This is a genomic window from Elusimicrobiota bacterium, assembly GCA_026388095.1.
Classification (GTDB): Bacteria; Elusimicrobiota; Elusimicrobia; order UBA1565; family UBA9628; genus UBA9628.
The window spans coordinates 1-115,343 of sequence record JAPLKL010000040.1; the positions used below are offsets into that span (position 1 = coordinate 1).

The following is a 115,343-nucleotide window of genomic DNA, read 5'->3' on the forward strand; positions in this document are numbered from 1 at the left end:
GGGTCGGGCATGGGCAACAGCGCGACCCAAGAAGGGATTTTAGGACGAGCCGAAGCAAACTGGTGCATCAAGTCGGCCCCTCATTGCGTCGCCAAAGGTCTTCGCACCGAGTTCTTACGAGAGGCTCAATACTTATCTCTGATAGTCCCCCGTTAGCCGGCCCAGGAGAATGAGCGAGAACACCCGCAGCCCAGAGCAACAGGCTTTCATTAAGGCCTATAATGGACGCCGCCGCTGGGCGCGAATTTCGACGTTCACGTTGGCTGCTGCGTTCGTCGTCGCGATGATCAGCCGGACGCTGAAGCGCTACGACTACCCGCTGTGGATAGCGATCGCCGTCCTCTTCCTGCTGTACATCTACTTCAACTGGATCCGGGCGAAATGCCCGAAATGCGGCCGCTTTATCGGCTTCTCAAGCTGGGCGCAGAAAGGCCTCTCCCGCGGTTTTCGCTGCGACCTGGAGACTGACTGCGCGGAGGCTCTGGATGAGCCATGAGTCGATGAAAACAAGCATCTTCCTCCTTGCGGCGATATCCCTGCCCAGAAGCCTGCAAGCAGCCATGGCTCCCTGCTCGTTCCCGTCGGAGCCCACCATCATCGAACGGACCGACTCCGGCCCGAACCCCATCTTGCTCCAATACTGGGATTTCGACTCGGATCGCATCCTCTTCTTGAAATCCCCGCCCGATTCCAAAAGACTTGCTGAGTACCGGGAAACGGTCGCGAAACGAATAACGACTGACCCGACGGCTCTTTTGAAGCGCTACATGGCGCTCCAGCCCGCACCTGAGGATCTTCACAATATCGAGGTGGTCATGAGCCGGCCCGGAAGCATCAAAGAGATAGGCTGCTTGGCGGGACTCCTTCTGGAAATCCAGATCTCCCGGAACGAACGCTTCGCGACCGACGCGCCTGAGTTCATCGCCTATTTTCTTCAAAAGAAAGGGAAACTGAGGGCCTATTTCTTGACCAACGATTCCAGAGGCATCCGGGGCGCCGGGTTCTCTGATCTGTTGAGCCGGATCGACGCGGATAGAGACGGCGGCTGGAAGGTGCTCGCCAATCTGCACAACCACAGCTTCTTCCTGAATGACCTGGATTCGAGAAAACCGCAAGGCGTCTTGGCCCCGAGCGCCAATGACATCCAAGTCTTCAGCGCCCAAATAGAGCGCTTCGGCCTGAAGGGAGCCTACATCACGAACGGCTTCAACACCCTTTATGTCCCCGGCCAGGACATCAAGCGTTACGCCTCCGCAAAGTGATGAGTCATGATGATGCGGAGGCCTTAGAAGAAGTGTAGAGACTCCACGTAAGCCCGCCCCTCTTCCCCTCGGAAAGAAAAGGTCCCGCAGCAGTGGCGCTTGGGCCGCAGTAAACGAGAGATGAGCTTCGCCAACCGGCCGCCGTGGTGCACCGCGTGCCGCACAGGAAGGTCCAGGCGGAGCCGCTCGCCTTGGAAAGAAAGGTCGCGGCCGTCGAATCCCACTTCCGAGCTTGAGACCGCGCCTTGCGGCCCGTTGATGCAGATGAAGCGGAAAGGGTTCGGCCGGTAGTCCACCCGGACGAAGAGCACCGAGTAGCTCTTCGAGTACAGGATGCCCCACTCCCAGCTCCTGAAGTTCAGCAGGAGCTGCGCCGACGGCGTCAGATCGTGCCAGACCTCGTCGTGGAACATGAGGCCAGCGATGTCCCGGGCCTGGCCCCCCAAGGACAGCCGGCCCGAGAAGGACATGCGCAAGCCTGGGACCTCCCAGGAGACGCTCCGCGCTCCGACCGCTCGGCGGATGCGGTTGTCCTTCCAGTCCACCAAGCGCCGGGCCGTGACGTCGAGCGCGACGCCCTCCTCGCGGACGCTCAAGGAGAGGACGTCTCCCGACCAGAGCAGGCTGCTGGCGCCCGCCCGCATGCCCTCGGCGCAGAGGGAGAGCCGGTCCAGGGGATAGGTCTTGTCCAGGGCCAGGCTGTCATCCCCGTAAACGGAGAGCCAAAGCCCGCAGTCACTGCCGTTGGCGCAGAGCGCCCCGGCCGCTATCGTCCCGTCGTCGCAGAACAGAGTGAAATACTTCCAGCCGATCATAGCGTCCCGTTGCGGCGCCGCTTGGCGACCGCGTCGAAGAAGGCTTCTTCGGTCGAATATCGGAACTTGTAGCCGTAGCGGTCCATGAGCTTGCGCGGAGAGACCACGATGCCGTGCGCCACCAGGTCGACCGAGGTCGGCGAGACGGCGCTCAGGCGCAGCTCCCAGAGCACGGAGATGACGGCCTTGAAGAGGGCTTTTGGGATCCTGAGGAATATCTTCCTCGGGTTCGGGTTGAGCTCGCGGGTCGGCGCATAGGAATCCGGGGCCAGGTTGAAGGTCCCCTCCGCGGCCTCATCCTGGAGCACCAGCTCGACGAGGGCCTTGACGTCGTCCTCGTGGATGAACTGGAGGACCGTGTCCCGCCCGTCGAGGATCAGCCCGAAAGGAGACTTGGCCAAAGTGGAGACCACCCCGCCGGGCTTGAAGTAGGTGGGGCCGACCGCGGTGCACATGCGGAAGTTGACCAGCTTGAAGTCGGGACGCTTGGGGAAGCGCGCGTAGGACTCCTCGACGGTCTTCTTGTTCTGGGCATAGACCCAATCGCGCGGCCGCAGCTCGGCCTCCTCCGTCAGCCAGAGCGGGTTGTCGGGGAACCCTCCATAGGCGCTGGCCGAGCTGAAATGGACGAACTGCCTCACGCTGGGAGCCGCGTGGGCCGCCAGGAACACGCTCCGGGAGCCGTTGACGTCCATGTCGCGCTCGAAGGCCTTGTCATGCTGGGGGTCCATGAGGTAGGCCAGATGGATGACATGGGACGCTTCCTCCTCGGCCAGGACCTTGGCGAGCAAAGCCTGGTCGCGGACGTCGCAGGCGACGAAACGGAAGTCCCGGTAGCTCCCCTGGCAGGGTAGGGACTGCAGGTCGAGCCCGAGGACGCGGTGGCCCCGCGCGCAGAAGTGCTCCGCCAGGAAGTTCCCCACGTAGCCCGCCGAGCCGGTTATCGCGATGCGCATGCCTATGGGAGATTGTACTGATTGCGTCTTTGCTAGAATAGGCGGGCATGGACGAACTGGAGGACATCAAGGACCGCCTGGCCTCCATCGCGGTGCTCATCGCCGCGGTGCTCCTTGTGGGGACCTGGGGCTACCGCATCGTCGAGGGCTGGCCCTTCTTCGACTCCCTCTACATGACGGTCATCACCTTGGCCACCGTCGGCTACGGTGAGGTCCACACCCTCGACCACGCCGGCCGCGCCTTCACCATCTTCCTCATCATGGGCGGCATCGGCGTCATGACCTACGCTTTCTCGGCCATCACCTCCGTCATCGTGGACGGAAAACTCTCGGCCGCGCTCAGGAGGAGAAGCATGGAGAAAGACATCGCCAAGCTCTCGGGACACTACGTGGTCTGCGGGGGGGGGCACGCCGGAGGCGTCATCATCGCCGAGCTGCGCCGCATCCAAAGAGCCTTCGTCCTCGTGGAGCGCGAGCCCGACATCATCCAGAAGATGCGTGAGCGCCAGGGCGCCGAGATCCCCCATGTCGTGGGCGACGCCACCGACGACGAGACCCTGCGGGCCGCGGGCGTGGAGCGCGCGGCCGGCGTGTTCGCGGTCCTGGCCACGGACCAGGACAACGCCTTCGTGGCCTTGAGCGCCAAAGGCCTCAACCCCGGCCTGCGCGTGGTCAGCTGCCAGAAGGAGTTGGGCGTGCGCGCCAAGCTCATGCGCAGCGGCGCGGACAACGTGGTCAACCCCGAGTACATCGGCGGCTTGCGCATGGCCTCGGAGATGATCCGGCCCGCCACCGTGGGCTTCCTGGACTCCATGATGCGCGAGAGCGGGACCGTGGAGCGCTTCGACGAGATCGCGGTGCCGGAAGGCTCCCCCTACGTGGGCAAGCCGGTGGGCGAGGTCAAGGGCAGCGAGGGCAACGGCCCCCTGCTCATCGCGGTGCTCGACGGGCAGAGCAAGAAGTACGACATCAACCCGGACTCCGCCCGGCCCATCCGGGCCGGCGACAGCCTGGTCATGGTGGGCGAGGTCGGGCGGCTGGCCGAGCTGCGCAAGCGTTTCGGGGCGGCCGGCTAGGCCGTGGGCCGGCCCCGGCGCATCCAGTTCGCGGGCGCCTGCTACCTCATCACCCTCCAGGGCAACAACCGGGCCGACCTGTTCGTCTCCCACCAGGACCGCCGCCAGTTCCTGGCCGCGCTGGCCGCGGCCAAGGACCGCTTCGGTCTGGAGTTCTACGCCTACTGCCTGTTGCCCCCGCGCGCCCTGCTGCTGCTGCAGACCGCGCGGCCCAACCTCTCCGCCGTCATGCAGTCCTTGGGCACCTCCTACACCAAGTACTTCAACTCGGCCCACGGCTCTTCCGGCCATGTCTTCCAGGGCCGCTACCAGGCCCTCCTCGTGGACAAGGAGCGCTACCTCGTCGAGATGACGCGCTACGTGCACCTCGAGCCCGTGCGCGCCAAGCTCACGGACCGTCCTTGGCGCTACCAATGGTCGAGCTGCCCGCATTACGTCCAGCTCCTGGAGAAGAAGACGCTGGTGGCGGCCGAAGAGGTCCTCTTCACCTTGGGCCGCAACCGCTTGACCGCGTCCGTGCGCTACCTCAAGACGCTCAAGGAGCGCATGAAGGCGGGCTCGGACGTCCTCCTGCCCGTGGCGCGAGGCCGGGCCGTGGGCCATGAATCCTTCTTGGAGCGCGCCCAGAGCCGCGCCGAGGAGCCGGGGCTGCCTCCGGAGGCCCGCTCGGCCGGCTTGGCTTTGGCCCGCCGGATCATCGTCGAGGTGGCGCAGCGCCGCGGCCTGGAGGAGGAGCGGCTGCTCAGCCGGCTGCAGTGGCGGGCCCTGTGCGCGGCCCGGCGCGAGGCCATCCACCGCATCTGGAAGGAGGCCCGTCTCGGCGTGACCGAGATCAGCCGCCTTTTCAACCGCACCCCCAGCGCCATCAGCCAGGTCCTCCGTAAGATGGAGTCCAAAGCTCTGGATTAGGCTGGCCCAATTTGTTAGCCTACGCTTGAGACCGCCGCTCCGGGGGAGGCCCTGATGACGAGACGATCCATTTCCGTGCTGGCGCTGGCCGTAGCCGCACTGCTCATCCTGCCGACCTGGTCCGCCGCAGAGTCGGTATGCCCGGACGAGAAGGGAGATTTCCATGCCGCGCTCGGCCGCTACCTCCAGGCCGAGAAGAAAAAGGGCGTGGAACTGGCGCCGGCCTATGAGACCTGCGAGTTCCAGCCCGCCAAAAAGGTGTGCCTGGAGCATGTCTTCGTCTTGCTGATGAAGAAGCGCCTGGCCGGCAAGCCGGAACTGGCCACGCTCTACGAGAGCGACGACGCCCCGTCCCAGGGCTTCACCTTCCAGCGGCTCACCCCGGCCGGCTGCCGCTTCGCGCGCAAGACGGCGGGCAAGGCGGCCGCCGGGCCCGGCTTCGAGCTGACCGTGCTCTCCGACGCGGAACGGTTCATGGAGGAGCACCATTTCAAGCTGGACCGGGAGAAGGGCGTCCTGACCTTCAACAGGCTGGCCAAGGATGACGACGGGGTGCTGCGCAGCAAGCCTTTCGAGATGAACTTCCTGGACCCGGACGAGAAGGACGACAACAAGAAGACCGCCAAGGTGTTCATCACCACCGCGAGCCAGCCCGCCACCGGCCGGGAATGGCTGGACGTGGAGGCCACCAACCGGGACGGCAGCAAGGAGAGGTACCAGATCGACCCGGCCGGCAAAGTGACCCAGCGCTAGATGCCTGGGCGAGAAGCTACCATGATGATATTCGCGTCCGTCGCAGTCCTGGCCATGGTCGCCTCTGCGGAGCCGGCCCCGGCCCCGCCGGCCGAGCCGGAGTTCCACGCCGCGCTCAAGAATTATCTCGCCGCCGAGAAGAAGAAGGGCGTGGAGCTGGCGCCGGTCTATAACACTTGCGAATTCATGCAGGGCGGCGAGCAGGAGCTGTGCCAGGAGAACGTCTTCGTCCAGCTGCTGAAAAAGCGCCTGGCCGCTCAGGGCGAGGAGCTCCATAAGCTCTACGAGACGGACCCCGACAAGGCCCCTTTCGAGAGGCTCACCAAGGCCGGGCGCTCGTTCGCGAGAAAGATGATGTCCGGAGAGCAGGCCAAGCTGGAGCACAAAGGCGTGGTTCGGCCGCCCTCGATCGACCAGCTGATGAAGGAGTACCCCGCCATCCAGGAATGCCTTGACGCGGTCAAGGCCGCCAAAGGCCCGAGCGGGCCCTTGATGGCCAAGAGGGCGCTGACCATGGTGGTGGCGCGCTGCGGCGCCGACGACAAGGCCTGCCGCGACGCCAACGTGGAGAAGTGGTCCGCCGCCAATTGCCCCAAGGAAAAATAGGCGGTAGGACGGCCGCCCTCGTCTGCCTCCTCCTTCTCCTGCTCGCCGCGCCCGCGCCCGCGGGCGTGAAGATCGTCTACAAGCCCTACTGGGCCACCTTGCCGAAAGACCCCCCGCGCGACCCCAAGGCGATGTCCGACGACGAGATCAATTCCAACTGCGCGATCCTCATGTTCGAGCGCGACATGATCCAGGAGAAGGCCAGGCAGGGCCAGGAGCTCAGCGAGAAGGAGCAGGAAGGCCTGGTGGAGATCCCCAAGCTCCTCGACAAATACAACAGGGAGGGCGACCGCCGCATAGACGAGGCCAACCCGGAGAGCGGGCCCGAGGCCCCGCAGGCGCAGGAGAAGCCGGCCGGGCCGAGCGAGGAGACTTTGCAGGCCATGGAGCAGCAGGATCCGGGCGCGGCCAGCCTGATACGGGCGCGCCAGGACATGCAGTCCGGGGACCTCTCCGGCGCCGTCTCCCATCTGGACTCCGCCGCCGGAAGCAGCTCCAACGACCCAAAGCTGCAGGCCTACGTCCTGAGCCAGCGCGGCAAGGCCGAGGCCATGCTGGGCCGCACGGACGCGGCGCGGCAGGACCTGGCCAAGGCGCTGGCGCTCAACCCCAAGGACGCGAGCGCCGCGGGCCTGGCCAAGCTGCTCGAGCATAGGAACATCCCCAAGGACTCACCCCTGCTCAAGACCGCGGGCTTCGGGCCCGCCAAGGACGCGGGAGCGATGCCGGAGGGGGCCGTGAAGGCACAAGCCATGAGCCGCGGGCCCGCGCCGGCGCCCCCAGCCCCGGGCCTGCCTTCCGGCCCGCCTCAAGCCCATGCCGGAGACCCCGGCGTGCTCGTGCGGGAGGCCGCCTCCAAGCTCAGCCTGGGCGACTATGAAGGCTCGATCCGCTCGGCCAGCCTGGCCATAGACAGCGGCGCCAAGGGGCCCGCGCCCTACGTCATCCGCGGCAAGGCGCAGAGCGCTTTGGGCCGCGAAGCCGAGGCCGTCAAGGACCAGACCTCGGCGCTCGAACAGGAGGCGGACGCCGCGCTCGAGGCGAGCCTGGAGCGGGCCTGGTCCGAAGCCAGCGAAAAGGACTATGAGAAAGCCCGCATGGACGCCGATGCCGCGGCGCGCATCAACCCGGGCGTGGCCGGCAGCAAGAAATACAAGGACATCGACGCCGACATCACGGGAGCCTCCGCGCAGGTCCCCTGGGACGGCGCCGCCCACCCGGGGGCCGGCCGGGTCGCGGCGGCGGAGGGGCTTTCCTGGGGGATCTTCTCCTCGGCTCTGCCCGAGACCGCGGCCGGCATCTCGCCTGAGTCCATGCGGCTGGCCCGGGAGGCCCAGGCCCGGCTCTCCGTGGGAGACTACCTCGAGGCCATCCGCCTGGCCGGCCGCGCCCTCTATGTTGACGGAAAGAACTACTACGCCTACATCATCCGCGCCTGCGCCCAACGCCTCTGCGGCCGCTTTCGCGCGGCCATAGATGACGCCACCTCGGCTTTGGCCCTGCAGCCGCAGGCGGCAGACGCGCTGCTGGCGCGCTCTCTGGCCTACCTGCACCTCAAGGACTGGAAGCAGGCCGCGGCCGACGCCTCGGCCGCCATCCGTCTGGCCCCGCAACGGGAGGATGCCTATCGCCAGCGCGCTCTGGCCAGGAAGATGACGGGCGACACCAAAGGCGAGCAGGAGGACCTGCGCCAGGCCGAGTCTTTGGCCGCTGCCCATCGCGGCCAAAAGCCGCGGGGCCTGCCCAAGGCAGCAGTGCTGGCCTTGAGCGCCTGCGGAGGGCTGATCGTCCTGGGGGCCTGCTTCAGGGCCCTGCGGGGAAATGGGGTCAGGTCTTGACATTTGACATTCGTGGAATAGGTCTAGAAAGAACGTGAAATACTACATGACGATGGGCTTGACGGGGTTTTGCCTCATCGTCATGCTGCTCGGCTTCTGGAGGGTGCACGTGGCTCGCACCGCGACCGAGGTGGGGGGGCTCTCCGGCAAGGTGGACAGGATGGTCGCGCTATGGAGCTCTCATGGCGTGGCGGAGAAGGACCGGGTCGCGGACCTGGTGATTACCGACGCGGAATCAGGCCCGGACCCGTTCGCCTTGGCCTCCGAGGAGCCTTCGGCCTGGGACAATGTCGGGACCTGGCTGCGCCGGACTTTCATGCGCCGCAGTCTGTCGGCCAAGGCGGACTCGCAGTTCGCCAAGGCTTTCGCGGACGACCCGGCGGCCGCGGTCTGGACGCACGAGGGCTTCGCCACGGTAAGCGAGGCTGAGATGACCAATGAGATCGTCAAGGCCGTGGTGAAGGCCAACGAGGCCGGGGCCGAGGTAAACATCGTGGCGCAGGGGGCTTCGGCCGGGCCGGTGCTCAAGGCCATGAAGAGCCTGGTGGGGGCGCGGCGCAAAGGGGCGCAGGTGGGGGTCAAAAAGGTGGTCCTGGTGGGCATGGACATGCCGAGGCTCAAGCGCAGTCCCGGGGTCGCGGCTTATGATCCCACGAGGCTCGGCAACATCATCGAGCTGGCCGACATCTGGACGTCGAGCGATTCCTCCGCCAAGGCCACGAAGATGCAGGTCTACAGCCTGGGCCAGGCCGGGGCTGAGGTCGAGCTCGAGAAGCTGTGGCCGGAGTCGGCCGCGGGGGGCGGGGCGCGGTCGGGCCTGCCGGCCGTGGTCAGGGATTTGGTCACGAAGGCGGCGTCTTTGGAGCAGTGCCTCGCGCGGCAGGAACAGGCGCTCAAGGATGCGGAGACGAAGAAAGCGGCCGAGGAAGCGGCGGTAAGACAAGCCGCGGCCAAGAAGGCGGCTGATGAGGCCGCGGCGCGGTGGGCCGAGGCCCAGCGCGGCGCGCTGGAGGCTATCCGGCAGGCTGCGGCAGCGAAAAAAACGGCCCAAGAGGCTGCCCAGAGAGAGGCGGCTGCGCGGAAGGCGGCTGAAATCGCGGCCCAAAAAAAAGGCGGGTCAGAGCATCCCTGGGTTTCGCAAGGCCAACGGGAGTGCGCCCAGTGCTGCGTAGATGCGGGCGGCAGGTGGGATTGGGGCCCTGAAACCGGGCAATCCTGTATGGGACTGGGCTGTCAAGTCATATTTGGCTGCTGCAGAGACGCTGATTATGATGCTGGCGTGGCCTCGTGCCGCGCCGCGATCCACTGCAGGCACAGCCCCGGCAACCACTACTACTACTTCCGTTGCGGGATTGCGGGAATAGGGGGACTGTAGGAATGTAGGAATAGGGTCAGGTCTTGACATTTGACATTGACGGGGGATGGCCCGTTTTCTAGTACGAAATGGGCTGGTAATATCTAAATGATTAAAGCCTGGCACCAAAATCCGACCCCTTAGGTCGTAAGTCCCAGCCCTGCCGCCCCGTTGGCCCACGGTTCTCTGGGCCGAAATCCGGCCTCCGCTAGGGCCATCAGCCTCTTAAAAATAAAGCGTTTTCCTGGTATTTTATATTCAATGCCAGGCCAAGCGATGCCGAAGCCTTTAGTCAAGGCTTTGACGGTCTTCCTGACCTTCGCGCTGGTCCTATCTTCCCCTGGCGCAGCCTCCTATGCCGTAGCCGCCGAGGTCATCGGCGCCACGGCCCAGAGCTCCCCGGTCAATGCCATCCCGACGGCCCTGCCCGCCCTCGGCACGTCCGTCTCCCCCGCGCTCTCCGGCGCATTGACCTCTCCCGTCAGCCTCAAGGGAGCCCTTTCCAACCTCCCGGCCCCCGCCCCCAGCGTCATCCCGACCGCGGTTCCCGTCGCTGGAGCCATCCTCCAGGCCGGTCAGCCCATCGCTTTGCCGTCCGCCCTCGCTCCCGCAGACCCCGATGCCGCCGCCCCCGCCGTTGAGACCCTGGCACTGTCGGCCGCGGCGCAGCCCGTAGCCGAGGGCAAGCCGACTTTCATCAACCGGCTCCAGCAGGCCGTGGGCCGCGCCGCGCAAGCTCTGCGGCGCGACAAGACCGAGACCCAGGCCAAGGCCGAGGTCGGCGCGGCGTTCGACAACAGCGGCGGCGGCGCAGGCTCGGTTGAGGCGGCCGAAGCCTCGCCTGCGGCCCAGCCGGAGCTGACCCGCTACGTCCACGAAGGTTTCTTCGGCTGGCGCAAGGTCCAGGGCGTCCGGCTCGATCCGGCGCTCAAGCCCCTGCCCGCCAACGCCAGCGTAGACCAGATCATCGAGCAGATATCCAAGCAGTTCGGCTTCTCCCGGGCCGAGGTCGTGGCCCTGGCCGCCGAGTACCGCCTGCGGGTTGAGAGCCCGGCCGCGGACTGGCTCAGCGTCTACGACCGGCTCCAGAAGATCAACCGCGAGCAGTTCAAGATCCTCGACCACAAGAAGTACGAAGGCTTCCGGAATCTGGCCAACCGCACCTACGAGAAAGGCTGGCCAGGCCTCCTGCAGCGGAGCTTGGAGTTCCACAAGCACGCCCTGGGCTTCCTGGTGCGCTTCCCCTACCACCTCTTCGACACCTTCATCTTCGGCTACTTCCGCCAGAACATCGCCTTCGAGTTCCTCCACTCCACGGAGAACTTCCTCGACCTCAAGGCCCCCGAGACCAAGAAGGACGCCAGCCGCATCACCGGGGTCAAGAACCCCGAGGACGACAAGCGGCAGACCCTGAAGTGGCTGGAAGAATCCCTGCGCCAATACGCTTTCCGGGGCCCCGGCGTGCTGGCCGGCCTCAAGGCCAACCCTTACGTGCGCGTCCTGCAGCGCTTCTTCATCACGCCGGTGGCCGAGCCCTTGGTCAACTTCGTAGTCCGGCGCCTGGCTTTGGCAGCGGCCAGCGCCGTGGCCATGGGCGTGCTGGGCGCCTTCGCCCCGGTCCTGCCCCTCTCCTTCGCCTTGACCGCCATCCCCATCATCGGGCCCGCAATCTTGGGAATCGCGGCGGGCGCGCCCGCCTTCCTGGGCATGGTCCCGTTCATCGGCCCCTTCCTGGCGCCCATCGTCGGCACGGCCCTCGCCGCGCTGACCAAGGACCTCGTGCTGGGGCCCCTGCTCAACACCTTGATCCTCTCGACCATGCTGACCCTGCCGCAGTCGATCGGCGAGCAGACCTTCGAGCTGCGCAAGATCAACCCCTCCGCCCCGCTGGGAGTGGGCGGCTACCTGCGCGCCTTCGCCGGAGCCCTGGCCTCCGGCTCCTTCTGGCGGGCCAACCTCAAGTCCTTCCTGGGCATGGTCACGGTGGGCGCGGAGATCGAGGGCGTCATGGGCTACGCGGGAGCCGTGGACGGGCTCTTCGACCCGGCCCTCATGCGCCTGAGCGGCCACCACTTCAAGGTCTTCGAGACCATCGGCGCGGCCGTGGAGCGGCCCAAGGGCGAGAGCCCCATCCCCTTCGGCGGCGCCATCACCTGGGGCAACGTGCTGCTGGTCAAGCTGCAGGACGCCACCGGCATCCAGCTCTCGCAGTGGACCATGCACGCGGTCCTGAGCCTGCGCGGCGTGGTCAAGGACACGGCCCAGAACGCGGCCTTGGCCGGGGTCTCGGCCCAGGCCTCGGTGGGCTCCGCCTCCCACCGGCCCGACGCGGCCGAGTACAAGTTCGACCCCGAGCTCTACAAGCAGGGCCCCGAGGCCGTGGCGGCGCGCATCAAGCAGCTGGCCGGGCAGGCCGGGCACCTCCAGCAGGAGGTCGCCGCGGTGCAGTCGCACATGGCCAAGCTCGACGCCCAGCTCCTGGCCGTGGAAAGCCGCGCCGCGGAGCTCCAGCGGCAGAGCCGGCCCATCAGCCCCGAAGAGCAGGCCGAATACCAGCGCCTGCTGGGCGAGCTCTCCGGCAAGCGCGACGAGAGCTACATCCAGTCCAAGCTCTCCGAGCTCCACGACCTCAAGAACCCCAAACCCGAGGACCTGGCCCGCCTGCGCGAGCTCAAGAAGCTCCAGGAGTACTACGACGCCATCCTGCTGCCCCCGCCGCAGGGGGCCGACGCGCAGATGGCGGACCTGGCGGTCAAGGCGGCTTCCCTCAAGGCCCTCTCCGAGCACCTGTCCTCCATCGCCGAGAACCGGCCGGTGCGCGCGGGCGAGGGCGCGGCGGGGCGCGTCGATGAGGCCACGGAGGCCAGGATCCGCAGCCTGGTGGGCGAGATCAAGGAGCTTCGCGGCGAGGCCAAGGGCGAGATCGCCAACCGCGACGCGGCCCAGACCTTGCTGTCCGTGGCCAACAAGTCCCGCAACCTGGCCCTGCGCGACCGCCGCAGCGGCAAGGAGATGCTGGAGTTCCACAAGAACCTCTCGCGCCTGGCCACGGTCATGGACCTGGCCCTCTCCCTCAACGAGATCAACGCGGCCCAGGCCGCGCCCAAGCAGATGATGGACCTCCTCGACCAGAAGCTGGCCAAGATCCATTCGGCCCAGGCCGGCAACGCGCAGGGCACGACGCCACCAAAGCCCGGATCGTGACCAACGAGGGCAAGTCCACCCTCGCCACGACGCGCCTGCAATCCTTCCAGAACGACATGTCCGGCCTGCTCTCCCGCATCAACGGGGAGGACGGCGGCGCCTCGGGCGACGCCATGAAGGAATACCAGCGGCGCATCGACCTGCTGCCCCAGGTGGCGGCCTGGCGCGCCAACGGCAACCCCGGCAACCCCGACGCCTTCAGCGTCAAGGGCTTCCAGGGCGACCTGGCCGAGGTCAACGACTTCATCCGCAAGGCCGAGGACGGCGTCTCCCAGCTGCAGACCGTGCCCGTGGAGTTCGCCGGGGTCGCCATCGTCGCGGTCCCGGGCCCGGCGGTCAACGTCGCCAACCCCTCCAAGGACCAGATCCTGCGCATCCTGACCGACCGCCAGGCCTATTGGCAGGACAAGCGCGCCCAGTACCAGAAGAACCTCGACACCGTCAACCGCTACCTCGACCCCAACAACTCCCGGACCACGGTCGACGAGTTCGGCGTCGCCGCGCCGGAGTCGCTGCCGCGCTGGCGCTCCCAGCAGGCCGAGGAGCTCTCCAAATCGCAGGGCGAGGCTCAGCAGTACCTGGCCCAGATCGACGCGCTGGCCGCGCAGATCAACTCCGTGACCGGCTCCGCCATCCCCATGCTCTCCGGCCGCTCGGTCGAGGACCTGCGCGCGGCCCTGCCGGGCTACGGCGACAAGCTGCGCGCCGTGCATTTCCCGACGGGGACGGACCCCAACATCTTCGTAGCCGAGATGAACCTGGTCTCCATCGCCAAGCTGCTGCCCTACGCGGCGCGCGACGTCATCCACTGGGCCAAGGCCGACAGCACCATCAAGGCCATCGACAAGGCGATGAGCACCACCTTGCCCACGGCCCAGGCCAAGCTCGCCGAGGTCGTGGACATGCTCGGAGCGGTCCTCGCCGACGTGGACGCGGACCGCGCCTACATGACCAACGGCGGCGACGGCCAGGCCCTCATCAACCGCAAGGTCGCGCTCCTGCAGGTCAAGGTCCTGCCGGCCCTGCGCGACGCCCGGTCCCTCCTGCAGGACACGATGATCCCCTACCAGCAGGAGTCCATCGACTCCGCCAAGCCCAACGGCGACCTCTTCACCCTCTTCGACGCCCAGAAGACGCTGCTGACCAGCGCCAACGACCTCTACAAGAACACCTTGCCCTGGGCTTTCTCCACCTACGGAGCCACGCAGGGCGACAAGGCCGGCGCCCACGCCTCCATCGCCGACTTCCGCAAGACGCTCACGGACAACCTCAACGGCTACGACGACGCCAAGGGCCACAACAAGGGGGTCAAGGAGTACCAGGTCGAGGTGGCCAACCGCAAGGACCCGAGCTACGCGGGCACCGAGGTCATGTACGGCGAGACCATGCCCTTCAGCCTGCCGCGCAAGATCACGCAGTACACGGCGGAGCGGGCCCAGCGCGCCTCCGACATCAACACCCAGGCCGCGCAGATCAACGATATCCTGGGCAAGATACAGACGCTTTCCAAAGGGCAGTACAACCTGCAAGCCTACATGCTGCCCACGGGCGTGAGCGCGGACCAGGGCGGCGTGGCCCGGGTCCAGGCCTTGGTGGACAACGGGAGCCTGCGCGGCCTGGCCAACCAACTGACCGCCATCGGCAACGCCGCCTCCTCGGCCTCGGGCAACATCAACATGGGCATGGGCGGCGGCACCGTTCCCACCGGCACCCAGGCTCCCATCACGGTCTCCGACCAGCAGCAGATCGCCCTGCTGGCTCTGGAGGCCGCCAAGCGCCTGGTGCCCTCCACGGCGGCGGCCCCGGACTCGGCCCCCTGCTACTACGCGGTGGCGCGCTTCCTCTTCTCCGACGGCATCATCGCCGCCTCCCAGGACGCCCTGACCAACCAGATCCCCCAGGCCGAGGCGTTCCTCAACAAGATGGCCCAGGCCCTCTCCAACGCGGTGGACGACACGGCCAAGGACGACGCCTATGCCGAGTCGGGCGGCAGCAACGAGACCCCGGAGCAGACCTACGCGCGCAAGGCCGCGTCCTTGGGCGCCCTGGCCGCGGCCCTCAAGGAGGGGGAGGCCTTCTTCAACATCAAGAAGGGCTGGGACAAGGCCTCCTTCGCCACCTTGGACAAGGTCTCCTCCTATTACAACTCCTTGGGCGACGTGTACAGCGGCGGCGCCACGGTCAACTCCTCGGAGCTGCAGGCCGAGCAGCAGATGCGCGCGTCCCTGCAGAAGACCTACGACGAGCTGGAAGCCAACCGGCGCAAGGTCACCACCTGGCTGGGACAGCTCGACGACCCGCACGAGAGCGCCCTGCGGCGCGTCAACGAGAGCATCTCCGAGCTCCAGGACAAGACCCGGGCGGTCCTGGAGACCAACATCGAGTACCACAAGCTCACGGACCAGATGGGGCGCAGCCAGACCATCCTGAAGTCCCTGCTCGGCCGCATAGACGACAAGCAGGAGCAGCTCAAGGCCGAGCTGGCCAAGCCCGAGGCGCAGGGCAGCCTGTCCCCGGACCTGGTCAACGACATCGAGGACCTGCGCCTGGGACGGGGCGCCTGGGGCTTCGCCGGCCGCGACCCCAAGAGCACCGGGGCCATCGTCGTGCGCAAGGCCGAGTTCGGGGCCTTCCTGGACTCGGTCATGGCCATGTTCCAGGCCCAGAGCCCGGGCATGGACCTCTCGGCGATCAAGGCCGAGATGCTCAAGGACCCCCAGAGCCTGGCCAGCCTCATCCCCAACTCCGCGGTGATGGACTTCGGCGACACGGCCGACGGCTTCTACCTGGTCTACCAGACCCGCTTCGCCGTGCCCCAGGGCCTGGAGACCAGCAACTGGGTGACGCTGGGCAACATCGCCCAGGCCTGGGGCAACAACATCAGCGTCTCCGGCTACCAGTTCTCCAGCCCGCCCAACGAGGTCAACGCCCCTTACGGCGACAAGGGCGTGGAGGTGCAGGTCGAGTCCCTGCAGGGCGAGAACTGGGTCAACTACCTCAACGTGGACCTGCACCGCTTCGGCCTGGACGTGCCCAAGGACATGGACATCCATTCCCAGGGCGAGCAGAGCCGCATCATGATCTTCGACGATTTCGCGCTGATGATGATGGGCGACCGCCTCTACGTGGGCCTGGCCGGCTTCGGGGACTTCGCGGCGCAGGACGCCGCCAACAAGCCCTACTACTACGGCGGCAACCTCAAGAGCTCGCTGAAGATGACCGAGGTGATGAAGCTCAACTTCGAGCAGCAGGAGCTCTTCGCCAAGGACCCCCGTACGTTCATGCAGCAGGTCAACCTGGACTTCACGGGCTACGACCCGGACCTTAACAAGGACTTCCTCATATCGGCGTCGGGCGAGAACAAGCACTACTCCCGCACCCAGCTGGGGACCTCCCTCGACGTCGGGCGCTTGCTGGAGTCCAAGGACGCCTTCACCGTGGACCTCTTCTTCGCGAAGACCAGCGGCACCGACGACATCAACCAGAAGTCGGTGGGCGCCACCATCCTCAAGGGCTTCACCATCCGCGGCGCCGACGACAAGCCCGTGGCCCAGATCACCAACAGCCTGACCGGCGAGCTCGGCGAGCAGTACAACAGCGTCAAGGACCGCCTCTCCGTGACCTTGCCGGACTACGGCGTGGTGGTCAGCGGCCAAGGCCAGCTCCTGGGCACCGCCAAGTCGTACTACGGAGAGGTGGCGAAGAAATTCGGCGACCGCTCCACCATCTCCGTGGGCTACGGCTCCCCTTACGTGGGCATGAACAACCGGCTCTCCGTCCAGGCCAACACCTCGTTCACCTTGGGCGAGCTCTGGCAGTCGGTGGTCAACGACTCCGGGAAGGACCTCAAGGGCGGCGAGACCCTCAAGAAGTTCAACACGGACATGGACGACTTCTTCAAGGGCGAGGCGGACCAGGGCCCCTCGCCGACCGTGGCGGCCCTGCGGCAGGTCTTCGAGGCCGACGTGGCGCGCCAGCTGGTCAGCCAGGACATCGGGACGCTCACCCGCGACATCCAGGACCTGCGCAAGGCCGGGGCGTTCATGGACAACACGCGCGTGCGCGGCATGGTGGGCTTCGTGACCAACCCGGTCTCCAACGACCTCACCGACCGCGCCGCGGGCGGCGGCTTCGTGGCGGGCACCTACACGGAGATGAGCCTGAGCAAGTCGCAGAAGGCCTTGGTGGCGGCCAAGTCCGAATCCCTCTACCGCGAGAGCCTGCGCCTGCAGATGCGCCTGGCGGGCCTGGTCAAGCAGTGGCAGGGCTCGGTGACGGAGCTGGCCCAAGCCCAGTGGGAGCTCAAGATGGCCGAGTTCTCGGTGCAGAACTCGCCCGCCGCGGCGGTGCGGGCCGAGGCCGAGGTTCGCCGGGCCCAGGCCTGGGCGCGCCTGCACGAGGTCCTGGTGCGCTACAACCTGCTCTCCGGCCGGGACCCCGAGGCCGCGGCGCCCTTCCAGAACCTCAACGCCGCGGACCTGGAGTCCTTGCTCGTCGAGATCCGCAAGACCATCGCGGCGCCCGACCGGCTCTCCCAGATCCTGCACTCCCTGGACCGTTCCGAGGTGGCGGCCAAGCTCGGCCCCGACCCCGTCAACGTGATGGACTGGATCCCGTTCTTCGAGAAGATCTCCGTGGGCGTCGGCGTGCAGTTCCAGGACATGATGGCCAACCAGATCCTGACCGTGGGCGCGTCGCTGCGCCTGCCCATCTACGACCCGGCCTCCAAAGAGCGGGACCACGCCTATGTCCTGGAGCAGCAGGCGACCGTCAAGGAGATGGGGCAAGCTTACTCGGACTGGCGGCTGCAGGCCGCGCAGGAGGTCCAGGCCGCCCGGGCCGCCGCGGCCAGCGCCGAAGCCGTGGCTCCCGGCCTGGCCCCGGCCGCCAATGACCTCAGCCTGGCCATCCGCGCCTACCGCAACGGCCTCATCCCGGCCAGCGAGCTGCGCCAAGCCTTCGCCTCCTGGCACTGGTACATGAGCACGGTCCTGGAAGCCCGCAGCTCCGCCGCCTTGTCCGAGGCCTGGGCGTCCTTGGACCAAAGCTTCACCCGCCCCGTCGCGCCGGGGGCCGGCACGCTGAGCATCGCGAAGCTCGACGACGCCTTCGCCGAGATCTCGCGCAACGCGCACAGCCTCGGGGAGGTGGCTCTGCGCGCGCAGGCGGCCGCGGCCATGGCCGAGGCCAACGACCACCGCATCGACAAGTTCGCGGTGGACATCAACATCGGCACGGGCCTGACCGCCACGGGCATCAATTGGCTGCCCACCATCGGGCTCACGGGCTTCCCGGTCATGCCGGTCCTGCATTTCCAGCTCAAGCCCGAGGAGATGCGCGAGCTCCAGGTGGCGCAAGGCCAGGGCCAGACCGAGTACTACCTCCAGCTCAAGACCAGGCTGGAGGCGGACCTGGCCGTGCGCTTCACCCAGAACCTCCTGGCCTATCAGACCGCGCTGCGCTCGGCCGACGTCCTGGAGAGCGCGGTCATCCCGCAGCTGGAGTCGGCTCTGGCCGCGGCGCAGGCGCGGGGAGTCCCGGGCGCCGCGGACGTGGCCTCCACCAGCGCCGGCCGGCGGCTCTCCGAAGCCCGCAACCGCCTGGTGCAGACCCGCCTGGCGGCGCGGCAGGCGCAGGCCACCATGAACTACCTCATGGGCCGGCCCGAGGCCGCGCCTCTGCAGGTGAGCCTGGACGGCGAGCAGGCCCTGGCGGCCTTGGACGCCGTCCTGGCGGCCAAGGACCCGGTGGCCGCGCAGAAGGCCCTGCTCGCCTCGCGCGTCGAGGTGGCCCGGGCGGTCGAGACCATCGTGGACAAGGACCTCAAGGTCGAGCAGCTCTCGCTCGATCCCGTGAGCATGGTGGTGCGCTCCTTGGGCCGCCTGGTCACCGCCATCGGCTCGGACTCGATCGGCAACCCGGACCTGGTGGCCGCGGCCCGGGTCCAGACCTTGACCGAGGAGCGGGCCCAGGCCGCCTTCGACGGGGAGCGCGGCGTGCAGATCGCGCGGGCGCGCGCGGAGCTGGGCGCGGTCCGCTCGCGCCTCAACGCCCTGCATCCGGGCGAGCCGGCCGCCGACCTGGAGCGGGAGAGCCTGCGGGGCCGGGAGCTCGGCCTGCGCGCGAGCCTGGCCGCTTTGGGCGAGCCCGAGGGTTCGGCCAGCGCCCGCGCTTACGCCAGCCTGCCCGGCAGCTTCGCGGAGCTGCGCGACCGCCTGGGCCAGGCCCAGCAAGGAGTGGCGGCGCGGCCTCCCGAGACCCCGGTGGAGCTCCTGCAGCCGGAGCTCCTGGAGCATCGTTCCGCGGGCTTCTTGCGCTACTATCATGCCCGGTCCACCTTGGACCAGGAAGTCAAGATCGACAAGGATTTCGTGGAGGGCTGGATCGAGGTGCGCCTGCGCAGCCCCGACACCCCGCCGGAGACGCTCCTGGCCTTGGCCAAGCTGCGCCAGGAGAAGGCGGACCGCATCTACCGCAACGACCTGGCCGCATCCGAGGCCCAGGCCTCCATGCTGGCCTCGCGCTTCGAGACCGACGTGCGCCTGTGGCGCTGGGTCCAGGGCCAGCTGCAGAGCGGCGCCGGCGGCTCATCCGAGCTGGTCAAGCATGCCGGCGAGCTGCGCGAGCGCCTGCTGGCCGAGCAGGGCGAGATGGCGGCCCTGCTGGGCCTCGACCCGCGCCTGGACCAGGCGGCTTTGCTCGACCGGCTCATGGCCATGGTCCCGGAGGACGCCTCGGGCGCCCGGGACCTGGCGGCCCTGGGCGACGGCTTCATCGCTGAGGTGCGCTCCCGGGAGCTCGGCGAGGTCCAGCGCTCGCTTTTCGAGGAAGGCCTGCCCGCCGGCCTGGCCGACCAGGACAACCTCATCAACCAGCTGCGCGCCGACACCATCGCGCAGCGCATGAGCTACAAGGGCTTCACCCCCGTCCTCGCCTTCGGCGTGTTCCGCGGGCAGGTGGTGGGCGGGGCTTTCCTGGAGGCGCCGGACCCCCAGTCCATCGAGAAGGGCCTGAGCAACGTGCTTTCCGACGTGCTGCGCAAGGAGCTGGTCTCCACCGGCCGGATGAAGGAGCTCTCGCTGCACCTCAGCGAGCTCATGGTCCGGGTCCAGGACGGGACCCGCACCATCGAGGCCCGCCGCAAGCTCATCCAGGCCGCGGAGACCGAGTACCGCGCCAAGCTCGCGCAGGGCCAGCTGGAGGAGGCCCGCCTGGCCCAGGAGCGGCTCTTCGCCGCCTGGGTGGAGTTCAGCCGGTCCTTGACCGAGACCAAGGACTCCTTCATCGCCTTGGTCAGCGAGCTCGACGCCCTGGGCCTCAGCCGCGACGGCGGCCTGCGCGCGGCCTCGGGCCCGGCGGCGTCCGGCGCGCTGGAGCTGCGCAAGGACCCGCGCGCAGAGCTCCTCGCCTACGGCGCCGAGCGCATGCTCGACCCCGATTTCGCCGCCCGGTTCGACGCCATCCTTGCGGGCCTGGGACCGGGCGTCACGGCCGAGATGCGCCAGCGCCTGGCCCGGCGCGCCGAGCTCTATCGCGACGCGGTGTCCGACGGCGAGGCGGTCATGATCCGGGAGTTCTCTCCGGGCGAGCGCCTGCGCCTGCTGACCCTCAACGACCGCGAGGGCAAGCGCCTGGCCGTGCAGGCGGAGTTCTCCGCCGTCATCGACGCGCTGGGCCGGCTCGATCCGCACTCCAACCCCGCCGCCGCGCAGCTGCTGGGCTTCATGCGCGAGGACCTCAAGGCCCAGTCCCAGCGCAGCGGCCGGCAGCTCGACAACGAGGTCGAGATCGCCACCGCGCTGCGCGACGCCTATTGGCACGCGCTGCCCGCGCCCTTCGCGGTGGAGGGGGCTTTCCAGCGCATGGAGAAGCTCAAAGTCGAGCTGGTCGCGGCCAAGCAGGCGCTTCTGGAGAGCTACCTGACCGACCTCTCGGCCGACCCGAGCCACTTCGTGCTCAAGGACGTGTTCCTGGACCGCTACCTCAAGGCGGAACAGGCCTACGACGCCGAGCTCATCAAGACCTTCGCTTCGGCCGAGGTCAAGGGCGACGGCTCCTTGGCCCGGGGCCTCGACGGGATCTACGACGTCCGGCGCAGCCTGGCGCGCACCGCCGACGAGGTCCGCTCCGGCCGGGGCCTGCGCGCGCTGGACGCCTTGGTGATGCTCGAGGAGTCGCGCCTGGCCGCCGGGCGCTGGCGCGGCGCCTCGCCCGAGGAGCTCGACTCCTCGGCCGCGGCCCTGCAGAACCTGCGCGAGCTGCGGGCCCGCTGGCAGCAGAAGGACGTGCAGCTCGCGCCCCTCTACAGCCTCACCCAGAACGGGCCGGACGGCCGCCGCCTCTGGACCTTGGACGGCTGGCTGAGCGCCGAGCAGGTGGCGGACATGCGCGCCAAGGGCCAGATCGAGGAGAAGGGCGGCCGCCTCTTCCTTAAGGACAAGGGCCTGGAGGTCCTGGGCGGCGTGGACGTCAGCGAGTCAGCGCGCGACCAGGCCGCCGCCGCCGCCAAGTCCAACCAGGAAGCTTTGGACCTGCACATCGACATGCAGAAGGGCGACTTCGTGGCGACCTCGCCCTCCGGCCAGGACGCGGTCCTGAGCGTGGCCGAGGTGTTCGGCGCGCAGGGACTCGCCGCCCAGGGCCGCCTCTTCTTCTTCGACGCCAAGCCGGACCCGGCCAGCGCCCTGCACAAGGCCGCGCATCCCCTGACGGCCCTGGCGCGCGCGCCGGAGGCCAACGCCGTCTACGTCTACACGGGCAACCTGGCGCTGGACCGGGGCCGGTTCCCGACTCTGGAGAGCCTGCAGGCCTCGGCCCAGGCCAAGGACTTCAGCCGCCTGCTCGTCACCGAGAAGGGCGCCGAGGCCCTGATGTCCTGGTCGCGCAGCCGCGGCGCCGACGAGGCCCGCCGGGGCTGGCTGGAGGTCAAGCTCAACGGCTACGGCTTCGCCCGCGACGGCAAAGGCCAAGTCTCCGAGCTCTACCTGACCGAGGATGATTTCCGGGCCGGGCTGAAGTCCCTGCAGAACGCGGCTGCGGACCTGCGCTCGGCGCAGGACGAGCTGGCGCAGGCGCAGCGCCGGGCGGCTGAGCTGCAGAAAGACGCGGACGCCCAGAAGGACGCGGCGCAGAGCGCTGGGCTCGATTACCAGCGGGCGCAGTCGGAGGTCCGGGAGAGCCTGCGCGACCAGGCCTACGCCTCGGTCGTGCGCCAGCGCGGCGAGTCGGACCAGGTCTTCGAGGCCCGGCGGCAGAGCGCTCTGGACCAGGCCGTGGCCAAAGACCGCGATTTCAAGGCCGCCCAGAAGAGCTTCGAGCCCGTGGCCAAGGCCTCCGCGCTGTCTTCCGACAAGCTCCGGGAGGCCAAGGCCGAGGTCGACAACAAGGACAAAGCCCTGCGGCAGGCCGAGCTCATCCTGGAGCATTCCCGGACCTGGAGCCTTTACCGCAGCGCGGACCTGGAGCTGGGCCTCGACGAGGCCTACCGCGTGGCCGAGGCCCGCGCGCCGCCGGTCTACGGCACGCTGGCGCTGGCCGAGTCTTTGGGCGGGACGGCCGTGCGCACGGTCTCGGGCGAGCTCCTGGCCGCGATCGTTGACGAGCGGGGCGGCGTGCGCGCCATCACGGACCCAGAAGAGTTCGCCCGCGCGGCCCAGAGTTGGACCATCAAGTCCGTGGCCATGGGCGCCGCCGCCGACGCCGCGAGCCCGGACGGCAGCCTCGTGCGGCCCACCTACCGCCTGAGCCATTACGAGGACGCGCAGGGCCTGCCGGTCATCCTCAGCAGCCGCTTCCTGTCCGAGAGCCTGGACGGCGCCCGGTCCCAGGCCTCGCATGCCAAGCACTGGGCCATCATGCCCTACAACTGGGGCAACATCCTCCTGGAGCTCCCGCGCGGCATCGTGAGCGCCCCGGTGGAGCTGCTCACCGGCCGCGACCCGAACCAGCACCACTACCTGGGCCGGGCCTACATGTACAAGACCGAGGGCGGGGAGACCGAGCGCTACGGCTTCTTCCGCAAGGTCGCCGACATCATCGACATCCTCGACATCCTCCCCGACCCGGTCGGGCGCTACTACGACCCCAGCCAGTTCCCCTCGGTCGTGAAGGTGGATTCGCGCATCCTGCCCGGCCAGAGCATCTTCGACAAGCAGGTGCGCAATCTCGACGAGCAGCACCAGAAGGACATCCACTTCGGCGTCAAGTCCGCGGCGCGCGCCGCCGAGCATTCCCTCCAGGACCTCCTGGCGGCGCGGGAGCGGACGCTGTCCCGCTTCCAGGGCGGCAGCGAGGAGCTTTTGGTCTCGGCGGTGCGCGGCCGCTCCGGGCCCTTCCTGGAGTCGAGCCTGACCGGGCGCCACGGCCGCGAGGCCATCGGCGACGCCTTGAAGAACCCCTTGGTCGCGCAGGAGTCGGCCTCCGACGGCTCCGGCCTGCGCGGAGTGACGCTCTCGGCCGAGCCGGGCAACCTGGCCGTCGACCGCGTTGAGCGGCGCGTCCGCATCATCGCCGGCGTCGGGCAGTACGAGGCCCAGGAGGGCGCCCTCAAGGGCTACTCGGACCGGCTCGGCCAGAGGGCCGCCGAGGCGCAGGCCAAGGCTCCGCAGCTCGCCGCCGAGCTGGAGTCGGCGCGGAAGGCCATGGCTGAAGCGGACAAGCTGCGCGAGCAGGCGCGCGGCGAGGAAGACGCCCTTTGGCAGAGCTACCATGAGCTCGCCTGGCGCATCGCGGCGCAGAGGCTGCTCGAAGCCGAGCTGCGCCAGCTCGCGGTCACGGCGGCCGAACTGCGCATGCAGAAGGCCTGGTGGCAGGGCTATCTCGACCGCCTGAGCGCGGCCCCGCAGCCCCAGCCCGTGCCCAACCCGCCGCAGCCCGGCGACCACGGCTTCCAGCTCTGGGTCTGGCTGGGCGTGTTGTGCGGTCTGGCCGCTTTGGCCAGCGCCGCCTACCACTGGCTCAAGCGGCGCAGGGCGCTCCAGCCTGCCTGAGCGGGCCGAAGGGCCCAGGGCGGTGCCAGACTTAAGGTATCTCCCGCCGCCGCCGAGGACCGGCTCAGTTGAATCAGACGGCAAGCTATGCACAGGATGCACAAGCCTAGGTGCCAGACATTAGAGTTTAAGTCGGCGCGCTGAGGCCTATCGACATAGGACCTTTGTCGGCAAAAAATATGCCCCTAGGACCCATTGCCCGCCGAGGGCCAAGTGATACATTAAGAGCATGAGAGGCCGCTTCTGGGCGGTGGCGTTCCTTTGCGTTGGCGCGTGCGTTTGGCGCCCGGCGAGGGCCTGCGCCGCGAACATGACTTCGGCCCAGGTCCCGACGAAGACCGGCGTGACCGGGCCGACCATTGTGGCGCCGATCAACAGCGGCGGCCCGTCCTTGCAGAACGGCCTGGGCTCCGCGGGCCTGAAGGGCACTCTGCAGAACCTGCCCGGCGTGACCTCCTTGCTGCCCTCCACCAAGAAGTCCGGCCCGGTGCAGTCGGCAGCGGATTTCTTCTCGGCCATGGGCCTGCCCTCGGTCAAGATGAATCTGCGTCAGGACTCGACCCCGCCCGCTTTGCCCGGCTCTTTGATTCCCGGCGCGGACGAGTCGCAATCGGCCTACAACAGCATGAACCCCGCTTCCCCGGCGGCTTTCGCCGTGGAGACCATGTCCGAGTACGGGCTGACGAAATCTCAGACCGCGCGCAAGGACCTGCCGGACGGGACCTTGAAGCCCGGGCCCGGCGGCGGCATGACCGCTCTGGCCCGCCAAGCTTCGAAGATGGCGGCCAAGAGCGAGGCGGTCACGGCTCAGTTGCGCGCCGCGGCCCAGCCCGGGGCGCTGGCGGCGGCGGAAGGCGCTCAAGGCTTGGGCGTGCGGCTGATGAACATCCTCACGGACGAGCACGGCAGCGACGGCTCCGGCGCCAAGCTGGCCGCGGGCGTGCGCGGGGCCCATGCGGACCCCTGGCTGACGGACGCTCCTTCGGCGGCGCGGCCGCTCGCCTCAGCCCAGCGCCCGGGCGGCGGCGCGGCTTCCGGCGCGGGCTGGGTCTATGACGTGCCCGCGATCGGCGGCGGCTATTGGCTGGCCTACCGGCAGGTCTCCGGCCCGGGCGCCGAGGCCTCGGCCGATGGGGGCGTGGGGGGGGTGGCACTCATCGCTTTGCAGGTCTCCCGGCAGAACCTGATCTTGTCGGTAGTGGACGCGCCGGCGCGCAATCTGGCTCTGCGCTTGGCCGAGGGTTCGGCTTTGGCCTTGGCCGACGAGGCGCCGGCCACCTTCGCGGCGGTGGAGACTGCCGCGGCCTTGGAGCTGCGCGACGCCGTGGCTTCACCGTCCTCCGCGCCGCAGCCCGTGCTCGTGCCGCTGGGCGCGCAGGTGCAGTCGGCCCAGACCGAGGTGTTCTCCTTCCTGCAGGCCGCGGCGGATGCTCCGGCGTCTTCGGACGAGGCCGGAGCCCAGGCCCGCCGCGCTCCGAGCGCGAGCCCCGAGGCGCCGCTGCACGCGCCGGCCGCGCCGTCCGTGCCGGACCCGCTGCTGGCCGTCAGCCTGCTGCCCTTCCTGGGCCTGCTCATCCTGCGCTCGCGGCTGTTCTCGTAAGGGCGGGCGACCCTAGCCGGACCTTCGTGTCGGGGGCGTGCTATTGACGCCTTTTTGCGGTCCCGCGCCGCGTTCGGCGCGGGACCCGCCCAGACAGGCGCAGCCTGGCTGGGCCATTCCTCGGCCCGAGACCCGCCCCTCCTGCGCCGGTATTCGTGCACCAGCAACTTGCTGGAATATGCTGGAATTCGTTGTCCGCTATTGACTTGGCTACGGTCCATGAGCACTCCTTTCCACTCGAAGTACTTTGCCTATGAGATCAGTACAGAGCTATCCGGGGAAAGTCAAAGAAGCTTGCCCGGATGTTCTCTGAGTCTCTCGGAGCGGAACCGACCTGCGACGATCCTGGGCCCGACAGGGTTCTCTGTGCGATGCTGTCCGGGGCAGGTCTGGTCGAGGAATCTTGAGATTCCGGAACAGCTGTGTCCGGACACAGTGCACCCCGCCGCAACTCGCAGGACCCATCGGGGTTGTCAACGGCCACAGCCGGTATCGCCGGCGCGGGCCAACGCCGGGATGATGTCTCTGAACAGGCTCTAAAGCCGCGCAAGCCGATTCAACGAGGCCTGCTGCCGATTTTTCGTCGGACAATCCCGACCGGAGGCTGTTTCATCAGGGCTTGTTGCGTCGCGCGACGGATTTTCCCCGGACAGGAGTGAGATCAGTATTGTGTCCCCGATCTCCCCAAACGGGGCTTGTCCCTGGGCAGGACAGCCGCTTTGAAATCCCTCTCCGCGGCCTGCTTGCGGCCCAAGGCCAGCAGGGTCCAGCCGCGCCAGCAACGCGTCTCAGGTCGGTCCAGGCCCCCCGCGATCGCCGCATCGAACAAGGGCAAGGCCTCGCGATAGCGTCCCGAACGCCGCAAGGCCTCCGCGGCATGAAGGAGGACCCTCCCCCAATTCTCGTCGAACCGCGCCAGCGAGTCCATGAGCCAGGGCGTGGTGCGCAACAAGGCCTTCCATTTGTCCCGCTGAGAGACCGCATCCCGCAGCAGAGCGGGATGGCGCTCATTGAGCCGCTGGAAGCACTGCAGGCCCGTCGGGCTGACGATCCGGTCATTCATGACGATCATCGCCATGCCTTGGGTCAGGAGCGCGCGTATGTCATTTTGCGCCTCCCAGCGCGTGAGATGGACGGCGTCCCTGGAGGCTTCGGCATACGAGGTCCGGGTCAGAGCGTTCATCGTCCAGGCTTCGGCGGATGCCAAAGCCGCGGCGCCGTGTCCCCGGTCGTAGGAGAAAAGCGCCTCGACGATCGCGTCGGCATAGATCCCGTAGGCGGCAGGCTGGGGGTGGCAATTGTCCTTGAACACCTCGAACCCGGCGATGCCGTGAGGGGCGAGCGCCTGGAAGCGCCCGGCTACGTCGGCTAGCGGCAGCCCGTGCGCCGCGGCCAGCGCGCGGATGAGCTCATTGCGCTCGGCAGTGCAGGATACGGGGTGCGGGTCTATGGCCAGGGCACGCTCATAATGACGCCGGGCCGCGCCATACTGCGCTCTGAGCTCGGCGACCGCCGCGGCGCAGTACTCCCACAGGGCGTTGGCGGGATACCGGCCGGCCAGGGCCTCCAGATAGGCCTGGGCCCCACGACCCTCGCCGCGGCGCAGGGCGTCGAGCAGTCGGATGTAAGCCCTGTCCCAGAGCATGTCGTATTCGGTCACGGGATCGTCAGGGCCGGCGAAATGATTGTCGCGATAGTTGACGGGGATGGTGCAGAGCAGCAATGGGACGCGCCGTTCTTCGGCCAGCGCGATCAGCTTGGACAAGGCCTGGGCATAGTACCGGTCCGCCTCAGCCTGGCCGCGCACCATGACCGGCGGATCCCAGCGGTCGCCGAGGGCCTCAAGGAGCCGGCTCCACGAGATCCAGCCGCTGTTGCTCCAGCGGCTCAGCCTCCGGAGGCCGAAGAACTCGCTGTTGCCGACGATGACGACGACCAGGTCCGGGCCGTAGCGCAGGATCTCCTGGCCCACCAGCAGGGTCCGGTACGCGTCGAACCCCACCATCCCGCAGTTGATGACCTCGAAGCGCAGGCCGGGGAGGACCTGCCCGAGTTTCCTGGTCAAAGCTCCTTCGGGGAATCCTTGAGCCGTCGAGGAGCCGATGATGAAGATGCGCCGGCTCTCGGGAGCCTTGAGCGCGGGGAAGGCCTTCGCCTGCATCCGAGGGCGCGCGGCCTCGTAGTAAGCCGCTCCGTCGCGCCGGATCCGGCGAAAAACCGGGGAGTACATCTCCAGGTATTGGATCCGGGCGCTGTCGCTGAACTCCGGATGTCGCGTGCCCCGATAGCGCAGGGCCGCTTCGCCGACCCCGAACGCGCAGACGGATCCCAGGGCGAGGACGATCGCCTTTTCGGCGCTGGACCGGCTCACCGTCGCCTGTGACCAGATCGCCTTCAGGCGGCCGCAGGAGCAGCCAGCCCACGTCGGTCTCTTCTCCTTGCCGCTCACTTCGGTCCCGCCGCCTATAATAACATACACGGAGATGCTGAAATCAGCGATGGATCGCCGTGTTGACATCCGGGGCCTCTTCCTCTATCCTATCTCTGCCATGAAGTGGCCTAGGTGGCGGCGTCCCGGATTGTTCCTCAGGTTCGTGCTGGTCCTGGGGGCCTTGGCGCTTTTGCCCGCGGCCTTCCTGGCCGTCGAGCTCACCGGCATCAGCCAGAGGGGCATGCAGGCCGCGGTCTTGGAGCTGCACACCAAGATGGCGGAGAAGCTCGCCGAGCAAGTCGAGGTCTTCTTCAAGGTCACCGACGACAAGCTCGCTTTCGCGCTCGCCTCTTTGCATAAGGGGATGGACTGGGAGGACAAGCGGGAGCTGCTGCGCAGCCTCATCGAGACCCAGACCGATGTCGTGGAGATCGGCATCCTCGACGCCCGGGGCCGGGAGCTCGGCAAGGTCTGCAACCCGGACCTGGGCAGCGATCCCCGCCTGCGCTCTTTCGCCTCGGCGCCGGGCTGGCGCGAGGCGGCCCGGGGCCGGCGCCGGACCCGCAGCGTGGTCCGCTATCGCGCGGAGCCCGCCCTGGAGATGTTCTATCCCGTGGGGCCTCGGGACTGGGCGCGCGTCTTGGTGTCGCTGCGCAGCCTGGAGGACCACATCGTGTCCGAGCGCATCGGAGACACTGGCTTCGCCGTGCTCCTCGACGGAAAAGGGGAGGTCCTCTTCTATCCCCGGGACCGCCTGACGCCGGCCGCCGCGGCGGGGATCTCCGTCCGGCCGGCGGTCCAGGAGGCGCTGCGGTCGCGGAGCGTGGGTTCGCGCAACGTCCCGGAGTTCGCGGGCCTGGCCTGGGTGAGCGCCTACGCGCCGGTGGCCGCCATCGGCGGCGTCGTGTTCATACTGCAGCAGCGCCAGGAGGCCTATGCCTCCGCCATCCAGATGAGGCGGGCCGCCGTGTGGGTGCTGCTTTTGGTCAGCGCGGCCGCGGTGCTGGCCGCCACCTTCCTGGCGCGGCGCCTGAGCTTGCCCGTGCTGTCATTGACCCGCGGGGCCGAGGCGGTCTCCCGGGGGGACTTCCAGGCCCGGGTGGACGTGCGGACCGGCGACGAGCTCCAGGACCTGGCCGAGACCTTCAACACCATGGCCTCCGAGCTGCACCGCTATTCGGCCTTGCAGGTGGACCGCCTGCTGGCGCAGCAGCTCAAGACCGAGGCGGTCCTCTTCTCCACCAGCGACGGCATCATCATGCTGGACGAAGAGGGGCGCGTCCAGCTGGCCAACCGGAGGGTGCGGGAGCTCCTGGGGCTCAACGCGGCCCTGCGCATCGAGGGCCGCAGCCTGCGCGAGGTCATGCCCGACTCGAGCCTGCGCGAGCTGGTCCTGCAGTCTTGCGCGGACCCCAGGCCCGACAAGTTCAAGGACATCGACCTCTCCACCGAGACCAGCCGGCGCTGTCTGCGCATCAGCGCCCTGCCGGTCGTGGCCCCGGCGACCGGCGCGGCGCTGGGCGTGGTCACCACCGTGCGCGACGTGAGCTTCGAGAAGGAGCTCGACAGGATGAAGGAGGAGTTCCTGCATTACATCACGCACGACCTGCGCAACCCGCTGACCTCGGCCATGGGCTTCGTGGACGTCCTGCTCAAGGGCACGGCGGGGGCGCTCAACCCGAGGCAGCATGACATGGTCGCCATGGTCAAGCGCTCCTGCGGCCATCTGATGGGCATGGTCAACAACATCCTCGATATCGCCAAGCTGGAATCGGGCCACATCCAGCCGCAGCTGCGCCCGGCCTCTCTGGCGGACATCTCCGGCCGGGCGCTGGCCCTCCTGGAGCCTCTGGCCGCGCAGAAGAGCATCAAGCTCGCGCTCGCCGCCGCCGGGGAAAGCTCGGTGGAGGCTGACGCGGCCCTCATCGAGCGCGTGGTCATCAACCTGGTGGGCAACGCGATCAAGTTCACGCCCAAGTCGGGCGCCGTCACCGTGAACGTCGTAGACGCCGGCAGCGAGGTCCGGGTCAGCGTCGCGGACACCGGGGAGGGCATCCCGTCGCGGTACCTGGACCGCATCTTCCAGAAGTTCGAGCAGGTGGCCGGCCAGAGGCATGGCGGCACCGGGCTGGGCCTGACCATCTCCAAGTATTTCGTGGAGGCGCATCTGGGACGCATCTGGGTGGAGTCGCAGGTCGGCAAGGGCTCGCGCTTCACCTTCGCCATCCCCAAGGGGCTCTCCGTGGACGGCTCCGGGACCTTGTCCGTCGACTCGGCTCCGCCGCCCCTCACGTGAACGGCCGGGTCAAGGACAGGGGAGCCTGGCAAGCGCTATAATGCCGCAACGGCGCCGGCGTGAAGACCCGGAAAGGAGAGCTCCCATGAAAGACCCCCGCAACGAGACGTTGGCCAGGCTGCTCGTGGACTATTCCACGGAGCTCAAGAAGGGCGACACCCTTTACCTGGAAGTGAAGGGCCGCGACACCCTCGAGCTGGCCAAGGACGTGCTGCGCTGCGCCACCCAAAGGGGCGCCACCACCTTCTGGTTCTACAACGACGAGTCCCTCCAGCGCCACTTCGTGCGCCACGCCGGCGAGCGGCAGTTCCGCGAGCTGGCCGCCCTGCACCTCTCCCTCATGAAGAAGGCCGACGCCTACATCGGCATCCGCGGCTCGGACAACCCCTTCGACCTGGCCGACATGCCGGCAGAGCAGATGGGCCGCATGCAGAAGATCTTCTTCCAGACCGTGCACATGCGCCAGCGCATCCCGCACACGCGCTGGGTGGTCCTGCGCTACCCCAACAACGCCATGGCCCAGCTCGCCAAGACCTCCCAGGAGGCCTTCGCGGACTTCTACTACGACGTCTGCTGCGCGGACTACCCGCGCATGGATAAGGCCATGGACCGGCTGGTGGCCCTGCTGCGCCGGACCGACAAGGTCCGCCTGACCGGCCGCGGGACCGACCTGAGCTTCTCGATCAAGGGCATCCCCGCGATCAAGTGCGCGGGCAAGCTCAACATCCCGGACGGCGAGGTCTACACGGCCCCGGTGCGCGGCTCGGTCAACGGCACGATCCGCTACAACACGCCCACCCTCCACGACGGGATCGTCTTCCACGGGGTGACCTTGACCTTCAAGGACGGCAAGGTGGTCAAGGCCTCGGCGGACGCGCACGGCGACAAGCTCAACGCCGTGCTGGACACCGACGCCGGGGCCCGCTACGTGGGCGAGTTCGCGCTCGGGGTCAACCCCTTCATCCGGGAGCCCATGCTGGACACGCTCTTCGACGAGAAGATCGCGGGCTCCTTCCACTTCACGCCCGGCGCCTGCTACGACGACGCGGACAACGGCAACAAGTCCGCCGTCCACTGGGACCTGGTCTTCATCCAGCGGCCGGAATACGGGGGCGGGGAGATGTGGTTCGACGGCAAGCTCGTGCGCAAGGACGGGGCCTTCACCGACCGGACGCTCGAGCGGCAGTTCTCCAAGGCGAACCTCGCCCCAGCCGGCCGCTAAGGCGAGGGCAGCCGCACCGCGTTCAGGCGAGCTCCCGCGGCCAAAGCCTGCTGCTCCTCCAGCGGCGCCAGCAGGCCCAGCGGCCCGCCGGGCCTGACCGCGGCGGGGCCTTCCTCCCGGAGCGCGGCTGACTTGGCGGCGAAGGCAGCCAGGATGTAGCCCCAGCGCAGGGGATTGCCGCGCAGCAAGGACCGGGGGACCACGGCGCGTATGGTCATGCGGGAAAGGTCTGCGGACACCGGGATTTGGGCCAGCACCGCCGGCGCGCCCTCGGGGATGGCGCGCAGCAGGACGCCGCCTGAGGGGCCCAGGCTCAGAGCGTACTCCCAGCAGTCGCGGTTGGCCGCGAAAGAGCCGCGGCCTTCGAGCAGCGCCGGGCTGCCGGCTCCCGGGACGTGGTTGATGTCCATGTAGGCGTCCAGGACCAGCCGGCCCAGCGCGGCCGACGGGGTCCGGGTCGAGACGTCGATGGCCGCCATGTGGAAGGTGAAGGCCACGGAGGCGGCGTCCCAGTCCAGGCGCAGGCCCAGGATATGCCAGGGCTCGGCCGAGACTCCCTTCTCCGGTCCGCGGCTGAGGCTGCCGAAGGGGTTCTGGAAGGAAAGCCAGCCGGGCCCTTGCTCGGTGCGCAGATCCGTGGAGACCTCCTCGCCCGCGGCCGCGGTCCCGGTGGAGGCTTGGGGGCTCGCGAAGGAGGCGTAGAGGCGTCCCGGTACGGTCACCTTGAGGCGGCGGTACACGTTCATGAGATGCCGGCGCAGATCCCGGTCCGCGGCCGCGGCGTTGCCGGCCATGGTCCCGGACAGGATGCGGTAGTAGCGGTTGGCTTGCGCCGCGTAGAGGGCGTCGGCGGCGTTCTCCAGCGCCTTGATGTCCGCGGTCCCGGAATTCTGATAGCGCCGCAAGGCCGCAGCCGTGTCCTGATAGGCCTTCCAGGCCGCCTCGGCGGCCGGAGTGGCCGGCCTCGGGTCCGGACCCCAGCCGGGCCAGTCCTGGCTGTGGGCAGGTTCGACCGCGGGGTTCTCGGCCAGGTACTCGGAGGCCGTCTGCCAGCGCCAGTTGGGATGCTTGTCCACGAATTCCTTGAGCGAGGACACCATTGCGCCGCGCGGCACCAGGCCGGATGCCTCGTCGAGCACGATGAGGGCCGGCTGAGCGGGCAGCAGGGGGTCGGACTGGCCCGCGGCTTCGAGCTCCGCGGCAGCGGGGGGCTTCTCTTCGGAGCGCGGAGCCGTGAAGGGCAGCCAAGGAGCGCCTGCCTCGGCGCGCGCTTGGGCGTCGCCCACGCCGACCCAGGAGATGCCCATGGCCTGGAAGGCCGACGCCAGGCCCTGCGCTGCGGCTCCGCCCGCGGGCACGAAGCCCGCCGGAGCCGTGCTCAGGACGGCGCGGAATTTCTCGCGCGCCACGGCGAGGGGGTCCAAGACATGGCGCAGGTCGCTTGCCGCCGGTCCTCCGGCCACCAAGGCCAGGAGGGGGTCTCCGGGGATGCGCATGGCCAGCTCCAGGCGGCCGGTGCTCAGCGCCGGAGCCAGGGCCTCGCGGACCTCGGCGGTGAGCATGCCGGGAGTCAATGCCAAGGTGAGCTTGGGCTCCGGGGCGGAGCCCAGCGCCTTGGCCAAAGCCTGCCATTGGGAGAAGTCCTCGGCCGGCACGGCCAAGAGGACCACGGAGGCTTGTTCGTCCCAAGCCGCGAGCCGGCCGGGCCAGAGCAGGCAAGCCGCCAGCAGCAGAGCCCTCACTTCACCGTCCTCACGGAAACGGGCTTGCCGCCGGGGGCGGTCTCGGCGCGCGCCTCGGGGTCGGGCGTGGTCTGGCCGTCCACCAGGAAGAGGTAGTGGTAGGCGCCGGGAGGCAGGGGCAGCATGATCTCCCAGGAGCCGCCCGCGGCGCGGGAGAGCAGGAGGGTCCCGGCCTTCCAGCCGTTGAAGTCTCCGATGAGGTCCACGGCCTTGGCCTTGGGCGCGCGCAGGCGGAACTCGGCGAAGCGCAGGTCCTGCTCGGGAGGGGAGTGGAAGTCGCCGCGGTGGTCTAGGAACCTGACCTGGATGGGGCGGATGGTGGCCGGCGCTGCGCCGGTCAGGAAGTCATAGTAGGACTGCAGAGCGCGCAGGAGCACGGCCGAGGGGACCACTGTGACCGCGCCGATGAGGCCGACCACGAGCCAGAAGGCCCATTTGCGGCTGCCGAAGCGGTCTTGCACCGCACCAATCTTATTACTTTGGGCGGGAACTGTCTAACTAGTCCTCGTTGGGAGAGCAGACGGACGGGGAGTTGCGCTGGGTGCACATGCCGTAGCCCACGCTGCCGGAGGTGGCGCAAACGGACGGGGGTGCGCTAGGTTTTGGCGGCGAAGCGCTGCTGGAGCTCGCGCAGCGCGGCCTCGATCTCCGCGACTCTGGCTTCGAGCCGGGCGACGCGGTCGGGCGCTGGCTCCGCCGGCGCCGGGGGCTGCGCGGCCGGGGCCTGGGGCTCTTGCTGCGGCGCGTTCTCGGTGAAGAGCTGCTGGTAGCGGGATTCCTTCTGTCCGGGCTGGCGGGGCAGGCGGCTGATGATGGCGCCGTCCACGCGGCTGGCGAGCGCCGCCATGAGGGCTTCGACTTCGACCGTGCTTTCGAACTCGCAGAGGCGTTCGGCGCGGGTCTTGATCTCGCCCGGCGTCTGGGGGCCTCTCAGGAGCAGGATGCAGATGGCGCCTATGGTCTTGGGGTCTTCAGTGGCGAGCAGGACGTCGATGTGGTGGCTGTACTTGGCGGCGCGGGCGCCGGCTTCGTGGATCCGGCCGGCGAATTTCCTTTCCACCAGGCCGGTGAGGGCTTTTTCGACTTCGGAATGGCCGAGGGTCATGACCGGGTCGCGGGAGGTCTTTTGGTTGCAGGCGGTGACCACGGAGTTGAGGGTGAGGGGGTAGAGCTCCGGGGTGGTGAGGGATTTCTCCACCAGAGAGCCGAGGATGCGGGCTTCGATGGGGCTGAGTTGGTCGGGCATGAGGGGATTCTAGCGTTAGTCGCGGCGCAGTGCAATGGGCGGGGCGCGGCGGGTGGCGCCGGAGGGGCCAGCTCTCCCTACGTCAGCCGGATGGCCCTGCGCACGCAGTCCAATATCTCCCCGGAAAGCGCGGGCTTGGGGAGATAGGCGTCGTAGCCGGGCACGAACCCCGGCACCGTCTCGGCCGGTTTCCTCTCACCCGCGGCGCATGCCGTCATGATGATGACCGGCACCCTCTTCTGGTTCGGGCTCGCGGGCAGCAGCGCGATGAACTCGGGCAGATCGGCGCCGCAGCCCGGCAGATCCGCCAAGCACACCACGGCCGGCCGATACCTGAGGACGGCGACCAAAGCCGCGCTCATCCGGGAGGATACGATGACCCTGAAGCCTTGCCCCGCCAGGACCTCCCTCAGGAAGACCAGCAAGTCCGGGTCATTGCCCACCAGGAGGACCGGGCCGTTCTTCCGCGGCGCTCCCTGGCTGCGGGGCTCGGTGTCGGGCGATCCCGGCAGATCCTCCGGCAAGTCCCCGATGCCGCGGCCATGGTGCTTTCTGGACATCCGAGGAGTTTAGCAGGAGAACGCCCGGATTACCAGTGCTGGAGCGTCCTGGAGCCGCGGCGGCTTTTGGTATCATAGCCCTCATGACCTGGCTGCCCCTCATAGTCGCCGCCGGCCTCGCCCGCGCCCAGGTCCCCGCCGCGCCGCCCGCGATCTCCACGGCCGCCTTCGCCGAAGCCGACCGACTCTACTTCCACCGCCACCAGGCCCGGAACCTCGAAGACTCCATATCCGCCTTGGAAGCCCGGCTCCAGGCCTCCCCCGACCAGCCCGCCGTACTCTGGCGCCTCGGCCGCAGCCTCGTGCGCCTGGGCGAGCGCCGGGACGCCAAGCCCGACAAGCTCGCCGACTACACCCGGGCCGAGGCCTTGCTGAAGAAGGCCGTTGCGCTTGCGCCCCGTGAGCCCCAGGCCCACTTTTGGCTCGGCATAGCCATGGGCCGGCGCGGGCAGGTCCGCGGCATCCTGCGCTCGCTCTTCCTCGTCGGGCCCATGCGCCGGGAGATGCGCACCGTGCTCCAGCTCGACCCCCAGAGCGGAGGCCCGCACCACGTCCTGGGCGAGATGCTCATGGAGATCCCCGCGATCGCGGGCGGGGACAAGAAGGAAGGGGTGCGGGAATTGGAGCTTGCGGCCCGGCTGGAGCCCGACTACTCGCCGCACTTCACGGCTCTGGCCGAAGCCTATATCGCTGTGGGGGAAAAAGCCAAGGCCAAGGCCGCGCTCGAGCACGTCGCCGCCATCCGCAGTCCCGCCGACCCCGGGGAATACGAGGAGAACGTCCAGGAGGCCCGGGACCTGCTCAAGCAGCTGGAGAAGTGATCAGGCCCTCTTCTCGAACGGCAGGGGCACGGGCGTCTCCACCCCGTCCTTGTAGAAGACCCCGCGCTTGAGCTCCAAGGTCGCGGGCTTGTCCGCGCCGGGCTTGAGCGCCGCCACCTTGAAGCCCGTCCCGGGCGCGCCGTAGAGCGCGGCCAAGGCTTCCCCGAAGTCCATCCGCGCCGTGGCGCGGCCTGCGATGGCGGTCAGCATGTCGCCGACGCGCAATCCCGCTTTCTCCGCGCTGCGCCCCGGGATCACGAGGGTCACCTCGAAGACGCGGCCGGCCTCGGTGTCCTTGGTCTTGATCCAGAGCCCGGCTCCGGCCGGGTAGAACTGCGGCGGCTCCGTCACCGCGATCGGCTCGGTCAATTCCAGGCGCAGGCGCACGTCGGGCTCCAGGATGCGGGCGCTGCGGCGCTTCTTCTTCTGGTCCAGGCTCACCGGCTCGCCCATGACCAAGCTCCCGCCCGGGCTCACCTTGAGCAGAGGCTGTTTGCCGGCGGCGTCCGTCAGGCGGGCGGAGATGGGGATGATATGCCCTCCCGCCAAGGACGCCTTGAAGAAATGGATGCGCACGGACCGTACTCCATCGGACTCGCTCGTGTGCAGGACTTTGCCCCAGACCGTGCTGCGCGGGGGCAGACAGAGGAAGTCCAGGCTCGCGTCGCTGGCCACGGCCATGGTCACCTCGCCGGCGAGGATGTCGCCTGTGCCCACCGTGTAGGGCAGGCCGTCCGGAAAGCGCATCCAAAGGACCTGTTTTGCCGGGACGTTGACCTGCAAAGACGGCGCCCGGGCCAGGACCGCCTGCGCGGACTGGGCGGCGCCTGCCAGCAGGCTGTCCTTGAGCACGGCCTCGCGCGCCGAGATGTCCTGCGGGCCGCGCACGAAGGCCGGTTCTTCTCCCGGGAAACGGGACTGCAGGTCCACCACCTGCAGGCCGCGCCGCGCCACGGCCCGGAGCCGCAGAGCGGGGTCCCAGCCGAGCCAGGCCTGCGCGGCGTCGCCGCGCGAACGGACGGGCGCGCCGTTGAGGAATGCCAGACGGTCCCGGGCTTGAAGGCCCAGCGTCCCGGCTTCGGAGCCGGGCAGGACCGCGAGCGCCTCAGCCGAGTCCTCCCCGTCGCGCAGGAAGGTCCCCAAAGCGGTCAGCGAGCCGACGGAGGCCACGGGGCCGCCGTCCCTCGTCCCGGAAGGCGCGGGCGCCGGCGGAGCGTCGGGCATCGGCACGGCGGCGGGGTGCAGCGGCAGAGCCGGGGCGGACGCCGCCTCCTGTGGAACGGCCTTGGCCGGGGGGCGCTTCGTCTGGGCCGGCAAGGGCTTGCGCGCGGCTGGGGCGGGCCGTTGGCGGATGCTCACCTTGCGTGCCGGGCGTGCCGGCGCGTCGTCGGCCGGGCCGGCCTGGATCGACGGGGCCGTGCCGGAGTCCGTCGGTGCGCCGCCTGCGGCCCAGGCGGGCGCCAGGGCCAGCAGGAGGCTTGCGGCGAACACGATCCGCGGCAACGCTGATGGGGTGTTCATTGCGAGGCCTCCGTCGCGGCCGGGGTCTTGGCTTTGCCCTTGCGCTTCGGCTTCGCCGCCGGGGCGGACGGTGCCTGCGCACCCTCCACGGACGGGCCCAGGCCCGTCGGCGACTGCTCCGCGGCCTGCTTGGTCAGCAGCGCCGTCGCTTGCGCCAAGAGCTTGCGCCGCTGCGCCGCCACCTCTCCCACCGCCTGAGCCAGCCCTTCGTCGGCGGGCAGATTGGCGGCGACGGCGTCGAGCAGGACCAAGCCATCGCCAGCGGCTTTGGCCAGCTTCTCGGCTTGTTGGCGCGTCGCGGAGAAGCAGGAAGCGGAGCTCAAAGAGCCGATGCGCGCGATGAGGGGCTGCAGCATGGCCAAGCGCGCCAGCGGAGCCTTCTCGGCCCGGGCCGCGCTCAGGTCCTCGGCGAAGGCCGCGCCCCAGAGTTCGTCGGCGCGCACCGCGGGCAGGTCCGCCTCCGCGAGGCCGGCGGCCTCGGCGGTCTTGCCGCAGCGAGCCTCCGGGTCGGCTTCCAGGACGGCCAAGCCCCGGGCCAGGTCCTCGGCGGCCGAGGCGAAAGCGCAGGCGCGGCGGTGCGAGGCCGCCGACCGCATGAGCGCGGCGAAGGCCTGCTGGTCCGCGGCGTGGCGCGAGATCAGCGCATGCTGCCGGCGCAGGCCGGCCAGGATGTGGTCGCAGCCGGCCGGAAGCGAGCGCGCCAGGGCCATGGCCGCCTCGGTGCGCTCGAGGGTGTAGGCGCAGGCCTCGGGCGTGGAGTCGGCCGCCGCTTTCATGACCGCGACCATGAGCTGGGCGAACGACGACGCGTCGCGATCGGCCTGCTCGCGATGCTTGCGGACCGTGGCCAAGAGTTCGCGGTATTGGGCTTTGGCGCCGGCCGCCTCGGCCAGCGACTCCTCCAGCTTGGGATAGGCGGCCGCCGCCTCCGGGAAAGCGCAGGACAGAGCCCGGCCGTCCGCGGCGGCGAGCTTGAGCAGGGCCAGCTCGAAGTCCTTGGCCACGGGCACGGCGATGGTGTCGGCGACGGAGGCGCCCGAGGGCGCGGAGATGACCGAGTGGAAGGTGAACGGGTTGGAGTCCTCCAGCTGGAGGCGTCGGGAGAAGGTGTAGGGCCCGCCGTTGCCGCGCTTGACCGTGCGGCTCTCCACGTCGCGCAGGCCGCCCGGGGTCTCCCGGTAGGTCGCCTCCTCGACTGCGACCGTCTGCTTGGCCGGGAGGCCGTCGATCCAGTAGGCCCCGCTCAAGGTCACGGCGTCGCCGAGCTCGTGCTGGTTGAGCGCCGCGGGCTTCTCCAGGTGCAGCTTCGCCGAGGTGAGCTCGGGCGCGGCCGCGGGCGGGGGCGCGGCTTGGACCACGGCTTCGAGCTCGGCGACGAGCCCGGGGCGGCCGCGCAGCAACGCCGCCACCGTCTCCAGGTCGCGCAGGTCGCGCAGGAGCGTCGTCTTCTTTTCCAGTTCGGAGACCTGGCGGCGGATGCGGGCCAGGGCGTGGTAGCGGCGCTGGTCAATGAGATAGCGCGTCAGGTCGGCGCGCAGTTGCTCCGAGGCCACGCCGGAGCGGCAGTCGTCGGCCAGGCGCGAGGAGATGTCGATCCGATAGCGGTCGTTGAAATAGGCCGTGAGATGGGCCGCGGCCCGGGGCTCGGGCCGGATGCCGGCGAGGACTTGGTCGAAATAGGCCTGGGCCAGCGGCGCGGCGTCGACCATGATGTCGGCGCGGGTGCGCGCCGCGAAGGCCTTGCCCCAAGGGGTGTCGAAGAGGTGGGGCCCGGCGAGGACCGGCAGGGTCGACGCGTCCGCGGATTCGTCCTGAAGGCCGGCGAGGGCCGTCCAATCGTGGTGATAGGCCTCCAGCGCTTCGAGCAAGGCGTGCAGCGGGGCGGTCATCAGGCTCTCGGCGGGCAGGTCGCCCAGGGCCAAGAACGGGAGGGGGCCGGCCGGAGCCAGCGCAAGGCCGGCCTTGAGCCGCTGAAAGGCCTCGGAGAACTGCTGGACGTTCTTCGTGCTGCGCAGGAGGGCCTCCAAGGATTTCCAGACGACGACCTGGAGGCGGTAGGTCCCGGGCTCTCCTTGCAGGATGACGGCGCCGTGCGCCCTGAGGGCCGCGAGACCGTCGGCGCCGAAAGCATCGGCGAGCCATTCGCCGGGCCACGGGGAGGCCGCCTTCGGTTTAGGAGCGCTGCTCTCCTGGACCGCGGGCGCCGGCGCTGGCGCGCTGGCGGGGGACGACGGCTCCTGGGCCGTGGCGTAGGTCAGCAGGATGGAGCAAAGGCCGGCGGTCAGTGATATCGTCATAGCTGGTAGTGCGCAGCCGCGGCCTCGATCGACTGGATGATCGCCTGGGCCGAATGCAGGGCTTCAGGCTTCTCGGCGAGCTCGGGCAGGGAGGTCTTCAGGCGCTCCGCGGCGGATTGCAGGCTGCGCAGGTCCCCGCTCAGGCGCTGGCGCAGGCGTTCCTGCGCCTGCGCGAAGTCTGCGACGAGGTCCTGGTGCGTGTCGAGCTTGCGGATGCGCACCGGGACCGAGAGATTGCCGTTGCCGATGCGGGCCATGGCCGCGGAGAGGACGCGCAGGGGGCCGGCGTAGCGGTGGGACCAGATCAAAGCGACGAAGGAACTGGCCAATACGGCGATCAGCGAACTGATGATGATGGGGCCCCGGAGGGTCTGCCAGACCCAGTCCAGGGAATGGAAGATCTGGTGGGAGGCCTGGGATGCCTCGGCTAGCCCATGGAAGACGCTGTAGGTGACCAAGAAGATGCTCGCCACCACCAAGAGCAGGACCGTGGCCACCATCTGGAGCTGGAGAGGGGGGTCGATCCAGAAGCTGCGGCGTTTCTGGCTTGTCATGGCCGGTATCCTAACAAGAGAGAGAGGTATTGTCAATCGTGAACATTTGCGGCAGGGGTGAACCTACAGCGTCTTGCTGAAGAACTCCGTGAGCCGCCGGTCGTACTCCGGCCCCGCCAGCTCGCGGCACTTGCCGTGAGAGGCCCCCGGTATCATCCAGAGCTCCTTGGGCTCCCGGGCCGCGGCGTAGAGCGCGCCCACGTCGTCGGGCGGCATGAGCCGGTCCTCGGCCCCGCTGATGAACAGGACCGGCCGGGGCGCCACGCGGGAGATGAAGCGTATGGGGCTGTAGCTGTCCACGTCTTCCCGGCCCACGCGCAGCCGCAGGAACCAGAGCACGATCATCATCAATGGGAAATAGGGGATGCGCAGGTTGTTCCAGGCCCAGCGCCTGACCACCTGCCGGTAGTCGGTGAACGGGCTCTCCAACACCACGGCCTTGACCTCCGGCTGCTCATGCGCGGCCATGGCGGCCACGGCCGCGCCCATGGAAAGGCCGAAGACGCCCAGGCGCTTGAGGCATTGGGGCCGCTGCCGGCGCAGGTAAGCCATGGCTGCCTGGAAATCCAGCACCTCCAGGCAGCCGATGGTGGTGATATCCCCGCCGCTCTCGCCGTGGGAACGGTTGTCGAAGTAGAGCAGGTTGAAGCCGCCGACGGAGTTGAGGAAACGGGTGCCGGCGAGGAGCTCTCCCTTGTTGTCGCCCCAGCCGTGGCACATGAGCACGGTGCGCTCGTCGCCGGTGGGCGAGGGCAGGAACCAGCCCTTGAGGGTCAGGCCGTCCGAGGTCGAGAAGGAGACTTTCTCGTAAGCGAGCCCGAAATGCTCAGGGAAGACCGCCAGGGGGCTCATCTTCGGGGGATGGAGGATGAGCCCGGCGCCCCACCAGCCGAAACCCAAAGCCACGGCGGCCAGGCACAGCGCGGCGCCGCCGAGCACCCAGAGCATCATGGCAAGACCCGGACCTCAACGGCCGAGGGGCGCAGGCGGCGCAGCAGCCGCGCGGCCGTGGCCCGGCCCGCCGGCCGCCAGTCCGGCGCGATGTCGCAGACCGGGGCCAGCGCGAAGGCGCGCCGGGCCGCGCCGGGATGGGGCACCGACAGCCAGCGGCACTTGAGGCGGCGGCCGGCGTAGTCCAGGATGTCTATGTCGAGCGGCCGCGCCGACCAGCGCGGGCCCGGCCGTCTGCCGGCCAGGGCTTCAAGCCTCTTGAGCTCGACCAGAAGGCCCATGGGAGACAGCGCCGTGCGGTAGCGCACGGCCAGGTTCAGGAAGCGCCGGCGGCTGGGGCCCAGGGGGGCCGTGTCGTAGAGGCGGGAGCGCGCCAAGACCTTGCCGCCGCGCAGTCCGCCCAGGCGCAGCAGGGCGCGGCGCAGATACTCCCGCCGTCGGCCCAGGTTGGCGCCCAGCAGGAGCAGGCAATCAGGCATCGGTCTTGGGCGCGGCCCGGCGGACCCCTTCCTTCGCAGTCCGATACAAGTGGAGCAGGCCCCAGAGCGCGAGGAGGCAGAAGCCCAGCGCGGCCAGGTTTCCGACCCAGCCCTCGAAAACGCCCATGGCGTAAGGCGCGCGTTCGTAGCCGAAGTCCTTTAGGGTCCGGGAGGTGAAGAGCACGGCCAAACCGGCGCGCAGCTTGGGCCACAGCCCCCCTTCGTAGACCAGCAAGGTCCACAGCAGCCAATAGAGGGCTCCGATGACGACCAGGCACACGATGCAGACCCCGCCGAGTTGGACCGGGTCGAAGCCAGGCTCCTCCGGATCGTCCTCGTCGCGCAAGAACGCGAGCAGCCCTTCCCAGAGTCCGAGGGCCAGCCGCTTGAGCTCTGCCATCGGATCACCTGGCCGAGAACAGGTCCGGCATGTCGTAGAGCCCGGGTCTCTTGCCGGACACCCAGAGCGCGGCGCGCAGGGCTCCCTGCGCGAACACGTCCCGCGATTGGGCGCGGTGGGTCAGCTCCAGGCGCTCGCAGGGGCCGGCCAAGGTCACGGTGTGGTCTCCTACCACGTCGCCTACCCTCTGAGACGCGATGGCCGGCGCGGCGCCGCGGCGGACTTCCATCACGATGCGGGCCAGGCGCAAGGCCGTGCCGGAGGGGGCGTCCTTCTTGCGGCTGTGGTGGGTCTCGCTGATGGACACCTCGTAGTCCTTGAGCAAGGACGCGGCGGAGCGCAGCAGGGCTCCCAGGGCATGGATGCCGGGGCTGAAATTCGGGGAAAGGAATACCGGGATGCGGCGGCTGGCGGCCCGGAGTTGGGCGAGCTGGACCTGGTTGAAGCCGGTCGCGCCGATGATCGCGGGCTTGCGCGCGGTCGCGGCCAGGCCGGCGAAGCGCACCGCCGCTTCGGGGGCGGAGAAATCCACGAGCACGTCGGCCTGGGCGAGGGCCTTGGGGAGGCTTTCCGGCTGGCTGAGGCCCGCGCCCTTCCTGCGGTCCACCAAGGCGGTCACCTGGAAGCGTCCGTCCTCGGCGGCCAGGGCGGCCACGCGCCGGCCCATGCGGCCGGCAGCACCGGTCACGACGAGGCGCAGGGGCTTTTTCATCAACGCCGCCCATTATACCATTCAATGAGCGCCCGGCGGCTGTATGCCGGGCGCCACCGCCCAGACACGAAGTGTCTGGGCGGAAGAACCACATCGGCCCGCGTGCTGGGTTCTGCCGTCCCGCTTCGCGGGCCGGGACTCCGGCCCGCGCCTGGCGGCGCGAGCCGGAGTACTTCAACGGCGTGAAGATTTATCCCGGAAAGTTAAGAAAATTAACAAAGTCGACCACCGGCACCACTTTGCGACGATTTGGTAGAATGGGGCTCATGTCCGCCCGTGGAGAGCCCTTCTTCGATGCCTGGGAGTCGGCGTCCGAGGCGACCCGCCGCCGCGTGATCCGGCAGCGGCTCGGCGAGTACATCGGCTACGCGCGTCGGCGGGTCCCCTTCTATCGGGACCGGCTCTCCGGATTCCGGCCCGGGGCGGAGCATCCCTTGGCCGCGGTCCCGGTCCTGAGGTCCGGCGACCTGGCCCCGCTGCTGCCGCCCAAGAGCGAGCGCCTGGTGGCCGACCGCCGCGCCGGCCGGACCGTGTTCCAGAGCGGCGGCACGACGGGAGTCCCCAAGACCACCTTGTTCAGCCATGAGGAGATGGAGGCCCTGTATCTGCCCAACGCTCGGGGCTTCTACGCGGTGGGCCTGCGCAAGAGCGACCGGGTCGCCAATCTTTTCGCGGTGGGCGGCCTCTACATGACCTTTCTCCATATCCACCGCTTCCTCGAAGGCTTCGGCTGCACCAACTTCCCTTTCTCGAACCACACCCCGCCGGAGTACGTCCGGACCTGCGCGCGCTTCTTCGGCATCAACTGCCTGGTCGGCCCGGGGAGCGTCATCCTCAACTGCCTGCGCGGGATGGAGAAGCTGGGCCTCGACGGCGTGCGCATCGAGAAATTCTTCTACGGCGGCGAGCATCTCTACGACGCCGAGAAGGCCGAGCTGCGGCAGCGCTACGGCGTGCGCGCCGTGGCGTCCCCGACCTACGGCACCGTGGACACCTGGTACATCGGCTACCAATGCGCGGCCTGCCCGACCGGCGTCTTCCATGCGCACGACGACCAGTGCTTCATGGAGGTCTGGGACGAGGAGGCGGACCGCCCCTGCGCCGCCGGCCGGACCGGCATGCTCTATGCCACGGCCCTGCCCAGGCGGCTGACGCCGGTGGTGCGCTACCGGGTCGGCGACCGCGCGCGCTGGCTGGAGGGCCGCTGCCCCTGCGGCCGGACCACCCCGCTCTTCGAGCTCCTGGGCCGGGGCGACGACGTCCTGCGCATCGGGCCGTTCTATTCGGTGGACTACGCCTACATCCAGGACTGCGTGAGCCGCGTGAAGGGCCTCTCGGGCACGGTGCAGATGCAGAAGGAGCGCGAGGCGGGCCGCGACCGTCTGGTGGTGCGCGTCGAGACCCGGGCCCCGGCCCGCGCCCGGCCGGCCCTCGCCGCCGCTCTGGTGCGCGAGATCCTGGCCCGCCGGACCGCCTTCGCCAAGGGCATCGGGCTCAAGACCGTCTGGCCCATCCGGGCGGAGCTCCTGGCCGAGGGGAGCCTGCCCCGCAACCCGCGCACGGGCAAGCTTATCCGGGTGATCGACGACCGATGACCGGCTCCCTGGCGAAGCTCGAGATCCCGCCGCAGCAGTCCTTCCTGGAGCCTACCGTGGGCTTCGTGCTGGCCTTCGCCGCGCGCTTCTCCCGCGGCGAATCGGAGCAGGCCGAGCTCAAGATCGCGGTCTCGGCCGTGCTCGACATGGTCATCGCCAACAACTCGCACGGCGGCGAGGCGGTGGCCGTGGAGGTCGGGGAGGCCGCGGGCAAGCTCAAGGTCTCGGTCATCAACCGCGGCGCGCCCATCCTGTTCAAGGGCGGCCGCTCCGGCATCCATGCCGACTACTACGCCAAGTTCCAGGAAGCCTCCAAGCACGCGGACTCGGTCATCTTCGAGAACACCGGACGCCAGGGCCAGGTGGTGACGCTGGAGATCCGCCTCGGCGCCGTGGCCGCGGCCATGTCGCTGCTGGCCAAGCCCGCGCCGCAGGCCCCGGCCATCCCGGAGGACGAGGTCATCGCGGTGCGCGGCCTGGCTCCGGGGGAGGAGGACGCGCTCAGCCGCCTCTTCTACCTGGTCTACGGCTACGACTACATCAACGAGTTCGTCTACTATCCGGAGAAGATCAAGGCCATGATCGAAGCTGGGGACCTCCTCCCCATCGTGGCGGCGCGGCCCAACGGCCGTCTGGTCGGCCATGTCGGCCTGCTCAGACGGCACCGCGAGCCCGCTGTCTACGAAGCGGCCATGGGCGCGGTGGACCCCATGGTCAAATCGCGCGGGCTCTTCGGCCAACTTTTCAGCAAAGCCATGGAGGTGGTGCAGAAGACCCCCATGCAGTACTGTCTCTGCGACTGCGTGACCAACCACGCCTTCAGCCAGAGGCACGTGGCAAAGTTCGGCGGCACCGAGCTGGCCCTTTACGCCGGCTGCCAGTCCCGCGAGACGCAGGCGCGCCTCGAGCGCCTGGGCTTGGGCAAGGACCCGGAGAGCATGCTGCGCTACAGCTTGCTGGTCTCGGTCATCCCGCGCGTGCCGAGCCCCTTCGGAGAGAACGTCGTCCTGCCGGAGAGCATCGGCGAGCGGTTCGGCTTCCTGCTCAAGCCGCTCGGGCTGGCCTGGTCTCCGGCGCCGCGCTTCCAGACCTTGCCCGCCGCCGGGAGCTTCAAGACCAGCACGCAGCGCGCGCAGGCGGCGGCTTTCTTCGACCTCTCCGAGCCGGGCCAGGAGGCCGCCGAGGACATCGTCGAGGAATGGCGAGAGCTGCTGCGCGACGGCTTCGAGTACGCGGCGGTGGAGGTCCCGCTCGACGCGCCGGGACTGGGGCCGCTCTACGACATCCTGTCCAGCAGCGGCTTCTTCGCCTCCGGGTTCGTCCCGTACCAGGGCGCGGCGCGGCTGGGGTTCCGGTTCCAGGCGCTCGGCCCCACCAAGGTCGCCTTCGACGACATCAAGGTCGCCACCGACCACGGCAAGAAGCTCCTGGCGGCCGTGAGGAAGGACTACGAGGCCAACGGACTGCTATGAGATTCCCCAATTGCGAAGCCGTCTGCCGCGCGCCGGACCCGCACGTCTGGACGCCGGCCAAGAGCCGGCGCATGGTCGCGGCCTGCCGGGAGCTGGCGGCCTTCCACGCCCGCAACTCCCGTGAGCTCGCCGCGCTCTACCGGCGCCGGGGCTTCCGGCCCGGCTCCATACGGACGGAAGCCGACCTCAAGCGCATCCCGATGCTGGGCGTGACCGCGATGAAGCATTTCCTGCTCACCTCCCTGCCGCACGAGCGCTGCGTGCTCAAGGGGACTTCCTCGGGCACGCGCGGGCAGAAGACCCAGATGTGGTTCGACGCGGACAGCCTGGACCGCTGCCAGGCCCAGCTCACCGGGCTGTGGGAGGAGGAGGGCCTGCGCTCCTCGGAGCCGACCAACTACCTCATGTTCGTCTACGACCCGAAGGAGGCCAAGGACCTGGGCATAGCCTTCTCGGACACCAACCAGCAGCGCTTCGCCCCGGCCGCCGGCGTCTTCTACGCGGTGCGCAAAAGCCGCGCTGGCGCCTGGGAGTTCCAGAAGGCCGAGACGGCGCGCACCCTGCGGGAGTACGCGGGCGCGGGTCTGCCCGTGCGCATCTTCGGCATCCCCAGCTTCATGTACGAGTTCCTCTCCGAGATGAAGGAGCCCGTGCGCCTGCCCCCGCGCAGCTGGATGGTGACGGGCGGCGGCTGGAAGGCGGCCGAGGACAAGCAGGTCTCCCGGGAGTTCTTCCGGGAGCTGGCCTCCAAGATGCTGGGCTTGGACCCGGACAACATCCGCGACGGCTACGGCATGGCCGAGCACGCCGCCCCCTACCTGGAGTGCCGCAAGCACCGCTTCCACGTCCCGGTCTACAACCGCGTCTACGCGCGCGACCCGGTGACCTTGGAGGTCCTGCCGCCCGGCCGGCCGGGGCTCCTGGAGCTCATCACGCCTTTCAACGCCATGATGCCCAACCTCGCCATCCTGACCACGGACCTGGGCTCCCTGGACCCCGGGCGCTGCCCCTGCGGCTACAACTCCCCGACCTTCACTTTGCTCGGCCGGGGGGGGCTGGTCAAGCACAAGGGCTGCGCCATCCATGCGGGCGAGATCGTGCGGAGGTCCTCTTGAATAAGACCCAGTACTGGTTCGGCGATTGGCACGACGAGGAGCTCACCGCCGCGCAGGCCGCCCGGCTCTGCCGCAAGGCAGCGGGCCTGCGGCAGGCCGCGGCCGACTACCCTCTCGACAAGGTCCTGCGGCTCTTGAGCCGGGCGCAAAAGCGGTGGCAAGACCCGTCCTACCGCCTGCGCCGGGAGGCCGAGCGGGCCCTGCCCGGCGTGACCGGCTTCTCTCCGGCCATGGTGCGCCGCGGGCTTGCGGAGCTCTGCTGGACCTTCGACGCGGAGCTGCTGCGCAAGAAGATGGACCTGGAGCTGCCCGGGCACGAAGGCCTGGGCGCCACCCGCTGGGAGCCTCTGGGCACCGTCCTGCACGTGCTGGCGGGCAACGTGTTCGTAGGCGCCGCCGGGTCCTTGGTCGAGGGCCTGCTGACCCGCAACGTGAACATCCTCAAGATGTCCTCCTCCGAGGGCGTCTTCCTGCCCTTGCTCATCGAGTCCTTGCGGGAGTGCGACGAGGACGGGGTCGTCTCGGGCTCGCTGGCCGTGGTGCAGTTCTCCCAGAAGCAGACGGACGTGATCTCGGAGTTCAAGCGCGAGGCGGACGGGATCGTGGTCTGGGGCGGCGAGTCGGCGGTGCGCGGCTGGCGCGACGGCTTGCCCGCACGCACGCGCCTCATCCTGTTCGGGCCCAAGCTGAGCGTGGCCGTGGTGACCCGGAAAGGCCTGCGCGAGGGCTCGCCCGAGGACCTGGCCGGGCGCCTGGCCAAGGAGACCAGCATCTGGGACCAGAACGCCTGCACGGCTCCCCAGGCCTGCTACGTCCAGGGCGAGGACGGGGCGCGGCTCCTGCTGGAGGCCCTGCCCAAGGCGCTCGACGCGGCGGCCGCGGCGCTGCCGCCCGGCGAGGTGGACACGGACGCGGCGGTGGAGATCCGAAAGCTGCGCGGCGTGGCCGAGGTCGCCGAGGCCCGCGGCGAGGGCGCCCTGCGCGAGTCGGCCCGGCGCCTGGACTGGACCGTGCTCATGGACCGCGACCTGACGCTGACCCCTTCGCCCCTGCACCGGACCCTGCGCCTGGTCCCCTTCGAGAAGGTCTCTGACGTCGTAGAGCAGCTGGCGGACCTGCGCGGCTACATCCAGACCGTGGGCCTGGCCGCGGGGAGCTCGGAGCAGGACGAGCTGGCCGACTCCTTCTCGGACGCCGGCGCCCTGCGCATGGTGGAGCTGGGCCGCATGGCCGAAGGCGAGATCGACGACCCGCACGACGGGGCCCAGGACCTGCCCCAGTTCATGCGCCTGGTCCTGCGCCGGCCGCCGGGGCGGCGCGCCTGGACGGCCGCGGAGCGGCTCTCTCGCGCTCGGCGCCAGGGGCTCATCGACGCGAGGCTGCGGCGCCTCATCGATGTCGCGCGCCGGTCCCGCTTCTACGGCGCCCGGCTCAAGGGGCTGCGCGTCGACACGGTCGCGGACCTGGTCAGGATCCCCGAGCTGACGCGCGCGGAGATGGAGGCTAACATGCCGCCCCAGGGCGAGGGGCTGGGCACGGGGCCTTGGACGGGGGGGTATGTCTCCCGCAGCGGCGGCTCGACGGGAGCCCCGAAGTTCTCGGTCTACGACCGGCGCGATTGGGATGCGATGATCGCCAGCGGAGCGGAGGTGTTCCGCAGCCTGGGCTTGGAGCCTTGCGACCGGCTGGGCAATTTCATGCTGGCCGGCGACCTCTACGGGAGCTTCGTCTCGTTGGACCATGTCAACCACCTCCTGGGCCTGGCGAGCTTCGGCTTCGCGGGCAACTCCCGGCCGGAGACCTTCGTGGAGGTCTGGCGCAAGTTCCATATCAACGCGGTCGAGGGCATCCCGCCGCATATCGTGCCGTTCCTGCGCGAGGCCAAGAGGCTGGAGCCGAAGCTGTCCTTGGAGAAGCTGGTCTACGGGGGCTCGCCCCTGAGCTCGGCCGATCACGATTGGCTGAGGTCCGCGCTCAAGGTCCGGCGCATCGCCTCGGTCATCGGCGCCAACGACGGCGGCCAGCTGGGCTATCAGTGCGAGCGCATGCGCGGGCCCCTGCATCACGCGATAGACGAGTTCAACTGGATCGAGGTGGTCGACGATGCGGGGCGGCCGGTGCGCGAGGGGCAGACGGGGCGCATCCTGATCACGAGCCTGCTCAAGTTCGCCTATCCCTTGCTCCGCTACGCGATCGGAGACGCGGGCCGCATCGTGACGGGGGCCTGCCCTTGCGGCCGGCCGGCGCGGCGTTTCGAGCTGCTGGGGCGCTGCGACGACATGCTGGCGATGGCGAACATGAACGTGCGCCACCGCGACTTCGCGGCCGCGCTCCAGGGCCTGCCGGTCTCGGCCCTGCAGATCGCGGCCCTGAGCGGCAAGGGGGGGGAGTCTCTGGCCGTGCGCGTGGAGACGCCCTCGGCGCAGCCGGCTCTGGCCAAGCGCCTGCGCCGGGTCCTGCTGGCGCGCATGGAGAAGCTCGGGGAGCGTCTGGCCGACGGGACCCTCCATTCTCTGGACCTCTCCCTGCACGAGCCCGGGGCCCTGCCGCGCAACCCGCGCACGGGCAAGCTCAAGAGTCCCATCGACGAGCGGTAGTGGTGCCGTTGATGGCGTTGATGGTGCCGGTGGTCAACTTTCTCAACTTTCTTAACTTATTTGACGGGCTTGACCTAAGAGGCCGATGAGGATACTCGTCCTGGGCGGCACGGTCTTCGTCGGCCGGCACTTCGTGGAGGCCGCCCTGGCGCGCGGCCACGCGGTCACGCTGTTCAACCGCGGGCGGCATGGCCCGGACCTGTTCCCGCAAGCCGAGAAGCTCCGCGGCGACCGGGACCACGACCTGTCCGCCCTGCGCGGCCGGACGTTCGACGCCGTGTTCGATCCCTCGGGCTATAGGCCGGAGCAGGTGGGCTCGGTGGTCGAGGCTCTGGGCGCAGGCATCCCCCATTACACCTTCGTCTCCAGCATCTCCGCCTACCGGCGATTCCCTCCCGGCCGGCCGTTCGACGAGGATGCGCCGCTCGCGGCAGGCAGCGCCGGCTACGGGGCGCTCAAGGCGCGCTGCGAGGAGGCTCTCGAGGCGGCGCTGCCCGGCCGGGTGGCTCAGGTGCGGCCCGGCCTCATCGTCGGCCCTCACGATCCGACCGGCCGCTTCACCTACTGGCCGCGCCGGCTCGCCCAGGGCGGCCGAGTGCTGGCGCCCGGCCGCCCGCAGCGCCCGATCCAGTTCATCGACGCGCGCGACCTCGCCGGCTGGTGCGTGCGCCTGGCCGAGGCGCGGCGGGCGGGGCGCTTCACCGCCGTGGGCCCGGAGTCGCGGCTGACCATGGGGGAACTCCTCGCCGCCTGCGCTCAGGCCGCGGGCGGCGACGCGCGACTCACCTGGGCCGCGGATGAAGAGCTCGCCGCGGCGGGCGTCGAGCCGTGGAGCGAGATGCCGCTCTGGATCCCCGAGGCCGATCCTGTCCACGGCGGGATGCTGCTCGCGGACAATCGGCGCGCCCTGGCGTCCGGCCTGACGCTGCGTCCGGTCGGGGAGACGATACGCGCGACGCTGGAATGGGAAGCCGCGGACGGGGGGCCGCAATCCGATGCCCCGAACCGCGTGACGCCCATATCCCGCGAGCGGGAGGCGGCGGTGCTCGAGAAGATCAAGTCCAAGCGCCCGCGGTCCAGGGCATAGGCCGCCCGTATCTGCAGAATCAAATGCGGCGCCAGTTGTTGTAAGATAGCCCAAAGCCATGATCGTTTATCTTGTATCCAGAGGAGCCTCGGATGAACAACCCTCTCCGCGCCGGGAGACGGATCCCATATGAGATCATCGCCGCCCTCTTCACGATTGCCATGACCGCCGCTCCGCTCCACGCCGGCCTCCCCCCGCTCATCCCGCGCGAGGTCCTCTTCGGCAACCCCGAGAAGACCAGTCCCAAGCTCTCCCCGGACGGCAAGAGGCTCGCCTGGATCGCCCCCGACCAGAAGAACGTCCTCCAGGTCTGGGTCAAGACCATCGGCCGCAACGACGACAGGATCCTGACCGCCGACAAGAAGCGCGGCATCCGCAGCTACTTCTGGGCCCACAACAACAGGGTCCTCATCTACCTCCAGGACGTGGACGGCGACGAGAACTGGCACGCCTACGGCGCGGACCTCGAATCCGGCAACGTGCGCGACTACACCCCGTTCCAGGGCGTGCGCGCCGACGTCACGGCGGCCGACCCCAAGTTCCCGGACGAGCTTCTGGTCCAGCTCAACCTGCGCGACCGCCACTTCTTCGACGTCTATCGCCTGGACCTCAAGTCCGGCGCCTTGGCCCTCGACACGACCAATCCCGGCGACGTCGAGTCCTTCACGGCGGACGCCGACTTCGAAGTCCGCGCCGCGCAGGTCAACACCCCGGACGGCGGCACAGAGATCCGCATCCGCAAGGACTCCAAATCCTCCTGGAAATCCTGGATCAAGGTCGGCCCCGAGGATATCCTGGGTTTCCAGGATTTCACGGCGGACGGCAAGTCCGCCTACTTGGTCTCCTCGGTCGGCAGCGACACGGCCCGCGTGGTGGAAAAGAGCCTCTTGACCGGGGTCGAGAAGATGGTGGCCGCCATGCCGGACGTGGACTCCGCCGGGGTCATGATCCACCCCCGCCGCCATATCGTGCAAGCCGTGGGCTTCGCCCGGGGCCGCACGGAATGGACCGTGGTGGACCCCTCGGTCAAGGCCGACTTCGCGGCCATCAAGAGTATCCGCGACGGCGACTTCACAGTCATCAGCCGCGACGACCAGGATGCGGTCTGGCTCGTGGCCTTCACCGCCGACAGCGGCCCGGTCCGCTTCTACTCATGGGACCGCGCCGCGAAGAAGGAGACTTTCCTGTTCGCGCACCAGCCCAAGCTCGAAGGCCTGCGCTTGGCCAAGATGGAGGCGGTGACCATCAAGTCCCGCGACGGCCTGGACTTGCACTCCTACCTGACCTTGCCCGTGGGCGTGGAGCCCAAGCACCTGCCCTTGGTGCTTTTCGTGCACGGCGGTCCTTGGGGCCGCGACATGTGGGGCTACAACTCCTACGCCCAGTGGTTCGCCAACCGCGGCTACGCCTGCCTGCAGGTCAACTTCCGCGCCTCCACCGGCTACGGCAAGAAGTTCCTCAACGCCGGCAACAAGCAGTGGGGCCTGAAGATGCACGACGACCTCATCGACGCGGTGGATTGGGCCATCCAGCAGGGGACCGCGGACCCAAAGAAAGTCGCCATCATGGGCGGCTCCTACGGTGGTTACGCCGCTTTGGCCGCCGTCACTTTCACCCCCGAGAAGTTCGCCTGTTCCGTGGACATGGTGGGCCCCTCGAACCTCAAGACCTTGGTCCAGTCCATCCCGCCTTACTGGAAGCCCATGCGCGCCATGTTCGACGTGCGCATGGGCAACATCGACGACCCCAAGGAGGCCGAGCTCATCAGGAACGCCTCCCCGCTGTTCAAGGCGGACCAGATCGTGCGGCCGCTGCTCATCGGACAGGGCGCCAACGACCCGCGCGTCAAGCAGGCCGAGTCCGAGCAGATCGTGGCCGCCATCGAGAAGAATCGGGGCCGGGTCACCTACGTGCTCTATCCCGACGAGGGGCACGGCTTCGCCCGGCCCGAGAACCGCATCGACTTCAACGCCCGCGCCGAGGCCTTCTTGGGCGCCAACCTGGGCGGCCGCGTGGAGCCTGTCCAGGGGGACGCGTACCCGGGCTCGACCGCGAAGGTCAAGGTCGTCGGAAAGTGAAGACAGAGGCCGCAGGAGGGCAGCATCCCATGAGGAAGACCGGACTCTTGATCGCCGCCGTCATGGTCGTCGCCGGCTTGGCCCAAGCCCAGACTTGGATGCCCAAGGTCCCGGAGCCCCTGGACATCCCGTTGCCCGCGGACCCCATGGCCGTGACCATCCACCGCCTGCCCAACGGCCTGACCGTGTATCTCTCTCCTTATCACCAGGAGCCCCGCGTCACGGCCTGGATCGCCACGCGCGCCGGCAGCCGCCAAGACCCCGCGGACTCCACGGGCATGGCCCACTACCTCGAGCACATGCTGTTCAAGGGCTCGGGAGCCCTGGGCACCGGCGACTACGCCAAGGAAAAACCCTCCCTCGACCGCATCTCCGCCCTCTACGAGAAGCTCTTCAAGACCACGGACCCGGCCGAGCGCAAGGCCGTCTACAAGGAGATCGACCGATACAATGTCCTGGTCTCGACCTACGCCATCCCCAACGAGCTGGCGCAGGCCTACCGCCGCCTGGGCGCCCGCGGGCTCAACGCCTTCACCTCCAACGAGAGCACCGTCTTCGTCTGCAACTTCCCGTCCAACCGGGCCGAGGCCTGGGCCAGGCTCGAATCGGACCGCTTCGCGCATCCGGTCTTCCGGCTCTTCCAGACCGAGATCGAGACGGTCTACGAGGAGAAGAACCGCTCGCTGGACAACCCGGAGCGCATCCTCAATGAGGCCCTGGACAAGCAGGTCTGGAAGGAGCACCCCTACGGCCGCACCGTGCTGGGTTCCGTGGAGCACCTCAAGAACCCCTCCTTGGCCAAGATGTACGCCTATTACGACAAGAACTACATCCCCAACAACATGGCCATCGTCCTTTCCGGCGACTTCGACCGGGCGAGTATGCTCCAACTCATCGAGAAATACTTCGGCGTCTGGAAGCCCAAGGACCTGCCCAAGGCCGAGCCCAGCCCCATCGTCAAGCCCAAGGGGGTGGAGCGCGTGGAGGTCAGGTACGAGTCGGAGGAGAAGGTCGCGGCCTCCTGGCAGACCGTCCCGGTCGAGCATCCGGACGCGGACGCTTTGACCGTCATGGACATGCTCATGACGAACTCCCGGACCGGCATCATCGACCTGGACCTGGTCCAGGCCCAGAAGGTCAAATCCGCCAACTCCGGCAACGACTTCCTCAACGAGGGCGGAGTCTGGACCATGTGGGCCGTGCCCAAGAAGGACCAGAAGCTGGAGGAGGCGGAAGCCCTCTTGATGGGCACGGTGGCCAAGCTCAAGGCCGGCGCGTTCACGGATGAGGATATCAAGGCGGTCCTCACCAACTTCGAGGTGGGGGAGAAGTACAAGCTGGAGAACAACGACAGCCGGGTCGGCTACATGGTCGGGTCGTTCCTGCGCTACGAGCCTTGGCCCAAGACCGCGGCCTGGCTGGAGCGCCTGCGCCGCGTGACCAAAGCGGATGTCCTGCGCGTGGCGCAGAAGTACCTGGGAGAGGACCGCGTGGTGGCCTACCGGCGCCAGGGCAAGCCGACCTTGGTCTCCATGGCCAAGCCGGAGTTCACCAAGCTCGACATAAAGCCCGGACGGCAGTCGCGATTCTTCGACGAGGTCCTCAGCCTGCCCGCCGCCCCGCTGGAGCCGCGTTGGGTGGTCAGGGACCGGGATTACACGCTCACCGAGATCCCGGAGGGCAGGCTCTACGCCGCGGCCAACCCGGTCAACGACCTCTTCGCTTTGACCTGGCGCTTCGACCTGGGCCGCCGCCACGAGCGGTCTTTGTGCTCGGCCCTGAACCTGCTGGAGCACGCCGGCGCGGGCGCCCTGCCGGCCGAGGAATTCAAGAAGAGGCTCTATGCGCTGGGCGTCAGCCTGCGCACCGGCTGCGGCGAGCAGGAGGCCAGCGTCTCTCTCAGCGGCCTGGAGAAGGACCTCTGGCCCTCGCTGCAGCTCATGCGGGAGCATTTCGACTCCCCGCGCACGGACACCGACACCTTGAAGAAGATGGTCGAGGTGGCCATCGGCGCGCACCAGGACAACAGGAAGAACCCCGCCTATATCCACCATGCCTTGTCCGAACTGGCGGAGCGCGGCAAGGAATCCGGCGTGCTCCTGGAGCTCTCCGACTCGGAGCTGCGCGCGCTCAAGGAGGACAGCTTGAAGGCCTTGGCGCGCAGCCTCCTGGACTACAAGCGTCGGGTCATCTATGTGGGCAGCCGCACGCCGGGAGAGGTCGCGCGCCTCATCGACCAAGGGCGCCGCGGCTACAAGGACCCGCCGGCCTACAAGCCTCAGCGCTACCTCAAGCCGGCGCGGGACAAGGTGCTCTTCACGCACCGCGACATGCTCCAGTCCCAGATCGGGATATTCGCGGCCGACGAGGTGTATGACCCGCGGCATGCCGTGGACTACCAGTTCCTGGCCAACTACCTGGGCGGGGGCATGAGCTCGGTCATCTTCCAGGAGGTCCGCGAAGCCCGGGCCTTGGCCTACCAGGCCAGCGGCGGCTATTGGGGAGCGTCCAAGACGGGGGACGAGAACCAGGTCTGGGGCTATCTGGGGACCCAGGCTGACAAGACCTCGGAGGCCGCGGCGCTCCTGCGCGGCTTGCTCCTGAGTCCGCCCCTTTCCGGCCCGCGTTTCGCTGAGACGGCCAAGGGCATAGAGGAGAGCTACCGCACCAACCCCATCCAGTTCCGCTCCGTGCCGGGCGCCGTGATCGGCTGGGAGGAACTGGGCCTCTCCGGAGACCCCCGCCCGGAGCGCTTCGCGCGCGTCCTCGAATACAAGCTCGACGATCTCGCGCGATTCTCACGGCGCTTCCAGGGCCGGCCTATGACCGTCTATGTCCTGGGCCACCGCGACCGGCTCGGCCTTGACGCGCTCAAGAAGCTGGGGGACTTCGAGGAGAAGTCCTTGGACCAGATCTTCCCTTACTGAAACGGCTGGCGCCGGCTCCCTTCCGTCGCCGAACGCCCGGGTTCCGCCGCCCCGTCACTTGTCGCAGTCGCTCTGCGTGCAAGGCTGGGACGCCGTCAACGGACAACCGTGCAACTGCGCGCAGTCCAAGCGGTCGATCTCCTCGCACTTCGCCTTGAATTGGCAATGCACCCGGGCGCAGTTGCAGTGGCTGCGCCACATCCAGTAGTCGTCTCTGCAGACTGACTCGTAGGCGAAGACGCATTTCACGTTTGAGCGGCACACGTCGCCCATGCGCCTGGCGATGCCATCCAGCTCGCCGTTAGCCTGCTCTATCTTGGGCTGGTAGGCATTGGTCGCGGCCTCGCATTTCCTGGCGTCCTCGGCGTTCTTCCTGTAGGCATCTGAATTATCCGAAGCGGCAGCAGCAGCCGGCGCCGCGCCGCCTGCCGCTCCACCGCCTGCCGCTCCGCCTCCTGAGTAGGATGAGGCCCCACCCAAGACCCCCGCCTCGCCGGAGTCGCCGCCACTCGCCCCGCCGGAGGCGCCGCCGCTCCCGCCGGCCGCGGCGATAGAGCCAGGCTGGCCGACGGCCCCGCTCTGCATCGGCACGACAGCCAGCCCGGATCGGCTCGCCGGAGCCGCGGCGGCCGCGCTGGCGCCCGAACTACCGCCGCCCAGGGACCCTGACCCGGACACCGCGGCGCCCGGACTTTTGAATCCGAAGCTGCCTTTGGCCGCCCCATCGGCCCGAAGGTCGGAGGGAGGTGCCCGCTTCTGGGACTGGTCGAACGGGGTCAGCGGCGCCCCAGACGGCCGGCGCGCCGCCGCGCTGCCCTGCCGGCCCGCGCCTGCGGCCTGCGCCGAGCTGACCTGCCGGCCCGCGCCTGCGCCCAGCGCCACGCCCCCCTGCAGGCGCGCGCTTCCGGCCTGCTCCGCGCCTTGGACCGGAGCTCCTCCCTGTCCCAAAGAGGCTGTCTGCGGGGCGCTCATAGCGCTGGCTGCGGAGAGACCGGCGGAGCCGGCCGCCGAGTCCCGGGCTTGAGCGGAGGCGGCGGCGCCTTTCGCTCCAGCCACGGCGCCGGCCTGGGTCCAGAACCCGCGGATGAGTCCCGGCAGCGAAAACCCGGGGCCGGAATCTGCGGCTCTGCCTGCGGCCCCGCCTGCGGCCCTGCCTGCGGCCACGGCGGCGCCCGCCCCCGGCCGTGAGGCGAACGGTTGCGCGCTGTGGCTCCTGTGCGACGGCTCATGGAAGGCCGTCAGCCATACCGCCAGGATGGCGAGGCTGAACCCTCCGACGGCGACGAAGCCCGCCCTCCAATCCGTGCTGAGGCGCTGCAGAAGCTCCGCCCACAACGCACTTAACCTTGAATCGTCCTTAGCCATCAGGCCCCCCGCGCTTGATTAGTATAGGCCCAAAAAACAATGGTATCAAGACCCAATAATGCCGCATCGAACTTATCCTGTTGCCGGGCCCAGTCCGCCCGGGACCTCCGTCCCTGGGAGGTCCCAACTCGTTGCTGTCTCCCCGGGGCACAAAGACCGGCCGGATCTAGGTCCTAGGTCTCTGCGACTGAGCGCGGCGCCTTTGTTATCTTCATGGCATGGCTGCCGCCGTCCTTTCTTTGCTCTGCTGGGGCTTGGCCGCCGGGGCCCTTGCCGGGCCGCTGACCCCGGAGGGGCTGCTTTCCGAGGTGCGCCTTTTGGCGCCGGGGATGTCCAGCCCTTCTCCCATGTCCTGGCTGGAGGTCCCGGCCGTCCCTGCGCCTCCGGCGGCCTCGGCTCCGACTCCGGCGGATCCCCGGGCCCTCTACGACCAAGTGGTCCGCGGGGGCTCGGCTCATCTGCAGGGCATCACGGCCCCGCAGCGCCGGCAGCTCTGGGACGCCACGTACCGGCATCCGGTGGCCGGCATCGACGACGAGAAGAAGCTCGCCAAGTACGACCCTCAGGGCTTCATCGGCTTCTGTTTCGGCCGCGCCATGGCCGTGCACCTGCTGGCGCGGCAGATGGGCTTGGCCGAAGACGGGGTGCGCAAGCTCTTCGTCATCGGCGACCTGCGCGAGGGCGCGGACCCGGAGTGGCGGTTCCACGTCACGGCCTTGGTCAGGGGCGAGGACGGGGCTTGGTACGCCATAGACCCGATCATGGACGATCCGATGTCCGCCGCGGCTTGGATGGCCGAGGTGCGCAAGACCTGGGACAAGGGCCGCAAGGCCAGGTTCTATATGACCCCGGCCTCCACGGTGTTGCCGGACGTGACGGTGGTGCCTGAGCCGGGGCATGAGACCGGGACGCGGGTCATCGAGCTCTCCTTCGACCCGGCCGGCAAGGCGGGCTTCTCGCCCGTTGCCGGTCTGGGAGACGAGGTGTCCGCCGTGTCCGCGGAGGCGGCGCCGAAGTATTTCAAGGCCGCAGGCGCCGCGGCCGGCTCTTTCGACTTCGAAGGGATCCCGATCAACGGCGAGAGGGTCTCCTACAACGGCTATTTCGTAGACCTCCTGCGCGACATCGCGGCAGGGGTCCAGCGTCTGATGCGGTTCTCGGCGCCGCGGCCGGCCGGTCCCAAGGCTCGGCCGCTGGGACTGGACCTGGGGAAGCTCGGCCGTCGCTAACGGGCCGCGCTGAGCAGAGCCGCGATGTCCGCGCGGCGCCGGGCCCGCGCATGCGCCAGAGCCGTCATGCCGCCGTGGTCGCGCAGTCCCGGATCGGCGCCATGGGCGAGCAGCAGCTGGACCACGGCGGTGCCGCCCTGCTTTGCCGCCGCGATCAGCGGGGTCTCGGCGGATGCGTCCGTGGCGTCGGGCTGGGCCCGCGCGTCGAGGAGCAGTGCGACGATCTCCGGGCGTCCCGTCCTGGCCGCCTGCAGCAGCGCGGTGCGCTCATGGGCGTCGCGCGGCTCGAGCGCGGCGCCGTGCGCGAGCAGGGCCAGCACGGCCTCGACCCGCCCGCTCTGGACGGCGTGCATGAGCGGGGTCAGGCCGTCGGCATCCTTGGCGTCGGCGTCGGCCCCGCGGGCCAGCAGGGCCTTGAGGCAGTCGGGACGGGGCGTCCCCGCCGCCAGCGCCAGCGGAGTGCGGCCCCTGGCGTCGCGCTCATCGAGCCCGGCGCCGTGCGCGAGCAGCGCGGACGCGATGTCCGCACGGCCGCGGGCCGCCGCGAGCAGGAGCGCGGTCTGGCCGCTTGCCGTGCGCCGGCCGGGATCGGCGCCCGAGCCGAGAAGGAGCTGGACCACCGCCAGCGAGCCGCTCTTCGCGGCGAGGCTCAGCGGGGTGTAGCCCGGGTCAGGAACTCCGGCCGGCGGCAGGGCGCTGGTGCCCTGCACGCTGAGGTCGATGCCGGAAGCGTTGACCGCGGCGCTGGAGACCAGCAGGAGCCGGACGGCATCCACGCGTCCCCGCTGGGCGGCCAGCAGGAGTGGCGTGTCGCCCCACTCGTCCTTGGCGTCCACGCGGGCGCCTTTGCCCACCAGGAGCTTCACGATGTCCGCCCGGCCCGCGCTGGCTGCCCAGTGCAGGGCCGTGAGCCCGAGGCCGTTGGCTCTATCGGGATGAGCGCCTTGGTCCAGGAGGGCTTGGACCGTGTCTTTGTGGCCGTTGACCGCGGCCGCGATGAGCGGCGTGAAACCGCCCCAGCGGTCCAGCTGGTCAGGATCGGCGCCTGTCTTGAGCAGGGCCACGACCTGGGGCGTCTGCCCCTTCTCGCTGGCGCGGATGAGGGGCGATGCGCAGGCCGCGGCCAAGCCGCAGACCGCGAGCAGGATCAAAGGCTCCGGCGAGCGGCTCATGTCTATATTACGGCCGAGGGCCAGGAGAGTTCGTCAATGAGTGCTGCGGTACGCCATGACCGCGAGCCAGGTCACCAGGGCCAGGCTCACCAGGACCACTTGCAGGGCCGCGAAATGGACATGATGCCTGTGCCGCTGGTCCAAGGCGCGGTAGCCGTGCGCGGCATGCTCCCACTTTGCGGTCCGCGCCTGCTTGATGTGGGCGCCCAGCCTCGCTAGGTCCCAGACGATGAACACGACCGCGGCGATGCCGACCAGGGCCGGCAGCAGGGGGGAGAACCGCAGGGCCCGGCAGACCGCCAAGCCCGCCGGCGATTCCGTCTCCTGGCAGACCCCGTAGGAGAGGTATATCCAGGCCAACGGCACGGCCAGGGCCAGCGGGATGAGGCCGATATGGATGGCCGTGGCCTTGTTGCGGATGCGGCGGTGCTGCTGCTCGTGGTTCACCATTTTGGCCCCTTGGAGAAAGGCGAGTCCCTGAAGTACGGCACCTGGGTCGGGGCGCGGCTTTTGCGTGGATGCTGCGGGTCCGCGTCGTACGCCTCGAACTCCTTGACCGCGGCGGCGCTGAAGATGCGCCAGGCCCGCTCGCAGTCCGGGGGGACCGGGACGGCGTTCAAGGCGGCCTGCCGGTCGGCCATGGCTTGGCAGCCCCGGTCGCGCAGGGAACGGTCGAAGGCGACGTAGGGCACGGTCAGGCCCGAGGCCCGCAGCAGGCCGGCCAGCACCTCGCGCAGCGCGGGTTGGTTGTAGGCGTTGCCTTGCCCGGCGGAGCGCAAGGGCGCCGCCGTCTCGGTCAGGAAGCGGCTCATATCCTGGAGCGTTGTGTGCGGTGTGAGCGCGGGCGCGGAGCGGACATACCCTGACCAGAGCTCGAACCGGGCCGGGGAGACGAGCGGCAGGTCCGGGAGCACCGAGTCGAAGAGGTGGCCGATGCCGGCATGGTACATCTTGTCCGGGTTCTTGAGCATCTGGTGCGAGAAGGCGTCGCCGTAGAGGTGGAAAGCCAAGCCCAAGGCGCAGGCCGCGTCGGCTCGGGCGCCGGGGTCGCCGGGGGGCACGTCCCGCAGCTCAGCCAGGATGTCCTGGATGACGCGTTGGGACACCTCGCGCACGGCCGGCGGCCAGCCGCCGGTCAGGCCATGCTGCAACTGCTGGATGGTCACCATCCGGCCCACTGTGTCCGCGGGCCCGCGGCTCGCCAGGACCCAGCGCGAGTAGTCTAACGGGTGCTTCATGAGCCGCCGGTAGACGTCTATGGCGCTGAGCTCCGGGGCCTCGTCCGGCAGTTGGGAGCAGACCGCGACCAAAGTCTCGCCGTCGAGCGTCGGCGCGACGGACTTGAGGGCCAGCCGGACGGTGTAGTAGTGGTCTTCTCTCTGATAGGCAGCCGAGACGCAAGGCAGGAGGAGTGTCAGAAGCAACGCCGCCGTCAGAATCGCTCCCACGTGCGATATAATAGCTCATCCCGGACCCCACGGGGCCTCCTGGGAATCCATGAAACTGAAAGTCTTGGACATCCGGCCGACTCAGATGGCCATCGGCATGAAGGAGGTGGACCTGCGCATCGCCAAGCTCAAGTCCATGCAGGGCCAGGAGCTCGCGAAATACCTGTCCGAAAGGAAGATCCCGGTCGTCATGGGCCCGCGAGAGCGCGTCTATTGCGTGGACCATCACCACCTGCTTCGGGCCTGCTGGGAGGCCGGGGTCGCGGAGGTCCCGGTCGAGGTCAAGGCGGACCTTTCCAGGCGTTCCTTCCCGGCTTTCTGGAAGGCCCTGCACCAGGCCCGCTGGATCTTCCTGTACGACCAGTTCGGTCGCGGCCCCCATGACCCGGTCCAACTGCCGGGGAGCATCCGGTGCCTGGCCGACGACCCGTTCCGCAGCCTGGCTTGGTTGGTGCGGGAGAAAGGGGGCTACCGGAAGACCGACCGCCCTTTCGCGGAGTTCCGCTGGGCGGAGTTCCTCAGGAAGCACCTCAAGATGCATCCGGTCTTCGACCACATGGAAGGGGCGCTGAAGGAGGCCATGCTTCGGGCGCGCCGGCCGGCGGCCGCCCATCTGCCGGGCTTCCTCCGGTCCAGCCGGGGCTAGCCTTCGCCCGCCCCGGCGCCAAGGCCGGCCCGACTGTAGTATCATAAGCTTCGTGGACGCCTCGATGATCCCGCGCGCGCCCCTCATCCTGCGCAACCGCAACGTCTTCCTCATCTGGTCCGGCCAGGCCCTGAGCCAGAGCGGCACGCGCATGTACCAGATCGCGCTGGCCTGGTGGATCGTCACCAACGGCGGCGGCGGCAAGGAGGTCGGCCTCTTCATGGTCGCCGGGGCCATCCCGGCCCTGCTCTTCGTCAAGCTCATCGGCAAGGTCGTGGACCGCCACCATAGCCGCTCGGTCCTCATCGCCTGCGACCTCGCTGCCTTCTTGGTCACCGCCGTAGCCGCGCTCCTCTTCCGCGCCGGAGCGCTCGGCTTCATCGGAGCCTGCATCGCGGGCTTCTTCCTGGCCCTGGCCCAGGCTTTTTTCGACCCGGCGCTGAGCAAGGCCGTAGCCGTTGCCGCCCCGCCCGAAGACCTCGAAGCCGCGGTCGCCTTCCAGTCCTCCACCCAGTCCTTGGCCAGCTTCGCCGGCGCCATGGCCGGGGCTTTGCTCATTGACCGCATCGGCATACTGGGAGTCATCATCCTCAATGCCCTGAGCTTCTTGGTCTCGGCCGGCGCCAATGCCCTGCTGGACCTCCGGGCCGCTGAGCGGCCCGGGGCCAAGGCGGAGGAAGACACCCTCTCCGTTTGGGCCGCTCTCCAGGACACCCCTTGGCTCAAGAAGGTCCTCATCGGGTTCGGCTGCGTCAACTTCTTCCTCACGCCCATCCTCGTGGTCCTGCCCCTCTACGTCAAGCTCAGCCTGGGCGGCAGCGCGACCTTGCTCGGAGTCCTGGAAGCCGCGATCTGGCTCGGCATACTCGCCGGGACCTTCGGCTCCAGATGGGTCTCCACCGCAGGGGGGGTGAGCGGCGTCATGCGCCTCGGCTCCGCCTGCATGCTGCTGCTCGGAGCCGCGCTCCTCCTGCCCGGGATCTTCGTGCACCGGGGCCTCTTCTGCGCCGCTCTGCTGGCCGCCGGCGCCGCCGTGGGCGTCAACAACGTCAAGTTCGTCACCCTCTTCCAGGAGCGCGTGCGGCCCGAGCTCAAGGGCCGCTTCTTCGCGCTCATGCAGGCCCTTCTGAGCTTCACCTTCCCCGCCGCGTTCTTCCTCTTCGGACTCCTCGCCGAGCTCATGGCCCCGCCCAAGGTCTGCATCATCCAGGCCCTGGGCGTGCTGGCCCTCTCGGGATTCTTCCTGCGCCTCTCCCAGACCACGGAGGTAGGACCATGACCAACAAGAAAGGATTCGAATGCCGCTTCGTCGAGCCGGACGACGCCTTCGACCTGATGCGCCTCTATCAGGGCTCCGTCCCCAGGATAAAATCCGACGCCATGTTCCTGGACCTGGCGCGCCTGCGCGCGTTGATCGAGACCCAGGGCAAGAATTGGGCCGTGGCCGCGGCCAAGGGCCAGCTCGTCGCCTTGGTGGCTCTCCAGGTCGACGCGGAGAACCGCCTGGGGCGCGTGCGCCGCATGTACGCGGCCGGTCCTGAGACGGAGAGGCGCGAGGCCCTGTCGGCCGCGCTGTCCTTCCTGATGGAGAAGATCGCGGCGGACGGCGCCACCGACATGGTCTATTCCACCACGCGGACCTTGACCCTCGAACAGCAGGACATCGCCCTGGAGCAGGGCTTCAAGGTCCTGGGCGTGTTCCCCAACGCGGTGTATGCCGACCCCCGGAGGCTCAACGGCCTGAGCGCCTGGTTCGCGCCGGATGTGCTGACCCAGCGCCGCCATGCGGACTTCTCCCTGCATCCCCTGGTGGAGCCGTTCTTCGAGATCGTGCGCAAGCAATGCGAGCTGCCCAAGCAGGGCACGGCCAAGGTCCCGGCTCCGCCCCCGGACCTGGAGCCGTGCCCGCCCCTGGAGATGATCGAGGCGCCCCGCTTCGTGGCCGAGCGTTACCGCCAGGTCAAGGCCCGCAAGAACCTCTCGGTCAATTTCTTCCCCTTCGAGACGCCCAACATACTCTTCACCAGTCCCGACGGCAGAGTCGAGGTGTTCGTGCGGCTGGTCAAGGAGACGCGCTTCGCCTGCATCCTGGCCGAGCACCTCACCGCCAGCGTCGATGCCGTGCGCCTCTACCGCGAGGTGGCCCAGATGCTCTACGACCGCCGGGTCATCTACATCGAGGTCATCAACGACGCGGCCGACGTCTCCGGCACCGAGTGCATCCTGCGTGCGGGCTTCGTGCCCTGCGGCTACATGCCCTGCCTCAAGCAGACGGGCGACAAGCGCCGCGACTACGTGGTCTTCGCCCGTTCCTATGAGTACTTCACCTACCCGAAGCTGAAGGTCAACTCGCTCTATCTGGACTACCTGCGGGAATACTGCAAGGCCCGGGCGGCGATGTCCGCCCGCGACGCGTAGCGCGCTGACCGTCAACGCACTGCCTTAGGACGGTCAGCACCTGCGTGCTAACGCACGCAGGCCCTCTCGCCCTGGAGGATGAGCTCGCGGGCCTCGTCGACCCTGTCCCAGACGTTGCACATGAGCGCGCCCCGGACCCGGCCGTCCTTGAGGTAGTAGACCGTGCCCTTGCGGTCCTTCTCCTGCCACTCGCAGCGCGTCTCCAGGCTGGCGTCCACGTCGCCTACGGCCTCATAGCCGAAGTCGAAGAGGTCGGAGAAGAAGTAGGGCAGGTAACCGAAGCTCTCCCGGCCGCCCGCCATGTTGCGCCCGGCGCAGACCCCCTGGCTGCGGGCGTTGTCCCAGTGCTCCATGCGCAGGCGCCGCCCCAGCGCGGGGCAGGGGAACGCCGCCAGGTCGCCGGCCGCGTAGATCCCCGGCCGGGAGGTCTCCAGGAACCTGTCTACGAGCACGCCGTCGCGCGCGACCAGGCCGGCCTCGCGGGCCAGGGCGGTCCGCGGCGCGATGCCCACGCCGACGACGACCAGGTCCGAATCGATCTCGTGCCCGGCCCGGGTGCGCGTGCGCAGGCCCCGGCGCACGCTCTCTATGGAGACGGGCTCGTCGCCGCAGAGCACGTTGACGCCGCGGTCCCGATAGGTCTTCTGCACCGCGCGGCCCAGGCTTTCGGGGAGCACCCGGCTGCACAGGTAAGGCGATGGGAAGACCATGGTGACGTCCACCTTGTTCAAGGTCAGCGCGGCCGCGAGCTCGGAGCCGATGAACCCGCCGCCGATGACCACCGCCGACCGTCCGGGCGCCGCTTTCTCGCGCAGATAAAGATAGTCCTCCAGGGTACGGAAATAGCATACGCCTTCCAGGCCGCTGCCGGGGATGGGCAGGCGCCGGGGCGCGCCGCCCGCGGCCAGGAGCAGCCGTTCGTAGCCGATGCCCTGGCCTTGGGAGTCGATGAGCGTCTTGTGCCGGGCGTCGATGGCGAGGGCCCGGCGGCCCAGAGCCAGAGCGATGTCCCTCTGCGCGTAGAAGCCCTCGTCATGCAGGCTGATCTGCGCGACGGTCTTGGCCCCGGTCCAGAGCTTCTTGGACAGCGGTGGGCGGTCGTAAGGAAGCTGCCTCTCGGCGCCCATGAGCAGGACGGCGCCGCTGTGGTCGCGCTCGCGGATGGCCTGCGCCGCCGAGACCCCCGCCAGCCCCGCGCCCACGATCACGTAACGATAGGATCGAGTCGTCATGGCCGCCTCCCCGATACCATAGGATGGCGCCGGCGCGGCAAAATAATGTCAAATCCCCGAGGTCAGGGGATGACGAAGAGGTAGAGGGCGTCGGTGCCGGTCTCGCTGACGCGCTTGAAGTACTCCTTGTCGAACTTCCCGTCGGCGGTGGTCTCCACCAGGTGGCCCACGTTGTCCGTCGCGGAGATAAGCCAGGGCCCCCACCAGAGCGACGTGGCCACGGCATGGGCTCCCTTGAGGGCGTAGAGACCGGCGGTGGCGCCGGCGGCTCCCTCGGCCACGGCCGCGCCGCCCTGGACCGCGGCCACGGCGTGGCCCAGGCCCACGGTGGCCCAGAGGATCGGGTTGCACACGGACTCGCTGACGCTCTCCACCACGCCCATGGCGACACCGCCGGCGGTCAAGGCCGCGCCCTGCCAGCCCGGGGTCCCGGCGCCCTCATGGATGAGGCGCTTGCCGTAGGTGCTGGCGCCGTATTCGCCGCGCAGCACCGCCGCGGCCTCCTTGGCGTCGATGGGGGCGTCGACGATCCGGCTGGCCTGCTCGGGGGAGATGGGGTAGGGCTGGCTGGCCACCGCGCGGCGGCGCTCCGCGCGGACCTTGGCGTAGAGCTCCTGCTTGGCGCCCGCGGTGAGCCGGTCGATGTGGCCTTGCTCGTCTATCAAGAGGTTCATGAGGGGGTTCTTGGCGTAGCTGCCGCCCGCTTCCAGGCTGTAGGTGTCCGAACCCGAGGCCGCGGCCACGATGACCTGCGGGGCTCCCACCAGGCCGGTGTAGAGGGTCTGGGCGGTCTGGTCGCAGAACTTCAGCGTGTCGCCCAGGACCGGGGTCTCCATGACCGTGTCGCCGGTCCGCCCCAGCCAGGACTTGCCTTCCTTGGTGGTGACGGTCTTGATCGCCCGGGTGCCGCGGCTCTGCCAGCGGCCGTCGAGCCAGGAGCTTTCGGTCAAAGTGACTTCCTGGAGCTGATTCTGCCGCGCCCAGGGGCCCCAGCCCTTCTCCTCGGTGCGCGCCCGGCCGCCCCACTCCAGGCGCCGGTCGTCGCCCGTGTACTGCCGCCAATAGCCCGGGTGGTCCTCCCGGGCCTGACCGTCGGCCGAGAGCTCGATGGGCCCCATCAGGATGAAGGACTCGGGGCCGGGCTTGCCGTCCGCGCTAATGCCGGGGAGGAACTGGCCCGCCAGTATCCTGCGGCTGTGGTCGCCGCGCTCGAAGATGAGCCGGAAATGGTTGCGCCCGTCCATGCTGAGGTGGACGGCCACGGCGCCGGCGGGCCGGTACTCCGCGATGTCGCGCAGGAAATCGGCGAGCGCGGCGGTGCGCCTGCCGTCGGGCATCCCCAAAGCCGCCAGCGCTTCCCGGGCGATCTGCCGGCTCAGGTCCGTGCGGGACCGGGCGTCGCTCTGGCGCAGCAGGTCCGAGACCCCGGCCTCGAAGGAGGCGTCGGCGAGCTTGGCGATGCGGGGGCTGATGAAGACCGCGCTGTTCGCGGCGGCCGGGGCCTTCGCCGCGGAGGCTTTCTCGTCCCGCGCCGGAGACGGGACCGGGATGCGCAGGTCCGTGGCCTTGGCTTGCGGCTTGAAGGGGGCATTAGCGGAGGAGCCGGACCGGGAGCCGGTGTTCGTCGGGGCAGCGAAGGCGTTCTCGCGGCGCGCGGCCTGCTGGTCGAAGACCAGCGCCGCGGAGCCCGGATCCTTCGCGGCCAGAGGCAGCAAAGAGGCGGCTTGGTCCAGCCGGCCGGGCTGGGGGGAGGCGGACAGGAGCGCGGCCAGCCGGGAAGCGTCCGCCTTGCCGGTGCGGGCGCCGGTCAGTATCTCGCGGAGCTTACGGGCTTCCTCGCTCAAGCCGGCCTGCTCGGCCGGGAGCATGGAGCCCGCGGCCAGCCGGGCTTCCACGACGCGGAGCCGCTCGTCGAGCTGCTCCCAGGAGGCGGCGGCCTGGCCTTCCAGGCGGGAGAGCACATCCTGGCGCAGGCCCTTAAGATCCAGCCAGGACTGCATCGCGGTGAACGTGGCGGCGGGCGGCAGCGCCACGGCCGCGGCAGCGGGCGAGACGGCGGCCCAGAATGCCCAGAAGACGAGCAGCGCCCGCGCCGTCCGGCTCCTGGGTCCTCTGGTCCCGCTCATGCCCCTATTGTGAGGCGGAAAGGCCTAGTTCCGCAGTGGCCTAGGACCCAGGCCCTTCTGGGTCTTTAGACCTCCTGATTCCGACTTCCTGGGACCAAGACCCCGATCGGACCCGGCAAAGGCTATAATACGGCGCGGATGCCCAGGACTCTTTCCAAGGCTGTCATGGCTGCGGTCTTTCTGTCAGTCGGCGCCGGCTGGCTCTGGCACCGTCAGCCCCGCTGGGCCGGGACCCCAGGGCCGCGGCAGGCCGAAGTCGTGGTCGGAAAGGCCGGCATCGAGTGGGTGGCCATGCCGGGCGGAAGCTTCATGATGGGCGCCGACGACGCCGGCGCCGACGCCCAGCCGCCGCATCGGGTGGCCATCGCGCCCTTCCGGATCGCGAGGACGCTCGTCACCAACCAGCAGTACCAGGCTTGCGTGGCAGCCGGAGCCTGCAAGGCTCCCGGCGATTGCGGCGAACGGTTCCAGGGGGACGACAGGCCCGTGGTGAACGTGGACTGGGGCCAAGCCGAGGCCTTCTCGCGCTGGGCGGGGGGCAGGCTTCCCAGCGAGGCGGAATGGGAATACGCGTCACGCAGCGCGGGCCAAGACTGGAGGTTCCCGTGGGGCAACGAGGACGCGTCCTGCGAGAGGGCCGCGATCTCCGACTGCAACATAGACGTGACCCAGCCGGTGTGCCGGCGGCCGCGAGGGAACACCGCGCAGGGGTTGTGCGACATGGCCGGCAACGCCTGGGAGTGGGTCCGGGACTGCTATCACGGCTCCTATCAGGGGGCGCCCACGGACGGCAGCGCGTGGGAGACCCCGGCGGTCGCCTTCCGGGTGCTGCGCGGCGGCTCCTGGTTCTCCGACGCCGCCCACGCGCGGTCGGCCCGCCGCAGCAGCCGCGCCTGGGCCTACCGGAACTGCCATCTGGGCTTCCGGCCGGCCCAGGATCGCTAGAGCTTGCCCCAGCGGTGCTCCATGTCCTGCCTGACGTTGTCCTTGGTGATGAGCTTGACCGGCGTCAGCTGCACTCCCACCGCGACGCCGTCGTTGTCGAGGGTCGCGTCGACGGCGACGGGCTGCCGGCGGATCAGGCGCAGGGCCGCCTCGTAGGCGGCGCGGCCGATCTTGGCCGGCATCTTGTCGATATCGGCCGCGAGGCGGCCGGAGGCGACGGCTTCGCACGCGTCCCGGTCCGCATCCGCCCCCACCACGAGGGCCGGCCGGGATAGATGGAGCGCCTCCGCGGCGTCCAAGGCTCCCATCGCCATCCCGCTGTTGTTGGCGAGTATCCCTTGGACGGCGTCCGGGTAGCGCGCATACGCCTCTCGCGCCGTGTCCCGCGCCAGGTCCCGCGACCAGCCCTGATGGGGTCGGCGCAGGAGGATGTTGATGCCCGGGTATCTCGCCAGGGCCTCGAGATTGCCCTGCGTGATGTCTTGGGCCACGGAGTTGCCGGTCGCGCCCTCCAGCAGGACGATGTTGCCTTTCCCTCCGAGCCTCTGCGCCAAGTACTCGGCCTGCAGCTGGCCCGCGCGCCGGCTGTCCGCGGTGACGTAGAGCCGCACGTAGACTCCCTTGGGAAGCCGGTCCATCGCGATGACCGGTATCCCGGCCGTGGTGACTTGCTGCACGAGCTCTCCGACCGTGGCCGTGTCGACCGCGTGCAGGATGAGCACGTCCACTCCTTGCGCGATGAGGCCTTCGACGTTCGCCTGTTCCCGGGCCGGGCTGTTCTCCGCCGAAGTCCAGATCAGCTCGACCCGGTCGGCCGCCTGCCGCTCGACCATCTCCTGCTGCATGAACGAATAGACCGCCTCGTGCATGGTGGCCACGCTGACGCCGATCTTCGGGGTCTTGGCGGGAGCGCAGGCGCAGGCCGCCGACAGCAGGGCGCAGACCGCGGCGAGAGGCAGTGGGTGCCTGGTTCTCACGTCTTCACGATTCATTTCATACCTTGATGAATATCCGCTTGCGGTAGAGGAGCCACATCAAGAACCACCACAGGGCCACATAAGAGGCGCCCCAGGCCGCGGAGGAGACCCGGTCGCCGAGCCAATGCGGGATCCAGCTCTGATAAAGGCTTTGATACAGATAAGTCTTGAGGCGGATGGCGTGCCCCGGGCCGTCTGTCCAGCGGATCCAGACCACGGAATAGGACATGAGCCCCACGCCGACGTAGGCGGCGATGGCGTTGCTGCCGTAGACGATGAAAGGCTGGGCCCAGGCCCTGATGCCCCGGATATCGATGAGCCAGTAGAACAGCGCCAGGCCCAGGAAGGCCCAGCCCGAGGTGGCCAGGACGTAAGAGGGCGTCCAAAGATTCTTATTGAGCGGAAGTCCGCGCGCCCAGAGCAGGCCCGCCGCGAGCAGCAAAGACCCGGCTAGGGCCAGGGACCCCAGCTTGCGCGCAGCGCTGCGGCCCGGCTTGCGCAAGAGCTGCCCGCAGAGCACTCCGGAGAGGGTCGTGGCCAAAGCGCCCAGCGTGGAGAGCAGACCTTCCGGGTCGTGCCCCAGCCCGGTCTTGCGGTCGATCTCGTATAGCCAGGGCAGCATGAGCTTGCTGTCCACGCGGTCGACGACGTTCGCGAACCTTTCCAATGAGCCCAAGCGCAGGATGAGTGCGTAGGCGGCCAGCAGGCCCGCGGCCCACAGCGCCTGGCCCAGGGCCTCGGTCCGCAGGACGATGATGGAGGTGCAGAGGTAGCAGAAAGCGATGCGCTGCAGGACCCCGTAGAAGCGGAAATGCCCGAGGAAGGCGCCCCAGGCGAAGAGGGCCAGGAGCGCGTTGAGGGCCGAGAGCAGGAGGGTGCGCCGGATGATCGGAGCGATGGGCGGACCGTCCTGGGCGCGCTTGCCGAAACTGTAAGTCATGGCCACGCCCATGATGAACAGGAAGAAGGGGAAGATGAGGTCCGCGGCGGTGCAGCCGTTCCAGTCCGCGTGCGCCAGGGGGGGGAAGACATGGTCCCAGTCTCCCGCGTTGTTGACCAGGAACATGGCCGCGATGGTCGCGCCCCGGAAGGCGTCCAGAGACAGGAGGCGTCCGGGCTGGGCTGGCGCGGGGGAGGTCTGCCTGTCCATGCCGAGAGTCTAACAATTTCATATAATCCCATGGCCCGTGTTTGACCGGATCCGGCTCCTCCTTTTCGGCGCGCCCCGAGACCTCAACGACCCGCAGCTGCACCATCGCGTCTCGCTGGTGGCCTTCCTGGCCTGGATAGGCTTGGGCGCGGACGGGCTGTCCTCTTCCTGCTACGGCCCTGACGAGGCTTTCCGGGCCCTAGGCCCCCACTCGCACCTGGCCATCCTGCTCGCCGTCATGACCGCGGTCACCATCTTCGTCATCGCCGTGGCCTATTCCAACGTCATCGAGCATTTCCCAGGCGGCGGCGGCGGCTACCTGGTGGCGACCAAGCTCCTGGGCGAGAAGGCCGGCGTGGTCTCGGGCTGCGCTTTGATCGTGGATTACGTCCTGACCATAACGGTGTCGGTGGCCAGCGGCTGCGACGCCCTCTGGTCGTTTTTGCCTCCGCATTGGGCGGCCTACAAGCTCTGGGCGGAGTTCTTGGTCCTGGTATTCCTCGTGGTCCTCAATCTGCGCGGGGTCAAGGAATCCGTCACCGCGCTGGCCCCCATCTTCCTGCTCTTCGTGGGCACGCACGTCTTCCTCATCCTCTACGCCTTGGGCAGCCATCTGACCGGCCTGCCCGCGATCCTGCACGGGGCGGCCTCCGACCTGCACTCTTCCGTCAGTTCCATCGGAGGCTTGGCCGTGGGACTCATCGTCCTGCGCGCCTACTCCATGGGCGGCGGCACCTACACGGGCATCGAGGCCGTGTCCAACGGAATCACCATGCTGCGCGAGCCGCGGGTGCAAACCGGCAAGAAGACCATGGCGCTCATGGCCAGCTCGCTGGCCTTCACGGCCGGGGGTATCCTGATGGGCTACCTGCTGGTGGATGCCATGCCAATGCCGGGCAAGACCATGAACGCGGTCCTGCTGGAGAATCTCTTCTCCTCCTGGAGGTTGGGCGGGCTCCCCCTGGGGCAGGTCGTCATCATCACGACCTTGCTCACGGAAACGGCCATCCTTTTCGTGGCGGCGCAGACGGGCTTCCTGGGCGGGCCTCCGGTCCTGGCCAACATGGCCGTGGACTCCTGGGCGCCCCGTATGTTCGCGCAGCTTTCGGAGCGTCTGGTGGCCAAGGACGGGGTCCTGCTCATGGGCGCCGCGGCCATCGCCGTGCTCTTCTACACCCGCGGCAACATCACGACCTTGGTGGTCATGTACTCCATCAACGTCTTCCTCACCTTCTCGCTGACCGAACTGGGCATGACGCGGCTTTGGAGCGGCCTGCGGGGCAAGGACCCGCGCTGGAAGGTCCAGTTGCCCATCCATGTCACGGGACTGGTCATGTGCGTGTGCATCCTCGGCGTGACCCTCTACGAGAAATTCTCGGAGGGCGGCTGGGTCACCGCGGCCATCACCGGCTGCGCCATCGGCCTGTGCCTCCTCATCCGGCGCCATTACAATGCGGTCCGCTTCGAGATGCGGCGGCTCGACAGCCTGCTGGATATCCCCGTGCCCACCAACGGGCCGGCCTTGCCGGAACTGGACAAGACGGCGCCGACCGCGGTGGTCATGGTGGGCGGCTTCTCCGGCTTCGGCTTGCACCAGGTCCTCTCCATCCAGAGGCTGTTCCCTAACCACTTCAAGACCTTCGTCTTCCTATCCGTAGGCGTGGTGGATTCGGGCAACTTCAAGGGCTCCTCCGAGATCCAGCGGCTGGAGGAGCGCACCTCCGGGGAGCTGCAGCGCTACGTGGACTGGTGCCGGGCCCACGGCTTCCAGGCCGCCTACCGTTTCGCCCTGGACACGGAGACCGTCCCCGCCCTGGAGAGATTGTGCCTGGAGGTGGGCAAGGAGTTCCCGCGCGCCATCTTCTTCTCGGGCAAGCTCATCTTCAAAGAGGAGAAGTTCACCCAGCGCTTCCTGCACAACGAGACCGCCCTGGCCATCCAGCGGCGCCTGCAGTTCGACGGCCTGCAGACCGTGGTCCTGCCTATCCGGGCCTGACCGCGGATTTGGTATAATCACTTAGCACAGCCTAAAGCCGATGCCTACGGCATCGGCTGCGGGGGACCCAAACTCCCCGGAAGTCACGGGGATGGGGCGCAGGGCGCGAGAAAAGCGCGTCCAGGTCACTTCCATGACCCAGCCCGTCAGCTAACCTCGCCGGCATTTGGAAGGGTGATCCTGCCGACCGCCGTCGCGGCCCTGGGTCCCCAGGGAGAGCGACTCGCATGTTCGACCGGCTCCGGCTCCTGCTGTTCGGCGCGCCCCGCGACCTCAACGACCCGCAACTCTATCATAGGGTCTCTTTGGTCGCCTTCTTGGCCTGGGTCGGCTTGGGCGCGGATGGGCTGTCCTCCTCCTGCTACGGCCCGGACGAGGCATTCCGCGCTTTGGGCCCGCACTCGCATCTTGCCATCCTGCTGGCCCTGATGACGGCCGTCACCATCGGTGTCATAGCCATCGCCTACTCCAACGTCATCGAGCATTTCCCGGGCGGCGGAGGCGGCTACCTGGTGGCGACCAAGCTCCTGGGCGAGAAGGCCGGGGTGGTGTCCGGCTGCGCCTTGCTCGTGGACTATGTCCTGACCATCGCGGTGTCCATCGCCAGCGGCTGCGACGCCCTCTGGTCCTTCCTGCCTCCGCAGTGGGCGGCCTACAAGCTCTGGGCGGAATTCGCGGTCCTGGTATTCCTCGTGGTCCTGAACATGCGCGGCGTGAAGGAATCCGTCACATTCCTGGTCCCCATCTTCCTGCTCTTCGTCGCCAGCCACGTCTTCCTCATCCTCTACGCCTTGGGCAGCCATCTGACCGGCCTGCCCGCCATAGTCCATGGCGCCGCCTCGGACCTGCACACATCGGTCCGTTCGATCGGGCCCTTGGCCGTGGGCCTCATCCTCCTGCGCGCCTACTCCATGGGCGGCGGGACCTACACGGGCATCGAGGCCGTGTCCAACGGCATCAGCATCCTCCGCGAGCCCCGGGTGCAGACCGGCAAGAGGACCATGGCGCTCATGGCCGGGTCCTTGGCCTTCACGGCCGGGGGCATCCTGCTGGCCTATCTGCTGGTCGAAGCGGTGCCGGAGGCGGGCAAGACCATGAACGCGGTCCTGCTGGAGCGGCTCTTCGGCTCCTGGAACCTCGGTCCGCTGCCTCTGGGCAAGGGCATCGTGATAACGACCTTGGTCTCCGAGGCGGTGCTCCTTTTCGTCGCCGCACAGACCGGATTCCTGGATGGGCCGCGCGTGCTGGCGAACATGGCCGTGGACTCCTGGGTGCCCCGCCGCTTCTCCCAGCTCTCCGAGCGCCTAGTCACCAAGGACGGCATCCTGCTCATGGGCGCCGCGGCCATCGCCGTGCTCTTCTACACCCGCGGCGACATCACCATGCTGGTGGTCATGTATTCCATAAACGTCTTCCTCACCTTCTCGCTGACCGAACTGGGCATGGCCCGGCACTGGCTCAAGGAGCGGCAGACACAGCCGCGCTGGAAGAGCCAGTTCGCCATCCAGGCCGCGGGCTTGGTCATGTGCCTGAGCATCCTCGGCGTCACTCTTTACGAGAAGTTCTCGGAGGGCGGCTGGGTCACGGCGGCCATCACCTGCGGGGTTATAGCCATCTGCTTCCTCATCCGCCGACACTATAACAAGGTGCGCTATGAGATGCGGCGGCTCGACAGCCTGCTCGACATCCCGGTGCCGCAGGACCAGCGCGAGCTCCCGCCCTTGGACAAGAAGGCGCCGACCGCGGTGGTCATGGTGGGGGGCTTCTCCGGCTTCGGCCTGCACCAGATACTCTCCATCCAGAAGCTGTTCCCCCAATACTTCAAGAACTTCGTTTTCCTGTCCGTGGGCGTGGTGGATTCCGGGAATTTCAAGGGTTCCTCGGAGATTCAACGGCTCGAGGAGCGGACCGGCCAGGAACTGCAGCGCTATGTGGACTGGTGCCAGGCCCACGGCTTTCCCGCCGCCTACCGCTTCGCCATGGACACGGAGGCCGTCGCCGCGCTCGAGGAACTCTGCCGCGAGGTCTTTCGCGAGTTCCCGCGCGCCATCTTCTTCACCGGCAAGCTGATCTTCAAAGAGGAGAAGTTCACCCACCAACTCCTGCACAACGACACGGCCTTCGCCATCCAGAGGCGCCTGCAGTTCGACGGCCTGCAGACCGTGATCCTGCCCATCCGGGCCGGTTGACGATCAATCGCTCGGCGCTTCGAGCCGGTAGCCGACTCCGGGCTCGGTCTTGATATGGCGCGGCCTCACCGGGTCGCCCTCGATCCTGTGCCTGAGCTGATGCACGCAGATGCGCACGGATTCGGGACTGGCATCGCCTGCTTCATGCCAGACCTCCCTGATGAGCTGCTTCTGAACCACGACGCGGCCGGCGTTGCGGACCAGCACCGCCAGGAGTTCGTATTGGAGGGGGGACAGGCGCACTTCCTTCTTGCGGACCCACACGCGGCGCGCGGCCAGGTCCACTTTAAGGCCTTCGTGCTCATAGACCGGCGGCTGGTCCTCCGGTCTTTGTTCAGCATGGCGGAAGGCCACGCGCATGCGCGCCAAGAGCTCTTCTACTCCGAACGGCTTGGTCAGATAGTCATCCGCGCCCGCGTCGAGCCCTGCGATCTTGTCGTTTTCCTGGCCCCGGGCGGAGAGGATGATGACCGGAGCCGCGGTCCATTGGCGCAGGCGCTTCAAGACATCGATGCCGTCCATGTCCGGAAGCATCAGGTCGAGGAGGACCATGTCGGGCTTGCGCGCGGCGGCCGATTCCAAGGCGCTGCGGCCATCGGTGGCTTCGATGACGCGGAAGCCGTTCTCCTGCAGCGCCGAGCGCAGGAAGCGCAGGATCGGCAGCTCGTCTTCTACCACCAGGACCGTCCGCTCACTCGCGGCCATGAGCCCCTCCCAGCGGCAGTGTGAAGCGGAATACGGCTCCGCCTCCGGCGCGGTTCTCCGCCCAGATCTTGCCGCCATGGGCTTCGACCACGGCACGACAGATGGCGAGGCCCAAGCCGGCCCCGGCCGAGGCTGATTTGGCGTGATAGAACTTCTCGAACACCTGCTCCTGCTCGCCTGCCGCCAAGCCGGGGCCGCGGTCCGCCACTTCGATCCGCACCGAATCATTCTCAAGCCTTGCTGAGAGCGCTATGGCCGTGCCGGCCGGGGTATGGCGGGCGGCGTTCTCCAGCAGATTGACGAAGACCTGTTCCATCAGCACGCTGTCGAGCGGGACCATGGGCAGGTCCTCGGGGATGCCCGTGGCCACCTCTCGTCCGGTCAGGGACTTCTCCACTCGCCCCAAAGAAGTGCCCACCAGATCCTCGATGGAGTGCGGCTCCTTGCGCAACTGGATATTGCCGGAGGTCAGACGCGTGGTCTCGATGAGGTTGTGCACGAGCCGGGAGAGCCGTTCCCCCTCCTCCCGGATATTCTCCAGGAGCTCCCGTTCATTATCGCCCCTCTGCGCGCCGCTCTGGAGCAGGCTGCTTGCCGAGCCGATGATGGCCGCAAGAGGCGTGCGCAAATCGTGGGACACCGAGCTCAACAGCGAACTGCGCAGGCGTTCCTTCTCCGCGTCCAGTTGGGCCTGCTTGGCGTTGTCCTGCAGGCGGTCGACTTCGAGCGCCAGGGCCAACTGGTGCGCGAAGGACTCCAGCAGGAGCATCTGATCCGGGATGAGCAGGCGCTCGCGCACCCGGGGCCGCACGCGCAGGACTCCCACGGAGCCTTCCGCGCCGATGAGCGGGGCGTAGAGCGCGTCTACGACCGGCAAGGTCTGCGTGCCCAGCCCCGCCGACTGGCCGAGGTCGAAGACCCACTGCGCCACGCTGCGCTCTTTCTCATCGAGCTCCCGCTTGGCGCCCGAGGCGGCTTTCACCTCGAGCCGGCCGTCCGGTCCCGACATCAAGGCGATGATCTCGCTGTCGAAGACCTGCGCCACATGGCGCACGGCCACCTCCAGGATGGCGTCCACGCCGCGGGTGCTGGCGAGCTGGCGGCTCAGGGCGTGCATCATGGCCGTGCGCATCTCGCCGAGCCGGGCCGACTCGGCCTGGGCCCGCATGCGCACGGTCAGCTGACTGATGATCAGGGCCAAGACGAACATGACCAGGAAGGTCAGCAGGTATTGGGTATCCGAGACCGAGAGGCTGAACCGAGGCGGCACGAAGCAGAAGTCGAAGGCCAGGACGCCCAGCGCGGCGGAAAGGATGGCGGGCCCGCGGTGTCCCCGCGTCGCGACCAGAAGGGTGCCGAGGAGATAGACCATGACGAGGTTCGCCAAGGAGACGAAGGGGAACATCCCGAAACAGGCCGCGGTGCAGACTGCCACGGCCAAGGCGCAGACGCCATATTCCGTGGTCGGTGCGAACCTGGGAGTCAGGACGCCCGGGGAGGGAGCCGCGGGGCCCGGCTCGCCGCGGATCACGTAGACGTCGATATCTCCGCTGCGGCGTATGAGATCGTCTACGACGCTGCCGGTCATGAGTTCCAGCCAGCGGGGGCGCCCCGTCTTGCCTACGATGATCTTCGTGACGTTGCGTTGCCGCGCCAGGTCCAAAGTCCCTTCCACTACGTCGCGTGAGGACAGGGACAAGGTCTCCGCGCCCAGACGCTCGGCCAGGCGCAAGTTCTCGATGGCGCCGGCGTGCGCGGCCTCCGAGAGCGCCTGCCGCTGGGACTCCACGAAGACCGCGAGCCACTGGGCGCGCAGTCCGGCGGCCAAGCGCTTGGCCGCGCGCACGAGCTTCGCGGAATTGGGCCCGGGGCCCACGCAGACCAGCAGGCGTTCCGCCGTCGGCCAGATCGTGCCCGGCGCCTGCCGGCGGCGCTGCTCCTCGACGCTCACGCCGACGCCCTCGGCGGTGGCGCGCAGGGAGAGTTCGCGCAGGGCGTTCAAGTTCGAGAGCTTGAAGAAGCTCTCGACGGCGCGGGCGGCCTGCTCCGGGATGTAGACCTTGCCCTCGCGCAGGCGTACCAGGAGTTCCTCCGGCGGCAGGTCCACCAGTTCCACGTCGGCGCGCTCCAGCACGGAATCCGGGACCGTCTCCTGGACAATCACGCCCGTGATCTGAGCGACCACGTCGTTGAGGCTCTCCAGGTGCTGGACGTTGAGGGTGCTGTAGACGTCGAAGCCCCGGTCGAGCAGCTCCGCCACGTCCTGCCAGCGTTTGGCGTGGCGGCAGCCCGGGGCGTTGGTGTGGGCCAATTCGTCGATGAGCATGAGGGCGGGCTTGCGCAAAAGAGCGCCATCGATGTCGAATTCCGTGAGCTTGACGCCCCGGTGGTCGATGCTCTTGCGGGGCAATATCTCCAGCCCCTGGAGCAAGGCCTCGGTCTCCTGGCGCCCATGCGTCTCGACCAGGCCGATAAGCACGTCGACACCCTCGGCCTTCCTGCCCTGGGCGGCTTGCAGCATGGAGTAAGTCTTTCCGACTCCGGGCGCGGCGCCCAGGAATACCTTGAGGCGGCCTCTGCCGTGCCGAGCCTGGTCCTGTCTGGCCTCGGCCAGGAATGCTTCAGGTGAGGGGCGCCTTGGTTCCATCAGGCCCCCATTCAACCGCTTTTATGCATATTATTCAATTCGAGATTCAATTCCAGGACGTTGACCGCCGGTTCGCCAAGGATGCCGAGCCACCGGCCTTGGGTGTGCCGCTCGATGAGGAGCCGTATATCCTCCTCGGGGATGCCGCGATGACCGGCCACCCGGCGGGCCTGATAATACGCGGCTGCCGGGCTGATGTGCGGGTCCAGGCCGCTGGCCGAAGCCGTGACCAAGTCCACTGGGATCGGGTCCGTGTTGCCGCGGTCCGCGTCCTTGAGCGCCTGGATGCGCGCCTGCACCGCCTTGAGCAAAGCGGGATTGAGAGGGCCGAGGTTCGAGCCTGAGGAATTGGAGGCGTTGTATGGCACGTCCGTGGCCGAGAGGCGTCCCCAGAAGAATTTCGGGTCATCGAAGGGCTGGCCTATGAGCTGGGAGCCTGCCGGCTTGCCCTCTCGCAGCAAAAAGCTCCCGTTGGCCTGCCGGGCCAGGCACAGCTGCGCCACGGCGGTGACGGCGAGCGGGTAGATGAGCCCGGTCAAAGCCGACAGGACGGCCAGGGCCAGGATCGCGGTCTTCAATTGTCTGATGAACATGATTCCCTCTATATGAGATGCAGCGCCACGAGCAGCATGTCGATGAGCTTGATGCCGACGAAGGGCGCGATGATGCCGCCCACCCCGTAGATGAGGATATGGTCCCGCAGGAGACGGACCGCGGGCACGGCACGGTAGCGGACTCCCTTGAGGGCCAGAGGGATGAGCAGGATGATGACGAGGGCATTGAAGATCACGGCCGAGAGGATGGCGCTCTCGGGCGTGGACAGATGCATGATGTTAAGCACCTTCAAGGCGGGATAAGTGCCGGCGAAGGCGGCCGGGATGATGGCGAAGTACTTTGACACGTCGTTGGCCACGCTGAAGGTGGTCAGGGCTCCTCGCGTGATCAAAAGCTGCTTGCCGATCTCCACGATCTCGATGAGCTTGGTGGGGTTGGAGTCGAGGTCCACCATGTTGCCCGCTTCCTTGGCCGCCTGCGTGCCCGCGTTCATGGCCACGGCCACGTCCGCCTGCGCCAGGGCCGGGGCGTCGTTGGTGCCGTCTCCGGCCATGGCCACCAGGCGTCCGCCGCGCTGGGCCTCGCGGATGAGTTCGAGCTTGGCCTCGGGCGTGGCCTGCGCGAGGAAGTCGTCCACGCCGGCCTCGGCCGCGATGGCTGCCGCGGTCATGGCATTGTCGCCGGTGATCATCACGGTCTTGATGCCCATGGCCCGCAGTTGGGCGAAGCGCTCCCGGATGCCGCCCTTGACGATGTCTTTGAGGTGGATGACTCCCAGGACCTGCTGGCGGTCCGCGACGACCAAGGGCGTGCCGCCGTCCTTGGCGATGCGCTCCACGCTGGCCGTGACCTCGGCGGACATGCTGCCGCCCCGTTCCTTGACGTAAGCGGCGATGGCGTCCGTCGCGCCTTTGCGGATATTACGCCCGTCGTGGAGGTCCACGCCGCTCATGCGGGTCTGGGCCGAGAATGGGATGAAGGCCGCGCCCAGGTCGTGGATGCGGCGCTCGCGGATGCCGTATTTGTCCTTGGCCAGGACCACGATGCTGCGGCCTTCCGGCGTCTCGTCCGACAGCGAGGCTATCTGCGCCGCGTCAGCCAGCGTTTCGGTCGTCACGCCCTGGGCCGGCAGGAAAGCCACGGCCTGCCGGTTGCCCAGCGTGATGGTCCCGGTCTTGTCGAGCAGGAGCACGTCCACGTCGCCCGCCGCCTCCACCGCGCGGCCGGACGTGGCGATGACGTTGGCCTGGATCATCCGGTCCATGCCCGCTATGCCGATGGCGGCCAAGAGCCCGCCGATGGTGGTGGGGATCAGGCAGACCAAAAGCGCCACCAAAGCGGTCACGGTGACCGCGCTGCCCCGGCCGGCCGCGCCCACGCTGAAGAGCGAATAGGGCAGCAAGGTCGCGGTGGCCAGGAGGAAGATGATGGTCATGCCCGCGAGGAGTATGCTCAGGGCGATCTCGTTGGGGGTCTTCTGCCTCTTGGCTCCTTCCACCATGGCGATCATCTGGTCGAGGAAGGTCTCCCCGGGATTGGCCGTGACGCGCACCACCAGCCAGTCCGAGAGCACCGTGGTCCCGCCGGTCACCGCGCTGCGGTCGCCGCCGCTCTCGCGGATGACCGGGGCGCTCTCCCCGGTGATGGCCGCCTCGTTGACCGAGGCCACGCCCTCGATGACCTCGCCGTCCATGGGGATGATGTCTCCGGCCTCGACGAGCACGAAATCGCCCTTGCGCAGCTCGCCGGAATAGACCTTCGCCGCAGCGGCGTCGCGCTTGGGCCCTGCGAGCTTCTTGGCGAAGACGCTCTGTCGCGACTCGCGCAAGGTGGCGGCCTGGGCCTTGCCGCGGCCCTCGGCCATGGCCTCGGCGAAATTCGCGAAGACCACGGTGAACCACAGCCAGACCGAGATGCCCAGGATGAAGCCGGCCGAGGCTTCGCCATGGCCGAGCCAGGCTTGGAAGAAGAGGCCCGTCGTGAGCAGGCTTCCCACTTCCACCACGAACATGACGGGATTCTTGATCTGGTGGCGGGGATCGAGCTTGCGGAAGGAATCCAGGGCCGCCGGCCAGACGATGGCGGGATCGAACAGCTTCTTCGGCTGGTGCGTATGGATCATATCAGCTCCCGAGCATCATGAGATTCTCCGCGATCGGCCCCAAGGCCAGCGCCGGGAAGTAGGTGAGAGCGCCCACGAAGATGACGATTCCCACCAAGAAGAAGACGAACAGCGGGGTGTGCGTGGGCAAGGTCCCGGCGCTCTCCGGCACATGCTTCTTGCGCGCCAAGGACCCGGCGATGGCCAGCACCGGCAGCGCGATCCAGAAGCGGCCTAGGAACATGGCCAGAGCCAGGATGACGTTGTAGAACAGCGTGTTGACCGAGAGCCCGGCGAAGGCGCTGCCGTTGTTGTTGGTCGCGGAGGTGAAGGCGTAAAGGATCTCGCTGAACCCGTGCGGGCCGGGGTTGGCAATGCCGGCTTTGCCCGCGGCCGTCAGCACGCCGATCGCGGTCCCGACCAGCACGACCGAGGGCGTGACCAGGACGCCGATGGAAGCCATCTTCATCTCGTAGGCTTCGATCTTCTTGCCCAGGTACTCCGGCGTGCGGCCGACCATAAGCCCGGCCAGAAACACCGCGATGATGGCATAGAGGAGCATCCCGTAGAGCCCGGAGCCCACCCCGCCGTAGACCACCTCGCCCAACTGCATCATGAACAGGGGGACCATGCCCCCGAGCGGGGTGAACGAGTCGTGCATAGAGTCGACCGCTCCGCAGGACGCCGCGGTGGTCGCGGTGGCGAAGACGGCCGTGTCCGCGATGCCGAACCGGGCTTCCTTGCCCTCCATGTTTCCGCCGGGCTGCAGGGCCGAGGCGGCCTGGTCCACGCCCAGCGGGGAGAAAGCGGGATTGCCCCGCTGTTCCATGACCACGCAGAACCACATCAGGGGCACGAAGATGATCGTCATGGCCGCTAAAAGGGCCCAGCCTTGGCGCTTGTCCCCGACCATTTGGCCGAAGACGTGGCACAGCGCCGCGCCGATGAGGAGGAGCCCCACCGTTTCTAGGAAATTAGTCAGGGGCGTCGGGTTCTCGAAAGGATGCGCGGAGTTCGCGTTGAAATAGCCTCCGCCGTTGGTGCCGAGCATCTTGATGGCTTCCTGGGAGGCCACGGGTCCCAGGGCGATGATCTGCTCGCTCACGGCCTTGCCGTTGGCGTCCTTGGTCGCCTGCAGGAGCGGGATCGTGGCGCTGGGCTTGAGCGTCTGGGGCGAGCCCTGCCAGACCAGGACGATGGCGAAGACCGCGGACATGGGCAGGAGTATGTAGAGCGTGGTGCGCACCATATCCACCCAGAAATTGCCGATGGTCTGCATCTGTTTGCGCGCGAACCCCCGGATGAGGGCGACCGCCACCGCGATTCCGGTGGCCGCGGAGAGGAAATTCTGCACCGTGAGCGCGAGCATCTGGGTGAGATAGCTCATGGTGGTCTCGCCGGTATAGTCCTGCCAGTTCGTGTTCGTGACGAAGCTGACCGCGGTATTGAAGGAAGAGTCCGGGGCTACCGGGCCCAGGTGCATGGGGTTCAAAGGCAGATGCTGCTGGACGCGCTGGATGAGATAGACCGCGAAGATCCCCGCGGCGTTCAAAAGCAGCATGGCCAAGGCATAGGTCTGCCAGGACATCTCCTCGTCTGGATTGGTGCCGCAGAGGCGATAGATGAGCCGCTCGATGGGACCCAACGCACGCCCTAGGCCCGGGGCGCGGCCCTCATAGACGCGAGCCATGTAGGTCCCGAGGGGCTTGGACAGCGCCAGGAGCGCGGCCAAGTACACGGCGCACTGCAGGAGGTTGTTGGCGTTCATTCGAATATCTCCGGCTTGAGCAAGGCGGCAAGGAGGTAAAGGAACAGCAGGACGCTGACGATCCCTCCGATCCAATATGTGGCGGTCATGGGCTGCCTCCTAGAGTATCTCGAAGAGCCGGATCAGCGCCAGAGACCCGCCGACCAAGGCCGCGATGATGGCGATGAAAAGTATGTCCATGGGATATCCTCTGCTATCGCGGGTTGGCGGGGGCAGCGGCGATGGGTTCCTGCTGGATGGCTTGCTCCAAGGCGGCCAACGCATCCTGACAGACCGACGTCACCTTGCGTTTCTGATTCAGGGAGATGGCGAGAGACCGGACATTGGTGTTCGCTCGGGAAAGCTTGAGGATCTGCGTTTTCAAACCGCTGAACTGACCGTAGCATGACGCGGCGGCCTTAAGATTGGGGTTCCTGCCGGCCTTGAGGAGAACGGCCAGACTATCCAGATCTTTGCGTACTTCGCGGTCCTCGATCGCCATCAGGGTTTCCAGGTCGCCCATCTTCCGGGGGCTCTCCTCGGCGATGTGCGGCGGCAGCAAAGTCTGGATGCGCAAAGCTCTGATCCGCGCATCGTTGGCCAGCAGGACGATTCGCCTGGCCTCGGCGGATGCGCCTTCGGCATTGGGGGTCACGACGCGGAGAAGCGCCGCGTCCATTCCCTTGAGGGCCTCGGCGGCCGGACCAAAGGCGAGGCTGTAAGCCTTGAGGTTGGTGTTCTGCACCGCCAAGTCCAACAACTCTTTGTCGACGCGCTGAAGCTCGGTGAACGCGCGGGAGAATCGCTCCAGCAGTTCCTCTTCGTCCTTCGAGCCGCTCGCCTGCAGCAGTCCGAGCAACTCCTGGCGTGTGCGCACCAGCGCCGACGTGGCCGACCGGGATTGCGCCGCGAACGTCTGCGAGTCCTGATCGGTCGTGGCCATGACGGCGCTCTTTTCCGCCTCGGCGGACGAAGCCAGAGCCGAGCGCATCTGCCCCACTAATGCGATCCGCCTGGCTTGGCGGGCGAGTTGCTCCGCGGGATTCTGCTCCTTGTGGAAATGAAAGATCACCAGCATGATCCCCAGTTGGATCACGACTCCAACAGCCATCCAGATGGAGAACTTAAGGCCGGGCTTCATTGTCATCGCAATCTCTATACGGGCAGTTCAGCGAGGATGGCGCGGAACTCGGCGGCAGAAGCGGCTTTATTCAGCCGCCGCAACACCTTCTTATCCAGCGCCATCCGGCTCAAAGCCGCCAACACCGCCAAGTGCGACTTGGGGTCAGCGGCTGGCACGGCCAGCAGAAATATCAATGTGACCGGGTTGCCGTCCGCGGATTTGAAATCAATGGGTTGTGCCGCCCGGGCAACGGCCAAATATGCGGAATTAATCTGAGCCGTGCGAGCATGCGGAATGGCGACACCGTTGCCGATGCCGGTGGAGCCGGCGGCCTCGCGGGAGAGGATGGCGGCCTTCAGATCATCGCCACCTTTGGGAACTCCCGGCAAGTCCAAGGCATCGACAAGTAGCGAGACAGTATGCTCGCGGCTTGTGACGTGCAGCGGGACCACGACGGAATTCGGGCGCAGCAGGTCTGAGAGCATCATCAAGTATAGGGTAACCCTGCCCGGCGTTAAGAATCCATTATCGGGGCGTTATGAGGATGTTATCAGCCGGGACTTGGTATCATAGGCGCTGATGATCCTGGTCCTGAGCCTCAACACCGCGCTCGACAAGACCCTGCTCCTGGGGCGCTTGGCTCGCGGCCGGCGCCATCTCCCCGCGCAGAACCTGGACCTGGCCGGGGGCAAGGGCGTCAACGCGGCGCGCGCCCTGCGGCGGCTGGGCCGCCAGGCCCGCGTGCTGGGACTGCTGGCCGGCCACACCGGGCGGCACATCGCCGGGCTGCTGGCCGACGAAGGCGTGCCCGCGGATTGGGTCTGGCTGCCGCGCGGCGAGTCCCGGACCTGCCTGACCGTGGTCCACGGCGGCATGCTGCCGACCGAGATCAACGAGGCGGGTCCGGCCGTGCCGCGGGCCAGCCTGGCGCGCCTGGAGGCTTTGCTGCGCCGGCGCTTAAAGGGCTGCCGCTTCCTTCTGCTCTGCGGCCGCCTTCCGCCGGGGGTCCCGGCGGACTACTACGGCCGGCTCATCCGTCTGGCGCGCAGCCGGGGAGTCCCGACCGCCCTGGACGCGAGCGCGCCGGCTCTGGCCCCGGGCCTGGCCGCCGGCCCGGACCTGGTCAAGCCCAATGCCGTGGAGCTCGCGGAGCTGGGCCTTTCCGCGCGGCCGAGACACTGGAAAGCCTCCTTGGAGCGCCTCGGCGCTATGGGCGCCAAGGAGGTGTTCGTGACCTTGGGCCCTTTGGGAGCTTTAATGAAGACCGGGTCCCAGGCCCTGCACGCTTCAGGGCCCAGGTTCCGGGGCTGCCCCCTGGGTTCCGGGGACACCTTCCTAGCCGCCGCGGTGCACGGCCTGTTGGCGGGCTGGCCTGCCGAGCGCAGGCTCGCTTTCGCGGTAGCGGCCGCTTCCGCCAACGTGCGCACCCTCGGCGCGGGCGTATTCCTTAAGAAGCACCTCCGCGCGCTCCTGCCCAAGGTCCGGGTCCGGCGGCTCCAGGCCTAGGCTTTTTGGGCCCCTTTCCGGTACCCAAAGTCCTAAATCAGCCTGGGCCCATTTGCAGGCCCTTCGTGGCCCAGCCGGCCCAGGGCGGCTTCCGGGCAAGGGATGTATACTGGGACCATGATGAATAAGACGATCTTGATGGCGCTGATGCTCCTCCCCTCTTTCGCGTCCGCGGCTTCGGCTTGGGACAAGATCTCCGGACAGAACGCCGGCGTCCGGGAGAAGCTCTTCGTGGTCGTGCGCTCCCAGCAGGAATGGGGCGCCCTCTGGATCAAGCACACCGGCGGCAAGCCCCAGGCCCGGCCGGCCGTCGATTTCACCAAAGAGATGGTGGTGGCCGTGTTCCTGGGCGAGCGCCGCACCGGCGGCTACAAGGTCGAGATCACGCTCATGGCCGACCCGCTGGAGCCCAAGAGCCGCGTGGTGGTCTTCTACCGCGAGGTCCCGCCCGCCGGCAACAGCTTCAACGTGCAGATGGTCTCGCAGCCTTACGTGATGGTCAAGATCCCCCGCAAGCCCAAGGTGGATTTCGAGGAAGACGGGACCATGTCCATCCCCGAACTGCAATCCGCGCCGCAGAGCGTCTTCTCCCCCGAGGAGAAGATGCACATCCAGAAGACCATGGACGGCCTGCAGTCCATGGCCGCGGACTCCCAGGCCCTCTTCAAGTAACCAGCAGGCCTCTAGCCGCGCCCCCGCCTCTTCGACCAGCGGAGCTCTTCAGCTATGCGGCTGAGCAGGCACACGGCCCCCTCGAAGCCCAGATAGGGGCGGTCGTGGAAGGCGTGGCTGTGGTAGGATGGGAAACCGAGCTCGACCGCGCGCCGGCCGTCTCTGCCCTCCTGGCGCTGCTGCTGGGCGCCGAGCATGCAATCGAACCCGTCCGCTTCGGACCAGCCGCGCATGAGCTCCGCGTAGCTCGCCTCGGTCGGGGCCTCGTGCACGGGGAACGGCAGGTCGTCCCAGGCGCCGAGTTCCCGCCGGTGCTGAGGCCCCGCCATGGCGACGGCCCCCACCATGCGCCCGCCGACCTCCGAGAGCTGGCGGGCCAGGGGCCGCACCAGGACGGGGTCTCCGGTGAACACGAAAGTCGAGTGCAGGAACAGCTCCTCCACTGCCCATTCGAGCCGGGGCAGCAGGCGCGCGAGTTCCTGGTCGGCGAAGGCCTGCGCTTGCGCCTGGCGGCCCACGGCCGCTCCCACCTTGACCAGCCAGTCCGCCGAGGCGCCCAGGCCGAGCGGCAGCCCGCACTCGACTACAGGCACCCCGAGCCGCCCGGCGAGGCGGGCCGCCGCTTCGCGACCGTAAGGCAGCGACAGGATACTGCCCGCGCTCGCCGCGGCGCTGAGCCCCCCGAGGTCGGTGCCGCCCGGCCACACCGAGACCAGGTTGAGGCCGATGGCCGCCAGCATGCGCCGGAGCTCCAGGAGGTTGGCGGCATGGTCGCGCTCTCCGCGGTCGTGCATATAGCCCACGATGGCGACGTCCTCCGGCCGACGCTCGCGCTCCGGCAGGGGCATCCCCTTGGCCAAGGCCAGCAAGGTGTGGGCATAGCCGTCGAGCCAGTCGTCGGAGACGGCTCCCCCCAGGACCGGGAAGAAGGGGACCTTAGGCTTGGGCTCGAGGCCGCGCCAGACCGTCTCATAGGGCGCGCCCGATATCCGCGCCATGGGGTAACCCGCGGCCAGGACCGCGCCGCAGCCGGGGACCGCCGCCAGCCTGCCCAGCCGGAGCGCGAGATCCTTCAGGTTGCCCGAGACGACCAGTTCAGTCATGGTGCCCGAGACCTGGACCCGGTCGGCGCCCCCGCTGTCCCAGAGCGTCGAGGTCGCGTCGTGGCTGCCTTGGATGAATCCCGGCCGCCAGAGCGCGCAGGTCGGAGCGTCGAGCAGGAGGAAGGCGTCGCTCACCGCGTTGACGGCGAGCTCGACTCCGGTGGAGTAGGGGTGGTTGAGCACCGCCGTGGGGCCCGGTGTCTTCATGGATCTCCTCGCAGGCGCCTTGAGTTCTCGCGGAAGAACGGCAGCTCGCAGCGCTCCACCAGCCGCCTGAGGCTGCGCAGCGCGCCGGCCAATCCCATCTCCAGGTCTCTCAGCGAGAATCCCGCCAGGCCGTTGCGAGTGAGGCGGCGGTCGTTCCTGACGTTCGAGTAGACGATGGCCAGCCCTCCCTTCCGGAAGCTCTGGAGCAGCTCGTCGGGGCCGCTGAACGGGACCACGCGGTGCCGGTCAGCTTCCGGCAGGCCGGCGAGCAAAGACGCCAGGGTCGGGTCATCGGGCCGGCCGCTCTCCCGGAACGCCAGGAAATCGAGGCCGAACCCCATCTCGGCCAGCAGGGCCGGCACCTGGACCCCGCCGGAGAGCCCGGGGTCGGCCAGCCGCGCCGCGTCGCCGGGCCCCACCACGAAGCCGGCCCGATGCGCGGCGGCGCGTTGGCGCAGACGGTCCCACTCCGGCTGGAACGTCTTGTCGAGCCCGGCCAGCGAGGACTCCAGGCGGGCCGCCACGGCGCCTCCCAGACAGGTACCGACCTCGCGCAGCCATCTCAGCGCGCCGTCCCGGCCGTAGGGCGCGCAGCCCTGCATCGTGCGCAGACCTTGGGCCTCGACGAGCACCTCGTAGACCTCGCGGTAGTAGGCGTTGGGCATGAGGACCTGCACCGCGGCCTTCCGGTAATCGGCCAGGCTCTCCGGGGAGACCTCGGGCAGGATGGCGGCGTTGAGCTCGGCGCCGATGTCGGCGAGCAGGCTCACGAGCTCGTCGCGGCCGCGCGTGCGCCGGAAGCCCGCGAGATTGAAGCGGCCGTCCTGAGCCCGGGAAGGGGTCGGGGGCGCGGCGGAGAGCTCCTTGAGGATATGCCGGGAGAGGCTCTCTTGATGGCAGTTCACGGAAGACATGTCGCTGAACACGACCTTCCGCCCGGTCCGCTCCTGGAACCGCGCCAGCGGCCCCCGCACGTCGTCGCCGGTCATCATGGGGATGCAGCAGTTGTAGAACTGGAGGCTGAGCCGCGAGGGGTCGTCCTGGAGGAGTTCCAGGATGCCTTCGACCTTGCGCACCCCCGTGCCGTGGATCACGTCCTGGTCGTCGATCAAGGCCAGGTACTCCGGGGGCCCGCCGGTCGGGCTCGCGCCGCCCGCGTCCTTGGTGAACGCCCAGGGGGTCTGGGCGACGCCGTCGATGTAAAGATGCCCTTTCTGGCACTCCAGGTCGCCGTAGCGGATGGAGCACGTAGCGCCCGAGAGCATATAGGCCCCCAGGAAGGTCTCTCCCGGGCACCACTCGATGGCCGAGAAACAGCAGAACTCCCGCCATTGGTCGGGATGGGCCCAGTCCTCGCAGTGGGGCCCCGGCAGGGGCGGCTCCTTCTCGCCCGGCGCGGACGCATGGGGGGCATGGAGGGGCTGGGCCGGCACGGCCCGCGACTCGACGAGCTTTAAGAAGCGCTCGAAGGGGGTGCCGTCGAGCCGGGCTCCCAGCCGCGCCAAGGCGAACTGGTGCAGCGCCGTGAAGCCTCCTTCCTGCGGTTGGGGGGAGAGCTTCAAGGTCCGGCCGTTGAAGGCCCACGGCTCGCCGCCGGCCGGGGACATGGCGAGCCAGGCCTCCGCGCCGGAGTCGTCTTGGAACACGAACCAGAGCACGGAATCGCTCTCGACTCCGACCCCGACCAGCCTGGCCCCGGCGCTTTCAGGGTCTCCGGCCAGGCCGAGATGCCTATCGATGAGGGCCAGGACCTGTTGCGGGGCGCGCCCTTTGCAATGGGGTAAGCCGGCCTTCGGGGCCTGGGCCGTCGGGCTCACTTCCGGGGGAGTTTCGGGCGTGATGGGATCCTCTTCCGCGCCGGCCGGACGGATTTCCTTGCGGCCGGCGGCTCGGCCTCGCTCAGGAACCGGTCCAGGGCCGCGTCGTCGAGCGGCTTGGGCAGGGGCAAGGCGGCGGGGTCGAGGCCGCGCAGCCTCTCGGCCAAGCGGGCGAACTCCGCGCTGACCTTGGACTTGGGCGCGAACTGGGAGACGGTCTGATTCGCGCGCTCCGCGCTGCGCACCAGAGGCTCGGCTCCGAAATTGGCCAGCAGGCTCGTCCCCAGGCGCTCCGCGAAGCTCTCCAGCACGCCTTGGGCCGCCTCGGCGTCGTAGCGGCAGTTGCCGATGAGCCCGGCCAGAACCGCTCCGCTGCCGGCGTAGGTGCAGACCATGCGCGCGAGGTTGTTGGCCGCGAAGAGCGACATCGGCTCGTCGGAGAGGACCACCGCCACTTTGCGCACGAAGCCGTTCCGCAGGGGCGCGGCGAAGCCGCCGCAGACGAGGTCCCCGAGCACGTCGAAGACCGCGACGTCGTAGCGGTCTTCCTCGAGCAGGCGCAGGCGCTCGAAGTGCTCCATGGCCATGATGATGCCGCGCCCCGCGCAGCCGACGCCGGGCACCGGCCCCCCGGTCTCCACGCAGTCGATGCCGTCGGCGGAGCGCTCGATGGCCTGGCGCGGGTCTCCCGGGAAGGCCACGTCCGCCACGCTGGTGCGGGCGCGCCGGCCCAGCAGCCGGAGCGTCGAGTCGCGCTTCGGGTCGCAGCCCACGTGGAACACGCGCAGGCCGCTCTTGGCGTAGAGGTAGCTGAGGTTGGTGGCTATGGTCGACTTGCCGCCGCCGCCCTTCCCGAACAGCGCTATCCGTTCCATTTTTCGCGCGCGGGGATGCCGCCCCCGCTGACGACAAGGTATGATAGCATCTTGCCTCGTCTGCCGAACTAAGCCCTCCGGCCCACTCCGGCTTGGGCCATCTACCCGAGAGGCGCTGGGTCTTTCGCCACTCGGCCGCCGCAGACCCCCTTGTTACACTCTCGCATATGCTCTCAGCGCGCAGGCCGGAGCTGCGGGTCGCGCTCTGCCTTCTGCTCGCGGGCGCGCAACTGGCGCCCGCCGCTCCCGCCGCGGCCGCCGTCATCCAGGCGCAAGGCGTCCGGACCGTCGCCGCCCCCGGCGTCAACGGCCTGCCCTTCTGGTCCGCCCCGGAGACACAGGCGGCTCTCCGCCTGGGCTCGGCGCTAGCCCCCGGCCTCTCCGGCAGCATCCCGGTCTTGCCCGCTCCCGCGGTCCGTGCCGAGACGAAGCTCGTCATAGCGGCCGTGCCGCAGGCCGCCGCGATCCCCGCATCAGTCGCCGCGCTCGCCGCCCCCGCGTCTGAAAACTCCCCGGTCTCCGTGGTCGCGGGTCTGGCCCGCACGGGGTCTGCGATCAGCGGCGAGCAGGATCGCGGCGGGGAGAAGACCGGCGCGGCCCTAGACTCCCTCTACAGCGGGCAGGCTCGGCCCGTCGCCGCGGAGCCCGCAGCCGTCGCCGCTGAGCCGCAGGCGGCCTCGGTCCCGGCTCTTTTCCCGGCGCGCCGCGCCGCGGTCGGCTTCGCCGATCCGGCCTCGCCGCGCATCGTCCGGATCATCGACGAAGCGGGACAGGACCCCCAGATCGAAGTCGGCGTCTCGGACCTGCTGCTCCCCGCGGACGCGCAGTCCCGTGCGGACTTGAGCCGCCAGGTCGCCCGGGAGGCCCTGGGCGCCCTCGGCTCGGAGGACCCGGCCGGCAGGCAGGCCGCCGCGCTCGCCGATTTCCTGCGCGACACCGCGGATTATCGCCCGGAGGGCGCGGTGTCGGCGCGCTTGGAGATGGACGGGCAGAATCATTTCCGGCTCGTCTTCGAGCGCGGCGACGGCGGCCGCAAGGTCCTGCTGGGGCAGTTCCTGCCCGGCACCGCGCCGGATGGCCGGACCGGACCCGCGGCCTTCATCGTCATGGGACCCGCCGAGGTCTCCGCGCACGACAAGGTCCGGCAGGACCACCCCGGCTACTGGCGGGAGTACGCGGGCGGGGGCCTGCGTCTGGAGTGGCGCTCTGTGGCGCGCGCCGAGAAGAAGGGCTGGGGGCCCTGGGCGTATGAGCTGGGGCTTCGGGACGCATCGCTGACGGAGCAGGCCTGGCGCGACGGCGGCTGGCAGGACGGGGAGACTCGGCCGGTCAAGACCGTGACCGCCGTGCAGACCCGATCCTGGCTGGGCCGCGCCGCGGCCGGGTTCTTGAAGGTCCCGGTCCTGGGCCACATCCTCAGATTCTCCGACGGCGTGGCCGAGACCGTCCTGACCGGGCTCATGATCGCCCAGCACATGCTCGCCGCCGCTTTCGGGGGCCCGCGCTGGCATCACATCGAAGCCGCCGCGGACTTGGCGAAGAACCCTTTGCTCAAGCTCCTGACGCGAGACCAATGGCATCTCGACCGGCTCAGCCCGGCGGCCCGGGAGAAGCTTTTGGCCAAGGTGCGCGAGGAGCGCGCCGCAGCCGTCGCCGGGCAGCTCTTCCCGGTCGCGCCCGAGCTGGTCCGGCAGCTCGTAGACGCCCCCATCGATGCGCGGGAGGCCGTGGCCGCCCTGCGCAGCCAATACGGCATAGGGACCTTCGGCAGGCGCCTCATCCACGCGGGCTCCGCGGCCAAGGGCTGGAAGAGCGCGGGGCTCATCGCCGCCGGGGTCTTGACCGGCGCCCTGGAAGGCGCGGCGGAGAGCGTGTGCAACCCGATCCTGTGGGCCATGCTGGGGCTGGGCTCGGCCGTGGGCGCGGCCGGCAAGGCGGCTCCGGCCCTCACGGCGTTGGGTGCGGCGCCCTGGGTCATGGCCTTCAGCGGCGACGCTCTCATGGGCCTCGCTCTGTTCTGCAGCGAGCTGGTGGCCACGGTGCGGGGAACCTCGGGCGCGCTCGCCGGCCTCTATGCCCTCAGGGCCGCCCATGCCACGGCCACGGCTCTTTGGTGGGGGCCCTGGCTCTTCTCCGCCACGGACCATGTGGGCCGCATGGTGCAGTTGACCGCCCGGGGCGAGTACGATAAGGACTACTTCAAGCAACTGAGCAAAGCCGGCACCGACGCTATCTACTACTTCGTCATCCCTTGAGCTGAGTCCTTCAGCCCAATAACTCTTAGGCCTTCTACCTTGACGGCCTTGGGCCTTTCGCTTCTTCGGGCGCCGCGCGCGTTCGTGATAGACTCTGCCCATATGACCACCTCTCGCCGGCCTTGGCTCAGGGTCCCCCTTTGCTCGCTCCTCGCGGTCTCCGGGCTATCTCCCGCGGCTCCGGCCTTCTCCGCCACTGTCCAGACTCAGAGCGCGGTGCAGAGCGCCGTGCCCCGCATCGGAGGCATCCCCGTCTGGTCGAACCCGGGCGGCCTCGGCTCACCCCAGCTGGGCGGCTCCTTGCTGGCCCCGAGCCTGCTGAGCAGCATCCCGTATCTGCCCGCTCCTGAGGTCAAGGTCGGCTCGCCCTTGAGCGCGCCGGTCGCCGCTGCCGCAGTCTCTTTGGCGGCAATCCCGCTGGCCGCGCCGCAATCCCTGGCTCCGGCGGAGCAGAAGGCTCCGGTCTCTTTGTTCCAAGGCTTGCTCCAGACCGATTCTTCGATTTCCACCGCCCAGGACCAGGGCGGGGAGAAGACGGGCAAGGCCCTGGATGCGCTTTACGGCGAGAGTTCCAAGCGTCAGGCCGAGGTCTCCGACCCTGTGACGGGCACGGAGGGCCCGGCCGCCCACCTCCAGCCGCGCGGCGTCGCGGCGCCATCCGATGCCAAGACCGCGCCTCCCGCTGCCGCCCAGCCCGCGGCGGAGCTGTCGAGCCTCGACAAGTTCGTAGCTTTCGCCAAGGGCCTGTTCTTCCCGGATGGCCGCGCAGCCGGTATCATCTCCCATCGGGGCGTGCATCCGGAGGGCATGCCCACGGACGAGCAGATGTACAAGGACATGGAGCTCTCCCCGCTGACCTACGAAGAGCGTCTCAACGCCGTCATCGAACTCTTCAAGAAAGGCGGCGCCAAGCCCGAGGAGATCATCACCCAGGACGTGGGCGCGGGACAGAAGAACGTGTACGTGGTCAAGAAGGGCCGCACGGACCGCGTCATCGTGGTGGGCTCCCACCACGATAAGGTCGACGTGGGCGCGGGCACCATAGACAACTGGACCGGCACCACAATGGTGACCAACCTCTATCAGGCCATGCACGACATGGACACCGAGGCCACCATCATCTTCGCGAGCTTTGCGCGCGAGGAGGACGGCCTCATCGGCTCGGCCAAGTTCCTCAAGGCCCTGACTCCGGCCCAGCGCAAGAAGATCGACGCCAACGTCAACCTCGACACCTTGGCCGTGGACGGGACCTTCTCCTGGCAGAACAACTCCACGCGCTCGCTGCTGGACCTCGTCCAGAAGGTCGCCACCCAGTCGAAGCTCGACCTCAAGGAGGCGTACCTCGATGGGGGGGACGCGGATTCGAGCTCGTTCAGGCGCTACGGCATAGCGGCCGTCACTCTTTTCGGCGCCTCCATGGACGTCATCTTCGACATCATCCATTCCGAGCGCGATACCATGGCGGCCTTCTCCATGCCGCACTACAAGAACGCCTACCTGCTGACCTTGGCTTTGCTCAAGATGCTCAACCTGACGCCGGTGGGGCCCGACAACCTGGCCCCGGCGGCCGCCGCGGCCTAGGCCTTTTGGCCTAGACAAGCGTGGGCCTTAGGTCCCTGGTTTCCTGGGTCCAAAGCACTAAACTATCCCTGACCTTGTAATCCCTGGGATTGGCCGGGGAGCATCCACCTCCGGACCGGAATCCGGAGTCACCAGGGGGACCGGCAGAAGCTTGCTGCCCCCCTATTTTGTTGCAAGGAGTCGGAAGGGGAGGGCTGCAAGATGAAAAAGAAACTAGGCAAGTTTCTCGCAGCAATCGGATTCTTCGCCGTGCTGGCCGGGGGTCTGTCCGCAGGCGCGGCCCCGCAGGCCAAGTCCGCGGGGCTCGGCAGCTCCGCCGTCCTATCCAAGCTGGACCTTACCGGCGGCGGCGTCTTCGCGGCTGTTCCCTCAGCCTTCGACATCCAGGCTCCCGCCTCGGTCCCGGGCGCTCCGGTGCCCACCGTCGCCGCGCCGGCCGCCGCGGACAACGGCCGCCAGGCTCCGGACTGGTCCTTCACTCCGGGCCGGCTTTGCACCGCGAGCGACTCGGACTTCAAGGAGTATCGCTACGCCGAGCACATCCCCTACTGCAACCGCAACGTGACCCAGCAGATGAAGCAGGAGGTCGCGGCGCACTACGGGGTCCCGCAAAGCGACTGGCCCAAGTACGAGTTCGACCACCTCATCCCCTTGTGCATAGGCGGAAATAGCCACGTTGAGAACCTCTGGCCCCAGCCGCGCGGGCAGAACGGGGGCAGCGACGAGAAAGACAAGCTCGAGCTCGACCTCTACAAGCAGATGGTGGCGGGCACCATCACCCAGGCCGAGGCGGTGCGGCAGACCTACGCCTGGTTCGGCGTCGCTCCTCAGATGCGCAGCATGCCGTCCACCGCGGTCGCGGCGGTTTCGCGCTGAAGCAAGTTTTTACGGGGTTCGGGAACCGGGGCGGGCGCTGAAGCGCCCGCCCCATGCTTTTTGGGCTGGGGGAGGTCCTTGATAAAGAGACACTTGAGGCTGGCAGGGGTCCTGATGGGGATGGGAGCACTCATGGGGAGCGTTCTCCCTCGGAGCTCGGCGCTGGAAGCGCCGAAAGGAAGGGTTCCTGCCTCGGTGGCGGATGTCGGGGAATCCGCCGAGAATGTCTATGATCTCGCCAAGGAGAAGGCCTGGGGCAAGGTCGCGGACCAGGTCAGCATCCTGACGGCCGCAACTGGGCGACTCATGATGGAGTTGAGACCGGCGGAAGCGAACCGGAAAGGTCTTGAAGATGCCCTGGCCGCCCTCGACAAAGCCGTCGCTGCCAAGGACCGTTTGGCGGCCATGCGTCAGGCCAATCGAGCCACGAAGCTGGCCGCGGACCTCAGCGAACCTTTCCACCCGCAAGTGCCGGCCGCGGTCGCCCGGCTCGATTACTATGGCCGGGAACTGGAGATATGGGTCGTGGCGAAGGATAAGACCAAGCTGCAGCTGACCAAGGACGCCATGTTCAAGGAATGGAGCGGCCTGCGTCCGGCCGTGAAGTCCCGCAATGAGAAGGCTTCGGAGCGTTTTGGCGCGCTCATGGCCAGGCTCCAAGCCGCTCAGTCCCGCGAGGAGTACGGCCGGCTCGCAACGCCCATCCTGGACGCGGTCGACGCGTTGGAGGGGGTCTTCAAGAAGTAGTCCGGTTCTGGGGCCCATTTCCTCCTAGGCCCTTTGTCGCTCTGCTCCTGCCCCTGCGGCCCAACCTTTCCTTTAGAGACCCTGCTACTCTAATAGCGTGGAGACCAAAGTCCTTAGCTGCAGCCGCAAGATACTGAGCGCCGCCATCGTCGCGGCGCTCTTCGTGCTCTCGCCCGGCCTGGGCTGCTACGAGGCCGTGGCCGCGGTCATCCACAGTCAGACTGGCTCGGCGCAGGCCCCGGTGACGGTCCCCGGCCAGATCGGCGGCCTGACCAGCCTGCCCAACGTCAGCGTCTCGCTCAAGCTCTCCCCTGCCGGCCTCGCCGCGCCGCTGGCCACACTCCAGCAGGCCCCCTCCGTCGTCGCGACCCAGGCTCCCGCTCTCAGCGCCGCTCTGCCCGTCCTGGCCGCCCCGGCCGCCGTCTCGCAGACTCTCGCGCCCGCGGCGCAGGCCGCGCCGCAGGCCCCGGTCACGGCCCAGCAGGTCCTGCAGGCCGGCGCGGACAAGCTCGCCAAGGCCCCGGCTGAGAGCGAGAAGAAGACCGTCCTCGATGAGGTCTACGCCGGCGCCAAGAAGTCCGCCGACGCCGCCGGCGCGGTCACCGTCCCCGAGCTTTCCGGAACCGCCGCCCTGACCTCGGGCCTGACCGCCGCGGTCCCCGCTTCCCAGAAGTCCGTCGCCGAGCTCCAGGCCGTCGCCAATGATACCGCCCGCCCCTTCGCCGAGCGCGTCGACGCGGTCAAGGCCATCGCCGCGGTCGCAGACGAGCCGGCCAAGGCCAGCCTCAAGTCCATCGGCCAGGCCAACCCCGAGGGCAATGCGGTCGACTACGAGGTCAAGCGCAAGGCCCTGCAGTCCTTGGCGCAGCTGGGCGAGGTCGTCAGCCTGCCCGCCATCTCCCGCGCCCACGCCGACGAGATCCTCAAGACCCTTTCCGCGGACAAGCCCCAGGCCGCCATCTTCGACTACGACGGGACTCTGGAAGCCAACCAGGTCAAGGCCTCGGCCGAGACCGCCGCGGCCTTGAAAGCCTCGGCCGACGCGGGCGTGGACACCATGGTCCTGACCGCGCGCTCGGACCTGCCCGGCGACCTCAAGGGCAGCACGGTCCTCGAATCCCTCAGCACCCTCACCCCGGAGCAGAAGGCCGGCCTGGTAGTGGGCTCCAACCGCGGCTCCCGCATGCTGGTCTTCGACAAGAAGGGGGGGGGCCGGCTCATCTACGCCGCCCCGGTCTGGACCTCTCAAGAGCGCGAAGCCATCGGAGCCGTGGCCGCCGAGGTCAAGGCGCGCTACGGCGAGGCCGCTTTCAAGGGCAAGGTCGGGCAGATGACGGACTACGGCTATTCCCTCTTCCTGCCTGTGGGCACCAGTGCCGCGGACGTGGAGGCGGCCTCCGAGATGCTCCGGGCCGGGCTGGCCGAGCGCGGCGTCAAAGCCGACGTCGAGGGCCGCACCGCGCTCAACCCCCGCAATCCCTCCTATTTAGTGGTCAGCAAGTTCAATAAGTCCCACGGCGTAGAGATGATGCGCAAGAACAGCGACCTCTACGGCCGCATGCGCGACGTGGTCCAGAAGCTGCCCGGCAAGCTCCAGGGCTTGGGGACCAAGATCGTCGCCGTCCTGCCCCGCAGCGCGGTTCCGGAGTCCAAGACCATCGTGGTCGGCGACCATATGTTCGGGATGCGCTCCGAGGACCTGGACATGGCCAAGGCCGCGCCCAAGGGTATGGCCCTGGCCGTAGGCGGGACCGCGGACCCGCGCGCCGAGCGCGTCTTCGTCTGGCCCACCCAGGGCCACGCCGCCACGCAGGAGATCCTGGGCGCCCTGGGACGCCGGGACTCCGGCGGCGTAGACAAGAAATCGCTCTTCGGCATCTTCACCTCGCGCACGGCCAGCATCGCGGCCTTCTTCCTCACCTCCACCGCCTACGCTTTCATCGCCATCCCGGCCGTGGGTCTGGCCTCCTACGGGGCTTTGATGGCTCTGGGCCCGCTGGCCGCCATCGCGATGGGCCCCCTGAGCGGCATGCTGGCCAAGAAGCTCTCCGCGCGCAACGCCATGGCGCTCAACACGGTCTTCAGCGTCGTCCTGCTCCTGGCTCTGCCCGTCATGAGCGCCTTCGGCATAATCAATTTCTGGACCCTCCTGGTCGCCTCCATCGGCAACGGCTATGTGCTCTCCTCGGTCATGACCACCGAGGGCATCTACATCAAGCGCTTCTCCGGCAAGTACCTGGGCACGGTCAACGCGCTGACCATGATCGACTACCTGTCGATCCAGTCCCTGCTGGGCCTGATCCTGCGCGCCGGCCGGCTGACCGACTATCTGCAGGCCACGGTCCCGCACCTGCTGGCTCCTTATCTCATCGCCGCCGGGGTCAACCTCCTGGTGGTGCTGCCCTTGATCTGGAAGTTCGTCTCCAACGCCAAGGCCGCGGACGCCGCGGCCCCGGGCCAGACGGCCAAGCCCGCCAAGACCTGGGCCGAGAGGCAGGACGCGGCTAAGGCCTTCCTCAAGAAGTATTGGAAAGAGGCCCTCATCTTCAGCGCCAGCCTCGCGCTGTTCCCGGTGCTGCACACCACCTTGCCCGCGGTCATCGGCCTGCTCAACTGGGTGGCCCACACCGAGGGCTTCAAGACCCTTTGGGCCAACAAGCCTCTGCGCTACGCGCTGCTGGCCAACAGCGCGCTGGCCGTGCTCTCGTATCCGATCCAGTCCTTCGGCCTGCCCTTGATGGCCGGGGCCTTGGCCGGCGCGGCGGGCAAGTCGCAGCTGCTGGGCCAACTGCTGGGCGCCCTGTTCTTCGGCCAGCTCATCTCCAGCACCTCGCAGGCCCAGCTCTCCGAGATCCGCATCCCCTTCATCGGGAAGGTGAAGGTCCAGCGCTTCATCCAGGCGGGCGTGCTGGGCCTGTTGGGGACCTGGACCTTCCTGACCTTGGCTCCGGGCAGCATCCTGCTGGCCGCGGTGGCCGCGGCGGCGGGCGCGGGCTTGATGGCCTTGACCGGCAAGCTCACGGACCGCGGCTGGATCAAGTACGTGGGCGCGGGCCTGGCCTTCCTGGCCCTGCCGCTCATGCTCTGGGGCAACATCCCGGCGCTCTTCGCCGCCGTCTTGATGATGGGCGTGTTCCTGGGGCCCACCTACAACGCCCTGGGGACCTATTTCTACAAGAACATCCCGGCCGGCAAGTCCGAGGGGACCATCGCGGTGCGCGGCTCGATCTTCAACGGCGCCATCTCCATGGGCTACGCGGTCATGAGCCTGCTGACCTCGGGCCTGCACATGGCCTTCCCGGTCCTGCTCTGGCCCCTGGTGGCCGCGGCATTGGTGCTCGGCCTGGGCTTCCTGTTCCTGCCCAAGCTGCTGCCCGGCCTGCCGGACAAGTCCCTGAAGGACAAGCAGGCGGACCGCTAGGCGTTCCCCTCCGCCGCAGAAATTGGTAATATCATCCGCCATGTCCGTCATCCCCCGCATCCGCAACATCGAGTTCCTGTCGGCCCCGCCGGAGAACCGGGATTCGGGGGGAGCTGAAGTGCGCGTCAATCTGGAGGACGGCAGCGCGTCGGCCTTCGGGGTGCTGACGCCGAGCCACGTGGGCCACCGGATGAACGAGGCGGGCCAGGACTTCTCCTACGGCACCCCGGCGCTGTTCGTCAAGCGGCTGGACCAGGAGGGCTTGGCCAAGGCGGCGCAGGCCATGGCCTCCGACATGAGCGGCTTCTGGCTGCGCTACTACAACTCCAGACGCGACGAGAAGAAGAAGGCCAAGGGCAGGAAGAAGTGAGCCCGAAACCGCGCGTCGACGCCATAGAGCTCACCCAGATCGAGCCCCCCGAGAACCCCGGCCTTTGCAGCGCCGTGGTGCAGGTGAGCCTGGCCGACGGCAGGGAGTTCTCCCTGCTCGCGGCCACGCCTTCGTGGTTCGCGGAGGCCTTCGCCAAGCTGGGCCTGGATTTCTATTTCGGCCCGCTGGTCCTATTCGTGCGCACCATGGACCCGGGCTTGGTGCGCCGAGCCGTCACGGACATGGTCAAGGACGGGGACCAGTGGCTCTGCCGCCACGACACGCCCCGCACCACCCTCGGCAAGGTCCTGGCCGAGTTCAAGGCCAAGCACCCCTAAGGCCCCGCCGCGCTTAGGCCTTTCGCTCCTGGCTGTCGGCACGCCCGCGCGCTACCCTATCCTCAGATGCGGTCCAGCGGATCATTGTTGCTGGGGGCCCTGCTCTGGGTCAGCGCAGGCCCCCCTGCAGTCGCCGGCGTGGCGCCGGTGACCGCGCCCTTGCGCCTCAACGCCTCGCTCGGCGCGGCCGCGGCCGTCCCGCTCGTGGCCCCGGGCTTGTTGCGGCTCGCCTTCTACCAGGGGCTCGCCTTGAGCCTCGCGGCGCCGGGAGCCCTGGCCGTGCCGCTGCCGGTCCCGGTGCCAGTTCCGGCTCTTCCGCCCGCGCCCGTCCTGCAGGATTTGACCGGAGTCACGGGCCGCTTGGCCGAGAAGACAGGTGCGTCGGGCAAGGATGGCAGGCCGGTGCTCGACGGCTTCTTCGACGCGTCCGGGGTCCGGTTCTCCGCGCCCGCGGTCTCCGGCCTGCCCGAGCCGGGCATCCCGTCCGACTATCTGCCCCTGCCGATCACGGTCCAGGAGACCAACTACAGCTGCGGCGCGGCCGCGGCCCTCTCCGTGCTGCGCTATTGGCAGGCCTATGGCGGCGACGAACAATCCCTCTACAAGCTGCTGGAGACCAGTCCCAAGGACGGCACGCCTCCTGAGAACATCGCCCGCGGGCTCTCTCAGCTCGGTCTGCAAGCGGCTCTGCGGGAGAACATGACTCTCGACGATCTGCGCGCCGCCTTGCGCCGCGGCGATTCGGTCATCCTGGACATCCAGGCTTGGCGCAACGACGAGGACACGCCCTGGTCCCAGCGCTGGGAGGACGGCCATTACGTCGTGCTGGCCGGCATGGACGAGCATTACGCCTACCTGATGGACCCTTCCACCGAGGGCCGCTACACCTATCTGCCGCTCTCCGAACTCCTGGAGCGTTGGCACGACTACGAGGACCGTGGCGGCCAGGTGCGTCGCTACTACCAGGCCGGCATCGTGGCCCATGGCTCCCAGCCCCTGCCCAGACCGTCCGAGCCGCCCCTGCCCCCCGAGCCCATCAAGATGACGCTCGGTCCGCGCTCCCTGTCCTCCCGCTGAGCCCGCCCCTGGTGGGCCCATGGGGCCCGATGTCCTGGGCCGAATAACCGGCCGTCCTTAGGACCTAAGACCCGAGGGGGATAGGGTGGCAGAGCGATAGAATAGACACCATGAAGAGATTCCTCGCCACCCTTATCGCCGCCGCCCTTATCCTCACCGCCCCCGGCCTTCCCTGCTACGCCGCTGCGGGCGCCATCGTCAGCCAAGGTTCGGTCGCATCCGTCCCCGCCGGCCTGCAGGGCCCGGTGCGCGGCGTCACCCCCGTCAACCAGCTTTCCAACATATCGGTCGGCCTCACTGCCATAGGGCTCAAGGGCTCTTTGGCCCCGCAGACCGCTGTTCCCACGCCAGTGGTCCAAGGTTTCGCGGCCCCCATGGCCGCCCCGTCCGTCAAGATCGATGAGTCCGAATCCGTGCCCGTGCCCGGCCCGGCGCTGGGCGAGCTCAACGCCACTCCCGTCAAGTCCATCGCAGGCGCCGCGGCTGCCGCGCCGAAGTTGAACGAACTCCTCGGCGAGAAAGAGAAGCTCACTTTGACCGCGGACCAGCTCGGCTCCATGTCCGAGGGCACGGCCAAGACCTCGGCCGCCTCCATCATGGACCGCATACTCGGCATCCGGAACGCCGCGCAGGCTTCCGATGATGCCGTGGCCGCTCCCGCACTCTCCGCTGCGCAGGGCCATCTTGCCCCGGCCTCGGTCCAGGGACAGTCCGACTCCCGCGTCGTGCCGCAGTCCCAGGCCGAGCCGGCCTGGAAGACGCAGAAGAAACGCGAGCTCGTGACCGCCCTCGGCTCGTTCGCGGGCATCGCCGCGGGCTTCGGCGTCAAGGTCCTGATTCCCGCTTTCGCGGTCGCTCCCATCGTCGGCTGGCTCGCCGGCGGCCTGCTCGGCGCGTACCTTTCTTCTCGGATCCTGAGCGCGCTCGGTGCGAAACACGGCCGCGTCTTCGGCGCCTTCACCACGGTCGGCCGCGTGGCGCTCGCCGGCGGCGCGGTCTTCGGCCTGCAGGCGCTGGCCGTGGCCGCCTTGCCCGCCATCTTCGGCCTGGTGCCCGTCGCCGCGGTCTGGGCCGTGAGCTCCGGAATCCTGCTCCTGCCCGCAGCCCTTTACGCCCGCTACCGGCTCTCTTTGCGCGACTCGCCGCGCCTGACCCCGGTCAAATGGGTCATGGACATCGCCATCGGCGCTTTCCTGGGCGCGGCCGCCATCGCGGCGCCGAGCTTGGCCGCGATCGTCACGCTGCAGCAGTTGGCCGCCGCGGGATTGCCGCTGGCGGGCCTCATCGCCGGCCGGTCCTTGGGCTCCGGAGCCAGCGTCCTTGACAGCCTGGGGACCTGGGGCGCGCTGGCCGTCCTGCCGGCCATCATCGGCGTGGCCGCGGCTGGCATCATCGGCATCGGCCCCCTGCTGGGCATGATGACGCTCCCGGTCATGACCACTTTGTCCTTCTTCCTGGGCACCATCATCCACGCCGCCGAGACCGGCCGACCCTTCTCCGTGCCGGGCAGCCTGCAGAAGATGCGCTTCCCGAGCTTCCAGTGGGTGATGACCGGAGTGGTCTTCGCCTTGCTGACGGGCCTTGGCGCGGTCTACACGACTCCCGCCTTCATCGCCTGGCAGTTCTTGGGCAGCAAGACCTATGGCTGGGACAAGAGCGCCCCGCTCTGGAAGAACCTGGTCTACAACGTGCTCAACTTCAACACCCTCTACCTGGGCGTGCTGGCCTTCACGGCCGCCACCGCCTTCACCAGCCCCCTGACCTTCCTGGTGCTGGCCTTCGCCCCGGAGCGCGCCGCGTCCTGGACCGAGGCCCTGCTGGGCAAGCTCCTGCCCAAGGCCGCGCCCGCGCCTTCCACCGCGGTCAAGCCTCTGGCCGACCCGAACGCGGCTGCGGACAAGCCGACGCGCTGGCCGAACTTCCACTACTGGCTCAAGACCGGCTTGCTCATCGGGTCCATGGCCATCATGGGCTTCGGGATGGGCGCCGCAGTCTTCGGCCTCGTCAGCCTGGCCAAGAACCTGGGTATCGCCGCGGTGCTGGCCGGAATCCCCTTCTTCTTCGCGACCAAGATCATCAAGCTGGTGATGAAGACCAAGCCCGCCGACGAAAGCCAGGACCCGGAGTTCTTCGCCATCATGAAGGACCTGCGCGGTCTCATCAACGCCAAGCGCGAGGCCAAGGGCCAGAAGCCCATCCCCGCCCCGGAGATGGTCATCGACCCGCTCACCGCCCCCAACGCCTACGCCACGGGACGCACCCCCTTCCACGCCTTGGTGGGAGTGACCCAGGGCATCAAGGAGATGCTCCTCGACGGCGAGAACCTTCGCGCGGGCCTCATGCGTCTCCTGGCCGCTTCCGACCCCGGCAGTAAGTCCTATAAGGTCTTCCGTATGGCCATCGCGGAGTCCATCCCGGGCGTGGCCGTAGACGCCACCCCGGTGCAGGTCGCCGAAGCGGTCAAGAACGCCAGTGCCGAGGACATCAAGAAGCTGGGCGTGCGCGCCCTGCGCGGCGTGCTCGCCCATGAGTTCAGTCACGTGATGGACCGGCACATGCTGCTCAACGCCATCGCCGGCTCCATCAGCTCCGGGGTCGCCTTCGCGGCCTACGGCGTGATGTGGGCCGTGGGCCATGCCCAGGCCGCGGCCAAGAAGCTCAAGGACAGCATCTTCCCGGCGCCGAAGTCCGTGGGCGACCCGACCCTTGACCAGATGATCCGCAAGAGCGGGACGATCGTCAACGGGATGTACGCGGCGGTGAGCCTGATGCCGTTAGCGGCTTTGGGCGCGGGCATCCTGTTCCTGCTCAACATGCCGCTCTTGGGATTGGCCAGCGCCGCCGTCGCCGCCGTCTCCTTGGGCAGCTTTCTCTACCTGCATCAGGCCTTCGAGCGCAACCAGCAGGCGATGGTGGACCATGTCTCCCTGCCGCGGTCCGTTCGCTACGGCATCGAGCCCATCTCCACGGGCCTGAGCGTGAAGTCCTTGCCCGCTCTGCTGCGGGTGTTCGCGGCCCTTTGGGGTCCGATCGTGCTGCAGATCACGCAGATGGCGTCCTCCCGGCAGGATGAGGGCATGGCCGACGCGGACGGGGCCAAGCTCAGCAACGACCCCGAGGCGCTGGCTTTGGCTCTGGGTCTGCTGACGACCTGGCGGCCCAAGACGCTCGGCCCGGCCATCGCGGCCGAAAGGCTGCCGATCGTGGCGGCTAACTCGCATCTGTTCACCGTGAACCCGGTCGAGCAGATGCAGAAGGCCGGCGCCCTGCCGAAGTCCGACCCGCTCTCCGACATGGTGGTGGGCAAGCAGGACGACTTCCTTTTCAACCTTTTCATCACGCACCCGGACACCACTCAGCGCATCGAGCGGCTGGGTGAGATGGCCCAGGCGAAGGACTCGCCTGCCGCCGCTCAGGCCGTTGATGGGCTCCTGGCCCTGGACCGCGAGGTCTCCGGCAAGGTGAAGGACGCCGCGGTCAAGGGTGTCCTGGCCACGCTGCTCGCCGCGGCTGCCTTCTTCATCCACCCGGTGCTGACCGTGGGCGTGGGGCTGGTGGCCCTGGCCCAGTATTACCGCATGGTCAAGTTCATGCTCCTGCGCAGCAGGCTCCAGAAGACCATCCAGAAATAGGACCAGCTATACGCCCCCGGAAGCAGGAACTCCGGGGGCGTCCTATTTCCCGGGGCGGGTGGCCTCTTCCCAGGCCTCCAGGAGGGCCAAGGCTTGCGCCTGGCTGGAGCCGCAGACTTCGTGACCCGGCCTGAACCGGCGGCAGACTTCAGGGTAGTCGGCGCGTCCCCATATGTCGCAGGCAAGGTCCGGCAGCAGATGAGGGCACCTAAGACCCGCGGGCTTGCCTTTGGGCAGGCCGGGCAGCGGGCTCGAGATGGAAGGCGCTATGCAGCAGGCCGCGCAGCCGGGGCGGCAGTCCATAGCGCTCCTGGAGCCGGCTAGGGCAGCCCCAATTCCCTGGCCCACTTGGCGATATCCACGGGGCCTTCGTAAGCTCTGGCGTTCTCCTCGATGATGCCCCCGTCATCGTATATCGCGTAGAAGTGCGGCAGGCCTTCGGCCGGGACGGTCCCCCCGGGGTCGAGCAAGGTGTCGTCGCCGAATTCCGCCGCGAACCCGCGCACGGCCCCCAGCGAGTCCTTGCCGACCACGATCTTCGTGGCGACGCCGCGCGAATTGAGATAGTCCCGCAAGGTCTTGATGTTCTTGGCCGCGCTGTGGCAGCGGGAGTTCCCGGGGGACAGGACCACCACCAGGCATTTCTTCGTTGGGCAGGCTGCCAGCGGGACCGTCTTCTCGTTCAGAGCGTTCAGCACCAGATTGGGCAAGGAGCCGGTGGTGCGCTGCCGGGGGCCTTTGTGCGGGGAGCTCTTTACGGCGGCCACGAGCGGCTGCGCCGCGGACGCGGCCCGCTTTGCGGCGGCCGCGTAGTCGATGCGCTCATCGAGGCCGAGCCAATGCACGCTGGTCACCCGCCGGCGGTCCCCGCCGAGGTCCACGATGAACTCGGCGCGCCGGGGCTTGCGGCTGCCGGCCTCGCGCAGCCGGACCAAGGCCACGAAGACGCCGGGGGAGAGGGCCTTGACGCTGCTTTGGTCGATCGCCTCGAACTCGAGGCGCGTGGCCTTGCCCCGTCGTCCTGGATTCTCCATCCAGTCTCGGTCGGCGCCGTGTCTGAGGATGTGGGCTGACACCACGTTCTCCACATTGGAGGCGTTTTCGGAGAGGGGCGGCAGGCTTTCCTCCTGGCACCGGGCGGCGATGGCCGCAGTCATCGCCGCGATGAGGATCAAAGCACGGGGGCGCAGTTTCACGGTACAATCATACCGCTGTGCCGGGATTTCGCGATATAGGTCTTTGGGCCCAGCAGGCACTAGGCCCAAAGTCTTATTTACTCTAGGCCCTAGGGCCTATAATAAAAAACTGGCTGCGTGATAGAATACGATAGGCCTAAAGACCTGTAGGGCCTAGGTCTGAAGGCCCAGCCGCAAAGCGGGCCCAAGAGATAAAAGAGTGAAGATGGCAAGGCGCTACCAGAAGGCGATAACGGTCGCTCTGCTCCTCCTCAATATCAGCGGAGCTCGCGTCGTGGCTGTCACCGACAGCTGCGAACATTGCCGGAGCTTCTTCGTCCCCGCTTCGAGCTTCAGGGCCATCGCCAAGGTCGTGACTCATCAGCAGTGGAAGCGGCACGCGCCGCACTCCTTGGGCGCCCGCGCCAACCGCTACTCGAGCCAGGACCTTCAAACCGTCAGGCGCGAGAGGCCGGTGCTTCCCCTCGCCATCCTGCCCCCCGTCAACATCGCGCTCGGTACCGAGCTCTCCCGCAACAGGCTCGTCTATGCCTGGAGGCTCCCCAGGGACCGCAGCCCCGTCTTGTCCCCGCAGTTGAATTGAGCCCCTCCTACCGGACCTCCTAGGTCCGGTCCGACCGTCTTTCCCTGAGCCGTACCTTAAGGAAGCAGGAATACCAAATAGAGCAAGAGGTGTCATGATCAAGAAGTCGAAATTAATAGCCGTCGTTCTGGCAGCGGCCTATGCGCAGAGCTCTTTCGCCTCCGCGGCCGTCGTCCAGAACTTCACGGAGATAGAGAGAGCTTCGGCCATCGATCTCCTTCAAGCCGTCAAGAATGCCCCCAAGAAGGTCAACAAGAGCAAGGCGACGAAAGCCTCGTTCTCGACCTTGGGCTTCCCTGGCGGAAACCATGGCGGCGGACCCGGCCCGCAGCCGCACCCGCAGCCTCAGCCGCCGCATCCGCAGCCTCAGCCGCCGCATCCGCAGCCTCAGCCGCCGCATCCGCAGCCTCAGCCGCCGCATCCGCAGCCTCAGCCGCCGCATCCGCAGCCTCAGCCGCCGCATCCGCAGCCTCAGCCGCGCAGCCGCCGCACCCGCAGCCTCAGCCGCCGCACCCGCAGCCTCAGCCGCCGCACCCGCAGCCTCAGCCGCCGCACCCGCAGCCTCAGCCGCCGCACCCGCAGCCTCAGCCGCCGCATCCGCAGCCTCAGCCGCCGCACCCGCAGCCTCAGCCGCCGCATCCGCACCCGCAGCCGCATCCGCATCCGGTGCCGCCGCCGCACCCGCACCCGGGACCGGACCCGTGGCACCCTGGTCCCTGGCACCCCGGCCCTTGGCATCCTGGGCCGTGGCACCCCGGGCCGTGGTATCCGTATCCTTACCCGTACCCGTATCCTTATCCGACCCCGGTTCCGCCGCCTCCGCCCGCGCCGACGCCTGACCCGAGCGCGAAGGTGTACAAGAGCCCGGACGGGACGAGGAAGGTCGTGGTCTCTGGAGAAAGCCAGATGGCCTATCTCTACGACACCGCGTATGTGCCGGCCTTCGACCCGGTCTATCTGGGTTCCGGCGTCAATGACGTGCAGTTCCAGCTGGATGACCAAGGCCAGCTCGACGGCATCGTGACCGTACTGGACGATGGCGCGCTCAACATGTTCGACCAGAACGGCAAGCCGACGGGGCAGATCGTATACAGCCCCGACCGCACGAGGAGGGTGGACATCTCCGGCGACGACCGGGATGCCTACCTGAACGACACCGCGGATTCACCGGCCTTCGATCCGGTGTTCCTGGGCGCCAAGGTGCTCGCAGTGCAGTTCCAGTCGGACGAACTAGGGCGGCTCGTCGTCCTAGTCCTCAACGAGGACGGCAGCACCAACTCGTACAACAGCTACGGGACCTTGATCGACAGCCAGCCCGCGCCGCAAGCGGCGTCGGCCACGGACGACCAGGCAGGCGCCTCAGCAGCCTCCTCGGTCGGCCAAGGCCTGGAGAAGTCGGCCCTCTTCAACGCACTGAAGACCGGCAATATCAGCTGGTAGCCGTCTAGAGGCTATCGCACGGGGCCCAGACCCTCACGGGTCTGGGCCTCCCTATTGACAGGGCCCTGGAGTCCTGTCTAGACTGTGCGCACAGTCGATAGGAGGCATCTTGAACGGAATGCTCTTGACCGCCGCGGCTTTTTTGATCCTTTGGGAGCCCGGGCGCCTCTGGGCCGGGGCTCCGGCCGACATCGAGCGGCGCGTCAACGGACTGCTGCGCGGCATGACCGTGGCGGAGAAGCTCGGCCAGCTCCAGCAGCTCGACGGCGAGGCTGACGGCAGCAGCCGGCCCGAGCACTTCGACCTGGCACGCCAGGGCCGGCTGGGTTCCACTTTGAACGTGCGCGGCGCCAAACGGGTCAACGAGCTGCAGAAAGCCGCGGTCGAGGGCTCGCGGCTGCGCATCCCCATCCTCTTCGGCTACGACGTCATCCACGGCTACCGCACGATATTCCCCATCCCCCTGGCCGAGGCCGCGAGCTTCGACCCGGCCATGGCGCAGCGCGACGCGGCCGTGGCCGCGGCCGAGGCCGCGGCGGCCGGCGTGCGCTGGACCTTCGCCCCCATGGTGGACATCGCGCGCGACGCGCGCTGGGGCCGCATCGCGGAGGGCTCGGGCGAGGACCCCTTTCTGGGCTCCGCTCTGGCCCGCGCGCGCGTCCTAGGCTTCCAGGGGCAGGACTACTCCGCCCCGGACAAAGTCGTGGCCTGCGCCAAGCACTGGGCCGCCTACGGCGCGGCCGAAGCCGGCCGGGACTACAACACCACCGAAGTCTCCGAGAACACTTTGCGCAACGTGTACTTCCCGCCCTTCCGCGCGGCCGTGGCTGCCGGCGTGGGCACCTTCATGAGCGCTTTCAACGACCTGGGGGGAGTGCCCTCCTCCGCCAATCCCTTCACTTTGACCTCGGTCCTGCGCAAAGAGTGGGGCTTCGACGGCTTCGTGGTCAGCGACTACACTTCGGTGGCGGAGCTCATCAAGCACGGATTCGCCGCGGACGGCTCCGAGGCCGCGCGCAAGGCCCTGAGCGCGGGAGTGGACATGGAGATGGTCAGCCGCCTCTATGACCAGAACGGCGCCGCGCTCATCAAGGGAAAGCAGCTCTCCGAGACGGTCCTCGACGAGGCCGTGCGCCGCGTCCTGCGGGTCAAGTTCCGGGCCGGGCTCTTCGAGAGGCCTTACGCTGATGAGGCCGCGGAGAAGTCCCTGCTTTCTGCCGAGAACCTGCGCGCGGCCCGCGAGGCCGCGGGCCGGAGCATGGTCCTGTTGCGCAACAAGGGCGAGGTCCTGCCATTGGCCAAGGACCTGCGCGCGCTGGCCGTCATCGGCCCGCTGGCCGACGACAAGGCGGCGCTGCTGGGCTCCTGGATCGGCGACGGCAAAGCCGCAGACGCCGTCAGCATACTCGACGGCATCCGCGCCGCGGTCTCCCCCAAGACCAAAGTCGTCTTCGCGCGCGGCTGCGAGGTGGCGGGCGGCGGTGCCGAGGGCATCGCGCAAGCCTTGAAGCTCGCCCGCAAGAGCCAGGCCGTGGTCCTGGTGCTGGGCGAGGCTCCGGACATGAGTGGAGAGGCCTCCTCGCGCTCCGACATAGGCCTGCCCGGCCGGCAGGTGGAACTGGCCCGCAGCGTGGCCGCGCTCGGCGTGCCCACGGCCGTCGTCCTGCTCAACGGACGGCCCCTGGCCTTGACCGGGCTCGCCGATGCGGTCCCGGCCCTGCTCGAGGCTTGGCAGCCCGGGACTCAGGGGGGCCTAGCCGTGGCCGACGTCCTTTTCGGCGCCGTGAACCCGGGCGGCAAGCTTCCGGCCAGCTTCCCGCGCAGCGTGGGGCAGGAGCCGCTCTACTACAACCATAAGAACACGGGCCGGCCCAGCGACGAGAAGAATAAGTATAGCTCGAAATACCTGGATGTGCCGTTCACGCCGCTCTATCCTTTCGGCTACGGATTGAGCTACACCAGCTTCGCCCTCTCCAACCTGAGCCTCAGCTCCGACTCCATCCCGGTCGACGGCCGGCTCAAGGTCTCGGTCCAGGTCGAGAACTCGGGCCGCCGCGCCGGAGACGAGGTGGTCCAGCTCTACATCCGCGATCTGGCCGCCAGCGTGACCCGACCGGTCCGCGAGCTCAAGGGCTTTGAGCGTGTGAGCCTGGCCCCGGGAGAAGAGCGCGTCGTGGAGTTCCAGCTGGGACCGGAGGAACTGGGCTTCTACGGCCTGGACGACCGCTTCCAGGTCGAGCCCGGCCGGTTCCAGCTTTTCGTGGGGGACTCCTCGGTCGGGGGGCTGGAGACTTCCTTCACGGTGCGCCCTAAGGGGTCTTGACGCATGAGCCAGTCCGATCCCGACCAGGAGCAGGCGAGGGGGCCTTCGACTATTCTTCAGCCCCTGGTGGAGTCCGGCCGGCTCCAGGACGCTGCGGCGGCCCTGACGCGGCTGGAAAAGGAAGGCGCCCCGTCCTGGGAGATGCTCCTGTGGCGGGCCCGCATCGCCGAGAAGGAGCAGCGCTGGGACGACGCCCTGCGGGACTTCCGCAGGGCCGTGGCCGCCCGGCCCGAAGCGGTGGACCTGGCTCTAGATCTGGCCAGGTTCCTCGAAGCGCGGGGCCGGCTGGCCGCGGCGCAGAGATGCCTGCGGCGGGCTGTGAAGCTTCCGGGACGGGCCGGAGAGGCCCGCCTGGCCTTGGCCCGTCTGCAGAGCAAGCTGGGCCGCGGCGCGGCGGCCTTGGAGCATCTGCGCCTGGCCGCGCAGGCCGACCCCGCCGCGCCCGCGCCCCTGCTAGACCTGGCCCGGCTGTCGGAGGGGCGGCCCCTTCCGGCCAAGGACCTCAGGCGCATGGAGTCCGCGGCGCGCGCCGCCCTCGCCGCTCAGCCTCGGCAGGCCGGGACCCGGACGATCCTCGCCGGGGTGCTCCTGGCGCAGGGCCGGCCGGCCCAGGCCGAGAGCCAACTGGCGCGGGCCCTGGCGGAGAGTCCCGCCGGCGTCCCGGAGGGCTGGGTCTCGGCGCTGCTGCGCCTCATCGCAGCGGGCCGCTACGGCCGGGGTCTGGAGCGGGCCATGCTGAAGGCGGCTCCCGACGGAGCCCCCCGGAGCTGGACGCAGGTCTTCTCGGCCCTGCTCTGCGCCGGACGCTACCCTCAGGCCTTCCGGCTCGCGGAGGCCATGCTGCTCCGTCTGGGACCGCCGGAGGTCCCCACGGACTTCCTGTGGCCGTGGTCTCCCAAGGCGCGGCGGGCGGTGGGAGAGCAGGGCTTCTGCGCCGCGGAATTGGAGCGCGTCCGACGAGCCGGGCGCGGCGGGCTTTTCCCGCATTGGTTCGCCTACTGCCGCGCCGTCCTCCTCGACCAGCTGGGCCGCAAGCGCGAGGCCTTGGCCGAGCGCCGGGCGGTGAGCCGGCGGCCTGAATCGCGCTACTGCTGGATGCAGCAGGTCTTCGTGCTGCCGCTCTTGAGCCTGGAGGACTTCGCTTCAGTCATAGCCGTCAGCCGGCGCATCCTCAGGCACTCGCCCCGGAATTGGTGGGTGCGCTGCCGAACGGCCGAGGCCCTTCTGGCCGCGGGGCGCGCCGGGGAGGGCCGCCGCGAACTCGAAGAGGCCCAGCGCCTGGCCGCGGAGGCCGAGAGGCCCGAGGTCCTGACCTGGTACGGAGAGGTCCTGCTCTGGCAGGGCCGCTACCGGGAGGCGCTGGCCAAGTTCGACGAGTCCGTGCGCTTGGGGGGCCAGACCTTCGTCTACGGCTGGCGCGGGGCCGCGCGTCTGAAGCTGGGCGACCTGCACGGGGCGCTGGCGGACCTCGACCGGGCTCGGGAGCTCGACCGCAAGGACTTCGAGACCTTGGTCTGGCGTGGAGAGGCCTACCGGCTCCTGGGCCGGCACGCCGAGGCCTTGCGGGAGCTCGACGCCGCCGTGGCTCGCGCTCCCGGCTCCTGCTGGGGCTATTTCAACCGTGGCTTGGTCCGCGCCGCTCTCGGCGACCGGGAGGGCCTGGCCGCGGACCTGGGCATGATCCCCAAGGACATCACGGCCTTCCTGCGCCGCCGGCTGGGCCTGCGGCAGGACCGGCCTTTGAGCCCGAGGGACATGAGCCGTCTACTTGCCGCTGGCCTGGATCTGGCGCGGGGCATACGGCGCACAGAGAGCTATCTCGGACGCCTCTGGATGCGGCGCCGGGCTCCGGATTTGCTAAAATAGCTCAAGCGGTCGAGGGCGTCCCCACCTTCGCAAGGCCGCCGGCAGGTCCCATCGCGAGCCAGCCTTCAGCTCGTTGCCGCGGGAAGACCCAGTTTCGCAAGGAAGGAGGCTCATGCCTGGAGTTTTGCAGCCGCTGCGCATCGGAGACCTGAAGGTCGAACTGCCCATCGTGCAGGGCGGCATGGGTGTAATGGTGTCCACCGCCGCGCTGGCTTCGGCCGTGGCGGAGTGCGGGGCCGCCGGCACCATCGCGGGCGTGGCTTTGGGCTACGGCACGCCGGAGAACGAGAGCGATTACCTGGCCGCCTCGCGCAAGGCCTTGCGCGCAGAGATCCTCAAGGCCAAGGCCGCCACTGACGGCGTCGTCGGCGTCAACCTCCTCGGAGCGCTGACCAACTACGAAGAGCTCGCGCTCACCGCTGCCCAGGCCGGGGCGGACTTCATCGCCTCGGGAGCCGGGCTGCCCCTGTGCCTGCCCGAGCAGGCGGAAGGGACCGACACGCGCCTGATCCCGATCGTCTCCTCCGGCCGGGCCGCCGCCGTCATCGCCCGGAGGTGGAAGAAGCGCTATGACCGCATCCCGGACGCTTTCATAGTGGAAGGCCCGATGGCCGGCGGGCATCTCGGCTTCCGTAAGGAGGACGTCCGAGCCCCGGTCCCGGGAGTCCTGGAGGGGCTGGTCCGCGAGGTCCTGGCCGTGGCGCGGGACTGCGCGGCGACCCCGGTCCCCGTGATCGCGGCGGGCGGCATCTTCGACGGCAAGGACGCGGCCCGTTTCCTGGCTCTGGGCGCCTCCGGGGTGCAGATCGCCACCCGGCTGGTGGCCACTTTCGAGTGTTCGGTCGCGCAAGCCTTCAAGGACCTCTACCTCTCGGCGCGGCCCGAGGACGTGGTCATCATCGACAGCCCGGTGGGCATGCCGGGACGGGCCATCCGCACGCCCTTCATCGACCGCCTGCTGCGCGGGGAAGGAGAGCCCTTCCATTGCGGCTACCAGTGCCTCAAGACCTGCAATCCGCGCACGGCGCCCTACTGCATCGCCAAGGCCCTGTTCAACGCGGTCAAGGGCAACCTCGAGCATGCGGTGGTCTTCGCCGGCTCCAACGTCTCCCGGGTCCGGGAGATCGTCTCCACGCGCGCTCTTCTGGAAGGCTTCGCCGCCGAGGCCAGGGCCGAGCTGGCCTGCCTTGCCTGAGGCCTCAGCCTTCGGGCCAGACCACGTTCTTGAACCGCCGGTGGATCCACAGCCATTGCTCGGGATGCCGGCGCACCCAGGTCTCCACTTTCGCGGCCAGGATCGCGGTGGCCTGCTCCGTGTCGGACAAGGCCGGCCCCAGGTCGAGCTCGGGCTCCACGACCACCACCGCGGTCCCATCCTCGTCCCGGTAGCAGGAGACGGGCACGATCGCGGCGCCCGTCCTCTGGGCGATGGGCGCCACGGCGGCCAAGGTGTTGGGCTTGACCCCGAAGAACGGGACCGGGATGCCCATGGGCGGCCCGGCGTACTGGTCGTTCATGAAAGCGACGGACCCGCCCCGGCGCAGCTCCCGCAGGACCTGGGGCACGGAGCCCGGATGATACGCCGCGCGCACGCCCGTGGAAAGGCGGCAAGCCGTGATCTGGCGGTCGAGCCAGACCGGCTTGAGCACGGTCGTCACCACCAGCGGCGAGAACCCCTCCAAGCCGCCGGCCGCAGCCAGCATCTCCCAGAAGCCCACGTGGCAGGAGACGAAGAGGACGCCCCTGCCCTTGGCGCGGGCCCGCTCCCAGTTCTCTTTGCCCTCGAGCCTGCAGATGCTCCGGGCGTAGCTCCGGTAGTGCCCGGGCAGCGGGCAGAAGAAGTGCAGGAACTCGAAGAAAAGCATCCCGTAATGCTCCTGGTTCCGTCGCAGAAGGGATTCCCGTCTTGCGGGCCCCAGTTCGGGGAAGCAGTGGCGGATGTTCTCGGCGGCGATTCGGCGCTTGAATCCGCCGCAGGCGAGCGCCAGGCGCCCCAGCCGCTTGCCCAGCCAGAGCTCGGCCGGCCGCGGCAGGAGCGCGGCCGCGAGCCCGCAGACGAATAGGATGACCCGCAGCGGCGCCGAGAGGAAGATGGACACAGGAAACGATATATTATCACTTTGCCGGCGGGCCAAAATCGCCGTGCTATAATGACGCCCCCCATGCCCGAATACTATCAGTATCTCATCAGCGAGACCGATCCGCAGCGGCTCGGACCTTGCGCCGCCGAGGTGACCTTCGTCGGGCGCTCCAACGTGGGCAAGAGCTCCTTGCTCAACGCGCTCTGCGGCAAGGATCTGGCGCGCGTCTCCAACACCCCGGGGCGCACGCGCGCCATCAACGTGTTCACGGCCGGCCGCGACCGCTGGCTGGTGGACCTGCCCGGCTACGGCTTTGCCGAGGGCGCGGCGGCCCAGCGCTCCGGCTGGGGCCCGATGATCGAGAGCTACCTGACCGGTCGGCCGTCTTTGCGCATGGTCTTCGCATTGGTCGACGCCAAGGTCGGCCCGACCCGGCTGGACCTGCAGATGCTCGACTGGCTCCAGGACAAGGGCCTGCCCTGGCGCAGCGTGGCGACCAAGACCGACCAGGTCAAATCCTCGCGCGCCGCGGCCCAGCGGCGGGACGTGGCCGAGGTGCTGGGCCTCAAGCCCGAGGCCCTGGCCTGGGTCAGCGCCGCGCAGAACAGCGGCGTGCGCGAGCTGCGCGCCGAGCTGGCCGCTTTGCTCGCAGGGACTCATGCCTGAGGCCCTGCGCGGACTGCTGGCCGCGGCCTTGGAGCGGCGCGCCGAGCTGCTCGGCCGCCTGCACGCCGAAGACACCGATGCCTACCGGCTGTTCCACGGCACGGTGGAGGGGGCGGCTGGACTGACCGTGGACCGCTACGGCGACTTGCTGCTCGTGCAGAGCTTCCACAGCCCGCTGCCCGCGCCGCAACTGGCCGCGCTGGAAGCCTTCTACGCCCAGGCCTGGCCGGGCCTGGGCGTGGTCTACAACGACCGCAGCCGGCCCAATTCGCGCATCGCCAACGCGCTCTCTCCGGGCATGCAGACCGTTGCCGCGGCGCCGCGCCTGGCCCGGGAGCTGGGTTTGGGCTACCGCATCCAGGGCCGGCACGCGGGCCAGGACCCGTGGCTCTTTCTCGACATGCGCGCCGCGCGCCGGCGCGTGATGACGGAGGCGGCGGGCAAATCTTTGCTCAACGTGTTCGCCTACACCTGCGGGGTGGGGGTGGCCGCGGCCAAGGCTGGGGCGAGCTCCGTGGCCAACGTGGACTTCTCGCTTTCCAGCCTCGCGGTCGGCGGGGAGAACGCCCGGCTCAACGACCTGCCCATCAAGATGGAGTTCGTGCACAGCGACGCCTTCGCCGCCCTGCGCCAGCTCTCCGGGCTGGGCCAGAGCCAGGTGGTGCGGGGGCGGCGTCTGCCGCCGTTCCCGAAGCTGGAGCCGCGGCGCTTCGACCTGGTGTTCCTCGACCCGCCCCGCTACGCCCAGAGCCCGTTCGGGGTGGTGGACGTGATCCAGGATTATCCGGCGGTGTTCAAGCCCGCCCTGCTCTGCGTCGCCGAAGGCGGCGCGATGTTCTGCTGCAACAACGCGGCTCGGGCCGAGCGCGAGGCTTGGCTGGCCCAGCTGGAGCGCAGCGCGCGCAAGGCCGGCCGCCCCATCCGCGAGGCGGAATGGATCATGCCGGAGGACGACTTTCCCAGCCTTGACGGGCGGCCGCCGCTGAAGGTCGCGCTGCTGAGGCTGTAGGGCCGATTCAAGGAGACGACATCATGGGCTTCACTTCATTCAACTTCGACGCCAAGATCACCGCCGGAATCCGCGCGCTGGGCTACTCCAAGCCCACGCCGATCCAGCTGCAGTCCATGGCGCCCATACTCCAGGGCCGCGACGTGATGGGGTTGGCGCAGACCGGGACCGGCAAGACCGCGGCCTTCGCCCTGCCCATACTCCAGCGCCTGCTGACCGGCCCCCGCGGAGTCACGCGGGCGCTGATCCTGGCGCCAACGCGCGAGCTGGCCGAGCAGATCCATCAGGCCTTTGTGGAACTGGGCCGGCAGACCGGCCTGCGCAGCATCACGGTCTATGGCGGGGTGGGCGCCGGCCCCCAGGTCAGCGGGCTGCGCGCCGGCGTGGAGATCGTCGTCGCCTGCCCGGGGCGCCTGCTCGACCACATGCAGCACGGCGCCTTCAAGCCGTCGCGCCTGGAAGTCCTG

The 115,343-nt window shown here is 68.6% G+C and carries 84 protein-coding genes and 1 riboswitch (1 of these 85 running past the window's edge); of the genes, 47 read left to right on the forward strand and 37 right to left on the reverse strand.

Features of this window, described 5'->3' with window-relative positions; all coding sequences use genetic code 11:
• Window positions 1-169 precede the first annotated feature (169 nt).
• On the forward strand, window positions 170-496 hold the full coding sequence (locus tag NTY77_08765; protein MCX5795569.1) for a hypothetical protein: 327 nt from the start codon (window positions 170-172) through the stop codon (window positions 494-496).
• On the forward strand, window positions 486-1,262 hold the full coding sequence (locus NTY77_08770; protein ID MCX5795570.1) for a hypothetical protein: 777 nt from the start codon (window positions 486-488) through the stop codon (window positions 1,260-1,262). The genes NTY77_08765 and NTY77_08770 overlap by 11 nt, the downstream gene beginning before the upstream one ends.
• Before the next feature lie 23 nt (window positions 1,263-1,285).
• Here NTY77_08770 and NTY77_08775 read toward each other — a convergent pair whose 3' ends face one another.
• Both NTY77_08775 and NTY77_08780 read right to left on the reverse strand, forming a co-directional pair.
• Entirely contained in the window at window positions 1,286-2,077 is a 792-nt protein-coding gene (locus tag NTY77_08775; GenBank protein ID MCX5795571.1) for a hypothetical protein, read from the reverse strand.
• On the reverse strand, window positions 2,074-3,033 hold the full coding sequence (locus NTY77_08780) for an NAD-dependent epimerase/dehydratase family protein (protein ID MCX5795572.1): 960 nt from the start codon (window positions 3,031-3,033) through the stop codon (window positions 2,074-2,076). The genes NTY77_08775 and NTY77_08780 overlap by 4 nt, the downstream gene beginning before the upstream one ends.
• A gap of 47 nt (window positions 3,034-3,080) precedes the next feature.
• On the opposite strand from NTY77_08780, the gene NTY77_08785 reads away from it, so the two are divergent.
• The 9 genes from NTY77_08785 to NTY77_08825 all read left to right on the forward strand — a co-directional run bounded on the left by NTY77_08785 (window position 3,081) and on the right by NTY77_08825 (window position 25,361).
• Window positions 3,081-4,109, forward strand: coding sequence for an NAD-binding protein (locus NTY77_08785; GenBank protein ID MCX5795573.1), 1,029 nt, complete (start codon window positions 3,081-3,083; stop codon window positions 4,107-4,109).
• 3 nt (window positions 4,110-4,112) lie between these two features.
• Complete coding sequence (locus NTY77_08790; GenBank protein ID MCX5795574.1) at window positions 4,113-5,018, forward strand: hypothetical protein; 906 nt, start codon at window positions 4,113-4,115, stop codon at window positions 5,016-5,018.
• A 54-nt stretch (window positions 5,019-5,072) separates the two neighbouring features.
• Window positions 5,073-5,771, forward strand: a complete 699-nt coding sequence (locus NTY77_08795; GenBank protein MCX5795575.1) for a hypothetical protein — start codon at window positions 5,073-5,075, stop codon at window positions 5,769-5,771.
• A gap of 21 nt (window positions 5,772-5,792) precedes the next feature.
• On the forward strand, window positions 5,793-6,377 hold the full coding sequence (locus NTY77_08800) for a hypothetical protein (protein ID MCX5795576.1): 585 nt from the start codon (window positions 5,793-5,795) through the stop codon (window positions 6,375-6,377).
• Between the two features lie 65 nt (window positions 6,378-6,442).
• On the forward strand, window positions 6,443-8,215 hold the full coding sequence (locus tag NTY77_08805) for a hypothetical protein (protein MCX5795577.1): 1,773 nt from the start codon (window positions 6,443-6,445) through the stop codon (window positions 8,213-8,215).
• Between the two features lie 34 nt (window positions 8,216-8,249).
• The gene (locus tag NTY77_08810; GenBank protein ID MCX5795578.1) at window positions 8,250-9,590 is read left to right on the forward strand and encodes a hypothetical protein; all 1,341 of its coding nucleotides are present in this window, start codon (window positions 8,250-8,252) and stop codon (window positions 9,588-9,590) included.
• 255 nt (window positions 9,591-9,845) lie between these two features.
• Window positions 9,846-12,773: a hypothetical protein gene (locus NTY77_08815; GenBank protein MCX5795579.1), complete on the forward strand. Its 2,928-nt coding sequence runs from the start codon at window positions 9,846-9,848 to the stop codon at window positions 12,771-12,773.
• A complete protein-coding gene (locus tag NTY77_08820) occupies window positions 12,770-23,761 on the forward strand; it encodes a hypothetical protein (protein ID MCX5795580.1) in 10,992 nt (3,663 codons plus the stop codon). Before NTY77_08815 ends, NTY77_08820 begins: the two co-directional genes overlap by 4 nt.
• 310 nt (window positions 23,762-24,071) lie before the next feature.
• Complete coding sequence (locus tag NTY77_08825; GenBank protein ID MCX5795581.1) at window positions 24,072-25,361, forward strand: hypothetical protein; 1,290 nt, start codon at window positions 24,072-24,074, stop codon at window positions 25,359-25,361.
• A gap of 661 nt (window positions 25,362-26,022) precedes the next feature.
• On the opposite strand, the gene NTY77_08830 is transcribed toward NTY77_08825, so the two are convergent.
• A complete protein-coding gene (locus tag NTY77_08830; protein ID MCX5795582.1) occupies window positions 26,023-27,879 on the reverse strand; it encodes a hypothetical protein in 1,857 nt (618 codons plus the stop codon).
• A gap of 31 nt (window positions 27,880-27,910) precedes the next feature.
• Between NTY77_08830 and NTY77_08835 the strand changes: the two genes are divergently transcribed.
• A complete protein-coding gene (locus tag NTY77_08835) occupies window positions 27,911-30,088 on the forward strand; it encodes an ATP-binding protein (protein MCX5795583.1) in 2,178 nt (725 codons plus the stop codon).
• Window positions 30,089-30,173: 85 nt separating this feature from the next.
• Complete coding sequence (locus tag NTY77_08840) at window positions 30,174-31,310, forward strand: aminopeptidase (protein MCX5795584.1); 1,137 nt, start codon at window positions 30,174-30,176, stop codon at window positions 31,308-31,310.
• On the opposite strand, the gene NTY77_08845 is transcribed toward NTY77_08840, so the two are convergent.
• The 4 genes from NTY77_08845 to NTY77_08860 form a co-directional block, all read right to left on the reverse strand.
• Window positions 31,307-33,052, reverse strand: coding sequence for a hypothetical protein (locus NTY77_08845; GenBank protein MCX5795585.1), 1,746 nt, complete (start codon window positions 33,050-33,052; stop codon window positions 31,307-31,309). The genes NTY77_08840 and NTY77_08845 overlap by 4 nt on opposite strands.
• Window positions 33,049-33,513, reverse strand: coding sequence for a hypothetical protein (locus NTY77_08850; protein MCX5795586.1), 465 nt, complete (start codon window positions 33,511-33,513; stop codon window positions 33,049-33,051). The genes NTY77_08845 and NTY77_08850 overlap by 4 nt, the downstream gene beginning before the upstream one ends.
• A gap of 134 nt (window positions 33,514-33,647) precedes the next feature.
• Window positions 33,648-34,298 carry a YceH family protein gene (locus NTY77_08855; protein MCX5795587.1) on the reverse strand — a complete coding sequence of 217 codons (651 nt, stop codon included), beginning with the start codon at window positions 34,296-34,298 and terminating at the stop codon, window positions 33,648-33,650.
• A 77-nt stretch (window positions 34,299-34,375) separates the two neighbouring features.
• Entirely contained in the window at window positions 34,376-34,858 is a 483-nt protein-coding gene (locus NTY77_08860) for a hypothetical protein (GenBank protein MCX5795588.1), read from the reverse strand.
• A gap of 83 nt (window positions 34,859-34,941) precedes the next feature.
• Here NTY77_08860 and NTY77_08865 point away from each other — a divergent pair, with 83 nt between their 5' ends.
• A complete protein-coding gene (locus NTY77_08865) occupies window positions 34,942-35,679 on the forward strand; it encodes a hypothetical protein (protein MCX5795589.1) in 738 nt (245 codons plus the stop codon).
• Here the strand turns inward: NTY77_08865 and NTY77_08870 are convergent, their stop codons facing one another.
• The 7 genes from NTY77_08870 to NTY77_08900 form a co-directional block, all read right to left on the reverse strand.
• Window positions 35,680-37,200 carry a PDZ domain-containing protein gene (locus tag NTY77_08870; protein MCX5795590.1) on the reverse strand — a complete coding sequence of 507 codons (1,521 nt, stop codon included), beginning with the start codon at window positions 37,198-37,200 and terminating at the stop codon, window positions 35,680-35,682.
• Window positions 37,197-39,497 carry a hypothetical protein gene (locus NTY77_08875; protein ID MCX5795591.1) on the reverse strand — a complete coding sequence of 767 codons (2,301 nt, stop codon included), beginning with the start codon at window positions 39,495-39,497 and terminating at the stop codon, window positions 37,197-37,199. Before NTY77_08875 ends, NTY77_08870 begins: the two co-directional genes overlap by 4 nt.
• Window positions 39,494-40,051, reverse strand: a complete 558-nt coding sequence (locus tag NTY77_08880) for a hypothetical protein (protein MCX5795592.1) — start codon at window positions 40,049-40,051, stop codon at window positions 39,494-39,496. The genes NTY77_08875 and NTY77_08880 overlap by 4 nt, the downstream gene beginning before the upstream one ends.
• Before the next feature lie 63 nt (window positions 40,052-40,114).
• The gene (locus NTY77_08885; GenBank protein MCX5795593.1) at window positions 40,115-41,002 is read right to left on the reverse strand and encodes an alpha/beta hydrolase; all 888 of its coding nucleotides are present in this window, start codon (window positions 41,000-41,002) and stop codon (window positions 40,115-40,117) included.
• Window positions 40,999-41,481, reverse strand: coding sequence for a 2-amino-4-hydroxy-6-hydroxymethyldihydropteridine diphosphokinase (gene folK / locus NTY77_08890; protein ID MCX5795594.1), 483 nt, complete (start codon window positions 41,479-41,481; stop codon window positions 40,999-41,001). The genes NTY77_08885 and folK overlap by 4 nt, the downstream gene beginning before the upstream one ends.
• On the reverse strand, window positions 41,474-41,881 hold the full coding sequence (locus tag NTY77_08895; GenBank protein ID MCX5795595.1) for a hypothetical protein: 408 nt from the start codon (window positions 41,879-41,881) through the stop codon (window positions 41,474-41,476). Before NTY77_08895 ends, folK begins: the two co-directional genes overlap by 8 nt.
• 4 nt (window positions 41,882-41,885) lie before the next feature.
• The gene (locus NTY77_08900) at window positions 41,886-42,593 is read right to left on the reverse strand and encodes a 4-hydroxy-tetrahydrodipicolinate reductase (protein ID MCX5795596.1); all 708 of its coding nucleotides are present in this window, start codon (window positions 42,591-42,593) and stop codon (window positions 41,886-41,888) included.
• Between the two features lie 266 nt (window positions 42,594-42,859).
• Here NTY77_08900 and NTY77_08905 point away from each other — a divergent pair, with 266 nt between their 5' ends.
• The 7 genes from NTY77_08905 (at window position 42,860) to NTY77_08935 (ending at window position 55,464) form a co-directional block, all read left to right on the forward strand.
• A complete protein-coding gene (locus tag NTY77_08905) occupies window positions 42,860-44,188 on the forward strand; it encodes a hypothetical protein (GenBank protein ID MCX5795597.1) in 1,329 nt (442 codons plus the stop codon).
• Window positions 44,185-45,660, forward strand: a complete 1,476-nt coding sequence (locus NTY77_08910; GenBank protein ID MCX5795598.1) for a hypothetical protein — start codon at window positions 44,185-44,187, stop codon at window positions 45,658-45,660. Before NTY77_08905 ends, NTY77_08910 begins: the two co-directional genes overlap by 4 nt.
• Window positions 45,657-46,775, forward strand: a complete 1,119-nt coding sequence (locus tag NTY77_08915) for an acyl-protein synthetase (protein MCX5795599.1) — start codon at window positions 45,657-45,659, stop codon at window positions 46,773-46,775. Before NTY77_08910 ends, NTY77_08915 begins: the two co-directional genes overlap by 4 nt.
• Window positions 46,772-49,372 carry a hypothetical protein gene (locus tag NTY77_08920; GenBank protein MCX5795600.1) on the forward strand — a complete coding sequence of 867 codons (2,601 nt, stop codon included), beginning with the start codon at window positions 46,772-46,774 and terminating at the stop codon, window positions 49,370-49,372. Before NTY77_08915 ends, NTY77_08920 begins: the two co-directional genes overlap by 4 nt.
• Before the next feature lie 85 nt (window positions 49,373-49,457).
• Window positions 49,458-50,459, forward strand: a complete 1,002-nt coding sequence (locus NTY77_08925) for an NAD-dependent epimerase/dehydratase family protein (protein ID MCX5795601.1) — start codon at window positions 49,458-49,460, stop codon at window positions 50,457-50,459.
• A 161-nt stretch (window positions 50,460-50,620) separates the two neighbouring features.
• Entirely contained in the window at window positions 50,621-52,537 is a 1,917-nt protein-coding gene (locus NTY77_08930) for a S9 family peptidase (protein MCX5795602.1), read from the forward strand.
• Between the two features lie 29 nt (window positions 52,538-52,566).
• Window positions 52,567-55,464 carry an insulinase family protein gene (locus tag NTY77_08935; protein ID MCX5795603.1) on the forward strand — a complete coding sequence of 966 codons (2,898 nt, stop codon included), beginning with the start codon at window positions 52,567-52,569 and terminating at the stop codon, window positions 55,462-55,464.
• Window positions 55,465-55,518: 54 nt separating this feature from the next.
• Here the strand turns inward: NTY77_08935 and NTY77_08940 are convergent, their stop codons facing one another.
• Entirely contained in the window at window positions 55,519-56,829 is a 1,311-nt protein-coding gene (locus NTY77_08940; protein ID MCX5795604.1) for a hypothetical protein, read from the reverse strand.
• A gap of 218 nt (window positions 56,830-57,047) precedes the next feature.
• Here NTY77_08940 and NTY77_08945 point away from each other — a divergent pair, with 218 nt between their 5' ends.
• Window positions 57,048-58,058 (forward strand): hypothetical protein, encoded by a 1,011-nt coding sequence (locus NTY77_08945; GenBank protein ID MCX5795605.1) that lies wholly within the window; start codon window positions 57,048-57,050, stop codon window positions 58,056-58,058.
• Here NTY77_08945 and NTY77_08950 read toward each other — a convergent pair.
• The 3 genes from NTY77_08950 to NTY77_08960 are packed head-to-tail and all read right to left on the reverse strand — an operon-like array spanning window position 58,055 to window position 60,654.
• Window positions 58,055-59,230 (reverse strand): ankyrin repeat domain-containing protein, encoded by a 1,176-nt coding sequence (locus tag NTY77_08950; GenBank protein MCX5795606.1) that lies wholly within the window; start codon window positions 59,228-59,230, stop codon window positions 58,055-58,057. The genes NTY77_08945 and NTY77_08950 overlap by 4 nt on opposite strands.
• Before the next feature lie 33 nt (window positions 59,231-59,263).
• The gene (locus NTY77_08955; protein ID MCX5795607.1) at window positions 59,264-59,680 is read right to left on the reverse strand and encodes a hypothetical protein; all 417 of its coding nucleotides are present in this window, start codon (window positions 59,678-59,680) and stop codon (window positions 59,264-59,266) included.
• Window positions 59,674-60,654, reverse strand: coding sequence for a hypothetical protein (locus NTY77_08960; protein ID MCX5795608.1), 981 nt, complete (start codon window positions 60,652-60,654; stop codon window positions 59,674-59,676). The genes NTY77_08955 and NTY77_08960 overlap by 7 nt, the downstream gene beginning before the upstream one ends.
• 73 nt (window positions 60,655-60,727) lie before the next feature.
• Here NTY77_08960 and NTY77_08965 point away from each other — a divergent pair, with 73 nt between their 5' ends.
• The 3 genes from NTY77_08965 to NTY77_08975 are packed head-to-tail and all read left to right on the forward strand — an operon-like array spanning window position 60,728 to window position 63,742.
• Complete coding sequence (locus tag NTY77_08965) at window positions 60,728-61,324, forward strand: ParB/Srx family N-terminal domain-containing protein (GenBank protein MCX5795609.1); 597 nt, start codon at window positions 60,728-60,730, stop codon at window positions 61,322-61,324.
• A gap of 52 nt (window positions 61,325-61,376) precedes the next feature.
• Entirely contained in the window at window positions 61,377-62,603 is a 1,227-nt protein-coding gene (locus NTY77_08970; GenBank protein ID MCX5795610.1) for an MFS transporter, read from the forward strand.
• On the forward strand, window positions 62,600-63,742 hold the full coding sequence (locus tag NTY77_08975) for a hypothetical protein (GenBank protein ID MCX5795611.1): 1,143 nt from the start codon (window positions 62,600-62,602) through the stop codon (window positions 63,740-63,742). Before NTY77_08970 ends, NTY77_08975 begins: the two co-directional genes overlap by 4 nt.
• Before the next feature lie 47 nt (window positions 63,743-63,789).
• Here NTY77_08975 and NTY77_08980 read toward each other — a convergent pair whose 3' ends face one another.
• Together NTY77_08980 and NTY77_08985 are read right to left on the reverse strand one after the other, a co-directional pair.
• Window positions 63,790-64,974 (reverse strand): FAD-dependent oxidoreductase, encoded by a 1,185-nt coding sequence (locus tag NTY77_08980; protein MCX5795612.1) that lies wholly within the window; start codon window positions 64,972-64,974, stop codon window positions 63,790-63,792.
• Window positions 64,975-65,036: 62 nt separating this feature from the next.
• On the reverse strand, window positions 65,037-67,100 hold the full coding sequence (locus tag NTY77_08985; GenBank protein MCX5795613.1) for a hypothetical protein: 2,064 nt from the start codon (window positions 67,098-67,100) through the stop codon (window positions 65,037-65,039).
• Between the two features lie 138 nt (window positions 67,101-67,238).
• Here NTY77_08985 and NTY77_08990 point away from each other — a divergent pair, with 138 nt between their 5' ends.
• Window positions 67,239-68,045: a formylglycine-generating enzyme family protein gene (locus tag NTY77_08990; protein ID MCX5795614.1), complete on the forward strand. Its 807-nt coding sequence runs from the start codon at window positions 67,239-67,241 to the stop codon at window positions 68,043-68,045.
• Here NTY77_08990 and NTY77_08995 read toward each other — a convergent pair.
• Together NTY77_08995 and NTY77_09000 are read right to left on the reverse strand one after the other, a co-directional pair.
• Complete coding sequence (locus NTY77_08995; GenBank protein MCX5795615.1) at window positions 68,042-69,022, reverse strand: substrate-binding domain-containing protein; 981 nt, start codon at window positions 69,020-69,022, stop codon at window positions 68,042-68,044. The two genes, NTY77_08990 and NTY77_08995, sit on opposite strands and share 4 nt — an antisense overlap.
• Window positions 69,023-69,038: 16 nt before the next feature.
• Window positions 69,039-70,172, reverse strand: a complete 1,134-nt coding sequence (locus NTY77_09000; GenBank protein ID MCX5795616.1) for a heparan-alpha-glucosaminide N-acetyltransferase domain-containing protein — start codon at window positions 70,170-70,172, stop codon at window positions 69,039-69,041.
• Window positions 70,173-70,209: 37 nt separating this feature from the next.
• Between NTY77_09000 and NTY77_09005 the strand changes: the two genes are divergently transcribed.
• Together NTY77_09005 and NTY77_09010 are read left to right on the forward strand one after the other, a co-directional pair.
• Window positions 70,210-72,168 (forward strand): APC family permease, encoded by a 1,959-nt coding sequence (locus tag NTY77_09005; GenBank protein ID MCX5795617.1) that lies wholly within the window; start codon window positions 70,210-70,212, stop codon window positions 72,166-72,168.
• A gap of 31 nt (window positions 72,169-72,199) precedes the next feature.
• Window positions 72,200-72,348, forward strand: a riboswitch (cyclic di-AMP (ydaO/yuaA leader).
• Window positions 72,349-72,395: 47 nt separating this feature from the next.
• Window positions 72,396-74,357 (forward strand): APC family permease, encoded by a 1,962-nt coding sequence (locus NTY77_09010; GenBank protein ID MCX5795618.1) that lies wholly within the window; start codon window positions 72,396-72,398, stop codon window positions 74,355-74,357.
• 3 nt (window positions 74,358-74,360) lie between these two features.
• Here the strand turns inward: NTY77_09010 and NTY77_09015 are convergent, their stop codons facing one another.
• From NTY77_09015 to NTY77_09050, 8 genes are all read right to left on the reverse strand, one after another.
• A complete protein-coding gene (locus NTY77_09015) occupies window positions 74,361-75,062 on the reverse strand; it encodes a response regulator (GenBank protein MCX5795619.1) in 702 nt (233 codons plus the stop codon).
• A complete protein-coding gene (locus NTY77_09020) occupies window positions 75,049-77,709 on the reverse strand; it encodes a sensor histidine kinase KdpD (protein MCX5795620.1) in 2,661 nt (886 codons plus the stop codon). The genes NTY77_09015 and NTY77_09020 overlap by 14 nt, the downstream gene beginning before the upstream one ends.
• A gap of 11 nt (window positions 77,710-77,720) precedes the next feature.
• The gene (gene kdpC, locus NTY77_09025; GenBank protein MCX5795621.1) at window positions 77,721-78,302 is read right to left on the reverse strand and encodes a potassium-transporting ATPase subunit KdpC; all 582 of its coding nucleotides are present in this window, start codon (window positions 78,300-78,302) and stop codon (window positions 77,721-77,723) included.
• Window positions 78,303-78,310: 8 nt separating this feature from the next.
• The gene (gene kdpB, locus NTY77_09030) at window positions 78,311-80,386 is read right to left on the reverse strand and encodes a potassium-transporting ATPase subunit KdpB (protein ID MCX5795622.1); all 2,076 of its coding nucleotides are present in this window, start codon (window positions 80,384-80,386) and stop codon (window positions 78,311-78,313) included.
• Window position 80,387: 1 nt separating this feature from the next.
• Window positions 80,388-82,133: a potassium-transporting ATPase subunit KdpA gene (gene kdpA / locus NTY77_09035; protein ID MCX5795623.1), complete on the reverse strand. Its 1,746-nt coding sequence runs from the start codon at window positions 82,131-82,133 to the stop codon at window positions 80,388-80,390.
• Entirely contained in the window at window positions 82,130-82,222 is a 93-nt protein-coding gene (gene kdpF / locus NTY77_09040) for a K(+)-transporting ATPase subunit F (protein ID MCX5795624.1), read from the reverse strand. Before kdpF ends, kdpA begins: the two co-directional genes overlap by 4 nt.
• A 104-nt stretch (window positions 82,223-82,326) precedes the next feature.
• Entirely contained in the window at window positions 82,327-83,259 is a 933-nt protein-coding gene (locus NTY77_09045; protein ID MCX5795625.1) for an MCP four helix bundle domain-containing protein, read from the reverse strand.
• 8 nt (window positions 83,260-83,267) lie between these two features.
• Window positions 83,268-83,723 carry a PTS sugar transporter subunit IIA gene (locus NTY77_09050; GenBank protein ID MCX5795626.1) on the reverse strand — a complete coding sequence of 152 codons (456 nt, stop codon included), beginning with the start codon at window positions 83,721-83,723 and terminating at the stop codon, window positions 83,268-83,270.
• A gap of 91 nt (window positions 83,724-83,814) precedes the next feature.
• Between NTY77_09050 and NTY77_09055 the strand changes: the two genes are divergently transcribed.
• Together NTY77_09055 and NTY77_09060 are read left to right on the forward strand one after the other, a co-directional pair.
• On the forward strand, window positions 83,815-84,741 hold the full coding sequence (locus tag NTY77_09055) for a hexose kinase (GenBank protein ID MCX5795627.1): 927 nt from the start codon (window positions 83,815-83,817) through the stop codon (window positions 84,739-84,741).
• A 117-nt stretch (window positions 84,742-84,858) separates the two neighbouring features.
• A complete protein-coding gene (locus NTY77_09060; protein MCX5795628.1) occupies window positions 84,859-85,413 on the forward strand; it encodes a protease complex subunit PrcB family protein in 555 nt (184 codons plus the stop codon).
• Between the two features lie 11 nt (window positions 85,414-85,424).
• Here the strand turns inward: NTY77_09060 and NTY77_09065 are convergent, their stop codons facing one another.
• From NTY77_09065 to NTY77_09075, 3 genes are read right to left on the reverse strand one after another with little or no spacing between them, the layout of a single operon-like run.
• Window positions 85,425-86,723: a hypothetical protein gene (locus NTY77_09065; protein MCX5795629.1), complete on the reverse strand. Its 1,299-nt coding sequence runs from the start codon at window positions 86,721-86,723 to the stop codon at window positions 85,425-85,427.
• Entirely contained in the window at window positions 86,720-88,540 is a 1,821-nt protein-coding gene (locus NTY77_09070; GenBank protein ID MCX5795630.1) for a hypothetical protein, read from the reverse strand. Before NTY77_09070 ends, NTY77_09065 begins: the two co-directional genes overlap by 4 nt.
• Complete coding sequence (locus tag NTY77_09075) at window positions 88,537-89,415, reverse strand: nitrogenase iron protein (GenBank protein ID MCX5795631.1); 879 nt, start codon at window positions 89,413-89,415, stop codon at window positions 88,537-88,539. Before NTY77_09075 ends, NTY77_09070 begins: the two co-directional genes overlap by 4 nt.
• Before the next feature lie 167 nt (window positions 89,416-89,582).
• Here NTY77_09075 and NTY77_09080 point away from each other — a divergent pair, with 167 nt between their 5' ends.
• From NTY77_09080 to NTY77_09120, 9 genes are all read left to right on the forward strand, one after another.
• The gene (locus NTY77_09080) at window positions 89,583-91,670 is read left to right on the forward strand and encodes a hypothetical protein (protein ID MCX5795632.1); all 2,088 of its coding nucleotides are present in this window, start codon (window positions 89,583-89,585) and stop codon (window positions 91,668-91,670) included.
• Window positions 91,671-91,772: 102 nt separating this feature from the next.
• Entirely contained in the window at window positions 91,773-93,251 is a 1,479-nt protein-coding gene (locus tag NTY77_09085) for a M28 family peptidase (protein MCX5795633.1), read from the forward strand.
• Between the two features lie 201 nt (window positions 93,252-93,452).
• Window positions 93,453-94,127: an HNH endonuclease signature motif containing protein gene (locus NTY77_09090; protein ID MCX5795634.1), complete on the forward strand. Its 675-nt coding sequence runs from the start codon at window positions 93,453-93,455 to the stop codon at window positions 94,125-94,127.
• Between the two features lie 132 nt (window positions 94,128-94,259).
• The gene (locus tag NTY77_09095) at window positions 94,260-94,874 is read left to right on the forward strand and encodes a hypothetical protein (GenBank protein MCX5795635.1); all 615 of its coding nucleotides are present in this window, start codon (window positions 94,260-94,262) and stop codon (window positions 94,872-94,874) included.
• 97 nt (window positions 94,875-94,971) lie between these two features.
• Window positions 94,972-98,295 carry a hypothetical protein gene (locus NTY77_09100; protein MCX5795636.1) on the forward strand — a complete coding sequence of 1,108 codons (3,324 nt, stop codon included), beginning with the start codon at window positions 94,972-94,974 and terminating at the stop codon, window positions 98,293-98,295.
• A gap of 40 nt (window positions 98,296-98,335) precedes the next feature.
• On the forward strand, window positions 98,336-98,665 hold the full coding sequence (locus tag NTY77_09105; GenBank protein MCX5795637.1) for a hypothetical protein: 330 nt from the start codon (window positions 98,336-98,338) through the stop codon (window positions 98,663-98,665).
• Entirely contained in the window at window positions 98,662-99,003 is a 342-nt protein-coding gene (locus NTY77_09110) for a hypothetical protein (protein MCX5795638.1), read from the forward strand. The genes NTY77_09105 and NTY77_09110 overlap by 4 nt, the downstream gene beginning before the upstream one ends.
• A 66-nt stretch (window positions 99,004-99,069) precedes the next feature.
• A complete protein-coding gene (locus tag NTY77_09115) occupies window positions 99,070-100,080 on the forward strand; it encodes a C39 family peptidase (GenBank protein MCX5795639.1) in 1,011 nt (336 codons plus the stop codon).
• 110 nt (window positions 100,081-100,190) lie between these two features.
• Entirely contained in the window at window positions 100,191-103,712 is a 3,522-nt protein-coding gene (locus NTY77_09120) for a M48 family metalloprotease (GenBank protein ID MCX5795640.1), read from the forward strand.
• Between the two features lie 42 nt (window positions 103,713-103,754).
• Here the strand turns inward: NTY77_09120 and NTY77_09125 are convergent, their stop codons facing one another.
• The gene (locus NTY77_09125; protein ID MCX5795641.1) at window positions 103,755-104,015 is read right to left on the reverse strand and encodes a YkgJ family cysteine cluster protein; all 261 of its coding nucleotides are present in this window, start codon (window positions 104,013-104,015) and stop codon (window positions 103,755-103,757) included.
• Between the two features lie 17 nt (window positions 104,016-104,032).
• Window positions 104,033-104,908: a hypothetical protein gene (locus tag NTY77_09130; GenBank protein ID MCX5795642.1), complete on the reverse strand. Its 876-nt coding sequence runs from the start codon at window positions 104,906-104,908 to the stop codon at window positions 104,033-104,035.
• A gap of 199 nt (window positions 104,909-105,107) precedes the next feature.
• Here NTY77_09130 and NTY77_09135 point away from each other — a divergent pair, with 199 nt between their 5' ends.
• Window positions 105,108-105,491, forward strand: coding sequence for a hypothetical protein (locus NTY77_09135; GenBank protein MCX5795643.1), 384 nt, complete (start codon window positions 105,108-105,110; stop codon window positions 105,489-105,491).
• Between the two features lie 471 nt (window positions 105,492-105,962).
• On the opposite strand, the gene NTY77_09140 is transcribed toward NTY77_09135, so the two are convergent.
• Window positions 105,963-106,199 (reverse strand): hypothetical protein, encoded by a 237-nt coding sequence (locus tag NTY77_09140; protein ID MCX5795644.1) that lies wholly within the window; start codon window positions 106,197-106,199, stop codon window positions 105,963-105,965.
• Between the two features lie 144 nt (window positions 106,200-106,343).
• On the opposite strand from NTY77_09140, the gene NTY77_09145 reads away from it, so the two are divergent.
• The 4 genes from NTY77_09145 to NTY77_09160 all read left to right on the forward strand — a co-directional run bounded on the left by NTY77_09145 (window position 106,344) and on the right by NTY77_09160 (window position 112,315).
• Complete coding sequence (locus NTY77_09145; GenBank protein MCX5795645.1) at window positions 106,344-106,931, forward strand: hypothetical protein; 588 nt, start codon at window positions 106,344-106,346, stop codon at window positions 106,929-106,931.
• Between the two features lie 118 nt (window positions 106,932-107,049).
• The gene (gene bglX, locus NTY77_09150; protein MCX5795646.1) at window positions 107,050-109,254 is read left to right on the forward strand and encodes a beta-glucosidase BglX; all 2,205 of its coding nucleotides are present in this window, start codon (window positions 107,050-107,052) and stop codon (window positions 109,252-109,254) included.
• 3 nt (window positions 109,255-109,257) lie between these two features.
• A complete protein-coding gene (locus NTY77_09155) occupies window positions 109,258-111,120 on the forward strand; it encodes a tetratricopeptide repeat protein (protein MCX5795647.1) in 1,863 nt (620 codons plus the stop codon).
• 112 nt (window positions 111,121-111,232) lie between these two features.
• On the forward strand, window positions 111,233-112,315 hold the full coding sequence (locus tag NTY77_09160) for a nitronate monooxygenase family protein (protein MCX5795648.1): 1,083 nt from the start codon (window positions 111,233-111,235) through the stop codon (window positions 112,313-112,315).
• A 4-nt stretch (window positions 112,316-112,319) separates the two neighbouring features.
• On the opposite strand, the gene NTY77_09165 is transcribed toward NTY77_09160, so the two are convergent.
• Window positions 112,320-113,219, reverse strand: a complete 900-nt coding sequence (locus tag NTY77_09165; protein ID MCX5795649.1) for a lysophospholipid acyltransferase family protein — start codon at window positions 113,217-113,219, stop codon at window positions 112,320-112,322.
• A gap of 63 nt (window positions 113,220-113,282) precedes the next feature.
• Here NTY77_09165 and yihA point away from each other — a divergent pair, with 63 nt between their 5' ends.
• The 3 genes in view from yihA to NTY77_09180 are tightly spaced (at most 23 nt apart) and all read left to right on the forward strand, a layout consistent with a single transcriptional unit that may run on beyond the window.
• On the forward strand, window positions 113,283-113,867 hold the full coding sequence (yihA, locus tag NTY77_09170) for a ribosome biogenesis GTP-binding protein YihA/YsxC (GenBank protein MCX5795650.1): 585 nt from the start codon (window positions 113,283-113,285) through the stop codon (window positions 113,865-113,867).
• A complete protein-coding gene (locus NTY77_09175) occupies window positions 113,860-114,876 on the forward strand; it encodes a class I SAM-dependent methyltransferase (GenBank protein ID MCX5795651.1) in 1,017 nt (338 codons plus the stop codon). Before yihA ends, NTY77_09175 begins: the two co-directional genes overlap by 8 nt.
• 23 nt (window positions 114,877-114,899) lie before the next feature.
• Window positions 114,900-115,343: the 5' end (the start) of a DEAD/DEAH box helicase gene (locus tag NTY77_09180; GenBank protein MCX5795652.1), read on the forward strand. The gene runs 840 nt beyond the window's last position; 444 of the gene's 1,284 nt are visible here — the first part of the coding sequence; the start codon lies at window positions 114,900-114,902; the stop codon falls past the right edge of the window.

Bases quoted from the DNA above. Each gene is read 5' to 3' on its own strand.
- NTY77_08765 (MCX5795569.1), top strand. From the start codon at position 170: ATGAGCGAGAACACCCGCAGCCCAGAGCAACAGGCTTTCATTAAGGCC.
- NTY77_08770 (MCX5795570.1), top strand. From the start codon at position 486: ATGAGCCATGAGTCGATGAAAACAAGCATCTTCCTCCTTGCGGCGATA.
- NTY77_08775 (MCX5795571.1), bottom strand. From the start codon at position 2,077: ATGATCGGCTGGAAGTATTTCACTCTGTTCTGCGACGACGGGACGATA.
- NTY77_08780 (MCX5795572.1), bottom strand. From the start codon at position 3,033: ATGCGCATCGCGATAACCGGCTCGGCGGGCTACGTGGGGAACTTCCTG.
- NTY77_08785 (MCX5795573.1), top strand. From the start codon at position 3,081: ATGGACGAACTGGAGGACATCAAGGACCGCCTGGCCTCCATCGCGGTG.
- NTY77_08795 (MCX5795575.1), top strand. From the start codon at position 5,073: ATGACGAGACGATCCATTTCCGTGCTGGCGCTGGCCGTAGCCGCACTG.
- NTY77_08800 (MCX5795576.1), top strand. From the start codon at position 5,793: ATGATGATATTCGCGTCCGTCGCAGTCCTGGCCATGGTCGCCTCTGCG.
- NTY77_08815 (MCX5795579.1), top strand. From the start codon at position 9,846: ATGCCGAAGCCTTTAGTCAAGGCTTTGACGGTCTTCCTGACCTTCGCG.
- NTY77_08825 (MCX5795581.1), top strand. From the start codon at position 24,072: ATGACTTCGGCCCAGGTCCCGACGAAGACCGGCGTGACCGGGCCGACC.
- NTY77_08830 (MCX5795582.1), bottom strand. From the start codon at position 27,879: ATGTCAACACGGCGATCCATCGCTGATTTCAGCATCTCCGTGTATGTT.
- NTY77_08835 (MCX5795583.1), top strand. From the start codon at position 27,911: ATGAAGTGGCCTAGGTGGCGGCGTCCCGGATTGTTCCTCAGGTTCGTG.
- NTY77_08840 (MCX5795584.1), top strand. From the start codon at position 30,174: ATGAAAGACCCCCGCAACGAGACGTTGGCCAGGCTGCTCGTGGACTAT.
- NTY77_08855 (MCX5795587.1), bottom strand. From the start codon at position 34,298: ATGCCCGACCAACTCAGCCCCATCGAAGCCCGCATCCTCGGCTCTCTG.
- NTY77_08860 (MCX5795588.1), bottom strand. From the start codon at position 34,858: ATGTCCAGAAAGCACCATGGCCGCGGCATCGGGGACTTGCCGGAGGAT.
- NTY77_08865 (MCX5795589.1), top strand. From the start codon at position 34,942: ATGACCTGGCTGCCCCTCATAGTCGCCGCCGGCCTCGCCCGCGCCCAG.
- NTY77_08870 (MCX5795590.1), bottom strand. From the start codon at position 37,200: ATGAACACCCCATCAGCGTTGCCGCGGATCGTGTTCGCCGCAAGCCTC.
- NTY77_08875 (MCX5795591.1), bottom strand. From the start codon at position 39,497: ATGACGATATCACTGACCGCCGGCCTTTGCTCCATCCTGCTGACCTAC.
- NTY77_08880 (MCX5795592.1), bottom strand. From the start codon at position 40,051: ATGACAAGCCAGAAACGCCGCAGCTTCTGGATCGACCCCCCTCTCCAG.
- NTY77_08885 (MCX5795593.1), bottom strand. From the start codon at position 41,002: ATGATGCTCTGGGTGCTCGGCGGCGCCGCGCTGTGCCTGGCCGCCGTG.
- folK (MCX5795594.1), bottom strand. From the start codon at position 41,481: ATGCCTGATTGCCTGCTCCTGCTGGGCGCCAACCTGGGCCGACGGCGG.
- NTY77_08895 (MCX5795595.1), bottom strand. From the start codon at position 41,881: ATGGCAGAGCTCAAGCGGCTGGCCCTCGGACTCTGGGAAGGGCTGCTC.
- NTY77_08900 (MCX5795596.1), bottom strand. From the start codon at position 42,593: ATGAAAAAGCCCCTGCGCCTCGTCGTGACCGGTGCTGCCGGCCGCATG.
- NTY77_08905 (MCX5795597.1), top strand. From the start codon at position 42,860: ATGTCCGCCCGTGGAGAGCCCTTCTTCGATGCCTGGGAGTCGGCGTCC.
- NTY77_08910 (MCX5795598.1), top strand. From the start codon at position 44,185: ATGACCGGCTCCCTGGCGAAGCTCGAGATCCCGCCGCAGCAGTCCTTC.
- NTY77_08915 (MCX5795599.1), top strand. From the start codon at position 45,657: ATGAGATTCCCCAATTGCGAAGCCGTCTGCCGCGCGCCGGACCCGCAC.
- NTY77_08925 (MCX5795601.1), top strand. From the start codon at position 49,458: ATGAGGATACTCGTCCTGGGCGGCACGGTCTTCGTCGGCCGGCACTTC.
- NTY77_08930 (MCX5795602.1), top strand. From the start codon at position 50,621: ATGACCGCCGCTCCGCTCCACGCCGGCCTCCCCCCGCTCATCCCGCGC.
- NTY77_08935 (MCX5795603.1), top strand. From the start codon at position 52,567: ATGAGGAAGACCGGACTCTTGATCGCCGCCGTCATGGTCGTCGCCGGC.
- NTY77_08940 (MCX5795604.1), bottom strand. From the start codon at position 56,829: ATGGCTAAGGACGATTCAAGGTTAAGTGCGTTGTGGGCGGAGCTTCTG.
- NTY77_08945 (MCX5795605.1), top strand. From the start codon at position 57,048: ATGGCTGCCGCCGTCCTTTCTTTGCTCTGCTGGGGCTTGGCCGCCGGG.
- NTY77_08950 (MCX5795606.1), bottom strand. From the start codon at position 59,230: ATGAGCCGCTCGCCGGAGCCTTTGATCCTGCTCGCGGTCTGCGGCTTG.
- NTY77_08955 (MCX5795607.1), bottom strand. From the start codon at position 59,680: ATGGTGAACCACGAGCAGCAGCACCGCCGCATCCGCAACAAGGCCACG.
- NTY77_08965 (MCX5795609.1), top strand. From the start codon at position 60,728: ATGAAACTGAAAGTCTTGGACATCCGGCCGACTCAGATGGCCATCGGC.
- NTY77_08975 (MCX5795611.1), top strand. From the start codon at position 62,600: ATGACCAACAAGAAAGGATTCGAATGCCGCTTCGTCGAGCCGGACGAC.
- NTY77_08980 (MCX5795612.1), bottom strand. From the start codon at position 64,974: ATGACGACTCGATCCTATCGTTACGTGATCGTGGGCGCGGGGCTGGCG.
- NTY77_08985 (MCX5795613.1), bottom strand. From the start codon at position 67,100: ATGAGCGGGACCAGAGGACCCAGGAGCCGGACGGCGCGGGCGCTGCTC.
- NTY77_08990 (MCX5795614.1), top strand. From the start codon at position 67,239: ATGCCCAGGACTCTTTCCAAGGCTGTCATGGCTGCGGTCTTTCTGTCA.
- NTY77_09000 (MCX5795616.1), bottom strand. From the start codon at position 70,172: ATGGACAGGCAGACCTCCCCCGCGCCAGCCCAGCCCGGACGCCTCCTG.
- NTY77_09010 (MCX5795618.1), top strand. From the start codon at position 72,396: ATGTTCGACCGGCTCCGGCTCCTGCTGTTCGGCGCGCCCCGCGACCTC.
- NTY77_09015 (MCX5795619.1), bottom strand. From the start codon at position 75,062: ATGGCCGCGAGTGAGCGGACGGTCCTGGTGGTAGAAGACGAGCTGCCG.
- NTY77_09020 (MCX5795620.1), bottom strand. From the start codon at position 77,709: ATGGAACCAAGGCGCCCCTCACCTGAAGCATTCCTGGCCGAGGCCAGA.
- kdpC (MCX5795621.1), bottom strand. From the start codon at position 78,302: ATGTTCATCAGACAATTGAAGACCGCGATCCTGGCCCTGGCCGTCCTG.
- kdpB (MCX5795622.1), bottom strand. From the start codon at position 80,386: ATGATCCATACGCACCAGCCGAAGAAGCTGTTCGATCCCGCCATCGTC.
- kdpA (MCX5795623.1), bottom strand. From the start codon at position 82,133: ATGAACGCCAACAACCTCCTGCAGTGCGCCGTGTACTTGGCCGCGCTC.
- kdpF (MCX5795624.1), bottom strand. From the start codon at position 82,222: ATGACCGCCACATATTGGATCGGAGGGATCGTCAGCGTCCTGCTGTTC.
- NTY77_09045 (MCX5795625.1), bottom strand. From the start codon at position 83,259: ATGACAATGAAGCCCGGCCTTAAGTTCTCCATCTGGATGGCTGTTGGA.
- NTY77_09050 (MCX5795626.1), bottom strand. From the start codon at position 83,723: ATGATGCTCTCAGACCTGCTGCGCCCGAATTCCGTCGTGGTCCCGCTG.
- NTY77_09055 (MCX5795627.1), top strand. From the start codon at position 83,815: ATGATCCTGGTCCTGAGCCTCAACACCGCGCTCGACAAGACCCTGCTC.
- NTY77_09060 (MCX5795628.1), top strand. From the start codon at position 84,859: ATGATGAATAAGACGATCTTGATGGCGCTGATGCTCCTCCCCTCTTTC.
- NTY77_09065 (MCX5795629.1), bottom strand. From the start codon at position 86,723: ATGAAGACACCGGGCCCCACGGCGGTGCTCAACCACCCCTACTCCACC.
- NTY77_09075 (MCX5795631.1), bottom strand. From the start codon at position 89,415: ATGGAACGGATAGCGCTGTTCGGGAAGGGCGGCGGCGGCAAGTCGACC.
- NTY77_09080 (MCX5795632.1), top strand. From the start codon at position 89,583: ATGCTCTCAGCGCGCAGGCCGGAGCTGCGGGTCGCGCTCTGCCTTCTG.
- NTY77_09085 (MCX5795633.1), top strand. From the start codon at position 91,773: ATGACCACCTCTCGCCGGCCTTGGCTCAGGGTCCCCCTTTGCTCGCTC.
- NTY77_09090 (MCX5795634.1), top strand. From the start codon at position 93,453: ATGAAAAAGAAACTAGGCAAGTTTCTCGCAGCAATCGGATTCTTCGCC.
- NTY77_09095 (MCX5795635.1), top strand. From the start codon at position 94,260: ATGGGGAGCGTTCTCCCTCGGAGCTCGGCGCTGGAAGCGCCGAAAGGA.
- NTY77_09105 (MCX5795637.1), top strand. From the start codon at position 98,336: ATGTCCGTCATCCCCCGCATCCGCAACATCGAGTTCCTGTCGGCCCCG.
- NTY77_09115 (MCX5795639.1), top strand. From the start codon at position 99,070: ATGCGGTCCAGCGGATCATTGTTGCTGGGGGCCCTGCTCTGGGTCAGC.
- NTY77_09120 (MCX5795640.1), top strand. From the start codon at position 100,191: ATGAAGAGATTCCTCGCCACCCTTATCGCCGCCGCCCTTATCCTCACC.
- NTY77_09125 (MCX5795641.1), bottom strand. From the start codon at position 104,015: ATGGACTGCCGCCCCGGCTGCGCGGCCTGCTGCATAGCGCCTTCCATC.
- bglX (MCX5795646.1), top strand. From the start codon at position 107,050: ATGCTCTTGACCGCCGCGGCTTTTTTGATCCTTTGGGAGCCCGGGCGC.
- NTY77_09155 (MCX5795647.1), top strand. From the start codon at position 109,258: ATGAGCCAGTCCGATCCCGACCAGGAGCAGGCGAGGGGGCCTTCGACT.
- NTY77_09160 (MCX5795648.1), top strand. From the start codon at position 111,233: ATGCCTGGAGTTTTGCAGCCGCTGCGCATCGGAGACCTGAAGGTCGAA.
- yihA (MCX5795650.1), top strand. From the start codon at position 113,283: ATGCCCGAATACTATCAGTATCTCATCAGCGAGACCGATCCGCAGCGG.
- NTY77_09175 (MCX5795651.1), top strand. From the start codon at position 113,860: ATGCCTGAGGCCCTGCGCGGACTGCTGGCCGCGGCCTTGGAGCGGCGC.